We start from the raw sequence: 90,531 nt of genomic DNA on the forward strand, positions 1-90,531 counted from the left end.
TCATCACCGCCGATGGATGTGCATTCTACAGTATTTCAGATGCCTTGCAACAACTTTTTTAAATAAATCTTACCGCATGTCTAATTTTTAGTCTTTTATGAAGTTTTTATCCATTTATTATACAATTTTGCTTAAATTACGCCTATTCCTAGTAATACAGTTTATTATTCCGGGTTAAACAACGCCACTATACTCAGAACAAGGCTTTGGGGTTTCCTTATGCATCGCTCTATTTATTTATCTTTATGCTTATTTTCTTTGGCCTCTAGCCCATTAATTTTTGCTGAAGACACTACTCAGGCTGAACAGACTGAAATAGAAACTGAATCTTCTACTACTACTGATACGGTTCCACTCAGAGAAAAAATATCTTCCAAGGTGAGTCACCTGCAAACCCAGCTAAAAGTCGATGCTAGTGCTGCACAGGCTGAAGAAGTTAAAGATCCTTTTCAGAGCTGGAATAGAAAGGTGTATCAATTTAATGATGCAATCGATCAGGCAGTCGTTCGCCCCATTGCGGTTCAGTATCAGAAAAAGGTTCCTCAAGATGTTCGTGGCAGCTACACCCAGTTCCGTAGCAATTTGGGTGAACCATGGAATGCGGTAAACCAGTTGATTCAGGGCCGTCCTGCTCGTGCGGCAAAATCTTTGGGCCGTTTTACCATTAATACCTTAACTACTTTAGGTCTGGCAGATCCTGCCCGTCGTCTGGGATTGGATCATGAAGATGAAAAGTTCGGGATCACACTAGGTTATTATGGTGTACCTTCTGGCCCTTATGTGATGTTACCGTTCCTAGGCCCAAGTTCTGTGCGTGATACTTTCGGTATGGCAGTCGATAGCCAGACCCGTCCACAGAAATATATTCTTGAAGATGATGAAGGCTTGTATTGGGGTGATCAATTCTGGCGTGCAATTGATAATCGTGCAGAATTACTTGATATTGAAGGTGTGTTAACAGGTGATCGTTATGCACAAATTCGCGATATTTATTTGCAGCGCACCAATTATATGATTGCCCAGAAAAAAGGTCTGGAACAGGAATCTTTATTCCTTGAAGATGACTTCGATGATGAAAATCTTGAAGATGAATCTCTCGATGAAAATGAGACTGAATCTTCTAGTGATGACCTTTGAAACCTAAGCTCAATGATGATTTGCTAGCGGAAACTGTTCGCTAGCAATCATTTGCTTGTTATAGTACATCTTATAACTCATTCCAGGATCGAACTACCTGTCTATGTATTTCATTCAACCTACCCGTGATATTCCTTATTTAGATCAAGTACTTGAGAAGCTTCCGCACGTTCAAGTAATCAAGCTGGAAGATCACGAGTTGTACGATGCAACGATTATTGCTATTGCAGATGTACATGATTATCTGAAATATAAGTGGAACCTTCCGACTGTAGTATTAGCGCTAGAAAATGAAGGAACAGCCTTGGCACAAGCTTGGGAACAAGGTGCTTTGGCAGGCTGGATCTGGGATAAACTGCCTGAACAACCCGATATCGCATTACAAAAAATTGATGCGCAATATAAGCGTAATCAGGATAGTCGTGATCTTCCTTCTGCGGCAGAGCTACAAAAACGTCTGCTGCCGAATGAAATTGAATTAACCAATTATGCGGTTGAAACCTATTTTCAGCCTTCTGCCTATCTATCTGGCGATTGGTACGATTACTGGAAAATCAGCGATAAAGAAATCATTTTTTATCTTGCGGATGTTTCTGGTCATGGCGTTACCAGCAGTTTATTAACGTCCTGGATGGCGGCTTTTCATGGTCGCTCCAAAACGCCTCGTGAGCTAATCAAGAAACTAAACGGGATGCTGGTTCAGGAAAATATCGAAAAGCATATCACCATGATTGCCGGAATCCTGAACCTGGAAACCCATGTCTTGAAATGGTCCAGTGCTGGTCACTACCCTCCTCCGATTATCTTTGAACCGAATCAGGAACCAAAAATCCTGTCATCCAGCAGCTTCCCTCTTGGCCTCACTGAAGACCTTGAGGTAGACGAAAATGAGTATATCTTCAGCCGCAATGCACGTTTCATTATCTGTTCAGATGGGGCATTGGAGCCGTTTAGCGGCGGTCTGAATGAACAATTTTCCCAATTATTGCATCACTTACAAAACGAATCCTTCGAAGCACCCGAACATGTTGCCGACGATATTGCCATTCTCAGCTTTATAAGAGTGAAATAGCAGTATAATCACAAGTTTTATAAGCACTTAATTTGATTGCGACTTTCAGCTACTTGAGTATCTATAGACCCTATGGGATAATTTAATATCCTTCTCTGCAAATGGCATTTATATGTCAACAGGTCATGTTGAATATGCAAGCTTGAATGGAACGCATATTTTTAAGCTTATCGGCGAAGTGCGGGCCCAATCTTGTATTAGTCTAGACAAATTACTGAACAAACTTGAGCAGCAGGACAACGTTGTTGGCGCAATTGTTGATCTGACTGAAACCAGCTTTATTGACAGCACTGTACTGGGTGTCCTGGCAAAATTAGGACTTAAACTTAAGCAGCTCCATAAGATCCAGGCGGTGATGTTGTCGACTAACTCTGATATCACGACTCTGGCCAACAGTATGGGCTTGGGGCAGGTCTTTGTCATTTTGGATTACTGCGGTGGTTCAAATGTATGTACGCGTAAACTGATGGAAGAACATGTGACGCATCAAGCGATGCTGAAAACTGTTCTGGATGCACACAAGACTTTAATGCGGTTAAATCAGAGCAACCAGAATATGTTTGAGCCCTTGGTCAAACAGTTGCAAAAAGAACAAGATAATCTAGATCAAGTGTCTGAACAAAAGGTATAAACACACAATAAGGAATCCCTATGACTTTACTTTCTGTTGCACAGATGAATTCCCAGAATGAAATTGAGCAAAATTTCATGACCATCGAATCATTAATTCAACAAAGTAAAGCAAAAGGCGCTGAACTTATTGTCTTTCCTGAAAATTTCGTCTGTTTTGCTGCTGGTAAACAGCACGAAACTGCTGCTCAGTTCGAGAGCATTCAACAACGTCTGGAACAGCTTGCCCATCAATACGAAACCTGGATTGTGGCTGGGACCTTACCCTGTCCTTATCGTCCTGATGGTTCGATTATTGAAGATGGCCGGGTTCGAACCGTAAGTCTATGTATTAGCCCAGAAAAAACTGAAGCCCGCTATGACAAGATTCACCTCTTTGATGTACAGGTCGGTGATGCTGTTGGTGGCTATCAGGAATCCCAATTTTTTGAACCAGGTACCGATGTTGTTGTTGCGAAAACGCCTTTTGGCAATATCGGTATGATGGTCTGCTATGACCTGCGTTTCCCTGAACTCGCGCTTCATTTACGTGGCCAAGGCGCGAATATTTTAACTGCGCCATCTGCCTTTACTTACACCACTGGCCAAATGCACTGGCAATTATTATTGCAAGCACGTGCTATGGATACCCAATGCACAGTTCTCGGTGCTGCTCAACAGGGTTGGCATGGTGAAAAACGTCAAACTTGGGGACATGCCGCTGCCACAAACAGCCGTGGTCAACTTCTCGATATGGTGCATGCGGAAGGCGCACAGATTATTACGGTTGATTTTGATTTGACTGAGCAGGCCAAAGTGCGTGAGTCTATGCCACTCATGCAGCATCACAAGTTATTACAATTTTCTTAAGTCAGACTTTCTACTGCATTCTCATTCGCTTGCATAAATTAACAAAATCCCTGCTTATTCTTCCCTAGAAATTATGGAGCATAGAAGTTCCATAAAAGAACAAGCAGGAAATACTCTCATGTCATTAGAAAAAGCAGTATATACCGCACGTGCCAAAGCTACAGGCGGTCGAGATGGCCGTGCAACCTCTGACGATCAGATTCTGGATGTAAAACTGGCAGTGCCTAAGGAAATGGGTGGCCCAGGTGGCGGAACCAATCCTGAACAATTGTTCGCTGCAGGTTATTCAGCCTGTTTTTTAGGTGCCATGAAGTTTGTTGCCAACCGGGATAAAATCAATATTAGCAAAGATGCCTATATTGAGGGTGAAGTTGGCATTGGTCCGATTCCTACCGGTTTTGGTATTGAAGTGACTTTAAATGTTCATTTAGAAGGCATGGAACTGGAAGAAGCTCAAAAGCTGGTCGATGCCGCACACATCGTTTGTCCTTATTCAAATGCAACCCGTAACAATATTGATGTTACTTTGAATGTCATCACCTAAGTCTAAATAAATATTTGACTCTCTATCCTGAAAAATCAGAAGTCATTTCAGGATAGAGCTGATCATTCTTATAAAATTTTGATCAAAATTGCTTTATGCTATTTAATAGAAAAATGATCATTTGAGATATTTATTTAAGAAAACAGTGCCTTCCTATCCCATCGAATAAAAATTTACTCTGCCGCCTCATTGGTTACACGCAGAACTTCTTCAATCGTGGTTTTACCAGCCAGCACTTTACGTAAACCATCATCGCGAATTGAACCTGATTGCTGACGTGCATAGGTTTCCAGCTCATATTCAGCCGCATTGCCATGAATCAGACGGCGCATATGTTCATCAACCGGTACAATTTCATAAATGGCAGTACGTCCACTAAAGCCGGTATTCCCACAGCGTTCACAACCGTGCGGTTGAGGTAATCTTAAATCCTGTGGATGCTCAATATGTTCAAACAGATTTTTCTCAAATGCATCTGCATCCTTCCAGGTCGCACAATGTGGACATAAGGTACGCACCAGACGCTGAGCAACTACGCCAATTAAAGAGCTGGATAGTAAGAATGGCTCAATTCCCATATCTTTTAAACGCGTCACTGCACCAATCGCAATATTGGTATGTAGTGTTGATAATACCAGGTGACCAGTCAATGATGCCTGAACTGCAATTTCTGCAGTTTCCAGATCACGGATTTCCCCCACCATCACCACATCTGGATCCTGACGTAACATGGCTTTTAAGGCACGGGCAAAGGTCATATCGACTTTGGTATTTACCTGAGTCTGACCAATCCCTTCTAACTGATATTCCACTGGATCTTCAGCTGTCAGAATATTTTTGGAACCATCATTTAGATCAGAGAGTGCTGCATATAAGGTGGTGGTCTTACCCGAACCGGTAGGTCCAGTCACCAGAATAATACCATGAGGACGATGCACCAGGGTCTTGAGTCGATCATAATCGTTATTCATCAAGCCCAGATGAGTCATATTCAGACGGCCAGCCTGCTTATCCAGCAAACGCATCACCACCCGCTCACCATAAGAAGATGGCAAGGTCGAAACACGAACATCGACTTCGCGACCTGCCAGACGCAAGGAAATACGGCCATCCTGAGGAATCCGTTTTTCCGCAATATCCAGCTTGGCCATGACCTTGATCCGTGATACCAGTAATGGTGCCAGCTCACGACGCGGCTGCACAATTTCACGTAGTTGCCCATCGACACGCAAGCGTACAGAAAGTCGTTTTTCGAAGGATTCCACATGAATATCTGAGGCGCCAACACGGATTGCTTCAGACAACAAGGCATTGATCAGACGGACAATAGGCGCATCATCCTCCTGATCCATCAGATCTTCGGCTTCAGGGACCGAATCAGCAAGGCTTAATAAATCCGGGTGATCTTCCAGACCAGCCGCGACCTGCTGTGACTCACCACTATCGCCGGCAAAACTGGAACTGAGTAACTGATTGAATTCTTGTTCTGTACAATGTTGATACTGAGCCGGATGACCCAGCAAACGGCGTGCTTCCTGTAATGCAAGCATAGATGTATTGTCACGACGGACAATAAAAGCCTGATCTCCCTCATAACGCAATAGCACACCATGACGTTTCGCAAAGCTATACGGGATTTGTAATTGTTTCAGTACTTGCATCGCAGATTATAATAATGATGAAAAAATTTAAATTGAGTGTACTCTAAGCATATGACAGCGTGAAGTATGTTTTCAAAGATTTAGTAAGAAAGGATGCCAACATTGCCGCAAGATCAAGAGGAATTAAACCTGCAGTCTCCCAGAATTCAATGGTGGGGAGAGCAAAGTTTTGAAATTAACGAGTCCAAGGCTTGGCAATTTGGCTCTCTGCTGTTTCGTTTGACCAGAGGTTTGCAGGAATGGCGACTGGAATATTATCGTCCGACGGTGCAGTACGATTATGAACAGCAATGGCATCAGATTAATGATCCACTGTTTGCATTTCCGAAACCGGTGAAAATTGAACGCTATATGTTCAAATCTACCCAAAGCAAGTTACAGCTTATGCCGCGTCTGGCGAATCGCTCCGTAGTAATTAAACCGGTTGATCCGATTTATATTCCGGCTGGACAACGTGGAACCCTCTATATCAGCACCCCGCTATGGATTGCCGGTTTTGTCGAAGGTCAACGTGAACCGATTTTTGATCTTCCAGTGATTTTACCGAAAGACACCTGGTTTGGACCCAATCATCGTTCCGGTGAAATTTGCTATGCTACCGCAGTTGACGGAAGAACCGAGCTCCAACAATTACGTCCTCGTGCATTCCGTGCTGTGACCCCGATTGAATTTCATAATACCAGTCAGCAGCAACTGCGTTTCGATCGGATGAATGTTCCAGTACCTGCATTGCCTCTCTTTTATAGTGCCAGCACTGAACGTTTATGGACCTCGCAGATTAAGGTTCTGCATGAAGGTCTGGATCGCCCCCCCCGGATCCGGGTGGAAAACCGTACCCCGCCCAATGCGGGTGAAGTGGATTATTTACACCCACCGCGTGATCCAGCGGGAAATTTATTTAATATGTTTGATTCATTTTTCTAAGAGCGTGTGATGCCAAATTCGAATATTCCAACCGAAGTCACCAACAGTCTCAAGGGAGTATTTACCAATATTAATACGGATCGCCTGACTGAAATTGTCGTCGCGGTTGTGCTGTGTTTTATTGGTTTCCTGATCGCACGTTTTTTCTCGAATGCTTTTATCCGTACTATCGGTATACGCTTTAATGCGCATCAGCAAATGGTCTGGCGCCGCGGGATTTTCTACTTTATTTTCCTGTTGTTTGTGATGGCGAGTTTGAAGGAAGCCGGCTTTAAACTCAGTGTTTTCCTCGGTGCAGCGGGTATTTTAACTGTGGCTTTGGGTTTCGCTTCTCAAACCTCTGCATCCAACCTGATCAGCGGTATCTTCCTGATTGGTGAAGGATCTTTTGAGGTCGGTGATACCATTCAGATTACACTGATTCGTGGACATACCGTTGAAGGTGAAGTGATTTCGATTGATCTGCTCTCGGTTAAACTGCTTACTCAAGATAATATCTATATACGTTTGCCGAACGAACAACTGATTCGGGCTCCGGTACACAACCTGTCCAAGTTTCCAATCCGGCGTATTCCGATTACCTTGGCTATTAATTTTCATGAAGACATCATCAAGGTGCGTGAAGTACTGCTTGATGTTGCCAATAAATATCCGCTGGTTCTGGCCGATCCAAAGCCTGCAGTCACAGTCACCGCCTTCCGTGAATCTTCGATTGAACTTTTGTTTGCGATTTGGTGTCAGCAGGAAAATTATCTGAAAGTCCGTGATGAAATGCAGGAACGGATTCGAAATGGCTTTCTCGATAACCAGATTGAAATTCCGGTACCGAAAATGGGCTTTGTTGATCATCCACTGGCTCGCCCACTGGAAAATGAAGACGTTGATCAATATGCCAATGAGAAGGAGCTGAAGAGAGAGCCGGATTTAAAATAACTTTTTCTAAATCCCTCCTCACCTCCCTTTACTAAGGGAGGAACTGTCATAAAAAGCCTGTCTTTCTTTTACATATCGCTTAAAGCTGTGCTTTAAGCTCGTTCAGGGTTTGGGGAGATTAAATTAACGCTCAAATCGAGTAATTTAGATTCAAACCCTTTTCTCTCCATCCGGCATTGGTGCTATATACGCAATCAGTAGCATGACCCCACCGGCCAGCAAGAATGAAATCACACGTGTCAGTGTACCGGTATGAGACAGGTCGAATAACACCAGCTTCAAGCTGACGATCACCAGAATACTGCCTCCTAAAATCCACATTGGTTTAAGCCTTTTTAGCGTAGCCGTCCACATGGTTGCCCAAGCCAACAATACCCAAAGAATCGTCAAGCTTAGCTGCACCGTAGCATTGCTCCATAATTCCAGACTATTAAATGGTATTTGCAGATAGATATGTAGAGCCCGTAATACAATATAGCTCGACAGCCATAACAGGCTTAGCACCATCAGTACCGACATCATACCGCGATCGTGTCCTGCCCGAATCTGCTGCAACAGCATCCATAGGAAACTGGCAAGCATGGCCAGACTGATCAGATCAAATGGATTGAATAGAGGCAGCCAGTAATATTGGAAAGCTTGCTGGTTAAACAGCTGTGAGCATATTAACCAAGCTCCCATTAACACTAAGCAGTTTTTACTCTGCCAGAGTAAGCGCCACTCTGAATTTTCTTTTTGCCGGTAACACCAGAACCAGAATACAAGAGGCAGAATTACCATACTGAGATAAGGCATGCTCGGTATTAGGCATAAACTGGCTAAAGCCAGGCTGGCAAAAACACCAAAGCTCATCCACTCTTTGGATAAATCAATCCCTTTCACCGGTCTTAACCATAAAGCAGCCAGCAATAATGATGAAAGTGCAAAGATTCCACGCTCCAAAGCACTTGGCCAAACCAGAATCCCATTTTCGCTATGATCAACAGCCAGCAAAATCGCAATGATCACCAATGGCGTAAGACTGCTCCATTTTGGCAATAACCAGCACCATTCCTGATGCTTGCGTTGTATGATTTCACTTAGAACCGTATGACCCAGTGCAAGACTGAATAAACTATAAATATAGGTCTGCTCATGAGCAAATTCATCTTCAAGCAAGGCAAACAACATCAAAATTCCAGCAAAACTGAGAATGCTCAGAAAACTGATACTTAAACTATTCAGCTGCTGGCGATATTTGGCTTTAAGCTGACTCAGGAAGACGACGGCGACATAACAGAAGCTGAGAATCCAGAAAATTTCCCGCGGTGTGGGATTAAGCTCAATCAGATAGTAAACACTACTGAAGCCTGCCATGATCAGCAGTCCCATACTCAGATAATGCGCAACCCGAATATTCTTTTCCAATGCCCAGAGATAAATTAGTACTCCTTCAACCGCCCAACCGACTACGCTCCACTGCTCTGTCAATAAAATGGGTGGAACCAAAGCCAGAAAGATCAGCATCAAGCTGAGATAACTTTGGGAAATGACCTGAATACTTTCTCTACGACGCACTAAAGTCCAACAGATTGCAAATATCCCGGCAAATAACAGACTAAATCCGGCTTGCCAAAGCTTTTGATCAGGCTGATTGAAATGAATCAGATACAGGAAAATATAGGCGGTAATCGGTGCAGCGAAAATTAGGGCAAGATCCAGAACCGGTTTTAAACGAAAACGGGAAAGATCCTGCCGGGCCAGTAACTGGCTAAAGCGAAAGCCCAGCCAGATGAATACCGCACTATGTGCCAGAATCAGAGTCGTCATCGTATAACGTTCGTATGTATGACCATGAATCAGGCTATACATTCCACCTACTATGACTGTGACCAGAAAAGCAATCTGGTTCAGGATTTTCCAGGGCCGCAAACTGCTGAGTAACAGCACGCCGATATTAATCAGCAGATAATAACTGATGAACTCAACCGCAGAAGCATCTCGGGTCGGCAAGGTAAACGGCGCCAGATAGGCAATGAATAAGGCCATGACTGCCAGCTCAATACTTTCCTGTTTCAAGCTTAAGTACAGCGTAATTGCCAAAATGACCAAGAACACCAGAGCTGCCAGTGGCAACGTGGCAATCACCAGATTGTAATAGGCAAAGAACAAGGTCAGAAATAGTGCCCCTAATCCCAAGCCTTCTAGTGCCAGACCGAAACTGCGGTTTTTAGCGATCAGGGTATAACCCAATCCGGTCACAACAACAGCAGATAAAGCGACCAGTCCTAATTTTACCGCCAAGCTCAGCTGCCAGTGCTCTGTTGCAAAACGAAGTAATAAAATGATTCCGATTACCAAAATGGCGATCGCAGCTTTGAGAACTGGATTTCCGCGAAAAATCCACTGTTGGATCTGATCCAGCAATTGTGATTGATCTGGACTAGCTTGAGCAGCAATAGGTAAAGAAATATCTGGTTGAGTGATTTCTGGATGTGTCTGATCTGCTGATCGGTAACGAGATTGCAACTGGATAATATTACGTTCCAAACGTTGTAGCCAGCGTAATAGAAAGAAAATCCAGGCGGTAATACCAATGCCCATGAGCCAGTTAAGCTCAGTCACGCCTCCGACAATGGCGATAATAGAAGAAATATATAGCGGTATTTTAGAATTGGCTGACATAATCACCTGCGTCGGTGCTGCCAGATCCCGCATGGGCGCTTCAATGGCACTGATATATTGCATCACGCTGATCAGGAAACCCAGACCAGTGAGATAAGTCACGATCTGCAATTCCAGATACCATGCACTTATTCCCACAATTACCAGACTAATCAGCCAGATCATACGCAATTCATTTTGCCCTGCCGTCATTCTTCTCGTTCTCGTTCCTTAACCATGTCATCATACAACAGCTTGTACTGCTTATTTCATCTTCACCCAATATTCGCTAAGCTGTAGAAACCGACTTGCCCCTGCGAGTGCAGTAAAAATCACGTACAATAAAACTGTTTTTTGAATAAGGAATTGATTACATGCCACCATTTGTCTTGGTCGATGGCTCTTACTTTTTATTTCGTGCCTTTCATGCACTACCACCATTAACCACGTCAACCGGTCTGCACACCAATGCAATTCGTGGTGCAATTTCTGCTATTCAAAAACTGATGCGCCGTACCCAGCCAACCCATATGGCGGTGATTTTCGACACGCCTGAACCGACTTTTCGTCACGAGCTATCACCTATTTATAAAGGTGACCGTCCGAGCATGCCGGAAGAACTGTCACAGCAAATTCCATACTTACATGCCTTGATTCGCGCATTAGGCATTCCCCTGCATATGCTGCCAGGTGCGGAAGCCGATGACATTATTGGTACACTGGCTAAACGTGCTGAAGCTTTAGGTCATCAGGTACTGATTTCAACTGGTGATAAAGACATGGCACAGCTGGTGACTGATAAAGTGACCCTGGAAGACAGTTTCAAAGAAAAACCAATGGATGTTGATGGGGTTTTTGAAAAGTTTGGTGTATGGCCGAACCAGATCATTGACTACCTGACCCTGATGGGCGATGCCTCAGACGGGATTATGGGTGTGCCTGGGATCGGAGCAAAAACTGCAGCCAAATTACTCAATGAATATGGCTCGATTGGTGGCATTCTGGAAAATGTCGACAAGATCAAAGGTAAAGTGGGTCAGAATATTAAAGACAATACCGATGGCATTGCACTGGATCATCAATTGGCCAGCATCATTTGCGATCTGGATTTAAGCTTCACTTATGATGACCTGAAACTTCAGGATCCAAATGTAGAAGCTTTACGTAATCTGTATACCGAACTGGAATTCCGTAACCAGCTACAATCACTGGACCATCCGAATAATCCAAACAACCGTAATTATAAACAGGCTACTCAATCGATTACTGCCAAAGCCGTACCTGAACCTCAAGAAGCCGATGAGCAGCAAGCGACACTGAGCAGTGATAACGATCAGCTTGGAGAAGCGACATATCATACTGTATTAACTCAGGAAGATTGGGACAAGCTGTTTGAACGTTTAAATACTGAAAAACGCTTTGCTTTTGATACTGAAACCACCAGTTTGGATTATCGTATTGCACAGATTGTCGGTTTTTCGGTGGCTTTTGATGCACAGGATGCCTATTACGTACCATTGGCACATGATTATGAAGGTGCACCAGAACAGCTAAATCGTGAAAAAATTCTGGCTCAGATCAAACCGATTTTAGAAGATGAAGCGATTCAGAAAATTGGCCACCACCTGAAATATGATGCGCATGTTCTGGAAAATCACGGCATTCATCTGGCGGGCTGGTATTTTGATACCATGCTGGCTTCTTATGTGCTGAACTCGGTTGCCACCCGTCATGGCATGGATGATGTGGCTCGTCTGTACTTAAGCCACTTAACCACGACCTATGAACAGGTGGCAGGTAAAGGCGCCAAACAAAAAACTTTCAATAAAATCGAGATCGAAGCCGCAGCACACTACGCCGCAGAAGATGCACATGTGACCTATCGTCTGTTTGAAGTACTCAGCAAAAAGCTGCAGACTTATCCTGAACTGGTCAATATTCTGCATAATATTGAAATGCCAGTAGCCCGTGTGCTGACCAGTATGGAAGAAAATGGCATCCGACTGGATCTGGCTTTTCTGGATCAACTCGGTTGTGAGTTCGCTCAAACCATGCAGAATCTGGAAAATCAGATCACGGAAATAGCCGGTGAAGCGTTTAATGTCAGCTCTCCGAAACAGGTCGGTGAAGTTCTGTTTGATAAACTAGGCCTAAAAGGTGGCAAAAAGACCTCTACCGGTCAGTACAGCACCAGTGAAAGTGTGCTGGAAAAACTGGAACACCCGATTGCTGAACTTATTCTGGAGTATCGGGGTCTGTCTAAACTGAAAAGTACCTATACCGATGGTCTATGCAAGCAGGCCAATAATGACACCCATCGTGTGCATACCAGTTATCATCAGGCACTGACTGCAACCGGCCGTTTATCGTCTACTGATCCAAACCTGCAGAACATTCCAATTCGTGCGGAAATCGGACGTCAGATTCGTAAGGCCTTTATTGCGCCTGAAGGCCGTGTCTTACTCGCAGCCGATTATTCACAGATTGAATTGCGTCTGATGGCACATTTATCTCAGGATGATGCGCTAGTAGATGCCTTTAACCATGGACAGGACGTGCACCGCCGTACCGCAGCTGAAGTTCTGGGTATCCCGCTTGAAGAAGTAACCAATGATCAGCGTCGTCAGGCTAAAGCCGTGAACTTCGGTCTGCTCTATGGCATGTCTGAATTTGGCCTGACTCGTCAGTTAGGTTTTACTCGTCAGGAATCCCAGGAATATATCAAACAGTATTTCCGTCGTTATCCGGGGATTTATGAATATATGCAGCGTACCCGTCAGGTGGCATTGGAACAAGGCTTCGTTGAAACCATTCTAGGCCGCCGTTTATACACACCTGATATCGATGCCCGTAACATGATGGTCCGCAAAGCCGCTGAACGTGCTGCGATTAATGCACCATTACAAGGTTCGGCTGCAGACATCATTAAAATGGCGATGATTGAGGTTGATAAAATGCTACCTAAAGATCAGGCCAAAATGCTGCTACAAGTCCACGATGAATTGGTATTTGAAGTCGATGAAGCGATTGCAGATGAACTGGCACCTCAACTGGCTGAAGTGATGCAATCCGTGATTGAAATTTCTGTGCCTTTGGTCGTGGAAGTTGGTAAAGGCATGAACTGGGATGAGGCACACTAATACTAAAGCTCCTTCCTCCTTTTAGGAGGAAGGTTGGGATGGAGGTTATTTAAATTTATAGACCTCACCCTGACCCTCTCCTACAAGGAGAGGGAATTTTCTTGAAATAAAAAAAGGACGCCTAAGCGTCCTTTTTCTTTGGGATCTGATTAAAGACCGGTTAGCAATACAATTGCCACCTGGTTCATAATCATTTCAATTACGATCAGTGCCAAAATTGCCAGAATTGGAGACAGATCGATCATTCCCATATTCGGCATGATACGGCGGAACGGTGCCAATAATGGTTCTGCAAGTTCCTGAACCACTTCAATATAAGGTGAGCGGGATTGCGTAAACATCACCACCCAGCTCAAAATAATCGTTGCAAAAATCAGGTAACGACAGAAGCGGATCAAATCCTGCATCATGGTGACGAAGGTTAGAATAAGCAAATGGATTGGACCATTTGGCATTCCCCCGGACAAATACATGATGCCAAAAATTTTCAGCAAATACAGCACGACTAAAAGTGCCAGTGCAGCAGTATTCACCCGGCCTTTACCTGCGGTTGGGAAAATACGCCCAAAAACATCTACAATTTTAGTCGCTTTGACAGTAGATAGAACGACAGGATTATAAGGACTCACCGCGGCCAATTGCATTAAAAAGCGGAAGAATACGAGCAAAATCGCGACGTTAATGATAATGCCAAAAATTAGCGCAGAATTTGCACCCATACTTGAACGTTCCTAAAAATTAAACTGATAGATTATTTGCTATTGTCACTGAGCTCTTGGGCCAGTTCCTGACTACGTTTTTGCGCAGCAGCAAGCGCTGCCTGAATATTCTGAGAAATTTGCGCGCGATCAAATACTTCCAATGCCGCTTGAGTTGTACCATTCGGAGATGTGACATTCTTACGCAGCTCTGCTGGTTTATTAGAACTGGTGATCGCCATTTGCGCTGCCCCCAAAGCAGTTTGCAACGTCAATGCAGTAGCTACTTTTTCATCCAGACCTAAATTCTTGCCTGCACGAATCATGCTTTCCATCATATAGAAGAAATAAGCAGGACCTGAACCGGACACAGCAGTTACGGCATCAATCTGAGCTTCTGAGTTTACCCAAATTGTCAGGCCGGTAGAAGCCAAAACCTGACTCGCCAGCTCACGGTCATCATTACCCACTTCTTCATTGGCAAATAAACCATGTGCACCAGTCTGTACCAATGCGGGTGTATTTGGCATCACACGGACAATACGGTCAGTACCCAATAGCGCAGATAGTGTTGCAATCTCGGCACCAGCGACAATTGAGATCACCAGCTTGCCATCAAGTAAACCTTGAAGTGGTTTTAACACACTAGCTAAAACCTGTGGTTTGACTGCAAACAGGACGATATCCGCATCTTTAATAGCAGCAATATTATCATCAGTGACATTGACTTCTTTTTCTGCAAGAAGTGAGCGTACTTTCTCAACCGGATCAGAAACTGTAATACGCGTTGCTGGCAACCCCTGTGAAATCAGCCCGCCAATCAGAGCTTGAGCCATATTACCGCCACCAATAAAACTAATATTACAATTTAAAGCTGCACTCATGTTTAATGCTCGTCGTTGAATTCTAAAGTTGAAGAAACCGAAATGGGTAGCCACCCCCCTGCCTCACAATATGCAGATTGAGCTAACCAAAATCCTTTAGGTGTAAACACGCCTAGCATAACATTATCTGTGCTTAATATTTGAATAGTATGCCGAGTCCAGGGAAATATTTGCGCTTCCTGAATGGCTTTTTTGAGCGGCCAGTGCCCCATCCGGCCATAGAGATGAATTTTTTCACCCCCCTTCCGTTGACGTAAATACAAGGGTTGTCCTAATAAAGTGGGAGACAATCCTATCTCAGCCCTTTGAATCCCGAATTGACCAGAAGGAAGATGAACCTGATCTTTATTCTGTAAAATGATCTGCTGTTCAGCTACGTTTAGCTGTTGATCAGCCAGATAAACTTCAGCTTTTAGGCGATGTAACTGCTGCTGATAACGCACATAGTAATAACCCGACCAATGTAGCGCTGCCTGAGTATCCTGTTTAGCCTTGATTACTTCAGTCTGTACACGCTTAACCATGTCCAGAGAGGGACGATATTGTCCCTCACCTTTCATCCAGACTGAGAGTAACTGGCGCTGTCGTGCTTTGGATAAACTTAAGAGAGGAGATAAATTGAGAATTTCGTCGTTGCCACAGAATTTTAGATCTTGCTCCAATACTTCTTGCAGAATGTTTTGCGCATCTTGCATCAGTTCACTGGTACGTGCCAAGGCGGACTGCATTTTCGGATAGCGATGACTTAAGACTGGCCATAGCACCTGACGTGCCCAAGCACGGTCATAATGGGTATTCTGATTGGTCGGATCTTCAATATTCTGGATGTTTAAATCTGCTGCCCATTGGCAAATCTGCTCACGGGAAATATCCAGCAGTGGCCGCCAAATGGTTAAATCGTGGCGTATATCGATCGCTTTCATGGCAGCCAGACCATCAATCCCTGCACCAGAAAGTAAGCGCAACATTAAAGTTTCTGCTTGATCTTGCTGATGATGGGCTAAGACCAAAATTTCATCGGGCTGAAGATGTTGTAAATAAGCTTGGTAACGCGATTGGCGAGCCTGAGATTCCAGATTGCCACTGGCAACATGGACGGGCTGAATGATGCAGGGAATATTTAGTTGCTGACACTGTTGATGGACAAAAGCGCTCCATTCCCCGCTGATACTTTGCAATTGATGATCAACATAGATCGCACGGATTTTTTCCGGGCACAAAAAAAACATCAGATGCAGCAACAGCATGGAATCCACGCCGCCACTACATCCGATTAGAAATTTTGTCTCTGCAGGAAAGCCCTGCAGTTGCTTTAAGATGCCAGACCTAAATTGTCGCTGCCAAACTTCATTAAACGTTGGTAACGTGCTTCGCATCGTGCTTGTGGTTCCATTGCTTGCAGTTCATTTAAAGCTTCTTTCAGGACTGCTTTCAGTTGGTACATGACTTCATCCGGATCCAGATGTGCACCTTCACCTTCATCAACGACGTATTCAACAATGCCCATCTTCTGCAATTTTTCAGCAGTTAATGCCAAAGCTTCACTGGCTTGTTCCGCTTTTTCTGCAGTTTTCCACAGAATAGACGCACAACCTTCCGGTGAAATCACTGAATAAATACTGTGAGAGAGCATCACTACACGATCTGCCACGCCAATCCCGAGTGCACCGCCTGAACCACCTTCACCCAGAACAGTGGCAATTACAGGTACTTTCAGATTAGAAAGTTGTGCCAAACTCGATGCAATCGCTTCAGCCTGACCACGCTCTTCCGCACCCACACCGGGGTATGCACCCATGGTATCAATAAAGGTGAAGACTGGCAGATTAAAACGTTCCGCCATATCGAGCAGACGCTGAGCTTTACGGTAACCTTCCGGGTTACTCATTCCAAAATTATGCTGTAATTTTTCACGGGTACTACGACCACGGTGCTGACCCACGATCATCACTGGTTGTCCATCGAAACGTGCCAGACCACCGATCATTGCGCCATCATCACCATAGAGACGGTCGCCATGCAAAGCATCAAATTCAGTGAATATTTCACCTACGTAGTCCAGAAATTGTGGACGTTCCGGATGACGAGCAATCTGTACTGTCGTCCATGCTTTTGATGGGGTAGCTTTATTTTTCATAGGTCAACCGTTTTCATCCCTATAAAGGTATTAATTAACAAATTGTTCAGATTGAACCGAGAGCTCGATCTCCCAATTTTTAAACTGCACCTGTTCATCATGCAGTTCAGCAATCAATAATGGCCATTGTTTGGCATCACCAGAAATGCTGAGCTGCCATTGTTGCGCATTCTTGACCTTAAGTTCAATGGCAGGAAGCATCTCATCACTACGACTGTGATTGACCAAAACCGCCAGACGCAACAGCAAACACAGCTGTAAAAGTTTAGTTCCACCGACTTTCATCACATCATGCTTGGCATCAGCGCGCAATTTACGGCGATGATGTGCGACCAAATGTGACAAATAATTCTGATCTACCTGCGAAAAACCGGCAATGTCAGAATGTTGCAACAAATAGGCACCGTGGCGGTGATAACCACTATGACTGATCGCTAAACCAATTTCGTGCAAATAAGCTGCACGACGAAGTAAATCACTGTCCTCGCTATATAGGCCAAGATCACCTGCTACATCATCAAACAGTTTTTGTGCAGTCTGCACTACACGTTCGGCCTGCTTGGCATCGGCATTATAACGACCAATCAAGGCATGGACTGAACGATCACGTATATCTTCATGCTTGAAACGACCCAAGAGGTCATACATCACACCTTCACGTAATGCTCCATCTGAATAGACCAGATGTGGAATATTCAGTACATCAAATACCGCATATAAAATGGCAATTCCTGCAGGCAAGACTGCACGGCGGTCATCTTTCAGACCTTCAAATTCCATGTCCGAAACATGCTTATATTTGAATAATCTGTCTTTAAGTTTTTCCAGACCTTCACGAGTGAGCTGTTCTTTATCATTGCTCCAGCCCATATTGACACAGATCTGACGGCAAGCCTTAATCGTACCACTCGAACCAATCACCGCATCCCAACCGGCAGATTTATACGTATTGGCAATGCCTGAAATTTCTTTTCGCGCCGCAGTCACTGCCTTATCAAAGGCTTTATGGGTAATTTCACCATCAGCAAAGAATTTCTTGGTAAAAGTCACACAACCCATCTGCACAGATTCGGTATGAATGGGTTCGAATTCTTCCCCGATAATCAGTTCAGTCGACCCCCCACCGATATCTACCACCAGGCGACGACCAGTATTGGCCATGGTATGTGACACACCGAGATAAATTAGACGCGCTTCTTCACGACCAGCAATAATTTCAATCGGTTTTGGTAAAATTTCAGCCGCTTTCTGAATGAACTCATGACCATTTTTGGCTTGGCGTAATGCATTGGTTGCAACAATCCGTAAACGGTTTGGTTGTACAGAACCCAAACGTCCGACAAAACGGGCCAGACAAGCTAAACCACGCTGCTGTGCGGCTTCAGTTAAATTTTTATTTTCATCCAGTCCCGCAGCAAGCTGAACCTTCTCTGACATTGATGCGACTTTTTTCACTTCGCCATGATCCACCCGGGCAATCGCCAAATGAAAACTGTTTGATCCCATATCGATGGCTGCGAGTAATTCTTCATCAATCAAAAAATCAGACATTCTAGAAATAAACCTTTTAAGAATTGTGCTTAGAGTAATTCACAACCATGCAATTTAAAAGCCATTTGTCAGGACAATTTCGCGTAATTATTTTTTTCATTTATAGGACAATTGTATGAGGCGATGGTGACTATCGTGATCATCCATTAGACAAAACAACATTAAAGCTTGAAAATTTACAGATTCCCCTACATTGTTAAAGATGGCTATGTAATACTAATAATTATAGTCATTTTTATAAAATTAATTCTGGAGCACTCCATGTCTGGCAACATCGTAAACACTACTGACGCAAACTTCGAAGCAGACGTTCTTCAATCAGACGTTCCTGTGCTGGTTGATTTCTGGGCTGGCTGGTGTGCGCCATGTAAAGCTATTGCCCCTGTACTTGAAGTATTGGCTGATGAATATCAAGGCAAAGTGAAAATTGTCAAAGTTGACGTAACGTCTTGCGAACAAACTGCTGTGAACTTCAATATCCGTAACATTCCAGCTTTATTGATGTTCAAAAATGGTGAAGTGGTAGCGACTCAAGTCGGTGCAGTACCAAAATCTAAATTGACTGCATTTATTGATCAAAATATCTAAGCACTAAATGTTCAACTAAAAATACGCGACCAAAGGTTGCGTATTTTTTTCGTCTATAAATTGACAAAAACCTGTTTCTCTCTTATATTTCAACTTCAAGAGATAAAGGATGCTAAATCCTGTCAGTTTCTTACAAGATACATTACATAACATGCCGCTCGGCAATAGAAATTGTTTTCACATTTCTCTTTGAAACAATCAAACAGACCTCTGAATTGTTCTTGTGCAAATTCAATTGCTTTCGTTTGAATGCTTATATGCGGCCGAATGTTACTCCCTTTCTAACCTATACCTTAGAACTTTGATTCTATCTGACCACCTATGAATTTAACCGAACTCAAGAAAAAACCGATTGGCGAACTCATCAAGATTGCCGAGTTTATGGGCCTTGAAGGTATGGCTCGTAACCGTAAGCAAGACATTATTTTTGCCATCTTAAAACGCCATGCAATGAATGGCGAAGAGATTTTTGGTGATGGCGTTCTAGAAATTTTGTCAGATGGTTTTGGCTTCTTACGCTCTGCAGCAGGCTCTTATTTGGCAGGTCCTGACGATATCTATGTCAGCCCATCACAAATTCGACGCTTTAACCTGCGTACGGGTGACACCATTACGGGAACCATTCGTCCGCCTAAAGAGGGTGAGCGTTATTTTGCTTTGCTTAAAGTCAATCAGATTAACTACGATACCCCAGAGAATTCACGTAATAAAATCCTGTTCGAAAACTTAACTCCATTGTTCCCTACTGAACAATTAGTGATGGAACTTGGTAATGGTACGACTGAAGATTTAACTGCACGTGTCGTCGATCTGGTGGCACCCATTGGTAAAGGTCAACGTTCGATTATCGTAGCACCACCAAAAGCTGGTAAAACCATGCTATTACAGAACATCGCGCAATCGATTGTTCGTAACAACCCTGAATGCTTCCTGATTGTCCTTTTGATTGACGAACGTCCTGAAGAAGTCACCGAAATGGAACGTACTGTTCGTGGTGAAGTGGTCGCCTCTACCTTTGATGAATCCCCTGCCCGTCACGTTCAAGTGGCTGAAATGGTGATTGAAAAAGCTAAACGTCTGGTTGAACATAAGAAAGATGTGGTGATTCTGTTGGATTCGATTACCCGTCTGGCACGTGCATATAACACTGTGATTCCTTCATCAGGTAAGGTACTGACCGGTGGTGTAGATGCACATGCACTTGAGCGTCCTAAACGTTTCTTTGGTGCTGCACGTAATATCGAAGAAGGCGGTTCTCTTACAATCATTTCTACTGCACTGATTGAAACCGGCAGTAAAATGGATGAAGTGATCTACGAAGAATTCAAAGGTACAGGTAACCAGGAAATCACGCTGGATCGCCGTATTGCGGAAAAACGCGTATTCCCTGCGATGAATATCAAGAAATCCGGTACGCGTCGTGAAGAACGTTTAATGTCCGAAGACAAACTGCGTAAAGTCTGGATTCTTCGTAAACTTCTGCATACCCAAGATGAACTGGTCGCGATGGAATTCTTGCTTGACCGCATGAAAGAAACCAAAACCAATGATGATTTCTTTGATCAAATGAAACGCAAAGCATCGAACTAAAATTATCAGAAAGGTCACCATTCAAGGTGGCCTTTTTTTTATGGTTGACGTATGTTACACAATGAAACAATGTACTAAGTTATCTGTAAACTTATTTTTAAGTTTTTGATTATTAAAGTAAACAAATAAATAACTGTATAATTTTTATAAGCTTAATAAGCCTTTCTCCAATCTATATCTTTCAATTAATTGTTATTTTCTGTTAAAAAATCCTTAATTTTTATCGTTTTTTCGCTGTTTTTGATGCTCACCTAGTAGCAATTAAAAATGCGCAGTGATAGCATATTTGCAGACCAGTTAGACTGCTCCTGCGTTGTTAGTCCCTAACACTATTAGGAATAATAAAAGCATATTACAGCCTGACTTTGGTTTTTTTTAATCTCAATTTTTTAGAGAGTGATGCCATGTTATTCAAAAAAATCGCTATTGCTGCTGCAGTTGCTACTACTTTAGCTTTCGTTGGTTGTGCTAAAAAAGCTGACGACGCTGCTGCTGACGCTAATCAAGCTGCATCTGAAGCTGTAGAAGCTGCTTCTGAAGCTGAAGCTGCTGCTGACGCTGCTGCTGTAGAAGCTACTTCTGAAGTTGCTGCTTCTGACGCTGCTGCTGTTGCTGAAGCTGACGCTGCTGCTGCTGTTGCTACTGACGCTGCTTCTGAAGCTACTGCTGCTTCTGAAGCTGCTGCTCAATAATCTTTACGATTATTTAGTACAAAAAAAGAGAGCCTTTGGCTCTCTTTTTTTATGTAAAAATAAAATTGTTAGATATAAAAAAGCAGATCAATTGATCTGCTCATTCCCCACACGTTGACGGAACTTCTGCCCCGCGCGGAACGTAACAACACGGCGTGCAGAAATCGGAATCTCTTCACCCGTCTTCGGATTACGGCCTGGACGTTGGCGCTTATCACGCAACTCAAAGTTACCGAAACCCGATAATTTTACTTGTTCGCCCGAGATTAGCGCTTGGCTAATCTCGTCGAAAAACAACTCGACCATTTGTTTAGCTTCACGACGGTTTAAACTCGTGAGCTCACTTAAATGATCAGCCATTTCTGCTTTTGTTAATGCTGTCATGAAGCCCTCAATGTCGCTTGGTAAGTGTTTTCCAACACCTGAAGGATATTATCCATACCTGATTTAATTTCAGCATCTTCCAGTGTACGGCTTGGATGCTGCCAGAGAAGTGCAAATGCCAGTGAGCGTTTCCCTTCTTCTACTCCTTGTCCAGTGTACACATCGAACAACCATGTCGAGCCTAGAAGCTCTCCACCTGTTTTTTCGATAAGTCCCTGAATTTCGCTAACATTAATCTTATCACTAATTAAAAGCGCAATATCACGTCGAACCGATGGAAAACGTGATAATTCTGTAAAATTAGATACATAAGTTTGCAAAACAGCCGATTGATCTAATTCAGCGACCCAAGTCGTCGCCAAATCGAGCTCATCTTCAAGGGATGGATGTAAACGACCTAAGTAGCCAATTGACTGACCATTAACTAGAATTTCTGCAGATTGACCAGAATGTAACCAGCTACGTTCAGAACGTACATATTCCACATTTAGACGCGCAGCTGCCAAAATTTCCTCAATATCACCTTTGAAGTCAAAGAAATCCATTGGCTGTGCTTTACCATGCCAGGTTTCAGGCGTACGTGAACCAGTAGCAATCAATGCAAAAGTTGGAATCTGTTTCAGATCATGAATTGAAGCCGCATTCTGGTAATCAAAACGCAGACCGAGTTCGAAAAAACGTACACGGTTCTGCTGGCGATTGACGTTGTACTGTACACATGGAATCAGGCTAGACAGTAAAGTTGAACGCATCACTGCCAAATCGCTTGAAATTGGGTTCGCCAAAGCCAATGGATTGACTTCTGGATTTAACTGTTTTTCGAGTTTCAGGTCAGCAAAACTGAAGCTGATCGCTTCTTGGTAACCTAAAGTCACTGCAGTTTGACGAAGCTGAGTCAGTTCGAATTGATCTTCATATTTCGCCAACTTCACATCAATCACAGGAAGACTAATTTGAATATTGTCATAACCGTGAATACGGGCAACTTCCTCAATCAGATCTTGGTAAATTGCCATGTCATAACGGTGTGATGGAGGAACCACTGACCATTGACCTTCAGCTTTTACAGTCACTTCACAACCTAAACGCGTTAAAGCATCTGTAATGAAATCTGATTCAACTATATAACCTAATAGTTGATCGACTTGCGCTTGTTCTAACTCAATCGCTTCACGCTTTGGTAACAGCTCTGTTTTTTCAGCTACAATAATTGGACCAAACTCACCGCCTGCAAGCTCAGCAATCAACTGAGAAGCACGATGCATTGCAATCATAGGCAATTCGAAGTCAACACCACGTTCATAACGTTGTGATGCATCAGTATGTAGACCAAATCGACGAGCACGACCAGCAATATGCAATGGCGCGAAGAATGCTGATTCTAGGAAAATTTCAGTAGTTTCATCAGTTACTGATGAAGACAAACCCCCCATAATCCCTGCAATCGCTAATGCTTTTTCATCATCTGCGATGACCATCACATCATCTTGCAGTTCAACTTCCTGTTCATTTAGTAGAACAAGCTTTTCACCTGCAGTCGCTTGACGTACATGTACTGAACCTTGAACCTTGCCACCATCAAAGGCATGCAATGGTTGACCCAGTTCCATCAATACATAGTTGGTGATGTCGACCAAAATGCTGTGCTGACGGATACCAGCGCGGACTAATGCACGTTCCATCCATTCAGGAGTTGGTGCTTTAGTATTTACATTTTTGATGATACGGCCCAAATAACGTGGGCAACCTTGAGTTTCAACAACGACTTGCTTTTGATCGGTGATGGTTGCAGCTACTTCTTTAATTTCAGGTGGAGTTACCGGCAACTGGTTAATCACACCAATTTCACGTGCGATCCCACGAATGCTGAAACAGTCACCACGGTTCGGGGTGATGCTGATATCAATCACGTTGTCATCAAGGTCTAAATATTCACGAACATTGACACCCACTGGTGCATCTGCAGGCAGTTCCAACAAACCATCAATTTTGTCTTCAAGATCGATTTCTGAAGCACCACACAGCATGCCTTGTGATTCAACACCACGCAGTTTGCCTTTCTTGATTTTAAAATCGCCTGGTAATACTGCACCGATGGTAGCTACTGGTGCTTTCATACCCGCACGTACGTTAGGTGCACCACACACGATTTGTAGAGGTTCACCTGAACCAATGTTTACAGTGGTAACACGTAAACGGTCGGCATCTGGATGCTGTTCGACAGTCAGGACTTCACCAACAACCACACCTGTAAACAGTTTTGCCGCAGGTGCAATTTCATCCACTTCAAGACCAAGCATAGTCAACTGGTCAGACAGTTTTTCGCTATCGATGGCTGGGTTAACCCATGTGCGCAGCCAATTTTCGCTAATTTTCATTTCTTTAAAACCTATAAATTAATCTTTTAAACCCCCCTCTAACCCCCCCTTTTACAAAGGGGGAGAACCCTGAGTCACATAAGGACAGCCCCCTCTCCTTTTAGGAGAGGTCAGGGAGAGGTTTAAATCCTTTAAGCAAACTGGCGTAAGAAACGCACATCGTTTTGATAGAACATACGCAGGTCATTAATGCCATAACGCAACATTGCAAAACGTTCTACACCTAAACCAAATGCAAAGCCTTTGTATTTGTCGGGATCAATGCCCGCAGCGCGAAGTACATTTGGATGCACCATACCGCAACCTAAAACTTCTAACCACTTGCCACGTTCATCCATAATATCCACTTCAGCACTTGGCTCAGTGAACGGGAAATAAGACGGACGGAAACGTACTTTCAAATCTTTTTCGAAGAATTCATTCAGCAGGTTAACCAATAAACCTTTCAATTCAGCGAAGCTGGTATTTTCAGCAACGTATAGGCCTTCGATCTGATGGAACATTGGTGAATGCGTCTGGTCAGAGTCACAACGATATACACGGCCTGGACACACAATACGGATTGGTGGCTGCTGGGTTTCCATGGTACGAATCTGCACACCTGAAGTATGCGTACGCAATAAATGGTTTACATCAAAGTAGAAAGTGTCGTGCATGGCACGTGCAGGGTGATGGCCCGGAATATTCAATGCTTCGAAGTTGTGATAGTCATCTTCAACTTCTGGACCAGTCGCTACTGTAAAACCTGCTTTGGTAAAGAATTGACAGATACGTTCTTGTACTTGGGTCACTGGGTGAATGCTGCCCACCTGTTGGCCACGACCGGGCAAGGTAATATCAATTGTTTCACTAGCAAGCTTTTGCTCTAGTGCAGCTTTCTGCAGTTCAGCCTGACGTTGTGTCAAAGCACCCGTGATAGCTTCACGAACTGCATGAATTTGTGCCCCAAACGCTTTACGTTGTTCAGGATCCATTTTCCCCAGCGACTTAGATTGTTCCGCGAGCTGGCTTTTTTTCCCCGTAAATTGCACTCGTACTTGATCAAGTGCAGCAAGGTCTTGAGCTGCTGCAATCGCAGCGAGCGCTTCAGTGGTCAGGGCTTCCAGTGACATAGTAACTCTCAAAGCAACAGGTTAGAAATATTTTTAAAAAACCCCATATTCTAACAGTTTTTAGGCGAGTTGATGAAGTGCGCTTTTAATGAAAATTAGAATAGCATCATGAATTATAAAAAGTATAAGATAAACATAATATCAATCAGATCAAATCACTATGGCACTCGATCAAATTTGGAAACAGCAACTGACCCTCGTCACTTATGGCAATGAGTTTTTAACTCAGGATCTCAGTTTCAGCCGCTGGCTGAATCACTCCATTTTTAATCAGTACCATTTAACTTTTCGTGATCTGATTTCCCAGCATTTACTGGCACAGCACTTTCAAATCTGGCTTGAAGGCCTGAAAAAACAAGGTGTTCGTCGTATTAGTCTGCATTCTTCACACTTGCTGGAAGATGAAAATAACCCTAATGCCAATGTCGAGCTGGTTCCTTTGGCTCATGTGATTATCAGTCATCATGCTCAAGGTAAAACCGCCTGGATGATCGGTAAGGAGCTGGCTGAATGGTATACCGCTGATAATGATTATGAAGCACCAGAAGCTCAGAAGTCACCTTTACGTCATGAAGTATTCTGGCGTTATGAACTGAACAGTAAACTGGCTAAAAGAATTGATACTGATCTGGTACAACCAAACTGGGATGATATTCATTCCTATACTGAACAGGAATTATTTGCACACCATTTAGCTCAAGGATTTACTGAGCCTGCTTATACTGGATTGCCTTATTACGGTACTACCCCAACGATTCAGTCTCACTCAGAAAATCCGAGTCACCTAGCTTTGATTCCAACGGATTATTCATCTGATTATGCTCATCAGACCTTATATCGTCTGGATGCATTAAGTGATTTTATTCAGACTAAGATTCAACACCCTTATAATGATGATGGTCAGGTACTAAATCCGGAGCAGCAATTAAACCTGCGCCACTTTGCGCAAAAAATTGATGAAATCAGTGCCAAGTTTATTGTGAAAGTGGCCAATCATTATAAAACTGCACAACTTACTCCTAAAGTGGCGCCTGATCCTTTTGCGGGCATGAATACTGAAGATCGCGCAGTCAAAGTCTCTAAAGCCGAACGACCACAAAGTCACCATAAAACCGGTGCTTCAAGTGTGATCAAACTGATTCTGATCACGATTGTGATCTGTTTGATTGGCTACTATTTCGGGCTTTAATAAAATATATTGTCTATAAATAATCACTTTGGCTTGGTGGAGACTTAATCTCCACCAAATCAATAAATAAATGATTTAAAAAAATCAAAGATCCCACTGATTTCATTTAAGCATAAAAAAAGACCGCTAAAAGCGGTCTTTTTTCTAAGTCATAAAGACTTATGCAGCCAACGCATCTTTAGCTTTAGAAGCTAGAGCTGCAAACGCAACTGCGTCATGCATAGCGATGTCAGCAAGTACGCGACGGTCGATGATAACCTGAGCTTTTTTCAAGCCAGCGATCATACGGCTGTACGATAAACCGTTTTGACGTGCACCAGCGTTGATACGCGCAATCCATAGAGCACGGAATTGACGTTTCTTCTGACGACGGTCACGGTAAGCGTATTGACCAGCTTTGATTACCGCTTGGAACGCTACGCGGTAAACGCGTGAACGAGCACCATAGTAACCTTTAGCGCGAGCAAGAATTTTTTTGTGACGGCGATGAGCCTGTACACCACGTTTTACACGAGCCATTTATAATCTCCTTAGATGTACGGGCACATACGACGAACTGAAGCAACGTCACTTACGTGAACCATTACACAGCCGCGCAATTGACGAATACGCTTAGCAGATTTTTTGGTCAAAATGTGGCGTTTGAACGCTTGTTTACGCTTAAAACCGTTAGCAGTCGCTTTGAAGCGTTTAGCTGCACCACGGCGAGTTTTCATCTTAGGCATAACAACCTCTTTTGAACACCTGTTCGGCACGTCTGCACCATTGCAAGAACGCCCTGCAGGTAAGGGAGCCGATATTCTAATGCATCTTTGCTTAAAACAAAAGCACTAGTCTTTTTTTCTTGATGAATCTGCAAACTTAGCATTTTTTACGATAAGAATTGAATGATGAATTTATATACTGCTTGCGATATCACTTTATAATTTGTCAATTTTTTCAGTTACAGCTCTTTATGCACATTCAGCCCGATGCATTTGCCGCACTCCGTTATCGAGACTTTTCTATTGTTACCTTAAATCAGTTTTGCCTGACTTTAGCCATTCTGATTCAGGAAATTATTGTTGCCTATTCACTATATCAGATTACCAAAGACCCGCTGACCTTAGGACTGATTGGTCTGGCAGAGGCGATTCCATTTATTTCCCTTTCTTTATGGGGTGGATATGTTGCGGATCGTTTTAATAAGCAGACTATTATGAAAATCTGTTTATTTTTTGCCATTCCGATGCCTGTCATTCTCTGGTCACTGTTTCATTATCACGGTTTGGGAAACCTCAGCACCAGTCAATTATCTTGGGGAATTTATGCCGTCATTTTCTGTCTGGGTACCATTCGTGGCTTTTATAATCCTTCAGCAACTTCACTAAAACCCTTTCTGATTCCACGTGCACTCTATGCCAATGGTGCAACTTGGACCACAATTGGCTGGCAAAGTGGTGTAATTATCGGGCCGATGCTCGGTGGTTTTATGCTGGCGTTTTTAGGTCGGGAAACCAGTCTTCTAACTGTCGCAGTACTGGTCAGCATCTGTTTTGTTCTGATTAACTTATTGCAAAAGCGCGATTTTCCTAAAATTGAAACTGAAAATGTCCTGCATAGTCTGGGCGATGGTTTCCGCTTCATCTGGAACAGTAAAATTGTACTGTGGTCAATTTCCCTAGATCTAGTTTCGGTGCTGTTTGGTGGGGTGATTGCCCTCTTACCGATTTTTGCCGAAGATATTCTAAAAGTTGGTCCAGAGGGTTTGGGTTATTTACGGGCTGCTCCTTCCATTGGTGCGCTGATAACCATGATTGTCCTGACCCGCTTTTCGCCTACGCAACATGCCTGGCGTAATATGCTGCTTGCAGTCGCAGGTTTCGGTGTCTTTACTTTACTATTTGCTTTCTCCAACTCGATGTGGCTATCTCTGTTTGCTCTTGCCATGACCGGGGCTTGTGACAGTATTTCAGTGGTGATTCGTCAGACGATTTTACAGATTTATCCACCCGATAATATGCGTGGCCGGGTTGCTGCAGTAAACGGCATGTTTGTCTCGTCTAGTAATGAACTGGGTGCTTTTGAGTCTGGTCTGGCTGCGAGATATATGGGCACGATTATGGCTACAGTGTTTGGTGGCAGCATGACCCTACTGGTAGTTGCCATCAGCTGGGCGAGAACCAAGGATCTGTTTGGAGTTGATATTACCAAAGGAAATGAAAAATAATTTTTAGTTCTGATGTGCAAAGGTTTTTCAATCAAGAAAATTCTGCGCACTAATGATGAATATAAATAAAAAGAGGCTTTATGCCTCTTTTTTTAAAACATCGCATAAGCCCAATAGACAAACAGATAACGTCCAATTTTGGCAATACTGACTATCAAGATAAAACGGGTAAAATTTTCCTTAAGCAAACCGGCAATTAATGTAATTGGATCGCCAATAATCGGCACCCAGCTCAGCAATAATGACCAATAGCCGTATTTCTGATAGGTACTTTGAGCTTTAAGCATCTGCTGCTCAGAGACTGGAAACCATTTTTTATGCTTATATTGCTCAATCTTGAACCCCAGATACCAGTTCACACAGGAACCCAAGATATTTCCAGCACTTGCGATCATGATGAGCAAGGCCGCCGAATAGCTCCCTTGCCATAATAAACCCAGCAAAACCGCTTCTGACTGCAGCGGTAATAAAGTCGCTGCACCAAAAGCGGCAAGAAAGAGCAGAAACAGAGACATCCCGAGACTAGCGGCTTAAACCCAGTTTTTTCTTGGCTTTAAGATATTCCCAATTAGACCAGACTATAGCCATAACCATGACCAAAATACGTGACCATTGATATTTTTGGGTGATCGGTTCAAGCGCTGCATTTAAAATCTGGCGATCTTTGGTATTCAAGGCGCTGATCACCTGATCCACATGCACAATTTCAGCAATAAACAGCAGCAGACAAGCTGCGATACCGAAAATAATACTCCAGTAAATTCGAGGATTCGTTTCCACGATTTTAGTAAAGTTCAGGAAAAAATCTTTCATATACTCACCCAATAAAAAACCACCCAAAGGTGGTTTAATCTACTTTTATCTAGTTTAGCACAAAGGCCAGACTTATCTGACCTGTATTGCTAACGCTCTTTGCACCGCTGGACGCGCAGTCAGGCGTGTCACATATTCCTGTACTTCCGGATAATCTGCCAGATCAATTTGCTGCCATTCATGACGTAACACCCATGGCAAAATAGCCATATCCGCAATCGAATACTCACCGGCTACATATTTTTGACCAATCAGCTGTTTGTTCAGAACCCCGTATAGACGCTTGGTTTCATTGACATAACGATCAGTAGCATATGGGATACGCTCAGGAGCAAAACGGCTAAAGTGATGATTCTGCCCCAGCATCGGACCCAAGCCACCCATTTGCCACATCAGCCACTGTTCAACTTCAACACGTTGCTGCTCATCATCCGGATAAAACAGGCCGGTTTTACGACCCAAATATTGCAGAATCGCGCCAGATTCAAATACTGAAATCGGTTCGCCACGCGGGCCATCCTGATCTACAATCGCAGGAATTTTGTTGTTTGGAGAGATACGTAAAAAATCAGGTTGAAACTGGTCATTTTCCAGAATATTGATCGGGAAAATTTTATATTCCAAACCCATTTCTTCTAATGCGATGGTAATTTTATGGCCATTGGGCGTTCCCCAATAATAGAGATCAATCATGTTATTACCTGTTACCTTTTCGTTTTTACATGACATTATTGAAATTTGATCTAGTTATAGCATGATTTAAAGCCCTACTTCCGCATATTTTGTTATAGATTCAGCAGTAAAATCTCTAAATTTAAAGCATTATTTTTAGCTCAAGATGGGTTCAAATATTTTTAAATCTTGAGTCTTGAAAAGCTTCGCCTCAATCCTATATTAGAAATAGAGCAATGATCTATTCAGGAGATTGTTTCTAATCACTGAGTTCATATTGAAGAATTGCATGTTGTTTATAAAACTTTTCTGAGATCAGGAGGTAAGATCAATGAGCAATTTCAGTCTTAGCCCACTATTCCGTCGTAGTATCGGTTTTGACCGCTTTAATGACCTTTTTGATTATGCAATGCAAAGTGAGGCACCGAACTATCCGCATTACAACATTGAAAAAACCGGCGACAACAATTACCGCATTGTAGTTTCTGCTGCCGGATTCAATGAAGACCAGCTAGAGATCAATCTAGAAAATCAGGTTCTGACCATTAGCGGTAAAGCGGTGGAAGAAAATTCAGATACTACTGTGGAATTCCTGCATAAAGGCATCGCCCATCGTTCATTCAAACTGTCTTTACGTCTGGATGAACATGTAGAGGTACAACAAGCTGAATTCGAAAATGGTTTATTGAAAATTGAATTGCAGCGCAATGTGCCAGAAGAAAAATTGCCTCGTCAGATTCCGATTGGCAAAAAACTGTTAGCTGAACAAAATGAATCTAACGAGCAGCAAAGCTGATCAACAATCAAAAGAAAGGCCCGAACGGGTCTTTCTTTTTTAGGGCAGAATCCTTAAGCTTGAAAGTGTTCAATTTTCATCCATCATAAAAATAATAATATGAACACATCAGACATTATTCTGTTTCATCAAAGTGCCCAGACGATGAAACATATGGGACTTCTCCTTCTTTGCTATCCCATTGGGATTTTGATGACCTTGTACCTTCATACTCCAGATCCTCCTTCCAGTTTTGTTCGAGGATTGGTATTTTTATGGCAGGAGTCTCCAAGCTTTTATGGCTATATGCTAGGTTTCCTGATGCTATCGCTCTTGGTATATAGCATTAAACTAAAAATCACCTCGCGGACAATTTATTACACCCTGGCAGGATACCGGATCAGTCTGTGTTTATATCGTGAAACCGTCCATTACAGCTTTATCAATCCTCAATATGATTCAATTAAGGCACGTACCAAACGCTGGCTAATCGGACTTCCCGCTCATCAAATTAATCAGCGAGATGGCACGCTCGATTTTATTCTTTGTCAGCCCAGTTGGCGCGACCAGCTCTGTTTAAGATTATTCCGGATTCATTTATCGATGTTTTCCCGCCAGCAAGCTAAGGAAATCATTCAAGCCATGTACAGTGCTTGGAATTTAAGATCATAAAGGCTGATTCAAAAGCAATTTTAATCATGAAGTTTAAGCTGAAAGAAATTTATCTCATCAGATTCCAAAGGATAAAAAGCAGTTATTAAAAAATGGTGTTCTGGTTAGGACTTTCCCCTATCACTACATATATTTGATTTACATAAAATTTCGGCTATGCTTTTCTAAAACAGAATAAAACATTCAATAAATACCATAGATAAAAAAATCTGCCGTAGGTGCACTATGAATTATGTCCGTCGCAACGCCCTGAGTCCATTCATGCTATTGGGCTTGCTGTTCTTTTTATTGATTGTCATTTTACTGCTATTGTTTGGCTGGCCACATTATAAAGTTTGGAAACAAGGCATGGATGGTCAGGCAGCATTGGCTGAAGCAGAACAATCCAAAATGATTCAAGTGCAAGTTGCAAAAGCGGAACTGGAAAGTGCCAAACTGCGCGCAGAAGCCATTAAACTCGTTGGGCAGGCAGCTAAAGATTATCCTGAATATCGCAAGCAGGAATTTATTGGTGCATTTGGTGAAGCCCTACGTGAAGGTCGTATTCAACAAATAATTTATGTACCCACTGAGGCCAATATTCCGATTGTAGAAGCAGGAAAATCCTACCCTGCTCAATAAAAGATTAAATTACCTCATAAAAAAAGCCCTGCAAATGCAGGGCTTTTTTTCATCAAGAGATGCTTACTTTTTCTTTTTAGGACCAAGCAGCATACCCATTTGACGACCTTCCATTTTTGGCGCTTGTTCAACTACACCATATTCAACGACGTCTGCTTCAACTTTTTGCAGTTGAGCCAGACCCAGTTGTTGGTGAGCCATTTCACGACCACGGAAACGCAGGGTAATTTTTACCTTGTTTCCTTCTTCAAGGAATTTGATGATTGCACGTAGTTTTACGTTGTAATCACCTACATCTGTCGCAGGACGTAGCTTGATTTCTTTCACCTGGACTTGATGCTGTTTTTTCTTCGCTTCTTTCTGCTTTTGTTTCAGATCAAACAAATGCTTGTTGAAGTCCATGATTTTGCAGACAGGTGGCTCAGCATTGGCTACGATCTCAACAAGATCAAGATCGGCAGCTTCAGCTGCGCGCAATGCTTCTGCAAGGTTAACAATACCTTTTTGCTCACCATTTTCGTCTACAAGACGGACTTCTTTTGCACGAATTTCATCATTCAAGGCAGGACGGTTTGATTTTCCGCCCTGTTGATTACGGTCAGGCTGTTTAATCGCTGTTACTCCACAATGTACCGGCCGCGTTCGGCAACGGCTGCTTTTACTAAGTCAACGAAAGCATCGATTGACATAGTACCCAAATTTTTTCCTGAGCGGGTACGGACATTCACAGTACCTTCCTCTACCTCACGGTCCCCAAGTACCAATAAGTAAGGAATACGCTCTAAAGTACGTTCACGAATCTTAAAGCCGATTTTCTCATTTCTCAAGTCAGAAATTGCACGAATTCCGTTTTCTTTAAGTTTCGCGACGACTGACTCACAAGCCTCAGCTTGAGCATCAGTAATATTCATGACACACGCTTGCACTGGTGATAACCAAGGTGGCATAAAGCCCGCGTAGTGTTCAATCAGTATACCAATAAAACGTTCGAAACTGCCAAGAATTGCACGGTGCAACATCACAGGCTGATCACGATCGTTGTCTTCAGTAACATAAGAGGCATCCAGACGTTCTGGAAGGTTAAAGTCACATTGAATGGTACCGCACTGCCAGATTCGGCCTAAGCAGTCTTTCAATGAAAATTCGATCTTCGGACCGTAGAATGCACCTTCACCTGGTTGTAAATCCCAATCCAGGCCAGCAGCATCTAAAGCATCTGCCAAAGATTTTTCTGCCATATCCCAAAGTGCATCATCACCTACACGTTTTTCAGGACGAGTCGACAACTTCATTTGTACTTCTTCGAAGCCAAAATCTTTGTATACGTCTAGTGTCAATTTGATAAAGTCTGCAACTTCAGTACCGATTTGTTCTTTAGTACAGAAAATATGCGCATCATCTTGGGTAAAGCCACGTACACGCATGATGCCGTGTAAAGAACCTGACGGCTCGTTACGGTGACATGAACCAAACTCCGCTAAACGGATTGGAAGATCACGGTAAGATTTCAAGCCCTGGTTGAACACTTGCACGTGACAAGGACAGTTCATCGGTTTCACGGCATAGTTACGGTTCTCTGAATGAGTCGTAAACATGTTTTCAGCATAGTTCGCTGCGTGACCTGATTTTTCCCAAAGCGTGAAATCAACTACTTGTGGTGTACGGATTTCAAGGTAACCATTTTCTTGCTGAACTTTACGCATGTATTGTTCAAGCACTTGATAAATGGTCCAGCCGTTCGGATGCCAAAACACCATACCTGGTGCTTCTTCCTGCATATGGAACAAGTCTAAGGCTTTACCAATTTTACGGTGATCGCGTTTTTCAGCCTCTTCAATACGTTTGATATAAGCTGCGAGCTGTTTCTTGTCAGCCCAGGCTGTACCATAAATACGTTGTAGCTGTTCGTTTTTCGCATCACCGCGCCAGTAAGCACCAGAGATTTTTGTCAGCTTGAATGATTTTAAGAATTTGGTATTTGGTACGTGCGGACCACGGCACATATCCAGATAGTCCTGATGGTAGTACAGGCCCATTTGAGTTTCTTCAGGCATGTCTGCGATCAGGCGCAATTTGTATTCTTCACCACGTGCTGTGAATTCTGCAATCACTTCATCACGCGGGGTCATTTTTTTCACGACATCATAGTCCTGATCGATGAGCTTTTTCATACGCTCTTCAATCGCAGCCATGTCATCTAAAGTAAATGGACGTGGCATCCAGATGTCATAGTAGAAACCTTCTTCAATGACTGGACCAATGACCATCTTTGCTTCTGGGAACAATTGCTTAACGGCATGACCCACCAAGTGTGCGCAAGAGTGACGAATAATTTCGACACCTTCTTCATCTTTAGGCGTGATGATTTGTAAGGTTGCGTCTTCAGTAATCAGATCGCACGCGTCCACTAGACGATCGTTTACACGACCTGCAACAGTATTTTTTGCAAGACCAGGACCGATGCTTTGAGCAACTTCCATCACAGATACGGCGTGATCAAACTGTTTTTGATCGCCATTTGGCAAAGTGATAATTGGCATATGAAATCCTTAAGGAGTGATGCCCCGTACCATGGAGCATGTCACCGCGAGATTATGATCGAGGGAGAACCTCAAAAGATAAAAACGGTGGATAAATAAAAAATCGCCTAGAATTTTACACGGCTTGAGCCAATGATTAAACCTTTTCCCTAATAAAAATAGGATTTATCACCAAAAAGTTCTTTTGAGCTGCAACGAGTTAAGATCATTATTCGCTCAAGAATTATTTATTCTCTAAAGGTTTGCCACGCTTCAAATTGCCTTTCAGCATAGACATACAAGTGAGAAAACTGGGGAATGATGGCTTCACTTTGGGTCGGCCTTAAAAACACATAATCATCAACTTTCAGTTCGCAAGATTTCGGTACCAGAACCATTTCCTGATTGCTACTGCGTCCATATAAAACATGCAGCTGGCTTTTTTCTGGAAAATAATAGTCAGCCTGCCAGTAGCCACCATAAACAAAAAGCGCTTTATGTTGATGCGGTAGATGATTCAGCATTTCCAGTCCGGGAATCTGGCTATAAGGCAGCACTTTTAAAATTGGTGTGGCGATCCACAAGGCACGTTTTAAAACTGAGAGATTGGCCAGATCAAAATCACTGGGTTTAAGTAGCATGGAACCAAAAGCTAGATCATTACAGACACTCTGCTGGCAATGCTGCATAAAGGTCGGACTGCCGCCATCATTAAAACATAGATTTTCATGCCATAAACCAGGAAATTGCTGTTGCAGCGTTAGCTTGAATTGTTGATAAATCTGCTGTGATTGCTGATAACTTTTTTCAGGTCTTTTGAGAATTTTTGACAGTTTGGCTACATGCGCATCGTAGCCCATTAATCCGGAAAATTTTAGATACAGAGGATGCTGCTGAATCAGCTTGAGTGGGGCTACAAACTGTTCCTGACTGCTTACTCCTCCACGATGTAGGCCTACATCAATTTCAATATTCACATTCAGGCAGAGATTCAGACTTTGCGCGAGTTGCAGATACTGCTCCAAGCGTGCTTGACTATCGATCAGCCATTGAATATTTACTTGAGGATTTAAGCCCTTTTGACTAAACAGGCTTTGATAAAAGCGCTGCGCTGCATGAACCGGCATTGGCTTACCGAGCAAAATGTCCGCTTGCTGAAATGCTCCGATAATTTCCCGAAGATGTGGCAGATGAAATACCATAAAACATTGGGTATTCAGCTTTTCACTAGCGAATTGAAGCAACTTAGTACTGGCTAGAGATTTCACCACCAGACGTGGCTTTAACTGCACAGGGAGCTTCGACTGCACAACATCCAGATTATGTTGATACTGAGCCAAATCCAGAATCAGTTGTGGTGTACCCGTACCCTGCTGTTTTAGGTCTTGAGTCAGTTGCTGAAAATAAGTTGGTCGCATCTTCTACTCCTGTTACTTAACCAGAAACAGTTTTTTTAAGTAGGGATTCAGCCATTTTTTTGCGGATCCAGCTGCTGACGTAGCGCCATAAATTCATCCCATCTTGGATATAAGTCGCGCAGTGATGCGGCATGCATGCTATGCAATTTTCCCCAATGTGGTCGCCCCTGATATTTCTGAAAAATTGGTTCCACTAGATTAAAAATGACGTGATAATCCTGCTTATAAAACTGATGGATAGAAATTGAAACTGAATCCCGCTGATAAAATGGACTGAGCCAAATGTCATCCGCTTTGACATAACGAAACTCGATCGGAAAGAGCATCGGCACACGATGCTGCCTTAAACAATGCAGCACTTCTTCCAGACACTGCAAGCCTAGTTCGACAGGAATCTGGTATTCCATTTCATTAAATCGGGTATTGCGCGGTGTAGGGAAAATCTGACTGGACCAATCCACAAAACAGGTCGGTTGGACAAAAACACCGAGCAGCTTTTGCAGATAAGGATTTTTAGACGGCAATAACCGTGTCAATTCAGAACATAACATCAGTAAACTGTCTTCTGATGGCCAGCTTTCTTTTCTCGGCTGAAGGACTTCATCCGTTTCATCTAGTATTTTCAGCATGACCTGATCAGCATGCAGGAAAGCCCAAAACTCAATATGCCGATGCTGATGTTTCCATTGATCGATATTGGAAAATATGTCTTTTAACGAACATAACCAGATCTGTTCTTTTAATTTATAACGCGGCCGATTTTGCAGGTTAATTTTAGTGAGTATTCCGAGACTGCCCAGTGCCACCCGCCCCGCCTGAAAAATTTCCGTATTTTGCTGCTTATTACATTGCAATAATTCGCCATCTGCGGTCAGTAATTCAAAGCCTTGAACGAAAGCAGATAGACACGGTAAATCAATTCCCGTGCCATGTGTACCGGTCGAGATTGCACCCGCCAGACTTTGCTGATCGATGTCACCTTGGTTGATCAAAGCCTGATTCAGAGGGGCTAGATATTCACCCAGCTCATATAGATGCGTACCTGCCTGTACAGTACATTGAGCTGTCGCTTCATTTGCATCTATCACGCCTTTGAAATGATCCAGACGAATCAATACCTCATCGGTTTTGGCTAGCGCACTGAATGAATATCCTGCACCCACCACACGAATCTGTGCATGTTACTTCACCAGATTTTGTAATTCATTAATTTCTTTAGGCTCAAAAATTTGAGGAGAACTGTATTGGCTTCCTGACCAGTTGCGCCATGTTGCATCCGCCTGTTGTATTTTCATTATTATTCCTTGGCTGAGGCTATTTTTAACACTCATTTAGAGTAAAATACCTAAAAAGGCAAATATGGGAACCCATAGGTTCAAAAAAATCAGTGTTTAAAAATAATTTTATTAATATTCAATTATTTAAATTTTTAAAATTATGCATTCGCACTCGACTAAAGCATAACTGCAAGACTTCCAAGAATTGCATATCTTTTTTAACAGGATATGAAAAATAAATATAGAACGGAGTTTTACAATGGTTAAGGCATACGATGAATTACCGCGCACCCCTGCCAATTTTGTAGCGCTGTCACCTTTACGCTATCTCGATCGCGCGGCTTATATCTACCCGAATCAAAGCGCGATCATTCATGGTAAGCGTCGTATTACCTGGCGTGAAAAATACAATCGTTGCCGTCAGTTTGCCCACCAACTCCAAAATTTAGGCATCGGTAAAAATGATACCGTTTCAGTTTTACTGCCAAACGTACCTGCAATGATTGAAGCACACTTTGCTGTGCCAATGGCGGGTGCGGTCCTGAATACTTTAAATACCCGTCTGGATGCCAAAACTTTGGCGTTCATGCTGGAACATGCTGAGACCAAAGTACTACTGGTCGATCCAGAATTTTCTGCAGTTGCAATAGAAGCTTTGGCATTGGTTCCACAGCAAGACATTTATGTGATTGACGTGGCTGATGAGGAATTTGAGGGTGAAGATACCCGTATCGGCCAGATTGAATATGAAGACTGGCTGGCTCAAGGCGATGCCAATTTTGAATGGCATTTACCGGATGATGAGTGGAATGCGATTAGCCTGAACTACACTTCTGGAACTACAGGCAATCCGAAAGGCGTGGTTTACCATCACCGTGGCGCCTATATTAATGCAGCAAGTAATATCATTGCCTGTGGCATGATGCCACGTGCCACTTACTTATGGACCTTACCGCTATTCCACTGTAATGGCTGGTGCTTTGCCTGGACCATGGCAGCCAATGGCGGAACCAACGTCTGTTTACGTAAAGTTGATCCGGAACTGATCTTTAAACTCATTGCTGAACATAAAGTGGATTATTTCTGCGGTGCGCCAATTGTACTATCGATGCTGATCAATACCCCTGAAGAGAAAAAGACCAAGTTTGATCATCGTGTCGAAGTGATGGTAGCCGGTGCTGCGCCTCCTGCTGCAATCATTGAGGGCATGCGCAATATCGGTATTAATGTGACTCATGTCTATGGTCTAACTGAGACCTACGGCCCTTCTGCGCTCTGTGCGTCTCAGGCAGGCTGGTCAGATCTGTCGATTCAGGAGCAGGCGCAATTGCATTCTCGTCAAGGTGTACCATATCCGCTGCAAGATGGCATGAAAGTACTTGATCCTGACACCATGCAGGAAGTGCCACATGATGGTCAGACCATGGGTGAAATCATGTTCCGTGGCAACATCGTCATGAAAGGTTATTTAAAGAATCCGGAAGCAACTGCAGAAGCCTTTGCTGGTGGCTGGTTCCATACTGGCGATCTGGCAGTATGCCAACCTGATGGTTATGCAAAAATTACCGACCGCTCTAAGGACGTGATTATTTCAGGTGGTGAAAACATTTCATCGCTGGAAGTGGAAGAAGTGCTCTATCAGCATCCTGCTATTCTCACGGCAGCCGTAGTGGCAAAACCAGATCCACGCTGGCAGGAAGTACCATGTGCCTTTGTCGAACTGAAAGCAGGACAAACTGCTACAGCAGAAGAGATTATCGAATTCTGCAAGCAACATCTGGCGCGTTTTAAAGTACCTAAAGATGTAGTGATTACCGAGATTCCAAAAACCTCAACCGGGAAATTACAGAAATTTATCCTGCGTGACTGGGCTAAAGAACGCTCTCAAGGTGAATTTTCTTAATTTATTAAGACCCTAGCATCCAGCCCTACTCCTCAAATTTCTTTTTTAATATTGAGAAAGAAAAATTTGGTGAATGGGGCTTTTTTTATTCAGAATAAAGACAATTTATTTATTTAAATAACTGAATTTAAAGTGCTGATTAAGGTACTTATTCTGAGGGATGCCTTACCAAATTAAAGATAAAGAATGCGATCAATCAAAGAAGTTTGCATCCACATGCTTATTTTTAGGCAATAAAAAACCCCAAGACTTAATATGCTTGGGGTTTTTCAGAATCTTGGTCCCGAGGGTCGGACTCGAACCGACACGTCATCTCTGACAGCGGATTTTGAGTCCGCCGCGTCTACCAATTTCACCACCTCGGGAGTGGATGACGGCTATATTACTCTGTTTCAAAAACTTGTCAACGCAGAAAAAACACATTTGCCTAATTTTAAAACAATTCTTATTTTTTTGTTTTATAATCGAGCAATTCCCGCCATAAAAAAGAAAAAAGTTTATACTAGCCGCAGTTTTTTTATCGTAAATTGTCATGCAACTTTCTGATTTTAGTTTCGATCTCCCTGATGAGCTGATTGCTCGCTATCCTCTTGAACAACGTAGTGCTTCTCGCCTGTTACACCTTGATGCACAAGGCCAATATCACGATCACCAGTTCACCGATATTCTGGATTTATTGAATGAAGGCGATTTACTGGTTCTGAACGATACCAAAGTGATGAAAGCGCGCCTGAAAGGTAAACGTGCCTCTGGTGGTGCAGTTGAAGTACTGGTTGAGCGTATGATGGATCAGTTCATTGCGCATTGTCATATCAAGGCCAGCAACACACCCAAAGCCGGTGCAGAATTATTTATCGGTCCAGATGAAGTCAAAGTCACTGTTCAAGGCCGTCATGAAAATCTGTTTATTGTCGAATTTTCTCAGCCGATTTTAGATGTTCTAGACAAATACGGCGCACTGCCAATTCCCCCCTATTTCAATCGTGAAGCAGAAGAAATTGATACGGTTCGATATCAGACTGTCTTTTATGATCCAACTAAACTGGCCAGTGTTGCTGCTCCTACCGCTTCGCTGCATTTTGATGAAGAGTTGCTGAAAAAACTGGAAGAAAAAGGCATTCAGAAAACCTTTGTGACCTTACATGTCGGTGCAGGTACATTCCTGCCGGTTCGTACCAATGATATCGAAAATCACATCATGCACAGCGAATGGTGTCAGGTTTCGGATGAATCTATGGAGCTGATCAAAGCCACCAAAGCGCGCGGTAATAAAGTGATTGCTGTGGGTACGACCGCAACCCGTGCGACTGAAAGTGCGGCTCAGGCCAATGATGGTGAACTGAAAGGCTGGATCGGTGATACTCAAATTTTCATCTATCCGGGTTATGAGTTCAAAGTGGTGGATCGTCTAATCACCAACTTCCATTTACCGGAATCTACCCTGCTCATGCTGGTTTCGGCTTTATCTAACCGCGAAAACATCCTGAATGCTTACAAGCACGCGGTTGAAAGCAAATACCGCTTCTTCAGTTATGGCGATGCCATGCTGATTGATCAAGCGCAATAATCAGCAGGAACCCTCCCGATGCCGATCAAGTCTGTGCAGCATTCCATTCATATTCGACGTAAGAAAAATGAAGTTGTGTTTCGCAATATCGCCCGGCTCTGGGATTTGGGTCGTCAGGCCAAAAGCCATCAGGAATTATTGGATGGCTTGCATCCATGGAACGGCCCAATTAGCTTAAAATTTGAAAATAATTTACCGCTTGCTCTGGCCGGAATCGGACTCTTTCTGATTGGCTGCATTTTTGTAGCGCCTGCTAATATCTGGATGCAAATCGGTGTTTTCTTTGGATGCCTACTGGTATTCTGGGCTTATATCAGCTATGAACATCGAAAGCCACTGGATGAAGTCATTCGCTATCTGGAAGATGAGGCGCTTGCCAAAAAATACCAGCTGGCTTTTCAGAAGCAGCCACAACATATTTCAATTCCGCTCAATCCCGTACACTTTATTAGCCATTTAAAACGTCTGTTCCCGGTATTTAATCAAGGCTCTCTGAGTAATGAAATTTCACGCTATGCCAGCACTGTCTGGGAAGATGAAGATGGTCAACAACATCAAGTTCTGGTCTTTCAATATCATTATGTGCATGAAGTTCAGGTACGCAATAAGGAAGGTCAACCGGTCAAACTAACCCAGGTACATAAAGACCTTTGGGGGGTATTTGTTTTTGATGTTCAGATTCAGGGGCTAGCCGTGACTACCTCCAGAAAGAAATTTCATTATCCTTATGCTTATCCTTGGCACAGCAGCGACATTCGCACCAACCAGAAATTAAATTTCTTTGGCAGCGATCCGATGCAAATGGCGAAACTGCTCACGCCTGGTTTTGTACTTCGACTGGCGGACTTTTTTGAGCAGCGTCAGGGCGATTTACTGTTTCATCCAGAAAGCCATATGCTCTGCTATCTGGGACCACATGATTTATTTCAGGTATCCAGTAAACACGATAAAATTACCGATATTTCCACATTGCGTGGCCATCTCAGAACGTTTAAATTAATAGAGTTGGAAAAGTTACATACTGATCTGACACAATTTTTAAAATAATTATTTTTTTCTGGGGATTACTTTTATGGGATTTTTTGTTTTTGTCATTATCCCGCTTTTGGTCATTATTGCCATTATCATGATTCGTAACAGCATTGTGCGCCATCATAACTCCACTATTCGTGCATGGTCCGATGTCGCCAGTTATGAACGGCAAAAACTAAAAATCCTGGATGGTCTGCAACCTCTGGTTGAGCAATATTCCAGTTTTGAAAAAGGAACTTTAGAGAAAGTCACTGAACTGCGCCAGAACATTATGAGCCTGAATATTCAGGATGCCGATATTGCCCAGTTACAACGGGTTGAAAACCTGAATAAAGAACTGATGCGCAGCCTGAATGTGGTGATTGAAAACTACCCTGAACTGAAAGCAAATGAAATTTACCTGAAAATGATGAATGAAATTGAAGAACAGAATGAAAATGTCGGTGCTGCGATTACCATCTACAACCGCAATGTCGAACTCTTCAATAACCAGATCCAGATTTTCCCGCACAATATTATCAATAACATGTTCCTCAAAAAGAAAGCTGTACGCCCTTTCCGTGACCAGACCGTGAGTCAGAACTTTGACTATCGTCCAAATTTCCACTGAGAAAAATCATTACATTTTATAGTTTTTGATTTGCAATCCATTGGCTTATGATGAAAGAGTGAGAGATAAAGCAATACACTTATAAAACCCAATAAAAAGAATAAAAAATCATGCTGGATTATTTAGAACACTTGCAACAGATGCTGGTCAAGGACTTTTATCAGCTGTATGACCGCTATCAGGATGATGAAATCTATGCCTGTACTCTGGTCTTTGATGAATTTTTACTGCTGGATGATCTGGCGATTTCCACAGAACGTAGCATTTTTCAGGACCCTGAAGATCCACAGCAATATCTGGCCGAACGCGATCGCTGGAATGTACGAAAATGGCACTATAAAAGCCAAAGCTCTTCACAATCTGAACTCGTGCCTTTTAAAACTTTGCTGGCAGAGTATTTTAAAACCCAGCATAGTTTTGGCCATCCTGTCTTAGCCCAGCAAAAACAACTTTCTGCTACTCACTTGGATTTATTGCTAGAAACTTTTAAGCAAGCCAAACATCGACTTTCTGAAGCTTATGGTCTGGATCTAGATTCGATTATTTTTTCCTCGGCGTTCCGGCCCAACCCGAACGTGAATGCCAATCGGCACTTGAACTCAATTCTGACAGTCGCTTATTGCGGGACTTTTTAGCTTCCAGACAGACCCTGTCTCAATCGACAGTCAATAAGCGTTTAAAACTTTCGCAAAGTGACAAAGACATCCTGATCGACCTGGAACAAATGCTCACGATAGAGCCTTATGACTATTTGCAAGTAGCGCAGGATGCCTATTTACTGACGCTGGAATCTTATTTTATCGACAGCAATATCTATATCCAAAAACTGATCCAGCATATTGCTGCCATGGCGGCTGAACCCGATGGTAGCTGTGCCTTGAGCCGGGAAGAAATCATGCAGCGTTTACAGCAGTTTTCTGCAAATTCACCTCTTTCACCTGATATTTCCCCTATTCATCGATAAATAAAATTACAGAGTGAATTCTCTACAATGCTGGCGTTTAAGGTCAGAATCAAGGAAAATAGCGCCCTTTAATTCGCATTAGTAATCAGCGAACTGTTTTTTCGCCTTGATTTGGAACTCTTATGAAGTTTGAAAAATTAGGTCAGTCGGGTCGTGCCCGTCGTGGTCGTTTAACGCTTGAACATGGCGTAGTAGAGACACCCGTCTTTATGCCAGTTGGTACTTATGGCACCGTCAAAGGCATGTTGCCACGTGATGTGGAAGGCATTAAAGCACAGATTATCCTCGGTAATACTTTCCACTTGTACCTGCGCCCGGGTCTTGAAGTCATCAAGCAGCATGGTGGCCTGCACGGTTTCATGAAATGGGATAAACCGATTCTAACTGACTCAGGTGGCTTCCAAGTCTTCAGTCTGGGTGCAATGCGCAAAATTGAAGAAAAAGGCGTGACCTTCCGCTCCCCGATTGATGGTTCAAAAGTTTTCCTTTCACCTGAAATTTCGATGGAAATTCAGCATACGCTGAACTCCGATATCGTGATGATTTTTGATGAATGTACGCCTTATCCAGCGACCCATGAAGAAGCGCAAAAATCTTTGCAGCTGTCTTTACGCTGGGCTGAGCGCTGCAAGAAACATCATCATGATGAACTCAACAATAAAAATGCCCTGTTCGGGATTATTCAGGGCGGGATGTATGAAGACCTGCGCGATGAATCCTTAAAAGGCCTGCTTGAGATTGACTTCGACGGTTATGCGATTGGCGGTCTGTCTGTTGGTGAGCCGAAAGAAGAGATGATCAAGGTGCTGGATTATCTTCCGAACAAAATGCCGGAAAATAAACCGCGCTACCTGATGGGTGTCGGCAAACCGGAAGATATCGTTGAAGGTATCCGCCGTGGTGTAGACATGTTCGACTGCGTCATGCCAACCCGAAATGCACGTAACGGTCATTATTTCGTGACCGATGGTCTGGTGCGTATCCGTAACAGCCAATATCGTCATGATCAAAGTCCACTTGATCTACATTGCGATTGCTATACCTGTCAGAACTTTACCCGCGCCTATCTGTTCCATTTAGAGAAATGTGGAGAAATGCTGGGTTCTATGCTCGGTACCATCCATAACCTGCGTTATTACCAGCGTTTTACCGAAGATATCCGCAACGCGCTGGATAACGGAACTTTTGATGAATTTGTTCAGGACTTTTACGCTCGTCGTGGCCTGGAAGTTCCACCTTGTCCACAAGATTAATCTTTCAGCATTTGCGCTGAGGAAAAAGACAGGGTAAATTGCAAGAATATGTCAATTTATTATCAAGTTGATCACCAGTTTTTTATTTTAGGAAAATGAAATGAGCCTATTTATTTCGACTGCTCACGCTGCAGGTGAAGCTGCACAACAACCGAGCTTGATGGCTAACCTTTTGATGATTGCGGTTTTTGTTGCAATCTTCTATTTCTTGATCTGGCGCCCTCAATCAAAACGTGCCAAAGAGCACCGTGCTCTGGTTGACAGCCTTGGCGTAGGCAGCGAAGTCGTTTTTGCAGGCGGCTTAATGGGCAAAATCACTAAAATTGAAGGTGATTTCGCAGTCGTTGAGTTGAGCCGCGGTGTAGAAGTCAAAGTTCAACGTGCGAGTGTGATCTCAGTTCTGCCTGAAGGCACTTTAAATAACATTTAATCAAAATTAGTCGTGCTCCCCGCACGACTTTTTCATTTTAAGAAGAAAACGAATGCGTTACCCAGCATGGAAATATGTGCTGATCCTGGTTGTCCTGGTGGTCAGTACTTTATATGCCCTGCCAAGTTTGTATCCAGATGAACCTGCTGTACAGATTTCGGGTGCCAAAGCCGGTACTCAGATTGACGCAGGCATCGTACAAAAAGCAGAGCAGATTTTAACAACTGAAAATATTGCAACTCACGACAATAGCTTTAGTAATAACGCTGCTTTATTACGTGTAGATTCAAGTGAATCACAGCTGAAAGCCAAAGAGGCTTTACGCCGTGGTTTAGGTGATGAATACGTCGTAGCACTTAACCTTGCTCCAACCACCCCAGAATGGCTACAGAAAATTGGTGCCAAACCAATGAAACTGGGTCTGGACTTACGTGGTGGTGTTCACTTCCTGCTCGAAGTGGATATGGACAAGGCGATTGCACAGCGCATGGACACCTCTGCAACTGACCTGCGTCGCCAGCTGCGTGATAACAACTTGAAATTCAACAGTCTGAATTTAAGCAATAACACCATTGTTGTGCAGTTTGCCAATAATGATGATCGTGCTGCTGTCATGGATTTTTTGCGCCGTAATGGCAATGAATTCAATCAGCAGGCAGTGGCGACTGAAACCGGTTCGACTTTACGCCTCAACTATACCGATACGCGTAAGCAGGAAATCGAATCTTATGCGGTGAACCAGAACTTAACCACTTTACGTAACCGTATTAACGAGTTAGGTGTGGCTGAAGCACTGGTACAAACCCAAGGCAGCAACCGTATTGTGGTTGAACTACCGGGTGTACAGGATACTGCTGAAGCAAAACGTGTCTTGGGTCGTACGGCGAACCTGGAATTCCGTCTAGTGTCTGATCTGAATGATCAATACATCGATCCTTATACTGGTCAATTAAGTGGTACAGCTCCAGCAGGTACTCAGGCATTTGCTTATAAATCTCTGGACAGTGGTCGTCAGTTATTGCTGAACCGTAACCGTATTTTGACCGGTGAACGTGTACAAAATGCATCTTCTGGCTTTAGTCAGGATACTGGCGGTGCTGAAGTTAATATTACTTTGGACAGCGCTGGCGGTAAATTGATGGCAGATGCCACACGTAATGCCGTAGGCAAACGTATGGCGGTACTGTTCATCGAGAACAAGCAAAAGATCAGCTACGTAGAAGACCCGGCAACAGGTGCACAAACTGAAGTGCGTACACCATATACCGAATCTGTGGTCATTAACGCTGCAACTATTCAGGCAGTATTGGGTTCTCAATTCCGTATTACCGGTCTGGACTCACCTCAGGAAGCTTCTGAGCTTGCCTTGATGTTACGTGCCGGTGCTCTGGCTGCGCCAATGTACTTTGTTGAAGAACGTGTGATTGGTCCAAGTCTGGGTCAGGAAAATATTGATAAAGGCGTATTGTCGACTCAAATCGGTTTCATCTTAGTTGCAATATGGATGGTAGTATTCTTCCGTCTATTCGGTGTCATTGCCAACTTCGCACTGGTCATTAACCTGGCAATGATTCTGACTGTCATGTCATGGATTGGTGCTTCCCTCACCCTGCCGGGTATTGCCGGTATCGTAATTACCATCGGTATGGCGGTCGATGCCAACGTATTGATCTGTGAGCGGATACGGGAAGAAATGAAATGGGGCGCCTCGCCGAAACAGGCAATTGTGGCCGGTTATGATCGGGCCTATAACACCATTTTCGATTCGAACTTAACTACCTTCTTGGTAGCGTTCATTCTGTTCGCAATTGGTACCGGTCCGATCAAAGGCTTTGCTGTCACCCTGATGATTGGTATTGTCTGCTCAATGTTTACGGCGATTACCGTAACCCGTGCGATCGTACAGATCATCTATGGCAAAAAACGTAACTTGAAAAAGTTGAGCATTTAGGAGATCGATGATGACTGAAAATACTCAACTGAATCAGAAACAATACGGTCGCCCTGAAGATGAACGTATCATTCCGTTTATGAAGATTGCATTGCCTGCAGCAGTGTTCTCTATCATCCTGACGGTTGCCAGCATCTTCTTTATTGCGACCAAAGGCTTGAACCTCGGTCTGGACTTTACCGGTGGTGTATCAGCAGAGCTGAACTATACCAATCCAGTAAAACCAGATGATGTGACTCAGGCACTCAGCAAAGCTGGCTTTGATGATGCGGTCGTGCAAACGCTGGGCTCGGAACGTGACCTGATGGTACGTATGCCGGTTCAGGAAGATATTGAAGCAGAAGACCTTACCAAAGCCGTTACTGCAGCAGTTCAGCTGCCAGGCAATGCGGCTCAGGTACCTAAGGTCGATGTAGTCGGTGGACAGGTCGGTAACGAGCTGTATGTGCGTTCTGCGGGTGCAGTTGCCCTTGCCCTCTTGTTGATGCTGGTCTATGTCACCATCCGCTTTGAGTTCAAACTGGCGATGGGTGCGGTACTGTCATTGTTCCACGATATCGTGGTGACGATTGGTATCTTTGCCATGATGCAGTGGCCGTTTGACCTTACTGTTTTGGCAGCCGTACTGGCGATCATCGGTTTCTCACTCAACGATAACATCGTGGTCTCTGACCGTATTCGTGAGAACTTCCGTAAGATCCGGGGTGCCGAACCTGTTGAAATTATCAATATTGCCTTGACTGAAACCTTACGCCGTACCATTCATACTTCTATGACTTTATTACTGGTTGTAGTGGCCATGATGATCATGGGCGGTGCTGGCCTGAAATGGTTCTCGATTGCGATGTTTGTAGGTGTCTTCGTCGGTACCTATTCTTCGATCTATATCGGTACAGCCTTCGCCCTGTGGCGCGGTCTGAATCGTCAGGACTTTATTGTTCAGGTGAAACCAGAGTTTGAAGACGAAAATCAGCTTCCATAAGCTGCCCGTTTTCAATTTCACTATTCAGCCCATCTTATGATGGGCTGAATTATTTCTATCTTAAGAAAATTGCTGCGGAGGCACGATGGCAATGACAGGATGGATTTTAGCTACATCAGATTTCTGGAAACTGACCTTGCGGCTTTCATCCAGACTTTGGATCTGATAGCTGTCTTGGCTTTCCGAAATCAGCTCCACAATGAGTTGCAGTCCATTAATTAAATAAAGACAAATCAAGCCAGATGGCTGTAAATCAGCTTGGTCATCACAGACCAACCACCAGCCTGCTTTTAGGCTCGGAAAATAATACTGTCCTGTGACCTGAATGGCATAATGCTGAGGTTCCAATTTCAACCAAGATACAAGATTTTCTGCCGAATCTATAACTTTCATTTTAAAGGCTTGCTGCTCAACAACCTGCATCTGGAACAAAGTCATTTTTACAGGATTCGGTGCTACTTCAATGACAGGTGCTTCAGCACGATCCAATATTAAACTTTCTAAGCCCAGTTGCTGTTCAAGTTCTCGTGCAGCCTTTTCTCCAATCTGGCGCTTACTGTTCAATAGCTGGGTAATATAGGCTGCAGACAGACCAAAATGCTCGCAAATCTCTTTGCCATTTTTAAACTGCTGGCTATCAATCAACTGATCAATCACTTTGGCCAGATTATTTCGTCTCAGTTCAAATATTTCCGTGGCACTCATGTCTATTATTTGCTCTTTTCCCTCTTAACCACACCTTATAACAAAAAAGCCCGCAATTGAATTGCGGGCTTTTATAAGCATGCCTAAAAAGAATCAGTTGCCTTGTACCAGACGGCGTGCACTGATAATTCCCGGCTGCTGTTCAAGACGGGCCAATAGTTTGGAAAGTTGAGCCAGACCTTTGACTTCGATCAACAGCTTCATATTGGCAATACCATCTGCTTCTGAAATGGTATTTACCTGACGGATATTGATCTGATCCGAGAAAATCACCTGAGTCAGATCTTTCAGCAAGCCACGACGGTCATAGGCTTCTACCACGATCTGTACACTTTGGCCACGAGTCGGCTGCATTTCCCAGTCGGCTTCTACTGCACGCTCCGGTTCTTGGCTGATCATACGTACATAATCCGGACAAGCTACCTTATGGATGCTTACACCGCGATTCAAGGTAATATATCCCGCAATCGATTCACCATGCACCGGCTGACAGCACTGGGCTACATGCAGTTCAACGTTATCCAGACCATCAATTAGAATACCATGTGCAGACAAGGTATGGCTGGCACGCGGATTCAAGGCTGGTTTCAGCACCAGTTCAGGCTCATCCTGATCCAGATGCATATGGCGATTGACCTGATTGATCAGAGCATGCAGGCTAATATCACCATTCACCAGACCAATCATAATATCTTCGCCACTCTTCACATTGAAATGGTTGCAATAATCACCCAAGTCGATTGATTTTGGATGAATTGCCAGACGTGCCAATTCTTTATTCAGAATTTCACGACCCACTTCCAGATTCTTACTGCGATCTTGCTGACGGAACCAATGACGTAACTTGTCACGGGCGCGTGCAGTCTTGATATAACCCAGCGAATTGACCAACCAGTCCCGATTTGGTTCACGGTCTTTCTTGGTCAGAATCTCGACCTGTTCCCCGGTTTTCAAGGCATAGGTTAAAGGCACATAGCGCTGGTTGACCCGAGCCGCATAGCATTTGTTGCCGACTTCTGTGTGCACGTGAAAGGCAAAGTCGAGTACGGTTGACCCCCGTGGCAACTCTTTAATATCACCATCACGGCTGAACACATAGATTTTTTCGAAGCCTTCAAAATCTTGAATGTGTTCAAAATTTTCAACTTCCTCTTCTTCATCTTTATGCGCACTGGCTTCATTGCGTTCTTGATAATGCTCAATCACTGCACGCAGGGAATGCAGACGATGATTAAAGGAAGTATCGGTATTTTTCGAACCTTCCTTATAGTTGAAGTGCGAGCATACGCCAAGCTCGGCCTCTTCATGCATCGTATAAGTACGAATCTGCACTTCAAGTGACTTGTTTTCCGCAATCACAGCTGTGTGTAAAGAGCGATAACCATTGGCTTTCGGATTAGTAATATAGTCATCAAACTGATGCGGGATATGTCGCCACAATTGATGTACGATCCCGAGCGTGTGATAACACTCAGGCACACTTTTCACCAATACACGCAGTGCACGGATGTCATACAGCTGGTCGAAGCTCAGGCTCTTGCTTTTCATTTTTCGATAGATCGAATAAATGTGCTTCACCCGGCCGTTAATTTCAGCTTCAATGCCGTGTTCTGCCAGCTCTTCACGCAATTTATCAATCACGAACTGAATATATTGTTCGCGTTCCAGACGCTTTTCATTCAGCAAAGAGGCGATTTCTTTATAGCGTTCCGGCGCCAGATAGCGGAAGGCTAGATCTTCGAGTTCCCATTTCAGCTGGGCAATCCCGAGACGATGCGCTAAAGGAGAATAAATGGTGAGAATTTCTCGTGCGACCCGTTCTTGCCGTTCACGTGAAGAATTAGCCAGCTCACGCAGTGCATAGGTACGTTCTGCCAGCTTGATTAACACGACGCGAACATCTTCCGTTACTGAAATCAGCATCTTGTAAATACCAGACAGATGTTCACGCTGGTTATTATTGAAGTGGTCTTCCAGGCGTTTATTTTTTTCAATCAGCTCAGACAGCTTACCCATCGACAGCGTGCCTTTGACCAGGCTATAGACCTGTTCACCGAATTTTTCCTGCACTTCTGCAAGTGGCATGACGCCTTCACGTACTGCGCGGTAAAGCATGGCAGCAGACAAGGTATCTTCATCGACATAGAGATGCGCGAGAATATCCGCCATTTCAATACCGGTATAGAAGGTATTAGAGCGATGCTGAACCGTACTTTGTAGCTCTTTTTCTAAGGTTAAACGGGCAACTTCTTCGAGCTGCTTCAGGGGAGCCCCGTCTAATATGCCACGAACCCGATCTAACCATTCAGTCAGATCCTGCTGTGCTTGTTCGGCATGTTCTACAGTCGCCTCCTGTGACAACTCATTGAGCCGCCCAGGCAGTTGCTCACGTACTGTGACCATACCCTTCTCCTACTTTTAGATACATCATCTCTTTGATCGTTTATTTAATTTTCTTTTTCGAACAAGGCAATCGACTCGACATGTCCGGTATGCGTAAACATATCCATCACACCGGCTTTGGTTAGCTGATAACCTTGTTGTACCAGTAGCCCTGCATCTCTTGCAAGCGTAGCGGGATTACATGACACATAAACGATTCTTTTGGCACCAAACTGAGGGATATAATGCATAACTTCTTCTGCTCCAGCACGTGGCGGGTCGATTAATAATGCATCAAATCCTTGATTTGCCCAAGACTGGTGCGAAAAATCTTTGGTTAAATCTTGTGAATAGAACGAAACTTGTGCAATACCATTATTGTTAGCATTTTCTGCACCGCGTTGCACCATTTCCTCACTCCCCTCAACCGCAACCACCCGACCAGATGCACCAACACAACGCGCTAGTGGCAAAGAAAAGTTTCCTAATCCACAAAACAGATCCAGAACGCGTTCGCCTTGCTGTAATTGAAGCAAATCACATGCCAAGCGAACCATCTGCGGATTGATCGTTGAATTGACCTGAGTGAAGTCCAATGGATTAAAACCGAATTCCACATCAAAGTCATCAAGACTATAGTGTAAGCGTGCTGCCTGTTCAGGCTCATCAATCCGCTTCAAATAATCTTGGCCTGCAGGCTGCAAATAAAGCTGCCAACCTTTCTCTAACGTAAATTGACGCAATCGGTTGACATCTGTTACCGATAATTCTGCGGTTTCACGAATGAGCAAAGCAATGTCATGATCACCCATAGCCAATTCTATATGACCAATATCTGCCTGACCATCGAGACTTTGGAGCAATTGTTTAAGACGTGTAACCGATCCAAACTCACGATCTAGAATCATGCAGCGGTCAATCGAGGTCAGCTTATTGGACTGGTTTTCACGAAAACCAACCACCAGCTTGTCTTTTTGAGGCAGATAACGTACCCCAATCCGGGCTTTACGACGGTAGTCTTCACGTTGTGAACGTAGCGGTGGCAACCATTCTTCAGGCTGGATCCCAGCAAAATGCTGCAAATGTGATTTCAGAACATTCTGCTTAAGTTCAATCTGCGCATCGGGATGGATATGCTGCATATTACAGCCACCGCATACGCCAAAATGTGGACAGACAGGTATAACCCTGATCTCGGAAGCCTCACTGATTAACTCAAGGCTATCCGCCTCTTCCAGTTTTTTGACTTCACGGGTAATGCGGGCACGAACGGTTTCACCTGGCAAGGCATAACGGATAAAGACTTTCTTGCCATGCTTTTCAAGCGGATGGTTCGGATGTGAACCATAGTGAGCGATGCCACGTCCTTCATGTGAGAGTGATTCAACCTGAAAAATATACTCGGATTGCGGTGCTGGACGTGGTTGTGCTCGACGTTTCATGAAAACCTAGGATGTGGAGATGGGAAAATCAAAACGGGTAAATTCAGTTCTTTGTGAGGTTTCACGCCAGACTGATAAAAAATCTGCATGTTGCGGCTGGGTATGCAGGTATTGAATCGTACTCTGCACCAGATGCTGATAATCAGGCAACATCAATTGGCCCTTTAGCAACAGCCAGCGAATATAGACCAACCAAGTATTGAGCACATCACCTTCGCAATAGCTGGTGAGTGCGTTCCATTGCTGGTTACGTACATATTCAGGTACATGATAGCCACCATCACCACGCTTGCCTGGATAACCCAATAAATGAGCAACATCATCCAGTTTCTGAAAATGACGGGCATGAAACATGGCCATGACATCCATCAAATCGACGTGACGCTGATGGTAACGATTCTGGTAGTTATTATAACGCTTTTGCGTATCGATTTCGCCCTGATCGAACAGACTTGGGGCAGATAAGCCATGATACATGGCCCGATAAAGAATAACCGGCAAGTCAAATTGTGAGCCATTCCAACTGACTAGCGTCGGATGACGCTTGTCAAAAATGGATAAGAATTTTTTTAAAATCTCTGCTTCGCTGTACTGTTCACGGCTGAAAGAAAACAGGCGCATGCCCTGTTCATCCATCCATAAACCGGAAATACAGACAATCTCATGCAGTGGCAGACGCTGAAAGTCCGAGCCTGATTCCTGACGGCGTAATTTGGTCAGGGCCTGATCCAGATCAGCCTCGGGCAGATCCAGACCAAACAGATGCGCGCCTGATTTAAGATCGGTTTGGGTTTCAATATCGAAAGTTAAAACAGGCAGGCGCATAAAAGATTTCTCAAAAATTATTTAGGGTCTTGTACAGAGAACAAGCCTGTAGACAGGTAACGGTCACCACGGTCACAGATAATACATACAATTACTGCATCCGGATTTTCTTCTGCGAGCTTGATGGATGCCCAAACTGCACCGCCAGAAGATGTACCGGCACTGATACCTTCTTTTTGTGCCAGTTTACGCATAGTACGTTCCGCTTCAATCTGTGGAATATCGATAATATGGTCGATACGACTACGATCGAAAATCGTTGGCAAATATTCTTGTGGCCAGCGACGGATACCGGCAATGCTAGAACCATCAGATGGTTGTAGGCCCACAATCTGAATATCCGGATTCATTTCTTTCAGATATTTAGATACGCCCATGATCGTACCTGTAGTACCCATTGAGCTGACAAAGTGCGTAATCTTGCCGCCAGTTTGCTGCCAGATTTCAGGACCTGTGGTCAGGTAATGTGCTTCGACATTGTCCGGGTTACCAAACTGGTTTAACACCAAACCTTTACCATCAGCCTGCATTTGCAAGGCCAGATCACGCGCACCTTCCATGCCCTGCTCTTTAGTCACTTCAATCAGTTCAGCGCCATAAGCACGCATCGCGTCCTTACGTTCCTGACTCATGTTATTCGGCATAATCAGCTGCATTTTGTAACCGCGCATGGCCGCAACCATCGCCAATGCAATCCCTGTATTTCCGCTGGTCGCCTCAATCAAGGTATCACCCGGTTTGATCTGTCCGCGCTTTTCCGCCTGCATGATCATGTTATACGCCGGACGGTCCTTGACCGAGCCTGCCGGATTATTTCCTTCGAGTTTTGCGAGTACTGTGGCTTGAGTGTGACTAGCCAGACGCTGCAAACGCACCAGTGGCGTTTTGCCTACATAATGGTCCAGTAAAAATTCGTCTGCTTGAAAATCAGGGGTGGTATTACTCATTATTTGCACCTATATCGAGGTGCGGCTATTGTATGAAAAAATGCATTTCCCTGCACCCATTTATAGCAGTGCTTTTGCATAAAACTGTATAAATCACGATCGGCATGGCCAATTCGTCCTGTTTTAGCTTGATAAAACTCTTTAATCATGACAGTGACTTAGCTCACCTCGCCTCCTGAAAGAATTTGCTCAAACACCCATAATGACTGTTCAGCGCAATGGTTCTTATTTTCTGCCTTAATCTGGAGCTTTATAAAAATAATGCTGAAATTTTAACAGTAGATTTAAAGCATGCTAATATGCAAAGCATAAGGAAAATACTGCTTGAATCATGTCAAATATCAACAAAAAGCTGTTTAAACGCCTACACTTAAATCATGCTTATGGACAGCTGATTGCACTGATTTTTGTACCCATTACTATTCTGGCCTGTGTCGGCGCTGCTCTGGTCATTTCAGAGACTTCCAATGCCGCTCGTGCCCAGCAAAAGCAGATGGCCATTGCGATTTTGACCCGTTTTCAGGCCACGTCTGAATATGCGCTGGACATTTTGAGCCTGTACCCATGGCAATATGAGCAGGCTCATGATGCCATGCAAAATATGCTGAATGAAAAGCATCTGGTTCGTGCGGCTATTCTGGATGAAAATGGCAAAAGTAAACTCGGCATTGGTTTTCAGGAACAGGCGCCTTGGCCTGACTTTAAAAAAGATGGCAATTTTGTTGGCCCGATCTTAGATAAAAACAATCATATTTATGCAGTCAAAGTAAATGAAAATGGCATGAATGCAGGCTGGCTGGCGATCGAACTGGACAATCAGCCCTTAGAAATTGCCCGCTACCGGGTCTTGATCGTTTTGATTGCGACCGGCTTATTGACCTTATTGCTCTTGTTGTTATGTCTGAATTTCTATTCACGTCGCTGGATTGCGCCGATGTATGAGATTCGCATGCAGCTGCAACGCCTGAATGCCGACACCCTAGATCAGCATATGGTGATTAACAGTACCGGTGAACTGCGTCTTTTGCAGCGTGATATTGCCAATGTGGTGAAACGTCTACATTTCAGTTTTCTGGAATTGCGCGAGCATACCGAACAGACCGAAGATGATTTGCGCCGTACTCTAGATACTTTAGAAGTTCAAAATATTACTTATCGTCAGGCACGTGACCAGGCGATTTCGGCCAACCAGGCCAAGTCGGTATTTCTGGCCAATATTTCCCATGAATTACGCACACCCTTAAACAGTATTGATGGTTTTATTCACCTGCTGCTGCGTCAAGGCAATCTTAGCAATGAGCAAAGCCTGTATTTGCAGACCATCCGCAAATCTTCTGCACATTTGCTGGCCCTGATCAATGATGTACTGGATTTCTCCAAGATTGATGCTGGCAAACTGGAACTGGAAACTGCACCTTTTGATCTGGAAGAAGCTATCTTTGATGTGATGGACATGCTCTCGCCACTGGCTGCACAGAAGCATATCGATATGGCGTTCTATTTTGCAGACAATGTACCGAAACATGTGATTGGTGATGTACTACGCTTTAAGCAGATTCTGACCAACCTGATTTCTAATGCGATCAAGTTTACTCCAGACGGCGAAATCATTGTTCGGGCACGCATGGAGCACGATGATATTGGGCAATGTCTGCTGCATTTCAGTGTTCAGGATAGCGGCATTGGCCTGAGCGGAACTGACCGTAAAAAACTGTTTGAATCCTTCTCGCAAGGCGATACCTCGGTCACCCGCCAATTCGGCGGTACAGGTTTAGGCCTGGCCATTTCCAAACAACTGGTCCACTTGATGCATGGTCAAATCGGATTTGAAGATAATCAGGAACGTGCTCCAACAGAAAAAGGCTCAACCTTCTGGTTTACCGCCCAATTCCCGGTGGATGAAGATATTATCCATGAGCACCCGGATTTCAGTGATCTGACGGTTGTGTCTTATCTCGCCCATCCGGCAACAGCGAATGTATTAAGACATTATCTGGAAAATTATCACGTTAAACATATTGAATCGACATCCATTCTGGATCTGTTTAGCCGTCTGAACCATTTACAAAATATCGAGAATACCTGGCTGATTGTTGACCATAGTGGTGATAGCCAAGCCTTACTGACAGAAATTCGTTCTCGCTATCAGGGACATCTGGCTGTGTATGGTTATCAAATGCAGCTTGATCCGAACATGCTGAATGATCATCGTGCCCGTGCTCTGCATCAGCCACTCAGTCGTAGTGCCCTGATTCAGCTACTCGGCAATCAACCCGTCTTTGATCAGGAACAGCATGAAGACTTTAATGGCCAGGGACTGCATATCCTTGCCGTTGATGACCATCTGCCGAACCTGATTGTTCTGGAGGCCTTGCTAGCCGAACTGAATGTCACCACAACCAAAGCCATTAACGGACAGGAAGCGATTGATATCATCCAGAGCCGTTATGAACAGGGTCTGCCATCTTTTGATCTGATATTTATGGATATCCAGATGCCAGTGATGTCCGGTATCGATACCACCCGTGCAATCCGTTCACTGGAATCAACTTTTGAAAATCATCAGCGTCTGCCGATTATTGCCCTGACAGCACATGCCCTTTCCGACGAGAAGCAAAAACTGTTACAAAATGGTATGGATGATTATGTCACCAAGCCTATTCAGATTGATCAGATCGTGCAGATCCTGACGCAGTGGACGACTGAAAGTTTTAAAAAGATTCCAGTGCTGGAACGTGCCAATGTCATTGATGCGCTGGATCCGAATATTCTGGATTGGCAACAAAGCTTGCAACTGGCAGCCAATAAAGAAGATCTGGCAGTCGATCTGCTTAGCATGCTGGTCGACAGTTTTGAAAAAGAGCTGGATGAAATTGAGCAATTAATTGAGCTGGAAGATTTTCCGCAGCTGGAACATGTTTTGCACCGTCTCTATGGGGCTACCCGTTATGTCGGCACACCGACTCTGCAAAAAGTTACCGGAAGTTTTGAGCAGTTTGTCTCGACCTTGCGTAAGGAACGCCGTAAGGCCGATGACAGTTTTGTTCAGGAAGTACTGAAATATCTGGATGAACTGAAAGCAGTGATTGAGCAGGTAGAACAGGCAGCTCAGCAAATTTTAAACAAGCATAGTGGTTAAAAAATTACTGTTTTACTTACTCATATCTGTATGACTGCACTGTCATGCAAGCACAGATTGCTCATGCTATGCTCGCTTACAGAAAAATTAAGGATGAATACCATGTCACTTGTACGCTTTGAAAAAAATAATGGAATTGCCACGGTTACTCTCAGCCGTCCAGATAAACGTAATGCCATGAGCTTTGCCCTGCTGCGTGAACTGGTGCAGATTGCGAACCGGATTAAAAAAGACAAGTCGGTGCGGTGTGTCATTTTAACCGGTGAAGCGCAGGTCTTTAGTGCCGGCATTGACTTGGCCGATTTAAATAATCCTAAAAATCGGGCCTATGCGGCCTGGGAACTGATTCGTCCTGGACAGAGCTTATTTCAGAAAGCTTTTCTGGTCTGGCAGGAACTGCCTGTACCCGTCATTGCAGCCATTGAAGGTTTCTGCTTTGGTGCAGGTATGCAACTTGCGTTGGCTGCGGATATCCGAATCGCCCATCCTGCGACCAAAATGTCAATTATGGAAACTCGTTGGGGTCTAGTACCAGATATGGGGCTAACGCGTTCTCTCAAAGGTCTGATCGGGATTGATTTGGCCAAAGAGCTGACTTTAACCGCACGTATTTTTGAAGGTGCCTATGCCAAAGAAATTGGTCTGATCACCCATGTCGATGAGCAGCCATTAGCAAAAGTACAGGCTTTGGCTGAAGAAATGTTACAACGCTCTCCAGATGCCTTGATGGCCTCTAAATTTGTGCTGGATGCGATGGAACATAAACCCAATAAGTCACTGCGTATGGAAAAAATCTGGCAGCTTAAACTGTTACTCGGTAAAAACAGCCAACTGGCACGCAAGAAGGATAAAAATCCAGACGTGCAGTTTGTACCACGTCAATATCGATAATTATGGCTGAAGCAAAATCAAAAGATGAGAGATAAGATGCAATTCGATCGTGATAGCAAAATTGCCTTTTTAGGTATGGGACTCATGGGTAGCCGCATGGCAACCCGACTGCTGAAAGCTGGTTTCCAAGTTGCAGTCTGGAACCGCACGGCCAGTGCCTGCGATCCATTGCTTGCACTGGGAGCCACTCCGCTATATCTAGATCAAATTGCAGATTATCCCGTTATTCTGACCTGTCTGGCAGATGATGCTGCGGTGCAATCGGTCTTTGAGCAGATTCAGCCCTATCTGGTGGCTGGTCAGATCATTGTCGATTTTTCCAGTCTTTCCGTACATCAAACTAAAACTCTGGCTAAACAAGCCCAAGCTAAACAAGCCACTTGGATTGACTCTCCTGTATCTGGCGGTACAGTCGGTGCAGAACAAGGCACGCTAGTGATCTTCGCTGGCGGTGATGCAGAAACTATTACCGCACTTGATCCAATCTATAAGGTGCTTTCACAACGTGTCACTCGCATGGGTGATACTGGAACCGGTCAGGCGACTAAAATCTGTAATCAGCTGATTGTGGCAGCGAATAGCACCTTGATAGCTGAGGCAGTGGCTTTGGCTGATCGTGCCGGTGTGGATACTGCCCTGCTTGCACTAGCATTAGCCGGTGGTTTTGCTGACTCCAAGCCTTTTCAAATTCTAGCCCCACGTATGGCCAGCCAGACGTTTGAACCCGTGCAATGGAAAGTGCAGACATTGTCTAAAGACCTGAACAATGCTGTGCAACTGGCAGCTACTTTATCTTTGGATATTCCTGTGGCCAGCCAAGCCCTGTCTCAACTCAAAACCCATCAGCAAGACGGATTTGCTGAAGCCGATCTAGCCACTATTATCAAGCACGTAGACCGCTAATATTACATTTCAATATTCTGACTTGAGCAAGGAAAAGCCCATGACCAAACTCGCCGTTAACCTCTCCATGATTTTCACGGAAGTACCGCTCTTAGAACGTTTTGCCTTAGCTCATGCGCACGGTTTTAAGCATGTGGAAATCCAGTTCCCCTATGAACTGAGTATTGAGCAGATTCAGCAGCAGCTTCAGTTACATGATCTTGATATCTGCCTGATTAATGTGCCTGCTGGTGATCTGATGCAAGGTGGACACGGTCTGGCCGGTATCCCTGGACAGGAAATCGAGTTTCGTCATGCCATAGAGCAAGCCATTCAATATGCGACTGCTCTGAATGTGCCGAGTGTCAATATTCTGGCCGGCAAACAGCCACTGGATTGTGACCTGCTTCCTTGCCTGAACACCTTGGCGAGTAATCTGAAAATTGCCTGCTCCATGCTCTCTGATTATCAGATTCAGCCAGTCTTTGAAATGATCAACGGTCAGGACATGCCACGTTTCCTGATTCAGAATGTGGCTCAAGCTCAGGAGATGCTGGAAGCGGTTAATCATTCTGCCTTAAAAATGCAATATGACTGTTATCATATGGCCATGATGGGTGAAGATGTACTGGAAGCCTTAAAAGAAAATATTGCAGAGATTGGTCATATTCAGTTTGCAGACTGCCCGGGGCGTCATCAACCCAATACCGCATCCATTCCATATTATGAGATTTTTCAATGGTTAGAGAATAGCCAATACAGTGGTTATGTCGCAGCCGAATATAAACCTCTGGGGACTTCGGGAGAATCCTTTGGCTGGAAAGAACAGTTCTTCCCGGAGTATGACTAAAGCGACGGAAGGTGCATTTGAAATTTTGGGCTAAAACCGCTATATTAGATCATGCATAATTGTTAGGAAATTATACTCCCTATGAATTTAGAACCATCGCCCAGCGCTTCTAATTCTCACGATCACACTATGAATTCTCATGCACAAGCAGTAAACGCATGCTTGAAAGTTGTACATGCAGCCCTCGAAGATGTAAAGGCTAAAGAAGTTGTTCAGCTTGATGTGGCTAGCATCAGTAACGTGGCAGATGCCATGGTGATTGCAAGCGGTACATCAACCCGCCATATCAAATCACTTGCAGATAATGTTGCTGAAGAAGCACGTAAAGCAGGTTTCCGTCCGCTTGGTATCGAAGGCGAACGTGATGCAGAATGGATCCTGATTGATCTAGGTTTTGTTGTAGTGCACTGCATGCTGCCTACAGCGCGTAAATTCTATGACCTAGAAAGCCTATGGCGCAATCCTGCAGATTCTGTAGCATAAATATCGAATATTCAAAAAAAGCGACCTATGTAGGTCGCTTTTTTATATCATTTAACTTGAATCAAACTAGAAATTTATGGATCAATAACTTTAATAAATTCGTTTTGCGATCAGATTTAATCATTCAGCCCATTTTTTAAACGTTTTATTGCAATTTTATCTAGACCAATTTTCTAAAAATAAAACACCGTAGCTAATTTTATTTTGTAAATCTTCCCAATTCATCTTTTATATAGGAGGGAGAATTTATCGGTGATTTAAATGGAAAAATCCCCCTTTTAAAAGGAGGATTTTAGATGATTCAGCGAATGGAAAGTCTTAGTGACCTGTACCATTAATCGCTTTGGTCATATCTTCCACAACTTTCTTCGCATCACCGAAAATCATCATAGTCTTGTCGTTATAGAACAGGTCATTGTCCAGACCTGCATAACCAGTCGCCATAGAACGCTTGATGACCATGATGGTACGTGCCTTATGAGCTTCCAGAATTGGCATGCCGTAGATCGGTGAGTTCGGATCGTCTTTTGCAGCCGGGTTTACAACGTCGTTTGCACCAATAACCAGTACTACGTCAGTTGCCGGGAAGTCCGAGTTGATCTCGTCCATTTCCAGGATGTCTTCATAAGGAACATCAGCTTCTGCAAGCAATACGTTCATATGACCTGGCATACGACCAGCAACCGGATGAATCGCAAAACGTACAGTCACGCCCTGCTCTTTCAGCAAGTTTGCCAGCTCTTTGACTGCATTTTGTGCACGGCCTTGTGCCATACCATAACCCGGTACAATGACAACGCTGTCTGCATTTGACATTAAGAAGCCAGCATCATCTGCAGAACCTGAACGGTAATTACGTTGCACTTGTGCACCCGCAGCTGCTGTCGGCGCAGCTGCACCACCCATTGCACCACCAAACAATACGTTGATGATTGAACGGTTCATCGCTTTACACATGATGTAAGACAGAATCGCACCTGAAGAACCAACCAGCGAACCTGCAACGATCAGCATGTTGTTTTCGAGTGTGAAACCAATCCCTGCTGCTGCCCAGCCTGAGAATGAGTTCAATAGCGAAACCACAACCGGCATATCGCCACCGCCTACTGGTGCAATCCATACCCAGCCAAATGCCAGTGCAAGACCAGTCATTGCCCAGAAAGATGTCATGCTACCTGTCAGGAAGAAGTGAATCCCTGCTGCCAGCATTGCGACAAAGATCAATGCCTGAACCGGTTTTACCCAGCCACCTGAAATGGTTTTTGCCCATTTCTTTGCAGCCAGCTTACCGTATGCAAATACAGAAGCAGTAAAGGTAATCGCACCCACAAAACAGCCCACAAACAGTTCAAACAGGTGAACCTTGCTCATTTCATGGAAAGTCACACCATTTGCAGCTAACAGGTCCGGACCCAATTCAACCAGCTTGTTGTTATGGATAATTGCTGCAACTGCAATCAATACTGCAGCCAGACCCACCAGTGAGTGCATAAGTGCCACAGTTTCTGGCATCTGGGTCATTGGTACAGTACGTGCACGCGCAATACCCACCACTGCACCCGCCGCCATGGCTGCAAGAATCATCCAGACTACCGGATTTTCAGCAACAAAGAATGTGGTCACCACAGCAATCGCCATTGCGATCATACCGTAACGGTTACCTGCAATTGCAGTTTTAGGGCCAGACAAACCACGTAGCGTTAAGATAAAAAGAACGGCGCCAATCAGGTAGAACCAATCCGCATACTCTCGAATAAATTCCATGTATTAACCCTCTTTTTTCTTTTGCTTAGGTTTGAACATTTCCAGCATACGTGCAGTCACGGCAAAGCCACCGAAAATATTAATGCTCGCCAGAAATACTGCGATTGCCCCCAGTACACTCACCACGTTAATGGTCTGGAAATCCACGCTGCCTTCAACGCCCACCATTGGCAAGCCAACAGTTTGAATCATTGCGCCCACGATAATGATCGAAGACAAAGCATTGGTCACCGCCATCAATGGCGTATGTAGTGCTGGTGTTACCCCCCAAACCACGTAGTAACCCACGAAGATGGCCAGGACGAAAATCGTAATTGTTTCAACCATGAGTCTGCTCCTTAACCACGTTTTAACAGCACTTGGCCGCCGTGAGTGACAAGTAGGGCTTTTTGAATTTCATCTTCCTGATTCAGGACAAAGTTCTTATCTGCATCAAAAAGTGTTTCAACAAAGTTATACACGTTACGTGCATATAGCGCTGAAGCTTCAGTCGACACCGTTGATGGAATATTCGGAACACCCAGAATCTTCACACCATTTTCAGTCACAACAGTTTCGCCGCACTTAGAACCTTCCACGTTACCACCTGATTCCACTGCCATATCCAGAATGACTGAGCCTGGCTTCATCTTGGCTACAGTTTCAGCACGGATTAAACGCGGTGCATCACGACCTGGTAACAATGCAGTGGTAATCACGATATCGGCATTCGATACCGCTTTATCGACAATCGCTGCCTGGTCTTTGATGTACTGTTCACCTGGCATCCAGCCATAACCGTTTTTAGCTGCTTCATCAGCACGTGCCTGCTCTTCAGGAGACATCGGTACGTCTAGCCATTTACCACCCAAAGACTCAACCTGATCTTTGGCAGTCGGACGAAGGTCAGTTGCTTCTACGACTGCACCCAGACGTTTCGCTGTTGCAATTGCTTGAAGGCCTGCTACCCCGACACCCATGATCACGACACGAGCCGGTTTTACCGTACCTGCCGCTGTCATCAGCATTGGGAACATGCGCTGATATTCAGCAGCAGCTAAAAGCACTGATTTATAACCTGCAAGGTTCGCTTGCGAAGACAATACGTCCATGTTTTGCGCACGTGACAGCGTACGTGGCAAAAGCTCAAGAGCAAATGCAGACACATTCTGTGCCGCGAACTGGTCAAGCTCGGTATTGCGGTATGGGTCAAACATCGCTACAACCGTGGTGTTGGCTGACAGCTTTTGAATTTCCTCACCCTTCGGTGCACGAACTTTCAAAACTATCTGGCTACCGGTGTAGGCATCATCCGTAATTTTGGCACCAACTTGCTCATAGGCACTGTCGATGTAGGCAGCTTTAACACCTGCTCCACGTTCGATCACCACACTATGACCAGCGCTGATCAATTTCTTTACTGTCTCAGGCGTCGCAGCGACGCGATTTTCACCGACGACAGTTTCGGCTGGAATTCCAATCTGCATGAGCGTCCCTCAAGCTAATTTTTTCTTAAGTAAACACCGTGATTTACAGTGCTTCCCCTCAGGATGTGTTTTTGTTGAATTTTTGGATTCTAATTAAACTTCTAGAAATTACTACCTATTATTTATTTAATAAATACCCATATTTTGAACTGACGATTCATAAAAATGATGCTGTCATATAGCATTTATTAGTTAAGCCTGATTATTTTGATTTGCCGAATTTATAAACGATATTCATTCTCTTGAACGATGACTGTTTTCCTGGCTATTTTTTATTAGATTACTTTTTGTTTTATTTTGTTACATTGATCATTCTGACAGATATTTCACTTTTTCTACTCAGCAAATCTTTATTTCAAATGAACTGATAAAGCCTAAATTAAGGCACTTTTCTAGGGCAGCTTTCTGTTTTTGACCTTTTTGACAAATTTAATCTACTTTGAACTATTCATTTTTAAGAACTAAAAATACTGTTTTCCTATAACTTTTTCATTTTTCACTCATAAAAAATATGAATTGATGATGAAAAAATTGATTTGGGATTCCCTTATTTGACTTATTCAGCTCAAGTCTTAAGACTTACCTGAAATAGGTGAAAAAAATATTCTGCAACATTTATTATATTAATACTCAGTCCACTGTCAGATTTACAAATTCCTCATTTTGCACCAATTTTGGGCAATCACTGATTCAGATTGATCTCTGTCACTTGGTCTTAAATGAGATGACTTAATACAAAGCGCTTCCAAGTCCATTTTCTCAAGTGAAAAAGTTAAATTTCTAGCGAATTTTCATCTCTTATCAATCCAGAAAAGTACTTTTTTGTGGCATTTCTCTTCTATGAGTTCAAGCACTTTGCACTATTTTTCTACTTTTATCCTGATGGATTTTCGCCTATAGTGCCTGCAACTTATGCATCATCTTTGATGTGCTTTATAAAAATTCTCCCTGAGCTTAAGGTACTTGCCATGACTCCTCCTCTCGATATCAGTCAAAATAAATCCCTGTTATGGCTGATGGCGATCGCATGTGGTTTATGTGCAGGTGCAAACTATTATTGCCAACCGCTCATCTCCTCAATTCAGCAATATTACCAGGTACCAGAATCCCAAGTGGCGCTGACCGTGACCTTTGCGCAGGTGTCTTATGCCTTGGGCCTGCTGTTTATTGTGCCTTTGGGAGACATGCTGAATAAGTCCAGACTCATTCCTTTTTTGATGTTTGGTGCCGCATTAGGCTTGCTGATCTGTGCCACAGCAGTCAATCTGCCGATGCTCTGGGTGGGAACTATCATTGCCGGGCTATTTTCTGTTGCTGCCCAGATTCTGATTCCATTAGCTACGATGGCTGTCCGACCTGAAAAAACCGGAGAAGTGGTCGGTTTTCTTATGAGTGGCTTATTAGTCGGTATCTTATTGTCGACCAGTATTGCCGGACTTCTTTCAGACCTGTTTCACTGGAAAACCATTTATGCGCTCAGTAGTATGGCACTGCTGGTTTTGGGCTTTTACTTAAAAGAACAATTGCCCAGCATGCCGCGTATGCGTATCAGCTATGCAGCAATTTTTAAATCCATGGGTATGCTACTGCGTGAGGAACCGCGACTGGGCTTACGCTCCCTGATTGGTGCATGTGCCTTTGCAGCCATGAGCATGCTGTTTTCAACCATTGCCCTGCTGCTGACCCAGAAACCTTTTCATCTTTCTGATGTGATGGTGGGCCTAGTAACACTAGTTGGTGTTTTTGGTGCGCTGTCGACTCAGGTTATTGGCAAATGGGCGGATCGTGGCTATATCAAGATCCTGACCTGGATTGGCTGTTCAATTTTGGCAGGAAGCTGGCTATTTTTATATTTTGGTGGCGTGTCCCTGCTCAGTTATATTCTAGGTTATGCCCTGATTAACTTAGGCCTGGCGATTACTCATAGCTGTAATCAGAACGTGATTTTCCGCTTGCGCCCGGATGCCAAATCACGACTAAACTCGATTTACATGACGCTGTATTTTATTGGTGGTGCCTGTGGTTCAGCTCTGGGGGTTTATGCCTGGCATCATGGTGGCTGGAGCATGACCTGTCTGTTTGGACTTGGCTTGGCACTATGCGCCACCCTGTTTGCACTAATTGATCAATGGCAGCAGCATCGAGCAAAAGCTTAAACAAATTTAGCTGACTTGTACGACTGGGTAATAAGGTTTACCCGAATCCCAAGTTGCTGCATTTTCCAAAAGAATGCAGATAAAAGTGGGCAGCAACCCGGCCAAAACCCGGCAACTGTCTTGGAGCTGTTTGACGTTAAACGAGCTCTGATAAGTCACACCGCCCTGCATAAGCTGATAATGCAAGGTGGAAAAACGGTTAAAAATCACCAATAAAATTTCACTTAAATTTCGTTCCTGTACAGCCTTTTGTATTTTCTGCTTTTGCTGGTCTAATGCTTCACGGCAGCTTTCCAGACTGACTTTATGATGGCGATAATCCCAGAAACCTTGATCGGTATAAGGGCTATCCAGCAGTGCAGAAATTGGCTGGTTGTATTTCTCCCAGACAATATGCTGAAGTTTTTGTTCCACATCTTTTTGACAGAGGGTTTCCAGAAATTGATGCAGGCTTTGTTGATCCTGACGAACCTCTGTTTCTTGTGCATAAATCGAATTAAAACTGATCCACAGGCTAATAAACTTAAACTCTAGTTCCTCATCCAGCTCTAATGCTTTTTTAAACCAACTAAGTCCCCGTTGAATCCGTAAATTAAAATAGTCTGAATGTTGAGGTTTTTTGCTTTTATAAATCTCCTCCAACATGAGCATCGTTATTCTCCTTATTTATCTCGTTTTCTTTATCTTAATCTTAAATATCTCAGAATATAGCATTGCCGAATGACTGGGAGTTTATTTTTTCAATTCCCACAATTTCTCTTGTTAAATATCTTTATTGGAATAACAGTTATAGATCCTCATGCAGTTCAGCCTTTGATCATGCAAATTTTATGCTAGTATTACGCCCTCTTTTTACAGTACTGCTTTTTTTGAGCAGATTTCCAGCAATTCCTGCTCATTCTTGTACTGCTATTACTCTTCCATTTCATTTAAGGCGTGATTTTGAATGACTGATCTCAGCACCATTGAAAACAAACTTCAACCTCGCATCAGTGTTGCGCCGATGATGGACTGGACCACCAAAGACTATCGTTTCTTTGCGCGCCTGTTTAATCCAAATGTCATTTTATATACCGAAATGGTGACTACGGGCGCCATCATTCATGGCGATGCTAAACGTCATCTGGACTTCAATAAAGAAGAATATCCGATTGTGTTACAGCTCGGCGGTTCCAATCCTCAAGATCTGGCAACTTGTACTAAAATGGCTCAGGACTGGGGTTACAATGAAGTTAACCTGAATGTCGGCTGTCCGAGTGACCGAGTACAGAATAATAAAATCGGTGCCTGCCTGATGGCCGAACCTGATCTGGTCGCAGAATGTATTGATGCAATGCGTAATGCCGTGGATATTCCAGTGAGTGTGAAACACCGTATTGGTATTGATGACATGCATTCTTATGAAGAAATGCTGCATTTTGTGGATACGATCGCCAAAACCGGTTGCGATAACTTTATTGTGCATGCCCGAATTGCTTTACTCCAAGGTCTTTCACCTAAAGAAAACCGTGAAATCCCGCCACTGCGCTATGAAGATGTTTACCGTCTGAAACAGGACCGTCCGGAACTGACCATTGAAATTAATGGTGGAATTAAAACCTATGCAGAAACGCTTGAACATCTCAAGCATGTTGATGGCGTGATGATTGGCCGCGAAGCCTATCACAACCCGTACCTGTTAGCTGAGCTGGGGCAACTATGGAATCTCGAAGCACCGGACCGTTTTGAGATCATGCAACAGATGCTGCCTTATATTGCCCAACGTATGGCTGAAGGTGCCCCCTTGTCGATTATTACCCGTCATATTTTAGGTTTATTCCAAAATTTGCCAGGTGCACGTAAATGGCGCCAGGCTTTAAGTGGCGGCAATGCCAAAACGTTAAAAGATGTAGAAACAGCATTATTGAATATTCAGGAAGCCATGCAGCGCACTGAAGATTATCTGCGTGAACATCAAGTTCAGCCTTAAAATCAAAAAGCACCGAGATCCGGTGCTTTTTTATGACCTAAAATAAAAATTAGTGGGTGTAGGCCGTAATATTTCCGACCGGAATCGGTTCTTCATCATAGGAAGCCGCTTGCAGGACAGGTTCTGTAACTGGACGGACATCTGGCCCTAACTCAATACTGGTAGGTTCATTCACAGGTTCCGGATCATCGAGTGATGAAGCAAGCTGTTCCAGCTCACGATCCAGTTGCTGACGATATTTCTCAATCTCGATTTCATCGATAAAGGCAAAGGCATCCTCTTCAATGGCCCAGCTATAACCACCATTGACCTTTGAAATTTTGACATTAATGGGATATTCATTTCCCTGATAATTCAGATGTGAAACTGCATCAAACTCATTGCCTTTGCGATGGCGGATTTTTACATTTACCACAGTCAAACGATAATGCTGATAATTCGGATTGGCATTAAATTCTTGCTGCATTTGTCCTTGAATATTTTTGGCCAGTTCATCAATCGATACAAAATAGCTGCATCCAGCCAGACAGGCGATCATCAATATCATTATGATTTTTTTCATCCCGCCCCCTTGTGTTCTCTCACTGCTTTACAGATGTGTAAAACTTTTCATCTTTGGATTATTCTGTGATCCATTTTATACTTTTTTTAAATAAATGAATAAATAAATCCTTAGTATATAAAGTCGTTTTTATTTTTATGTTGTACTGGTTTTTTAACTTCATTGTAAAAAATCCTATAAAAAAGCCCTGAATCAGTCAGGGCTTTAACCGTCATTGAAAACTTAAAAATCATCTTCTGCAGCAGGATCATGATGCAAGGCATCATGGATCGCTTCAACCAACTGCTGGGCAATTTCCTGTTTAGAGGCCTTGTCCAGATCACGCTTATCCAGATGATAGTGTTCGGCAAAGAATACCGTCATGGCATTTTCATCGGATGCAAAGCCAATATCCGCACGCGAAACATCATTGCAGGCAATCATATCCAGTTTTTTAGCCACCAGTTTGCCCGCTGCATATTCTTCAATATTTCGGGTTTCTGCAGCAAAGCCCACCATAAATGGACGTTTTTCCTGCTCTGCAATAGTCGCCACAATATCCGGATTCTTTATTAAAGCGACATTCAGTTCATCGCCTGCTTTCTTGATCTTATGCTCGGCTACCTGTGCGACCCGATAATCAGCTACTGCAGCGGTTGCAATGAAGATGTCACAGCCCTGCTTGAGCATTTGCATGCTTTCATTCAGCATTTGTACTGCAGAAGAAACATTCTTACGTTGCACGCCATTTGGGGTGTCCAGACTGACCGGCCCTGCTATCAGGGTCACATTCGCTCCAGCTGCATAACAGGCTGCTGCCAATGCAAAACCCATTTTCCCGGTACTATGGTTGGAAATATAACGTACCGGATCAATCGCTTCACGGGTTGGACCAGCCGTAATCGTGACTTGCTTACCCGCCAGCATGCCAAATTTTTCTGCAATCGCGCGCTGAGCTTTATGAAAATATTCCGTGACCTGACGTGCCAGATCTTCCGGTTCCGGCATACGCCCCAAGCCTACATCACCACAGGCTTGTGAACCAGCATCCGGCATAATCACATGCACGCCATCTTCAATCAAAGTCGCAAGATTACGCTGTGTCGCTTTGGCAGCCCACATCTGCTGGTTCATGGCTGGTGCGATCCAGACTGGTGCATTAGTTGCCAGATACAAAGTGCTCAGCAAATCATCTGCAAGACCTGCAGCAAATTTTGCCAATGTGTCACAACTGGCTGGTGCAACTAATAACAGATCAGCCCAACGTGCCAGCTCGATATGCCCCATGCCCGCTTCTGCTTCAGGATCCAGCAACTCGGTATGTACCGGATTGCCTGACAAAGCTTGAAAGGTCAAAGGAGTAATGAAAGCCTGTGCGCCTTGAGTCATGACAACCCGCACATTAAACCCGGCATCTTTCAGACGGCGAACCAGAATGGCACTTTTATAGGCAGCAATACCGCCAGTGACTGCTAAAATGATATTTTTATGAGGAATTACACTTAGATCAAAGCTCACGAACAGCTTACCTTTCTGTTGCAGTGGGGCTCACAATAGCATTAAATAATTGCATTCCCAAGAGATCAGCTTCAGGGAAAACTCATAATTCATAATAAATAAGTCTAATAACTATGCAATTTTCAATCAAAAACTGGCCTGAACTGGAACGGCCGCGGGAACGTTTAATTCAATATGGAGCAGAAAGTTTATCTGATGCGGAACTACTCGCCATTTTTCTCCGATCAGGTTCACAACAGCACTCGGCCGTAGAATTAGCACGGCTACTGATTCAACATTTTGGCCATTTAACTGCTTTACTCGATGCACCCTTAAAAGAAGTCAGTCAGTTTCATGGCATGGGTATTAGCAAATATACTCAACTGATGGCGGTTAAAGAATTAGGACGGCGTTATACTGCCGAGCATCTTAAACAGGATGCCTTAGAACTAAGTAATTCAAAAAGACTGCGGGATTATTTACGTTTCGAATTATTGGGTGAAAATCAGGAAGTGTTCGCGGTCCTGTGTCTGGACGCCAGTTTAAGGAAAATTTCATTTAAAAAGCTGTTTTATGGCTCTGTGAATGCATGTGATATTTCGATTAATCAGTTGCTCAGATATGCCATTACCCAACAGGCAACTTCAATTGTAATTGCGCATAATCATCCCTTGGGCCAAGCCACTCCTTCCAAGGCTGACCTGTATCTGACCCGCCAGATTCAGCAGGCATGTCGACTGGTCGATATCCGTTTAATTGATCATTGCATCATTGCTCTGGAAGGCAGTTTTTCCTTTGCTGAGCAGCAACTCATCAAACCTGAAGTCTAAGGGGGAATAGCACTTGACAAAGCAGCTACAACTCAAGAAGATCATGAAAAAAATTGTGATGATTCCAATAAATGATCGTACGTGACCAGCAGAACGTTTTTAAATTATTATTTTCCTGGCGAGGAACGATTTTACCTAAGGTTTTACCTCCTTTAGGCGTGGTCATGCTGATTTCAGCCATTATTGGTGGTTTTTCACGTGTAGGTTATTTCCATTTTCCAGAACTCCCTCTCGTCGGCTTTACCCTCATCGGCGTAGTGCTGTCTATCTTTCTCGGCTTTAAAAACACCGCCTGTTATGACCGCTGGTGGGAAGCACGTAAACTCTGGGGTATTCTGATTGCCAATGCACGTCATTTTGACCGTGACTGCCGGATGTTGTCGCAAGGCCGTCGTGAACGTGTGATTCAGCACGTCATCGTTTTCGCGAATGTCCTGCGTGACCGTCTGCGCCATCAGACAGCCAATCCGACTGAGCTGGTGGAAACCAGTGGAATGAGTCAGCAGGCGATTACCCAGCTTTATCAACAGGCCAATGCCCCACAATATACTTTAAGTCTGATTCAGTGGGAGCTGATGCAAGCTCTTAAAGAAGGTGAAATTTCCGACATCATTTATATGCAGATGAATAATCATGTTGCGGAACTCAGTATTGTGCAGACAGGTTGTGACCGGATTGCGACGACTCCTTTACCTTTTGCTTATTCGGTTCTGCTGAATCGTACTGTTTATTTCTTCTGTTTTATTCTGCCGTTTAGCCTTGGTGCAACCTTAGGTTTATTCACCCCTTTTCTGGTCGGCATTTTAGCTTATACCTTCCTAGGACTGGACGCTTTAAGTTCAGAAATCGAGGAGCCTTTTGGTACCCAAAGCAATGACTTACCACTTGATTCTATGGTTCGTACTATTGAAATTGAACTCTTGGGAACTCTAGGTAAACCGACGCCACCACCGATTCAAGCTCAAGATAACAATTTGCTTTAATAGCTTACCTCTCTTATCCAGAGAGAATTCCTTCACGTTGGGATGGGTAACAGTGTTGCGACTACTGCTTAACTCATTAAACAAAACTCTCCCAGATCCCGATCTGCCCTGGTTTTAGGCTTGGGACTTGGCCTAGTTTAACCCATGGCATATTGTCGCCATGAAAATCACTTCCTATTGATACTTTAAGTCCTTGCTCTGCAATCATCCGGTCAACCATCTGACGGGTTGAACTTGGATCGATGGCGGGCGGTAGCTCCACTGCATCTCCACCAAACTTGGCAAAGATCTCGATCAGATAACGAATATTGGTCGCCGATAAATCATAACGGGTTGGATGAGCCAGCACGGCAAAGCCACCGCTGTCATGAATCACCTGAATGGTTTCTTCCAGACCCAGACCATCAAATTTGACATAGGCCTTTTTACCTTCCTTGATGTACTTATCAAAGGCCTGTTGGGGGCGGGTCACAATGCCTTTTTCTACCAGCGTTTTGGCAATATGGGTTCGGGTAACCCGATCAGGAATATTATCAACTTTGGCAATCACGTCAGCATAAATATCCTGACCAATTAAAGGAACCAGAAGATCACAGATCTGCTTAGAGCGTTCAGCACGAATGATTTTCTGCTGATTGAGGGCTTTTTGTAACGGCTCAGGATTCTGAACATTGAGTGCCACAATATGCACACCATAATTTTTCTTGGTCGCTGGACGTGACCACTGGCTGGAAATCTCGACTCCAGAAATTATCTTAATCTCATGATTTTTGGCAGCTTCTTCAGCCAGCACCAAACCGTCCATGGTGTCATGATCAGTTAGGGCCAAAGTATGGATGAATTTGCCCACAGCCGCTTCGACCAATTGCTGAGGACTCAAAGTTCCATCAGAAATATTACTATGTGTATGTAAATCTACGCCGTGCATCTCTATACTATGACATTTATTTGATCAGATTTAGATACTCTAACATGAAAGCACTTTTAGACTTTGTGCCACTCATTATTTTCTTTTATTTATATAAAACTGTAGATCCAAAAGACACTGACCATCAACTTTTACAATTGATCGGTTCTGCGGGGGGTGTCGACAATAACAATATTCTCGTTGCAACTACGGGTCTGATCATTTCCATGCTGGTGGTCTATGGTGCGTTATTTGTCATGCAAAAATTCCGCCTGGACAAACAGCAATGGATCGTTCTGTTTATGACGGTGATCTTCGGTGGTATTACCTTGATGCTCAGCGACGATTTCTATATCCGTCTTAAAGCTGTATTACTGAATCTGGTTTTCGCTGGTGTCTTCCTGTTATCGCCATGGTTTAGCAAAGATAAGAAGCCTCTCATCCAGCGCCTGTTTGGCCCGGTATTTAATTTGAGCGCCAAAGGCTGGCTTAAATTGAACTATGCCTGGGTCGGTATGTTTACTCTCATGTCATTTCTGCATACATTCTTTGCTTATTTATGGATGGATGGAAAATATTGGGGCGAATTTACTGCATTCGGTGACATGATTGTGATGTTTTCCTTTATCATTATTCAGTTTATTGTATTGCGCAAATACTTTAGAACAGCTGAATAAGTCCAACTACAAACGATAGAGAGTCATCATGCCATTATTCGTCGTTAGCTGTACCGACCGGGAAGGTACAGTTGAAAAACGCCTTGCGATTCGTCCACAACATCTTGCACGTCTGGAACAGTTAGATGCTGAAGGTCGTCTGATTGTTGCAGGTGCCATGCCTAAAGATCCAGCCAATCCCCAAGCCGGTTTCTATGGCAGCACCATCATCGTTGATTTTGACAGTCGTGAAGCACTGGATGCATGGTTACAGGATGAGCCATTCCTGAAAGAAGGCGTATACGCGCATATTGATGTGAAACCATTTAATAAAGCATTTCCTAAAGGATAAGGTTCATGCGCGCTGTTACCGCCAGTTTCATTGGCTTTTGTTTCATGATTCCTTCTGCCTGGGCTGTTGAAGTTTCTGCTCCAGTTGCCCCGGCTACACAGCCAGCAGCTACTCCTGTCCAAGCTGTTACCACACAAGCACCTGCTCAGGGCGCTTCTGCACAGCAGGCTGGAATTATTCCAGCAGTTGCAACAACTGCTCAGACTGTTCAGCCGACTGCGAAAAAGCCGCTCACCGCAGAAGAAATTGCCAAGCAGAAAGCCCAGCAAGATGCCAAAGTCAAAGCTTTAGTCAAAGATCAGGCAACGCGTCTACAGCAACTGGAAAAAGCCAATCTGGAAGCCCTGTCACAAAATCAGGAATTGCAGCTCAAGAACGACAATCTCGGGGTTCAGGTACAGGTCCTACAAAGTGAACGTAGTGCCCAGATGTTTCTCTACGGTGCTGCAACTTTGGCAGTCGGTGTATTACTTGGCTTTCTGATAGCGAGCTATGTTTATACCAAACGTCGCCGTCAGTGGTAATCTATAAGCCGTCCAAATATCTTTAAGGTTGTACCCGTTTTGTCGCATGCAATTCAAACTGCCGATCTGGATTGGCAATTGGTGGATGGCATTGATGTGCCTGTGTCCAAGCAATTTGGTGATGTGTATTTTTCCAAAGACAATGGATTGCTGGAAACCCGGCATGTCTTTTTAAATGGCAATGAACTTAGTACCCGTCTGGCCGATTTAAAACCTTTTGCATATTTCTGTGTCGGTGAAACGGGTTTTGGTACGGGTTTAAATATTCTGGCGTTATGGCAACTCTGGCAACAGGTTCGTCCGGATAACCAAAGCCATCTGCATGCGATTTCAGTAGAAAAATTTCCGCTTTCTAGAGCAGATTTAGTCCGTGCCTTAAATGCCTGGCCAGAATTGAAACCGCTAGCAGATCAACTCATCTCCCAATATCCAATGCCGATTGCCGGTTGTCATCGGCTCAGCTTTCCTGAAGAGCGTTTCAGTCTGGATCTGTGGCTGGGAGATGCACATGATGTCTTTCCTGTCATTGAAAAAACTGCACCTGTTAATGCCTGGTTTCTGGATGGCTTCGCACCATCATGTAATCCAGACATGTGGGAAGAAAATGTTTTAAATAACATTGTGCGTTTATCCGAGATCGGAACAACTTTTGCTTCTTTCAGTGTTGCGGGTGTCTTAAAGCGTGGTTTAAAACGACATGGAATCTCCATTTCCCGTCCACGTGGATTTGGCCATAAACGTGAGATGCTGAAAGCGATCTGGAATCCTGTTGAAGAAAATAAAGACAGTGAAACGGTTTTAGAGCTGGAAATTGCTCAGAAAAAAACTGAACCAGATCTAGAGAGTCCTACCAGACCTCGTCAAATCGCTGTGATTGGCGCTGGAATCGCAGGTTTAAGCGCAGCATTGACATTCGCTCAGCGTGGTCATCAAGTCACGATTTACGACCAGTCAGCGCCTCTTTCAGGCGGTTCCGGCAATCCCCTTGCCCTGCTTAATCCTAAACTGTGTCCAGTTGAGCAAAGTGCTGAACATCTGATGACGGTGGCCTGGCAGCATGCCTTAAATCATTATCAGAAATTTAAAGCTTTTCGCTCAATTCAGGTCAATCAGCTTGCCTTAAAAAATCCTGAACAGCTTTTAGGATTGGTAGATGAATATCCCGCAGACATTCTTGCTGCTCAAAGTGCAACAGACCAAGAGATTCAAACTGAATTTCCAGCTTTAAAGTTGTTAGCAGCGGGCACAGTTTCACCTCATCAACTGCGTGATGAAATTTTGCAGCATCCTATTATTCAATATGTACAGGCTAAAATTAACCGTATTGAAACTACTACTCAACCTGAGTTATTTGCAGATCAACAATCCTTAGGCAAGTTTGATCACATCATTGTATGTACCGCACGTGATACCCAGCAATTCTTTAAAAATTATCCACTCCTGAAACCGATTCGTGGACAGGTTAGCTGGGTCAATAATCACGATCAGCCCCTAAATCAGGATACAGCCTATAGTTATGGCGGTTACTGTATGCAGCTCAATCTCGAACAACTGATTTTGGGTGCTTCATTCTATCCAGGCCGGGATGATGCAGAAGTCTTAGTAGAAGATCATGTGCATAATTATGAACTTATCCACAGTGTCTTTCCTGAATATGCACAGTTATTACCCTCTACCGAAACCTGGCAAGGTCGAGCAGCAGTACGCGCCCAGAGTCAGGATTATTTTCCCTTGCTCGGTAAGATGAATGTAGATCAAGAAGTTTACAGTTTTGCGGGTCTTGGCTCTAAAGGTTTTCTATTTGCACCACTGTGTAGTGAAATTCTGGCAGCCCAGATTTTGGGAGAAGCCTGCCCCGCACCTTCAAACTTGGTAAAAAAACTCGACGTAACACGTTTTCAAAAGAAGGTAAAAGCCAAGAAGCCTTATTTTAAGCCTCAAAATTAAAGAGCTCCTCCCTTTAATAAAGAGTGAGGAACACTGTTCCGCAAGGGAGGAAGTTTTAGAAAGAGTTTAATTCCCTCTTTAAAAAAAGGGGCTTTGAAGAAATCTAGACAACAAAAAAGCGCCCTTAGGCGCTTTTTTTCACAAGGTCAATTATGCACCTTGTTCCAGTGGCATACCTGCATCACGAGCAGCACGAGTACCACCCATCAGGATGACATATTCACGTGAGCTGTCAAAACCTTCTAACTTTTCAGCTGCACGTGGAGCTTTACTCCCACCACCACATAAAATGTAAATCGGTTGATCCGCTGACACCTGAGTCAGGCTATCTGCTGAAAGATCGTTAATGGGCTGATTGACCGCCCCTTTCACGTGTGCTTCAGCATAAGCACTTGCATCTCGTACATCCCAGATTACAGCATTTTCTGGGAACTCAAATGTTGTAATTTCTTGTTTACGGATCATTGCGCACTCCTTTGATGTAAACAACACTTGGCAAATGAAGAAAACATCCCTAGCATCTCAGATATTCTTTCCCTTTGTAAAGGTCTAAACTATGCCTTCTTTCGATATTGTTTCTGAATTAGAAATTTTTGAAGTAAATCATGCAGTTCAAAATACCCAAAAAGAGATTGCAACCCGCTTCGATTTCCGTGGACAGGATGTTTCTATTGAACTGAATGAAAAAAACAAGGAAATTAAAATTAGCACAGAAAGTGATTTCCAATGTGAGCAAGTGTATACCATGCTGGAAAACCATTTCTTCAAGCGTAAAGTGGATATTCAGGCACTAGATCCACAAAAAATGACCGCTTCAGGCAAAAATGTAGTTCAAGTGATCAAGCTTAAAGATGGCCTTGACTCAGATACGGCGAAAAAAATTAATAAGGCCATTAAAGAAAGCGGCATTAAAGTGCAATCTTCTATTCAGGGCGACAAGATTCGTGTGACTGATAAAAAACGCGATACCTTGCAACAAGTGATGGCATTCCTGAAAGAACAACAATTCGGTCTGCCTTTACAGTTCAATAACTTTAAAGACTAAGGCAGCAACGTCTGTAGATGGAATTATGGCAAAGAGCAACCGACTGACCAAACTGGTTAAAGCGACATCAAGATTACCGCAAGGTATACGTACTGCTTTATTGAGTAAGACCTTTGGCCGGGTGGTTCCAATGGTCGGTTCTGCCAAGATTCGCTATCAGGAAATCAGTGCATCCAAAGTTGTGGTGAGTATGGCCAATCATAAGGCCATGCAGAACCATATCGGTCAGATTCATGCCTGTGCCATGGCACTGTTGGCAGAAACAGCAACCGGCTTTGTAACTGCGATGAATGTACCTGACAGCGCAGTGGTTTTGATTAAAAGCCTAAAAGTGGACTTTAAGCGTCCAACCAAAGGTGCCATGACTGCGGTGGCTACGTTGACTCCTGAACAGCAGCAATTGATGCAAAGTTCAGAAAAAGGTGAAACGCTAGTACAAGTTATTGTAACTGATGAATCTGGTGAAGCACCGATTCAATGCGAGATGCTCTGGGCTTGGATTGCCAAGAATCAGTTGAAGCCAGCCTAATTTCAATACAGACAAAAAAATCCCAGATCAATGATCTGGGATTTTTTATTTAATGAATTATGAGTTCTGCTGAGATTCTGCAAATTTCTGTTTTGCTTCATCCGGAATTGGACGTTTATTGCCTTTGACATCCACTGCGACAAAGGTAAATACCCCTTCAGTCACGCGTACAGGTGCACGTGAGTTATCATGACTGTCCCATACTTCGATTTGCATCTGGATTGAAGTATTACCGACTTTTAGAATTTTGGTATAGCAGCTAATGACATCGCCGACTTTCACAGGAACCAGGAAGGTCATCTGGTTAATCGAAATCGTTGCACAGCGTCCTTTACTAAAGCGCTCTGCATGAATTGCTCCCGCCAAGTCCATTTGTGAAACAATCCAGCCACCAAATACATCTCCACTCCAGTTGGTATCCGCAGGCATTGCAATCGTCTGCAGGGAAAGTACTCCCTCTGGTTTAATATGAGAATCTGTCACTTGAACTCCAGGCTTTTTAAATTAGGATTGAGCATTATTTAACTGCTGATCAAGCCACTTTTGTAGTTCGCTTGAACGTAATGCACCGCTTATTCTAGCAATTTCATTGGTTTTATTCATCAAAACCAGCGTCGGAATACTACGTACATTAAATGCTGAGCTTAATCGCGGATTGGCTTCGGTATCAATTTTAGCAAATACCACTTGTGGATTTTCTTTTGCTACAGCAGCAAAATGCGGTGCCATCATTTTACATGGACCACACCAGTCTGCCCATAGATCAATCAGGATGGGAAGATCACTATGGGTGACAAACTGACTAAAGTTCTGTTCATTTAGCTCAATCGGCGCCAGTGGAACCAAAGCTTGATGACACTGACCACATGCTGGATCGGCCGTTAATTTTTCTTCAGGCACACGATTTTTAGCCTGGCAATTCGGGCATACAATGATCATCTAGCGCACTCCAATATGTTGATGTAAGAATTCTAATTGGGTCGAGACTGCTTTTTCAAACCATTCACCATGATAAATATCAAAATGCCGCATATTCCACTCATGATATTGTACAAATGGTGCAATATTGGTTGCGGTTTCCCGACTGGCTTCAATGGGAATCAGGCTGTCTTGTTGTGCTGCGATAAACAGGACAGGAATAGTGATTTTGCGGACTTCCTGAATAGGACGATATCGCATCAATTTAAAGAATACCCGGGCTGGGATATGACCACTCCAGTAATAATCTGGATTCACAATGGATAGATATCCTTCATAACTGTCTTGTGTCGGCATAAAACAGAGTTCATGACGATCAACTACCGGCAAGGTCTTGGGCGCCATTCCTACCTTTGCCCCCATATAATCCTGACTAGAAATCTTCAGGGCTTTAGGCAATTGCTGCAAAGGATAAAGCTTTGCACTTTCTGCACCATCAACAAAGGGTACCTGTACCATTACCGCCTGAATATTTTTTAGTTCTGCGGCCAATGTCAGTACATGCCCGCCACTTAATGCCGTTCCCCATAACACAATCCGTTTAGCATCAATGGATTTACGTGCCTGTAAATGCTGGATCATGGTACGCCAGTCTTCAAGCTGAGCACCGATCGACACCAATTCACGCGGACGCCCGGTACTGCCTCCCCAATAGCGATAATCAAACAGAACCACCGCATAACCTGCACTGGCAAAACGTTGGGCATATTGCACCAGTTTAAAATGACGTAAAGCAGCCAGGCCATGAGCCATCAGGATCACAGCTGGTTTGTCAATCTGTTGAGGACGATAGAAATCCGCAGCAATCACTTCCTGACCGCTCTTGACATACAGTGGTTCGACTGTATAGGCGTACATACGCGCTCCATTGCGTTATTTTATAGTTGTAATCGTTTATAAATTTTTCAGAACTAGGCCATCATGTTTTCAGCTTAATGCTATCATAAAGCATATCAAGATAAATGACATAATGGAGTGACATCATGAGCGAAAATGTAGGCTTTGCTGGCCAAATTGGTCCTGAACATATCTCTCAAGTAGTTGAAAAAGGTTTTAAATCAATTATCAATAACCGTCCGGATATGGAAGGTGGCCCTGAACAGCCAACCAGCGTACAAATTGAGGAGGCTGCTCGTAGTGCAGGTCTGGATTATGTCTTCCAGCCAGTAGTTGCTGGCCAGATTACCGAGCTTGATGTGCGCACCTTTGCCAACCATTATAACGAATTACCAAAACCGATCTTGATGTTCTGCCGTACAGGAAATCGCTCCAATAATTTATATCAGCTGGCGAAACAGATGGACTTGCTGGATGACTAAGGTATTTGGGGAAATGTACTTTTAGTCAACATCTCCTTTTAGTTTCAGAGATCGGCGTATGTATAAATTCTTACTGGTTATATGTTGCAGTCTTGCATTGATGGGTTGTAGTTCAATTAATTTTAAGCCTACTGTGGGTGTCAGTGTGGGAACTTCTATTTAATTTTTTGAATTTTAGCTCCTATAAAAAAAAACAGCGCCGAAGCGCTGTTTTTTTAGTTAGATCAATTAATACAAGTCGTATATGGACTTACACGGTTCGGAGCATAACTTCCATCAGTCGCATAATCACTAGCTAAACTTGGTAATGTTAATGTTGTATAGCCTCTCGTTGGTGTATGTGCAAGTGTTGTTTTCGCACCAACCTCTACAGATACCCATTGTGCATTAGCTTTCGGATATTCAATAATGAAATCAAATCTACCCGTGCTATCTGTACGATAGGTCGCAGTATATGGATGAGTTGTACTATTATTTGCTGTCCCACCTAGGAAGCGAACCACACGTAATGCCTGACCATTAGCTGCCCAAGTTGAAGTATTTGCATTAATTGGACATGTAGTTGTCAAATTCTGCATTAATGTCTGTGACGGTGTAAAATTCAACAGTGGATAGTAATAGTCATTTGGTTTAATCCAACCTTTCAAGTTTGTGAATGGATAAACTGCATCCAATTCTTTTACATCTTCTGTCTTAGGTGTCCCATCAGGATTAGTTAGAGGATTACCACTTGCATCTAAAACAGGTTTAGTCACGACTTTCCATGGATTTTTTTGAATACCAAACATCCATTCACCGATGACATAAGAAGTTGGACGAACATCCAGAACAACATCCTGATTTGCAACAGGTTTACCATCAACATCAACTAATTGAACAGAACCTTCTTTTTGATAATAAACCCCATTAGCTGTTGATGTAATCTCTGTTGGGTTAAAGTTAACAGCAATAGAACCAACAGTTACTGGCACTTCTGAATTTACAACATCAATACGATGAGGTACACGTCGTTCTGTATTTTGTTCATCCTTAACAATAGCCTCTACACGTAGGTCAGCAGTAGCAAAGTCATAGTTTCGATCACGCAAGCTTTCATCAATAACAATTGTAAATTTTGCCCAACCATTCTCATCACTTTCTACAGTTGATGCACCACGAATATAAGCACCATTTTGACTGTATGCTGGGATTGTTAAAGTTACTGCTTTTCCAGTTTGACTTGATCCTTCTAAGTCTACTACTAATACAGACACTTCAACACTATCGCCTCTTAGATTCAATTTATCTTTAGATGACTTGATTTTTAAATCTAATGTTGGTGCTAGAACTGTTGGTGAATGGACTTGAATACTACCAGGTTGAGTTACTATAGCACCTGTTGCAGTGGTATGTGTTGCTGTTAATTCAATTGGTAGAACAGGAGTTGATAATATTCCCTGTAATGATTTCATTGATACTTCAAATACAGCTTCACCAAACTCATTTGTTGTAATTTGTGAAGAACCATTAATACTCGTAGCATTACGTGGGTCATTAATCGCTAAAGTTACAGTTTCATTGGCAACCCCACCTTGATTCGCATCAAGAAGTTTAACTGTTACAAATGCACTATCACCTGATGATGATAAAGATACTCGACTGCTATCTATCGTCAAGTGATAAGGATTACTAATATCTTGAACAGTAAAAGTCAGATCCGTCTGAAGTTTATTACCACGTGGATCACGAATAGTACCCGTAACCATAATAGAGCTTAATACTGTTTTTGTAATACCTTTTGGCACAATCAAGTCAATAGGAACTGAACCGTTTCCTTGTATCACCACTCCTTCAGCACTCAGCTTAATACCTGCAGCTATCGCTTCTGGATTCAGAGTTAATTGCATTGGTGTACCATTAGCAGTATTAATCCCCATTTCATCTTTAACAGCTGCATACACTTTAATTGTTTGCCCAGCTGTCACTGTTTTTACATCTGAGGTTAAACGCGGATTTAAAGCATTTGCTGGAGCGGTGATACCAATTACACTTGTTTGCTGTAAACGATCGCCATTATTTAAGTTCGTACCAACTACTGCAAAGACAATACCATTTTTGATCAAACTAGCATCATATGCGCCCTCAGAAACGGTAACCGTAAATTCAGCTTCACCCTTACTGTTAGTTTGAGTTGGTACATTGCTTAATGTCACACGACTAGAAGTTAAACTAGATAGTGCAACTGCGATAGGCGTGTTTGGAATTGTATTACCAGCTTTATCAACTGCTTTAATTTTGACGCGTGTTTCACCACCAAGAACAGAAATTGTATCTAATGGCTTATCATCTACTGTCGTAAAGATAAGATTCGCTAATTCAGGTAAAATAACCTTAGCTTTATCTAACTCAATTTTACGAACCAGCGTATATTCAGAACCATCCGCACGTCGTGCAGTTGCTGTAAATTCAAGATCATTTGCAGCCAAGTTTTCAATTTCTGTATCACTTTGAGGATTGAGTGTCACTCTAAATGTTGCAAGACCTTTGTCATCTGTCATGACTTGAGATGGCGTGTTGAAACTTACACCATTACTTAAAGCAGCTTCATTTAAACCTAGTGACACGACTTGATTTGCAAGTGCATTACCTTGTGTATCTTTCGCATTAATTGTCACCTGAATCGTCTTAGGTGTATTCACACCCAATGTAACAACATAATCAGATGCATCTAAGGTAAAGTAATCTAGAATCTGCCCGGCATTTGGCGATTTAAAGTTCAAGGTTTGAACAGCAGCTTTACCATTGCTGGTGGTCGCCGTGATACGAACACCTGGACTCACCAGCTTAATCTGCTCTTGAGTACTTGCTGCTTTATATTCAAACTCAAAATAAGCGTAACCATTGGCATCAGTAAGCTTAGTTGCTTCACCTGTTAAAGTGAATTGTGCTGTTTTTAACTGCGCTAGGGTTAAATCCGGTGTATCAATCGTAACTTTTGCACCCTGTAAAGCACCCTTATCAGCAGATAACGCTTTTACTGGAATAATGATTTTTTGATCTTTTGAATAATCAAATGCTTGCAGAATTGGATCAATTAAAACTTCTGCAGGTGTAGACTCAACATCAGGAGCTCTTAAATCAATACGGCGAGAAGCTTCATAATTCGAACCATCAGCACGTTTAGCTGTTAATGTAACCTGTAAATCACCAGTCACATCATCAATCAGCTTTTGCACTTCCGCTTTATTACGTGGCAATGCCTTAAAGGTAAAGGTTACATATCCATCAGCATCCGTTTTTTGCGTAAAGGTTTGTGCACCAACATTCGCACCTGTTGGATCAAGTAAATAAACACCATTATTATGTGCTTGTTCATTATAGCTGATCGTTACATCTTGATTAGCAAGTGCTTTACCACCCACATTGATTGCACGTACCTTAACAGTAATATCAGTTTGTACGTTTTCTTCAATCGCAGCATAACCATTTGTATCAATAGAAATATAATCTAATGCTTCTGAAGTTAAAGACTCTCTAAAGTTCAATTTTGTCGTCTGTGTTTTTCCATTTGCAGTTGCAGTAACAGTTACACCATTTAAGATCTCACGCTGTACTGTAGATTCTGCATATTTATATTCAAATACAAATGTCGCATAGCCGTCATCACCAGTAAACTGTTCAGCTGCTCCATTTAAACTAAAGTTGAGTTGTGCTAATTTCGCTTGAATATCAGTTGTGATTGCAACTTTTTCATTTTTCAGCGTACTGCCAGCAGCATCTAATGCTTTAACGCGTACTTGAATCGTATGATCTTGAGTATAGTCAAATGAATTTAAGATTGGATCAATAACTAAAGTCTCAACTTTAGATTCAACTTGCTCTTCGGCTTGTACTAATTCAACTTTACGTTGAGCTTGACGAACAGATCCATCAGCAACTGCAGATAAGACTTTTACTGTTACGCCATTTGTCAATAATGCTTCTAATTCCTGTTGGTTCTTTGGATGCACACTGAATTCAAATTTTGCATAACCTTCTGCATCAGTTGCTACTGATGAAGCTGTAAGAAGATTAATACCATTTTCATTGGTCAATTCAATCTGAACATTTTGATTTGCCAAAACTGAACCATCAGTACCTTTTGCAAGCACTGATAATACAACTTTAGTTTCTACATCCGTATCAATGACAGCTTTACCAATCATATCAATGACAAGATAATCAAGCGTATTAGTTTGAGTTTCCGCAAAGTTAATAACTGTGCGCTGCTCTTTACCATTTGCAGTCGCCAATAACGCTACACCTTTCAATGCAAGGTTTTTTTGCTCTGTAGATTGTGCATCGTAGTTATAGCTAAATTCGAAGACAGCATAGCCTTGATCATCGGTATATTGCTCAGCAGCACCATTTAAACTTAAATTAAGTTTCGCTAATTCTGCACTTGAGATGTTTTCAGGACGCAATGTAATTTTTTCATTACGTAATGCGCTACCATCTTCACCAATCGCCTTCACTCGTACCGCAATGGTATGATTTTTACTGTAATCATAAACACTAATTGGATCAATGATCAGATAATCAACTTCACTTGGTGCTTCTGCTTCTGACTTATAAAGTTCAACTTTTCTTGATACTTTGTATGCAGAACCATCTACACGCTGTGCAGATAAACGAACATTCAAACCAGATGCAAGCAATGCTTCTAATTCAGATGCATTTTCTGGTGCAATGTTGAGTTTAAATGTGGCTTGTCCTTGTGCATTGGTCACAACTTCTGTCGCAGAATTAAATGAAATACCACTATTGGTTTCTGTTTCATTCAATTCAATTTTCACAGTCTGGTCTTTTAATGCCTGACCATTTGTTGCCAATGCAGTTGCTGTAATCGTCACTTCTGTTGGTTTATCGGTTGAGATAACTGCACGACCACCTGTAGATACCACTAAATAATCAAGATTGATTTCTTGTTCATTTGCAGGTGCTTTAAAGTTAATAATCGTATTATTCGTCTTTCCATTAGCAGTTGCTTTAATTTCAAAACCATTTAGCAGTTTCTTTTGTGCAGGAGACTGTGCATTGTATTTATAGTCAAATGTGAATGTCACGTAACCATAATCATCAGTCAGTTTCGTCACATCGCCAACAAGACTTAAATTCAGATCAGCTAACTCTTGTGCACTAAGGGCTGTCGTTAAGCTCACTTTTTCATTACGTAAAGACTGACCAGCTTGACCAATCGCTTTCACGCGTACTTGAATTGTTTGGTCTTTTGTATAGTCATATGCTGCTTGTAACGGATCGATTAGTAGTGAAGATACTTGCGATGCTTGCTCTTGCTCAATAAGCTTAATCGTTCTTAGCGTTGTATATTCAGAACCATCTTTTGCAGTTGCTTTAACAGCGACTGTTACACCACTCGCAAGCAACGCATTCAGTTCATCTTTATTCTTTGGTTTCGCATTTAAAACGAACTCAGCATTACCTAATGCATCTGTAACTAGGTTATTAGAGGTCGCATACGTTACGCCATTTGAAACTGCAGTATTATCAATACCAATACTAATACGTTGGTTAGCTAAAACCTTACCATCTGTACCCATTGCCTTGACACGGATCTTGATCGGTGTATCTGTAGTGGTCGAAATTAAGGCTTGTCCATCTGTATCGACAGTAAAGAAACTTAAGTCGATACTATCGCTCGGAGCCTTAAAGTTAATGCGAATATTACTGACCTTACCATTTGCCAAAGCATTGAAAGTAAGACCTTTTTTCGCAAGTTCTTCTTGTTCATGCGTTTCGTTATACTGGTAACTAAGTTTAAACGTTGCATAACCTAATGCATCAGTGATTTGTTCTGCTTGGGTCGTAAAACTTAAGCCTAACTGCTGCATCTGCTGATTAGTTAGGGCAGATTTTAACTGAATTTTTTCTTTTGCTAATGGGCTTCCATTGACATCTAATGCTTTTACACGAACGGTAATTTCTTGATTTTGCGTATAGTCAAAACGGGTTAAGATTGGATCTACCATGAGGTAATCCACTTGACTCGTTCCAGTGTCAATAATCGAGTTTGAAACTAAATCAATTTTACGAGTAACTGAATGCTTAGAACCATCATTACGATAAGACACTACTGCAACAGTTAGTCCTTTTTCAATCAAGGTATTTAATTCAGTCAAATTACGTGCTGCAACTTTTAATTTAAATTCAACTTTACCTTGTGCATCCGATACAAGCTTAGTTGCCGTGGCATATGAAACACCATTTGACATCGAAGTTTCATCAATACCAATAGCTAATTCTTGATTAGCAAGAACTGCACCATCAACACCAAAGGCTTGCGTACGTACTACAATTTCAGTTTGTTGATTAAGTGCAATTTGAGCTAAACCATCAGTATCTAAAGTAAAGTAATCAAGGCTGACTTTGTCACTGACACTCTTTGTATTGAAGTTAACTTTAATCGTTTGAGTCTTTTGATTAGATAATGCCGTGGATGTAAAAGTAATCCCTTGCTTAGCTAACGCTTGCTGTTCTGCAGATTTATTATATTGATACTTATAAACAAACTCTGCATAACCATTTGCATCTGTTAAAACTTCAGCAGCTGTACTTAAACTTAAACTCAACTTATTCAGCTGATCATCTGAAAGTAAAGATTTAATTGATACTTTTTCATCTTTAAGAGGGCCACCTTTTTCACCAATTGCTTTTACTTTAATCGTAATGTCTTGGTTCTTGGTAGGATCAAAGTTTTCATTAATTGGGTCAATTAAGAGATACTTAACTGCTTCAGTTGCAACAGCCTTATCTTCAACAACAATTTTAATATTATTGCTAATACCGTTATCTGTTGTAAACGTCGCTGTGATCCCTGAAGCCTTTAATGCTTCTACAGCTGCTGCTGTTTGCGATGCTGGTGTTTTAATTCTGAAAGTGACATAACCCTCTGCGCCGACAGACTGACTTTCATTTAAATCAAAGTTAACACCATCACTACTGCCTTCAAACTTAACAGCATTTGCTACAGCTTCGCTATTTAAGGTAAGTTTGATTTTACCTTTTTTCGCAGCATGTCCATTGTTCGCAATCGCTTTGACCTTAATTTCAACACTGTCAGACATTGCATTGATTTTATAAGATGAAGCGATTTCTAGACGTTGAATAGCTTCTTGATCGGTTGCACTATCATCTGCAGTAATGACATCAACAGTAATGGTCGCGAATTTCTCAGGGTTCTCTAGGAAAGTTGCTTTAAGTTCAATCCCTTCATCCTTCAAAGCAAGTGGTGTATCAGAATTACTTTTTAGGATAAATTCCGCATAACCTTGTGCATTTGTAATGGCTTCAGTTTTATCCAAGGTCACACCACGACCAGATTGATTGGTCTCCAGGCGAACTTTTTTACCTGCTAAATCTTGTTTATTGGAATTTTTGGCATATACACGAATACGTGCTTCGCCATTTTTTGCAGCAATCGGTGCATCAGGCTTAATAATTTCAAGTTTATCGACAATTGTTGCAATATCTTTAAATGTTAGAGACGTAGTTGCTTGCTTTTCTGCACGATGCTCATCAATGAGTTTAAAGTTTAGTGTTTTAGATGTATCTACAAGCTGTTGAATTTGTGCCGCAGTTAAATTTTTATTTGCTACAAGTTTAAAATTTGCTTTACCTTCACTATCTGTCTGTACAGATGATCCGTTGCTAATTACAAACAATCCTTGTAACTCAGCAGGTAAAGACAATTCAACGGTTTGTCCTGACTTAGAACCACCTTTTGGATCAGTCACTTGGACAAAAAATTCAACTGTCCCATTTGGTAAATCAATCGTAAGGCCTTGTGGCACATCTAGAGTATAATCACTAACAATTACACTAGATTTTTTAATATTAAGGGTATATACCTGTTTAACTTGTGTGCCATCTACAGTTGCAGTTAATTGTACTTTACCAGATTCAATATTAATTGAAGGAATTTTAAGCTCAAAAATAGCAATACCATCTTCAGCTGTAGCAACTAAGGAACTTTTACTTGTTACACCTAATTTATCTGAATCATTAATCGCTAATCGTACATTTTTGCTAGAAATTCCACCTTTATCTGCATTTAAGACCTGAACAGCAATTTGTACAGTTGAATTATCTACAACCTGAACAATATTTTGGCCACTCGAATCTTGCAAATTAATATTCAAGCTTTCTGGAACTTGAGCTGTATTATCTGTAGATTCATTGCCGCCTCCATTATTTCCTCCTGTATTTGGTTGACTATTATTGTCATTATTATAGTAACCGTCACTCCCCCCCCCGCCACATGCAACTAAAGAAATCGATGTTGCTAAAACAGTCGTGTTAACCCCTAATTTTTTTAAATTTATAAACAAACTCATGTTTTTTCCCACTGCATATAATAGTTAAGCTGCCATAAAAGTTAATCTTCTGGCTTTTACACAAAATTTACTCAAAATATCAAAAATAAGCAATCTAGTTACATAATTTACATCAGAAACATTGTAAATCATGCATATAAATATTCATGTTCTGAGAATTGGTAAGCAATTTATGTATGACATTATTATTATCGGTGCAGGCACAGCAGGAATTAGTGCTTATAAAGAAGCTATTAAATATACCCAAAATATTTTAATTATTAATGCTGGTTCATGGGAGACTACATGTGCTCGTGTAGGCTGTATGCCGAGCAAGCTTCTAATTTCTTCTGCTAATCGTATGCATGAGATTAAAACTGCAGAAAATTTCGGATTAAAACATGAGGCAGTAATAAATACTTCAGTTGTTATGGAGCGCTTACATAAGCTTCGTGATCATTATATTCGGGCCACTTTAAAAGAAGTAGAACAATGGGATTCAACTCATAAAGTATCAGGGCATGCCAAATTTACTAATGCTCAAACAGTCCAAGTAGAGGGAAAATCTTATCAAGCTAAAAGTTTTATTATTGCAGTAGGCTCTCGACCAAATTTTGATGGCACCTTAAAAAATGAACTAGGCGATAAACTCCTGACTTCTGATGAAATCTTTGAGCTTTCACATTTACCTAAATCCTTAGCAGTGATTGGTAGTGGCGTCATTGCAATTGAATTGGTTCAAGCCATGCAACGTTTAGGGGTACGTACTACTATGTTTGCTCGTAGTCAGAAAATAGGTGCACTCACCAGTCCAACTCTACAAGCTTTGGTTAGAGATCAACTAAATAACGAGCTGGATATCAAATTTAAAACCCTACCAAATCAAGTCAAACTCCTTAATGATCAGGTAAAAATTGACTATATAGAGAATGATCAAAAGCAAAGTATTGAAGTAGATTATGTACTCTTAGCCACTGGACGTAGTTCTAATTTAGATCGATTAGATTTGGAAAAAATTAATTCTGAATTTCAAGAGGTTAAAAAGCTACCTATTAATAAAAAAACCAAGCAATTAGCAAATTTCCCTATTTTTATTGTTGGAGATGCAGCCCCTGATGCCCCAATTCAACATGAAGCTGCTCACAATGGTAAAGAAGTAGTCCAAAACTGCTTAAATTTTCCAGATGTTCAACCTATTTCTGCCCTAACTCCTTTGGCAATCGTATTTAGCCAACCAGAAATGGCGATTATTGGTCAAAGTTTCAAACAGCTAGAAGAGAAAAATACGGAATATATTAGAGGTTTTGTTTCTTACGAAAGACAGGGACGCGCATTAATCCTTGCAGAAAATAAAGGCGGAGCTGAAGTATATATAGATAAAAAGTCAGGAAAATTATTAGGTGCTGAATTATTCTGCCCTCAAGCCGAACATCTAGCACACATGCTAGCCTGGATGATTGATGCAGAGCAAGATATTCATCAGATTCTGGCAAAGCCTTACTATCATCCGACTTTAGAAGAAGGACTAAGAACAGCATTTAAACATGCTCGTCGTCAGCTTGATCAATAGGAAATAATTGAAAATTCTTAAATATATTAAAGAAGTATTAATAGATAAAATTTAATTACTTCAAACAATATGGTGCAGCTAATAGCTCTGAAGTTTTGGCTGCTCCTTATTACTCCTTAACTCATTTTTTAGATCAGAAAATATCAATAGAAAAAGTTGTAACTATTTAAACCCCACGCATAAAAAAAGCCCCCTGC

76 protein-coding genes, 1 tRNA gene and 2 pseudogenes are annotated in these 90,531 nt (G+C 43.0%); 42 read left to right on the forward strand and 37 right to left on the reverse strand.

What is annotated here, in order from left to right; translation table 11 throughout:
- Positions 1-219 precede the first annotated feature (219 nt).
- The 5 genes from RJ01_RS08940 to RJ01_RS08960 all read left to right on the forward strand — a co-directional run bounded on the left by RJ01_RS08940 (position 220) and on the right by RJ01_RS08960 (position 4,232).
- Positions 220-1,137 carry a VacJ family lipoprotein gene (locus RJ01_RS08940; protein ID WP_034170814.1) on the forward strand — a complete coding sequence of 306 codons (918 nt, stop codon included), beginning with the start codon at positions 220-222 and terminating at the stop codon, positions 1,135-1,137.
- Positions 1,138-1,240: 103 nt separating this feature from the next.
- The gene (gene gigA / locus RJ01_RS08945) at positions 1,241-2,209 is read left to right on the forward strand and encodes an RsbU family protein phosphatase GigA (RefSeq protein WP_034170815.1); all 969 of its coding nucleotides are present in this window, start codon (positions 1,241-1,243) and stop codon (positions 2,207-2,209) included.
- A 112-nt stretch (positions 2,210-2,321) separates the two neighbouring features.
- Positions 2,322-2,840, forward strand: coding sequence for an anti-anti-sigma factor GigB (gigB, locus tag RJ01_RS08950; protein WP_034170816.1), 519 nt, complete (start codon positions 2,322-2,324; stop codon positions 2,838-2,840).
- 20 nt (positions 2,841-2,860) lie between these two features.
- Complete coding sequence (locus RJ01_RS08955) at positions 2,861-3,688, forward strand: carbon-nitrogen hydrolase family protein (RefSeq protein ID WP_034170817.1); 828 nt, start codon at positions 2,861-2,863, stop codon at positions 3,686-3,688.
- A gap of 118 nt (positions 3,689-3,806) precedes the next feature.
- A complete protein-coding gene (locus tag RJ01_RS08960) occupies positions 3,807-4,232 on the forward strand; it encodes an organic hydroperoxide resistance protein (protein ID WP_034170818.1) in 426 nt (141 codons plus the stop codon).
- Between the two features lie 173 nt (positions 4,233-4,405).
- On the opposite strand, the gene gspE is transcribed toward RJ01_RS08960, so the two are convergent.
- Complete coding sequence (gspE, locus tag RJ01_RS08965; RefSeq protein WP_034170819.1) at positions 4,406-5,893, reverse strand: type II secretion system ATPase GspE; 1,488 nt, start codon at positions 5,891-5,893, stop codon at positions 4,406-4,408.
- Between the two features lie 93 nt (positions 5,894-5,986).
- On the opposite strand from gspE, the gene RJ01_RS08970 reads away from it, so the two are divergent.
- Together RJ01_RS08970 and RJ01_RS08975 are read left to right on the forward strand one after the other, a co-directional pair.
- The gene (locus RJ01_RS08970) at positions 5,987-6,817 is read left to right on the forward strand and encodes a hypothetical protein (RefSeq protein WP_122959115.1); all 831 of its coding nucleotides are present in this window, start codon (positions 5,987-5,989) and stop codon (positions 6,815-6,817) included.
- 9 nt (positions 6,818-6,826) lie between these two features.
- The gene (locus tag RJ01_RS08975; protein ID WP_005233958.1) at positions 6,827-7,750 is read left to right on the forward strand and encodes a mechanosensitive ion channel family protein; all 924 of its coding nucleotides are present in this window, start codon (positions 6,827-6,829) and stop codon (positions 7,748-7,750) included.
- Positions 7,751-7,900: 150 nt separating this feature from the next.
- Here RJ01_RS08975 and RJ01_RS08980 read toward each other — a convergent pair whose 3' ends face one another.
- Complete coding sequence (locus RJ01_RS08980) at positions 7,901-10,606, reverse strand: DUF2339 domain-containing protein (RefSeq protein WP_034170820.1); 2,706 nt, start codon at positions 10,604-10,606, stop codon at positions 7,901-7,903.
- 161 nt (positions 10,607-10,767) lie between these two features.
- Here RJ01_RS08980 and polA point away from each other — a divergent pair, with 161 nt between their 5' ends.
- The gene (gene polA / locus RJ01_RS08985) at positions 10,768-13,533 is read left to right on the forward strand and encodes a DNA polymerase I (RefSeq protein WP_034170821.1); all 2,766 of its coding nucleotides are present in this window, start codon (positions 10,768-10,770) and stop codon (positions 13,531-13,533) included.
- A 149-nt stretch (positions 13,534-13,682) separates the two neighbouring features.
- Here the strand turns inward: polA and RJ01_RS08990 are convergent, their stop codons facing one another.
- From RJ01_RS08990 to ppx, 5 genes are read right to left on the reverse strand one after another with little or no spacing between them, the layout of a single operon-like run.
- Entirely contained in the window at positions 13,683-14,252 is a 570-nt protein-coding gene (locus RJ01_RS08990) for a YggT family protein (protein WP_004783550.1), read from the reverse strand.
- 32 nt (positions 14,253-14,284) lie between these two features.
- Positions 14,285-15,115, reverse strand: a complete 831-nt coding sequence (gene proC / locus RJ01_RS08995; RefSeq protein ID WP_034170822.1) for a pyrroline-5-carboxylate reductase — start codon at positions 15,113-15,115, stop codon at positions 14,285-14,287.
- Positions 15,116-15,117: 2 nt separating this feature from the next.
- Positions 15,118-16,491 (reverse strand): tRNA lysidine(34) synthetase TilS, encoded by a 1,374-nt coding sequence (tilS, locus tag RJ01_RS09000; protein ID WP_081402662.1) that lies wholly within the window; start codon positions 16,489-16,491, stop codon positions 15,118-15,120.
- Entirely contained in the window at positions 16,428-17,252 is an 825-nt protein-coding gene (locus tag RJ01_RS09005; RefSeq protein WP_004783557.1) for an acetyl-CoA carboxylase carboxyltransferase subunit alpha, read from the reverse strand. Before RJ01_RS09005 ends, tilS begins: the two co-directional genes overlap by 64 nt.
- Before the next feature lie 30 nt (positions 17,253-17,282).
- The gene (gene ppx / locus RJ01_RS09010) at positions 17,283-18,803 is read right to left on the reverse strand and encodes an exopolyphosphatase (protein ID WP_034170824.1); all 1,521 of its coding nucleotides are present in this window, start codon (positions 18,801-18,803) and stop codon (positions 17,283-17,285) included.
- Positions 18,804-19,064: 261 nt separating this feature from the next.
- Between ppx and trxA the strand changes: the two genes are divergently transcribed.
- The 3 genes from trxA (at position 19,065) to RJ01_RS09025 (ending at position 21,673) form a co-directional block, all read left to right on the forward strand.
- Complete coding sequence (gene trxA, locus RJ01_RS09015) at positions 19,065-19,391, forward strand: thioredoxin (RefSeq protein ID WP_034170825.1); 327 nt, start codon at positions 19,065-19,067, stop codon at positions 19,389-19,391.
- A 321-nt stretch (positions 19,392-19,712) separates the two neighbouring features.
- Entirely contained in the window at positions 19,713-20,981 is a 1,269-nt protein-coding gene (gene rho / locus RJ01_RS09020; RefSeq protein WP_004783562.1) for a transcription termination factor Rho, read from the forward strand.
- 404 nt (positions 20,982-21,385) lie between these two features.
- Positions 21,386-21,673 (forward strand): hypothetical protein, encoded by a 288-nt coding sequence (locus RJ01_RS09025; RefSeq protein ID WP_034170864.1) that lies wholly within the window; start codon positions 21,386-21,388, stop codon positions 21,671-21,673.
- 87 nt (positions 21,674-21,760) lie between these two features.
- Here RJ01_RS09025 and RJ01_RS09030 read toward each other — a convergent pair whose 3' ends face one another.
- From RJ01_RS09030 to pheS, 3 genes are all read right to left on the reverse strand, one after another.
- Positions 21,761-22,057 carry an integration host factor subunit alpha gene (locus tag RJ01_RS09030; protein WP_004783565.1) on the reverse strand — a complete coding sequence of 99 codons (297 nt, stop codon included), beginning with the start codon at positions 22,055-22,057 and terminating at the stop codon, positions 21,761-21,763.
- Complete coding sequence (gene pheT, locus RJ01_RS09035) at positions 22,054-24,435, reverse strand: phenylalanine--tRNA ligase subunit beta (RefSeq protein WP_034170826.1); 2,382 nt, start codon at positions 24,433-24,435, stop codon at positions 22,054-22,056. Before pheT ends, RJ01_RS09030 begins: the two co-directional genes overlap by 4 nt.
- 131 nt (positions 24,436-24,566) lie before the next feature.
- On the reverse strand, positions 24,567-25,547 hold the full coding sequence (gene pheS, locus RJ01_RS09040) for a phenylalanine--tRNA ligase subunit alpha (RefSeq protein ID WP_005233932.1): 981 nt from the start codon (positions 25,545-25,547) through the stop codon (positions 24,567-24,569).
- 160 nt (positions 25,548-25,707) lie between these two features.
- Here pheS and RJ01_RS09045 point away from each other — a divergent pair, with 160 nt between their 5' ends.
- Entirely contained in the window at positions 25,708-26,736 is a 1,029-nt protein-coding gene (locus RJ01_RS09045) for a hypothetical protein (protein WP_005233930.1), read from the forward strand.
- Positions 26,737-26,895: 159 nt separating this feature from the next.
- On the opposite strand, the gene rplT is transcribed toward RJ01_RS09045, so the two are convergent.
- Together rplT and rpmI are read right to left on the reverse strand one after the other, a co-directional pair.
- Positions 26,896-27,255: a 50S ribosomal protein L20 gene (gene rplT, locus RJ01_RS09050; RefSeq protein WP_004647525.1), complete on the reverse strand. Its 360-nt coding sequence runs from the start codon at positions 27,253-27,255 to the stop codon at positions 26,896-26,898.
- Positions 27,256-27,266: 11 nt separating this feature from the next.
- Positions 27,267-27,461 (reverse strand): 50S ribosomal protein L35, encoded by a 195-nt coding sequence (gene rpmI / locus RJ01_RS09055; RefSeq protein WP_004278281.1) that lies wholly within the window; start codon positions 27,459-27,461, stop codon positions 27,267-27,269.
- 230 nt (positions 27,462-27,691) lie between these two features.
- Between rpmI and RJ01_RS09060 the strand changes: the two genes are divergently transcribed.
- Positions 27,692-28,945, forward strand: coding sequence for an MFS transporter (locus RJ01_RS09060; RefSeq protein WP_034170827.1), 1,254 nt, complete (start codon positions 27,692-27,694; stop codon positions 28,943-28,945).
- Between the two features lie 92 nt (positions 28,946-29,037).
- Here RJ01_RS09060 and RJ01_RS09065 read toward each other — a convergent pair whose 3' ends face one another.
- The 3 genes from RJ01_RS09065 to RJ01_RS09075 all read right to left on the reverse strand — a co-directional run bounded on the left by RJ01_RS09065 (position 29,038) and on the right by RJ01_RS09075 (position 30,451).
- Positions 29,038-29,460, reverse strand: coding sequence for a YqaA family protein (locus tag RJ01_RS09065; protein WP_034170828.1), 423 nt, complete (start codon positions 29,458-29,460; stop codon positions 29,038-29,040).
- 7 nt (positions 29,461-29,467) lie between these two features.
- Entirely contained in the window at positions 29,468-29,758 is a 291-nt protein-coding gene (locus tag RJ01_RS09070) for a hypothetical protein (protein WP_034170829.1), read from the reverse strand.
- Positions 29,759-29,830: 72 nt separating this feature from the next.
- Positions 29,831-30,451, reverse strand: a complete 621-nt coding sequence (locus tag RJ01_RS09075; protein ID WP_004783581.1) for a glutathione S-transferase N-terminal domain-containing protein — start codon at positions 30,449-30,451, stop codon at positions 29,831-29,833.
- 310 nt (positions 30,452-30,761) lie between these two features.
- On the opposite strand from RJ01_RS09075, the gene RJ01_RS09080 reads away from it, so the two are divergent.
- The 3 genes from RJ01_RS09080 (at position 30,762) to RJ01_RS09085 (ending at position 32,498) form a co-directional block, all read left to right on the forward strand.
- A complete protein-coding gene (locus RJ01_RS09080) occupies positions 30,762-31,226 on the forward strand; it encodes an Hsp20 family protein (RefSeq protein WP_034170830.1) in 465 nt (154 codons plus the stop codon).
- Between the two features lie 99 nt (positions 31,227-31,325).
- Positions 31,326-31,877, forward strand: a complete 552-nt coding sequence (locus RJ01_RS15830; protein WP_081402663.1) for a hypothetical protein — start codon at positions 31,326-31,328, stop codon at positions 31,875-31,877.
- Between the two features lie 225 nt (positions 31,878-32,102).
- A complete protein-coding gene (locus RJ01_RS09085; protein WP_034170831.1) occupies positions 32,103-32,498 on the forward strand; it encodes a hypothetical protein in 396 nt (131 codons plus the stop codon).
- 63 nt (positions 32,499-32,561) lie between these two features.
- On the opposite strand, the gene infC is transcribed toward RJ01_RS09085, so the two are convergent.
- The 4 genes and pseudogenes from infC to RJ01_RS09105 form a co-directional block, all read right to left on the reverse strand.
- The gene (gene infC, locus RJ01_RS09090; RefSeq protein ID WP_081402664.1) at positions 32,562-33,110 is read right to left on the reverse strand and encodes a translation initiation factor IF-3; all 549 of its coding nucleotides are present in this window, start codon (positions 33,108-33,110) and stop codon (positions 32,562-32,564) included.
- 5 nt (positions 33,111-33,115) lie between these two features.
- The gene (gene thrS / locus RJ01_RS09095; RefSeq protein WP_004783592.1) at positions 33,116-35,038 is read right to left on the reverse strand and encodes a threonine--tRNA ligase; all 1,923 of its coding nucleotides are present in this window, start codon (positions 35,036-35,038) and stop codon (positions 33,116-33,118) included.
- Between the two features lie 227 nt (positions 35,039-35,265).
- On the reverse strand, positions 35,266-36,435 hold the full coding sequence (locus tag RJ01_RS09100; protein WP_034170832.1) for an alanine racemase: 1,170 nt from the start codon (positions 36,433-36,435) through the stop codon (positions 35,266-35,268).
- A gap of 12 nt (positions 36,436-36,447) precedes the next feature.
- Positions 36,448-37,607, reverse strand: a pseudogene (locus RJ01_RS09105) (D-arabinono-1,4-lactone oxidase).
- A gap of 364 nt (positions 37,608-37,971) precedes the next feature.
- Between RJ01_RS09105 and RJ01_RS09110 the strand changes: the two are divergent.
- Positions 37,972-39,615: an acyl-CoA synthetase gene (locus RJ01_RS09110; RefSeq protein ID WP_034170833.1), complete on the forward strand. Its 1,644-nt coding sequence runs from the start codon at positions 37,972-37,974 to the stop codon at positions 39,613-39,615.
- A 278-nt stretch (positions 39,616-39,893) separates the two neighbouring features.
- Here RJ01_RS09110 and RJ01_RS09115 read toward each other — a convergent pair.
- Positions 39,894-39,980 (reverse strand) — tRNA-Leu (locus tag RJ01_RS09115).
- Positions 39,981-40,147: 167 nt separating this feature from the next.
- On the opposite strand from RJ01_RS09115, the gene queA reads away from it, so the two are divergent.
- The 8 genes and pseudogenes from queA (at position 40,148) to secF (ending at position 48,404) form a co-directional block, all read left to right on the forward strand.
- Positions 40,148-41,182, forward strand: a complete 1,035-nt coding sequence (queA, locus tag RJ01_RS09125) for a tRNA preQ1(34) S-adenosylmethionine ribosyltransferase-isomerase QueA (protein ID WP_034170835.1) — start codon at positions 40,148-40,150, stop codon at positions 41,180-41,182.
- Positions 41,183-41,200: 18 nt separating this feature from the next.
- The gene (locus RJ01_RS09130; protein WP_034170836.1) at positions 41,201-42,229 is read left to right on the forward strand and encodes a hypothetical protein; all 1,029 of its coding nucleotides are present in this window, start codon (positions 41,201-41,203) and stop codon (positions 42,227-42,229) included.
- Positions 42,230-42,254: 25 nt separating this feature from the next.
- Positions 42,255-42,824, forward strand: a complete 570-nt coding sequence (locus RJ01_RS09135; protein ID WP_034170837.1) for a LemA family protein — start codon at positions 42,255-42,257, stop codon at positions 42,822-42,824.
- A 110-nt stretch (positions 42,825-42,934) separates the two neighbouring features.
- Positions 42,935-43,788: pseudogene (locus RJ01_RS09140) on the forward strand (DUF4303 domain-containing protein).
- A 122-nt stretch (positions 43,789-43,910) separates the two neighbouring features.
- Positions 43,911-45,041: a tRNA guanosine(34) transglycosylase Tgt gene (gene tgt / locus RJ01_RS09145; RefSeq protein ID WP_034170838.1), complete on the forward strand. Its 1,131-nt coding sequence runs from the start codon at positions 43,911-43,913 to the stop codon at positions 45,039-45,041.
- Between the two features lie 100 nt (positions 45,042-45,141).
- The gene (gene yajC, locus RJ01_RS09150; protein ID WP_004783613.1) at positions 45,142-45,471 is read left to right on the forward strand and encodes a preprotein translocase subunit YajC; all 330 of its coding nucleotides are present in this window, start codon (positions 45,142-45,144) and stop codon (positions 45,469-45,471) included.
- 52 nt (positions 45,472-45,523) lie between these two features.
- The gene (gene secD, locus RJ01_RS09155; RefSeq protein WP_034170839.1) at positions 45,524-47,422 is read left to right on the forward strand and encodes a protein translocase subunit SecD; all 1,899 of its coding nucleotides are present in this window, start codon (positions 45,524-45,526) and stop codon (positions 47,420-47,422) included.
- Between the two features lie 7 nt (positions 47,423-47,429).
- A complete protein-coding gene (gene secF, locus RJ01_RS09160) occupies positions 47,430-48,404 on the forward strand; it encodes a protein translocase subunit SecF (RefSeq protein WP_171248464.1) in 975 nt (324 codons plus the stop codon).
- A gap of 60 nt (positions 48,405-48,464) precedes the next feature.
- Here secF and RJ01_RS09165 read toward each other — a convergent pair whose 3' ends face one another.
- The 5 genes from RJ01_RS09165 to cysM all read right to left on the reverse strand — a co-directional run bounded on the left by RJ01_RS09165 (position 48,465) and on the right by cysM (position 54,705).
- Positions 48,465-49,109 (reverse strand): hypothetical protein, encoded by a 645-nt coding sequence (locus RJ01_RS09165; protein WP_034170841.1) that lies wholly within the window; start codon positions 49,107-49,109, stop codon positions 48,465-48,467.
- A 93-nt stretch (positions 49,110-49,202) separates the two neighbouring features.
- Complete coding sequence (locus tag RJ01_RS09170; RefSeq protein WP_034170842.1) at positions 49,203-51,512, reverse strand: bifunctional (p)ppGpp synthetase/guanosine-3',5'-bis(diphosphate) 3'-pyrophosphohydrolase; 2,310 nt, start codon at positions 51,510-51,512, stop codon at positions 49,203-49,205.
- Between the two features lie 44 nt (positions 51,513-51,556).
- Positions 51,557-52,933 (reverse strand): 23S rRNA (uracil(1939)-C(5))-methyltransferase RlmD, encoded by a 1,377-nt coding sequence (rlmD, locus tag RJ01_RS09175; RefSeq protein WP_034170843.1) that lies wholly within the window; start codon positions 52,931-52,933, stop codon positions 51,557-51,559.
- A 6-nt stretch (positions 52,934-52,939) separates the two neighbouring features.
- Positions 52,940-53,758 carry a 3'-5' exonuclease gene (locus tag RJ01_RS09180; protein WP_034170844.1) on the reverse strand — a complete coding sequence of 273 codons (819 nt, stop codon included), beginning with the start codon at positions 53,756-53,758 and terminating at the stop codon, positions 52,940-52,942.
- A 17-nt stretch (positions 53,759-53,775) separates the two neighbouring features.
- The gene (gene cysM, locus RJ01_RS09185) at positions 53,776-54,705 is read right to left on the reverse strand and encodes a cysteine synthase CysM (protein WP_034170845.1); all 930 of its coding nucleotides are present in this window, start codon (positions 54,703-54,705) and stop codon (positions 53,776-53,778) included.
- Between the two features lie 331 nt (positions 54,706-55,036).
- Between cysM and RJ01_RS09190 the strand changes: the two genes are divergently transcribed.
- From RJ01_RS09190 to rsfS, 5 genes are all read left to right on the forward strand, one after another.
- Positions 55,037-57,844, forward strand: coding sequence for an ATP-binding protein (locus RJ01_RS09190; protein WP_034170846.1), 2,808 nt, complete (start codon positions 55,037-55,039; stop codon positions 57,842-57,844).
- Positions 57,845-57,946: 102 nt separating this feature from the next.
- The gene (locus tag RJ01_RS09195; protein WP_034170847.1) at positions 57,947-58,735 is read left to right on the forward strand and encodes a crotonase/enoyl-CoA hydratase family protein; all 789 of its coding nucleotides are present in this window, start codon (positions 57,947-57,949) and stop codon (positions 58,733-58,735) included.
- 36 nt (positions 58,736-58,771) lie between these two features.
- Positions 58,772-59,638, forward strand: coding sequence for an NAD(P)-dependent oxidoreductase (locus RJ01_RS09200; protein ID WP_034170848.1), 867 nt, complete (start codon positions 58,772-58,774; stop codon positions 59,636-59,638).
- Between the two features lie 40 nt (positions 59,639-59,678).
- Positions 59,679-60,467, forward strand: coding sequence for a hydroxypyruvate isomerase family protein (locus tag RJ01_RS09205; protein WP_034170849.1), 789 nt, complete (start codon positions 59,679-59,681; stop codon positions 60,465-60,467).
- Positions 60,468-60,548: 81 nt separating this feature from the next.
- Positions 60,549-60,950 (forward strand): ribosome silencing factor, encoded by a 402-nt coding sequence (rsfS, locus tag RJ01_RS09210; protein ID WP_004783634.1) that lies wholly within the window; start codon positions 60,549-60,551, stop codon positions 60,948-60,950.
- A 318-nt stretch (positions 60,951-61,268) separates the two neighbouring features.
- Here rsfS and RJ01_RS09215 read toward each other — a convergent pair whose 3' ends face one another.
- From RJ01_RS09215 to RJ01_RS09225, 3 genes are read right to left on the reverse strand one after another with little or no spacing between them, the layout of a single operon-like run.
- Positions 61,269-62,714 carry an NAD(P)(+) transhydrogenase (Re/Si-specific) subunit beta gene (locus tag RJ01_RS09215; protein WP_005233873.1) on the reverse strand — a complete coding sequence of 482 codons (1,446 nt, stop codon included), beginning with the start codon at positions 62,712-62,714 and terminating at the stop codon, positions 61,269-61,271.
- Positions 62,715-62,717: 3 nt separating this feature from the next.
- Complete coding sequence (locus RJ01_RS09220; RefSeq protein WP_004783638.1) at positions 62,718-63,041, reverse strand: proton-translocating transhydrogenase family protein; 324 nt, start codon at positions 63,039-63,041, stop codon at positions 62,718-62,720.
- Between the two features lie 11 nt (positions 63,042-63,052).
- Complete coding sequence (locus tag RJ01_RS09225; protein WP_034170850.1) at positions 63,053-64,180, reverse strand: Re/Si-specific NAD(P)(+) transhydrogenase subunit alpha; 1,128 nt, start codon at positions 64,178-64,180, stop codon at positions 63,053-63,055.
- A 968-nt stretch (positions 64,181-65,148) separates the two neighbouring features.
- Here RJ01_RS09225 and RJ01_RS09230 point away from each other — a divergent pair.
- Positions 65,149-66,336 carry an MFS transporter gene (locus RJ01_RS09230; protein ID WP_034170851.1) on the forward strand — a complete coding sequence of 396 codons (1,188 nt, stop codon included), beginning with the start codon at positions 65,149-65,151 and terminating at the stop codon, positions 66,334-66,336.
- Positions 66,337-66,342: 6 nt separating this feature from the next.
- On the opposite strand, the gene RJ01_RS09235 is transcribed toward RJ01_RS09230, so the two are convergent.
- Positions 66,343-66,987 carry a HEPN domain-containing protein gene (locus tag RJ01_RS09235; protein WP_034170852.1) on the reverse strand — a complete coding sequence of 215 codons (645 nt, stop codon included), beginning with the start codon at positions 66,985-66,987 and terminating at the stop codon, positions 66,343-66,345.
- A 295-nt stretch (positions 66,988-67,282) separates the two neighbouring features.
- Between RJ01_RS09235 and dusA the strand changes: the two genes are divergently transcribed.
- Positions 67,283-68,305, forward strand: coding sequence for a tRNA dihydrouridine(20/20a) synthase DusA (gene dusA, locus RJ01_RS09240; protein WP_034170853.1), 1,023 nt, complete (start codon positions 67,283-67,285; stop codon positions 68,303-68,305).
- Between the two features lie 49 nt (positions 68,306-68,354).
- On the opposite strand, the gene RJ01_RS09245 is transcribed toward dusA, so the two are convergent.
- Together RJ01_RS09245 and coaBC are read right to left on the reverse strand one after the other, a co-directional pair.
- Positions 68,355-68,867 carry a hypothetical protein gene (locus RJ01_RS09245; RefSeq protein WP_034170854.1) on the reverse strand — a complete coding sequence of 171 codons (513 nt, stop codon included), beginning with the start codon at positions 68,865-68,867 and terminating at the stop codon, positions 68,355-68,357.
- 222 nt (positions 68,868-69,089) lie between these two features.
- Positions 69,090-70,364 carry a bifunctional phosphopantothenoylcysteine decarboxylase/phosphopantothenate--cysteine ligase CoaBC gene (gene coaBC, locus RJ01_RS09250; RefSeq protein WP_034170855.1) on the reverse strand — a complete coding sequence of 425 codons (1,275 nt, stop codon included), beginning with the start codon at positions 70,362-70,364 and terminating at the stop codon, positions 69,090-69,092.
- A gap of 113 nt (positions 70,365-70,477) precedes the next feature.
- On the opposite strand from coaBC, the gene radC reads away from it, so the two are divergent.
- Together radC and RJ01_RS09260 are read left to right on the forward strand one after the other, a co-directional pair.
- Positions 70,478-71,173, forward strand: coding sequence for a DNA repair protein RadC (gene radC / locus RJ01_RS09255; RefSeq protein WP_034170856.1), 696 nt, complete (start codon positions 70,478-70,480; stop codon positions 71,171-71,173).
- A gap of 71 nt (positions 71,174-71,244) precedes the next feature.
- Positions 71,245-72,156, forward strand: coding sequence for a bestrophin family protein (locus tag RJ01_RS09260; RefSeq protein ID WP_004783652.1), 912 nt, complete (start codon positions 71,245-71,247; stop codon positions 72,154-72,156).
- A gap of 76 nt (positions 72,157-72,232) precedes the next feature.
- On the opposite strand, the gene RJ01_RS09265 is transcribed toward RJ01_RS09260, so the two are convergent.
- A complete protein-coding gene (locus RJ01_RS09265) occupies positions 72,233-73,084 on the reverse strand; it encodes a PHP domain-containing protein (RefSeq protein ID WP_034170857.1) in 852 nt (283 codons plus the stop codon).
- Positions 73,085-73,128: 44 nt separating this feature from the next.
- Between RJ01_RS09265 and RJ01_RS09270 the strand changes: the two genes are divergently transcribed.
- From RJ01_RS09270 to mnmC, 4 genes are read left to right on the forward strand one after another with little or no spacing between them, the layout of a single operon-like run.
- On the forward strand, positions 73,129-73,740 hold the full coding sequence (locus tag RJ01_RS09270; protein ID WP_005233839.1) for a septation protein IspZ: 612 nt from the start codon (positions 73,129-73,131) through the stop codon (positions 73,738-73,740).
- Positions 73,741-73,768: 28 nt separating this feature from the next.
- Complete coding sequence (locus RJ01_RS09275; RefSeq protein ID WP_004783657.1) at positions 73,769-74,071, forward strand: YciI family protein; 303 nt, start codon at positions 73,769-73,771, stop codon at positions 74,069-74,071.
- 5 nt (positions 74,072-74,076) lie between these two features.
- Positions 74,077-74,595 (forward strand): hypothetical protein, encoded by a 519-nt coding sequence (locus RJ01_RS09280; RefSeq protein ID WP_034170858.1) that lies wholly within the window; start codon positions 74,077-74,079, stop codon positions 74,593-74,595.
- Between the two features lie 39 nt (positions 74,596-74,634).
- Positions 74,635-76,542: an FAD-dependent 5-carboxymethylaminomethyl-2-thiouridine(34) oxidoreductase MnmC gene (gene mnmC, locus RJ01_RS09285; protein ID WP_034170859.1), complete on the forward strand. Its 1,908-nt coding sequence runs from the start codon at positions 74,635-74,637 to the stop codon at positions 76,540-76,542.
- Between the two features lie 150 nt (positions 76,543-76,692).
- On the opposite strand, the gene RJ01_RS09290 is transcribed toward mnmC, so the two are convergent.
- Positions 76,693-77,007 carry a rhodanese-like domain-containing protein gene (locus RJ01_RS09290; protein WP_005233835.1) on the reverse strand — a complete coding sequence of 105 codons (315 nt, stop codon included), beginning with the start codon at positions 77,005-77,007 and terminating at the stop codon, positions 76,693-76,695.
- Positions 77,008-77,098: 91 nt separating this feature from the next.
- Here RJ01_RS09290 and RJ01_RS09295 point away from each other — a divergent pair, with 91 nt between their 5' ends.
- Both RJ01_RS09295 and RJ01_RS09300 read left to right on the forward strand, forming a co-directional pair.
- Entirely contained in the window at positions 77,099-77,587 is a 489-nt protein-coding gene (locus RJ01_RS09295) for a YajQ family cyclic di-GMP-binding protein (protein ID WP_004783667.1), read from the forward strand.
- A 25-nt stretch (positions 77,588-77,612) separates the two neighbouring features.
- Positions 77,613-78,116 carry a DUF4442 domain-containing protein gene (locus tag RJ01_RS09300; protein WP_034170860.1) on the forward strand — a complete coding sequence of 168 codons (504 nt, stop codon included), beginning with the start codon at positions 77,613-77,615 and terminating at the stop codon, positions 78,114-78,116.
- A gap of 57 nt (positions 78,117-78,173) precedes the next feature.
- On the opposite strand, the gene RJ01_RS09305 is transcribed toward RJ01_RS09300, so the two are convergent.
- The 3 genes from RJ01_RS09305 to RJ01_RS09315 form a co-directional block, all read right to left on the reverse strand.
- The gene (locus RJ01_RS09305) at positions 78,174-78,545 is read right to left on the reverse strand and encodes an acyl-CoA thioesterase (protein ID WP_171523022.1); all 372 of its coding nucleotides are present in this window, start codon (positions 78,543-78,545) and stop codon (positions 78,174-78,176) included.
- Between the two features lie 75 nt (positions 78,546-78,620).
- Positions 78,621-79,055 carry a thioredoxin TrxC gene (trxC, locus tag RJ01_RS09310; RefSeq protein WP_004783672.1) on the reverse strand — a complete coding sequence of 145 codons (435 nt, stop codon included), beginning with the start codon at positions 79,053-79,055 and terminating at the stop codon, positions 78,621-78,623.
- Positions 79,056-79,952: an alpha/beta hydrolase gene (locus RJ01_RS09315; protein ID WP_034170861.1), complete on the reverse strand. Its 897-nt coding sequence runs from the start codon at positions 79,950-79,952 to the stop codon at positions 79,056-79,058.
- Between the two features lie 125 nt (positions 79,953-80,077).
- On the opposite strand from RJ01_RS09315, the gene RJ01_RS09320 reads away from it, so the two are divergent.
- Complete coding sequence (locus RJ01_RS09320) at positions 80,078-80,413, forward strand: TIGR01244 family sulfur transferase (RefSeq protein ID WP_004783676.1); 336 nt, start codon at positions 80,078-80,080, stop codon at positions 80,411-80,413.
- A gap of 224 nt (positions 80,414-80,637) precedes the next feature.
- Here the strand turns inward: RJ01_RS09320 and RJ01_RS09325 are convergent, their stop codons facing one another.
- On the reverse strand, positions 80,638-88,785 hold the full coding sequence (locus RJ01_RS09325; RefSeq protein ID WP_034170862.1) for a hypothetical protein: 8,148 nt from the start codon (positions 88,783-88,785) through the stop codon (positions 80,638-80,640).
- Between the two features lie 172 nt (positions 88,786-88,957).
- On the opposite strand from RJ01_RS09325, the gene RJ01_RS09330 reads away from it, so the two are divergent.
- Positions 88,958-90,334 carry a dihydrolipoyl dehydrogenase gene (locus tag RJ01_RS09330; protein ID WP_034170863.1) on the forward strand — a complete coding sequence of 459 codons (1,377 nt, stop codon included), beginning with the start codon at positions 88,958-88,960 and terminating at the stop codon, positions 90,332-90,334.
- Positions 90,335-90,531 lie beyond the last annotated feature (197 nt).

It is taken from the genome of Acinetobacter sp. YZS-X1-1, from assembly GCF_000804305.1.
GTDB classification, from domain to species: domain Bacteria; phylum Pseudomonadota; class Gammaproteobacteria; order Pseudomonadales; family Moraxellaceae; genus Acinetobacter; species Acinetobacter variabilis.

Coding starts and splice junctions, on each gene's coding strand:
- RJ01_RS09180 (WP_034170844.1), bottom strand. CDS start 53,758: ATGCGCCTGCCTGTTTTAACTTTCGATATTGAAACCCAAACCGATCTT.
- RJ01_RS09225 (WP_034170850.1), bottom strand. CDS start 64,180: ATGCAGATTGGAATTCCAGCCGAAACTGTCGTCGGTGAAAATCGCGTC.
- RJ01_RS09170 (WP_034170842.1), bottom strand. CDS start 51,512: ATGGTCACAGTACGTGAGCAACTGCCTGGGCGGCTCAATGAGTTGTCA.
- RJ01_RS09280 (WP_034170858.1), top strand. CDS start 74,077: ATGCGCGCTGTTACCGCCAGTTTCATTGGCTTTTGTTTCATGATTCCT.
- gigB (WP_034170816.1), top strand. CDS start 2,322: ATGTCAACAGGTCATGTTGAATATGCAAGCTTGAATGGAACGCATATT.
- cysM (WP_034170845.1), bottom strand. CDS start 54,705: ATGAGTAATACCACCCCTGATTTTCAAGCAGACGAATTTTTACTGGAC.
- RJ01_RS09200 (WP_034170848.1), top strand. CDS start 58,772: ATGCAATTCGATCGTGATAGCAAAATTGCCTTTTTAGGTATGGGACTC.
- RJ01_RS09235 (WP_034170852.1), bottom strand. CDS start 66,987: ATGCTCATGTTGGAGGAGATTTATAAAAGCAAAAAACCTCAACATTCA.
- rpmI (WP_004278281.1), bottom strand. CDS start 27,461: ATGCCTAAGATGAAAACTCGCCGTGGTGCAGCTAAACGCTTCAAAGCG.
- tilS (WP_081402662.1), bottom strand. CDS start 16,491: ATGCGAAGCACGTTACCAACGTTTAATGAAGTTTGGCAGCGACAATTT.
- RJ01_RS09245 (WP_034170854.1), bottom strand. CDS start 68,867: ATGAAAAAAATCATAATGATATTGATGATCGCCTGTCTGGCTGGATGC.
- RJ01_RS09215 (WP_005233873.1), bottom strand. CDS start 62,714: ATGGAATTTATTCGAGAGTATGCGGATTGGTTCTACCTGATTGGCGCC.
- rsfS (WP_004783634.1), top strand. CDS start 60,549: ATGAATTTAGAACCATCGCCCAGCGCTTCTAATTCTCACGATCACACT.
- rplT (WP_004647525.1), bottom strand. CDS start 27,255: ATGGCTCGTGTAAAACGTGGTGTACAGGCTCATCGCCGTCACAAAAAA.
- RJ01_RS09100 (WP_034170832.1), bottom strand. CDS start 36,435: ATGCGACCAACTTATTTTCAGCAACTGACTCAAGACCTAAAACAGCAG.
- RJ01_RS09290 (WP_005233835.1), bottom strand. CDS start 77,007: ATGATCCGTAAACAAGAAATTACAACATTTGAGTTCCCAGAAAATGCT.
- RJ01_RS09045 (WP_005233930.1), top strand. CDS start 25,708: ATGGCACTCGATCAAATTTGGAAACAGCAACTGACCCTCGTCACTTAT.
- RJ01_RS08980 (WP_034170820.1), bottom strand. CDS start 10,606: ATGACGGCAGGGCAAAATGAATTGCGTATGATCTGGCTGATTAGTCTG.
- rlmD (WP_034170843.1), bottom strand. CDS start 52,933: ATGAAACGTCGAGCACAACCACGTCCAGCACCGCAATCCGAGTATATT.
- RJ01_RS09110 (WP_034170833.1), top strand. CDS start 37,972: ATGGTTAAGGCATACGATGAATTACCGCGCACCCCTGCCAATTTTGTA.
- yajC (WP_004783613.1), top strand. CDS start 45,142: ATGAGCCTATTTATTTCGACTGCTCACGCTGCAGGTGAAGCTGCACAA.
- RJ01_RS09260 (WP_004783652.1), top strand. CDS start 71,245: ATGATCGTACGTGACCAGCAGAACGTTTTTAAATTATTATTTTCCTGG.
- RJ01_RS09270 (WP_005233839.1), top strand. CDS start 73,129: ATGAAAGCACTTTTAGACTTTGTGCCACTCATTATTTTCTTTTATTTA.
- RJ01_RS09195 (WP_034170847.1), top strand. CDS start 57,947: ATGTCACTTGTACGCTTTGAAAAAAATAATGGAATTGCCACGGTTACT.
- RJ01_RS09085 (WP_034170831.1), top strand. CDS start 32,103: ATGAATTATGTCCGTCGCAACGCCCTGAGTCCATTCATGCTATTGGGC.
- RJ01_RS08990 (WP_004783550.1), bottom strand. CDS start 14,252: ATGGGTGCAAATTCTGCGCTAATTTTTGGCATTATCATTAACGTCGCG.
- trxA (WP_034170825.1), top strand. CDS start 19,065: ATGTCTGGCAACATCGTAAACACTACTGACGCAAACTTCGAAGCAGAC.
- ppx (WP_034170824.1), bottom strand. CDS start 18,803: ATGTCTGATTTTTTGATTGATGAAGAATTACTCGCAGCCATCGATATG.
- RJ01_RS09190 (WP_034170846.1), top strand. CDS start 55,037: ATGTCAAATATCAACAAAAAGCTGTTTAAACGCCTACACTTAAATCAT.
- RJ01_RS09330 (WP_034170863.1), top strand. CDS start 88,958: ATGTATGACATTATTATTATCGGTGCAGGCACAGCAGGAATTAGTGCT.
- secF (WP_171248464.1), top strand. CDS start 47,430: ATGATGACTGAAAATACTCAACTGAATCAGAAACAATACGGTCGCCCT.
- RJ01_RS09005 (WP_004783557.1), bottom strand. CDS start 17,252: ATGAAAAATAAAGCTACCCCATCAAAAGCATGGACGACAGTACAGATT.
- RJ01_RS09275 (WP_004783657.1), top strand. CDS start 73,769: ATGCCATTATTCGTCGTTAGCTGTACCGACCGGGAAGGTACAGTTGAA.
- RJ01_RS09080 (WP_034170830.1), top strand. CDS start 30,762: ATGAGCAATTTCAGTCTTAGCCCACTATTCCGTCGTAGTATCGGTTTT.
- RJ01_RS08960 (WP_034170818.1), top strand. CDS start 3,807: ATGTCATTAGAAAAAGCAGTATATACCGCACGTGCCAAAGCTACAGGC.
- thrS (WP_004783592.1), bottom strand. CDS start 35,038: ATGCCAATTATCACTTTGCCAAATGGCGATCAAAAACAGTTTGATCAC.
- secD (WP_034170839.1), top strand. CDS start 45,524: ATGCGTTACCCAGCATGGAAATATGTGCTGATCCTGGTTGTCCTGGTG.
- RJ01_RS15830 (WP_081402663.1), top strand. CDS start 31,326: ATGAACACATCAGACATTATTCTGTTTCATCAAAGTGCCCAGACGATG.
- trxC (WP_004783672.1), bottom strand. CDS start 79,055: ATGATCATTGTATGCCCGAATTGCCAGGCTAAAAATCGTGTGCCTGAA.
- pheT (WP_034170826.1), bottom strand. CDS start 24,435: ATGAAAATTAGCGAAAATTGGCTGCGCACATGGGTTAACCCAGCCATC.
- RJ01_RS09315 (WP_034170861.1), bottom strand. CDS start 79,952: ATGTACGCCTATACAGTCGAACCACTGTATGTCAAGAGCGGTCAGGAA.
- RJ01_RS09130 (WP_034170836.1), top strand. CDS start 41,201: ATGCCGATCAAGTCTGTGCAGCATTCCATTCATATTCGACGTAAGAAA.
- RJ01_RS09025 (WP_034170864.1), top strand. CDS start 21,386: ATGTTATTCAAAAAAATCGCTATTGCTGCTGCAGTTGCTACTACTTTA.
- RJ01_RS09205 (WP_034170849.1), top strand. CDS start 59,679: ATGACCAAACTCGCCGTTAACCTCTCCATGATTTTCACGGAAGTACCG.
- queA (WP_034170835.1), top strand. CDS start 40,148: ATGCAACTTTCTGATTTTAGTTTCGATCTCCCTGATGAGCTGATTGCT.
- gigA (WP_034170815.1), top strand. CDS start 1,241: ATGTATTTCATTCAACCTACCCGTGATATTCCTTATTTAGATCAAGTA.
- RJ01_RS09295 (WP_004783667.1), top strand. CDS start 77,099: ATGCCTTCTTTCGATATTGTTTCTGAATTAGAAATTTTTGAAGTAAAT.
- RJ01_RS09230 (WP_034170851.1), top strand. CDS start 65,149: ATGACTCCTCCTCTCGATATCAGTCAAAATAAATCCCTGTTATGGCTG.
- polA (WP_034170821.1), top strand. CDS start 10,768: ATGCCACCATTTGTCTTGGTCGATGGCTCTTACTTTTTATTTCGTGCC.
- rho (WP_004783562.1), top strand. CDS start 19,713: ATGAATTTAACCGAACTCAAGAAAAAACCGATTGGCGAACTCATCAAG.
- RJ01_RS09325 (WP_034170862.1), bottom strand. CDS start 88,785: ATGAGTTTGTTTATAAATTTAAAAAAATTAGGGGTTAACACGACTGTT.
- RJ01_RS09300 (WP_034170860.1), top strand. CDS start 77,613: ATGGCAAAGAGCAACCGACTGACCAAACTGGTTAAAGCGACATCAAGA.
- RJ01_RS09220 (WP_004783638.1), bottom strand. CDS start 63,041: ATGGTTGAAACAATTACGATTTTCGTCCTGGCCATCTTCGTGGGTTAC.
- RJ01_RS08975 (WP_005233958.1), top strand. CDS start 6,827: ATGCCAAATTCGAATATTCCAACCGAAGTCACCAACAGTCTCAAGGGA.
- radC (WP_034170856.1), top strand. CDS start 70,478: ATGCAATTTTCAATCAAAAACTGGCCTGAACTGGAACGGCCGCGGGAA.
- RJ01_RS08940 (WP_034170814.1), top strand. CDS start 220: ATGCATCGCTCTATTTATTTATCTTTATGCTTATTTTCTTTGGCCTCT.
- RJ01_RS08970 (WP_122959115.1), top strand. CDS start 5,987: ATGCCAACATTGCCGCAAGATCAAGAGGAATTAAACCTGCAGTCTCCC.
- gspE (WP_034170819.1), bottom strand. CDS start 5,893: ATGCAAGTACTGAAACAATTACAAATCCCGTATAGCTTTGCGAAACGT.
- RJ01_RS09305 (WP_171523022.1), bottom strand. CDS start 78,545: ATGCCTGCGGATACCAACTGGAGTGGAGATGTATTTGGTGGCTGGATT.
- RJ01_RS09320 (WP_004783676.1), top strand. CDS start 80,078: ATGAGCGAAAATGTAGGCTTTGCTGGCCAAATTGGTCCTGAACATATC.
- RJ01_RS08955 (WP_034170817.1), top strand. CDS start 2,861: ATGACTTTACTTTCTGTTGCACAGATGAATTCCCAGAATGAAATTGAG.
- RJ01_RS09135 (WP_034170837.1), top strand. CDS start 42,255: ATGGGATTTTTTGTTTTTGTCATTATCCCGCTTTTGGTCATTATTGCC.
- RJ01_RS09075 (WP_004783581.1), bottom strand. CDS start 30,451: ATGATTGATCTCTATTATTGGGGAACGCCCAATGGCCATAAAATTACC.
- RJ01_RS09030 (WP_004783565.1), bottom strand. CDS start 22,057: ATGACAGCATTAACAAAAGCAGAAATGGCTGATCATTTAAGTGAGCTC.
- RJ01_RS09165 (WP_034170841.1), bottom strand. CDS start 49,109: ATGAGTGCCACGGAAATATTTGAACTGAGACGAAATAATCTGGCCAAA.
- RJ01_RS09065 (WP_034170828.1), bottom strand. CDS start 29,460: ATGTCTCTGTTTCTGCTCTTTCTTGCCGCTTTTGGTGCAGCGACTTTA.
- RJ01_RS09060 (WP_034170827.1), top strand. CDS start 27,692: ATGCACATTCAGCCCGATGCATTTGCCGCACTCCGTTATCGAGACTTT.
- proC (WP_034170822.1), bottom strand. CDS start 15,115: ATGAGTGCAGCTTTAAATTGTAATATTAGTTTTATTGGTGGCGGTAAT.
- tgt (WP_034170838.1), top strand. CDS start 43,911: ATGAAGTTTGAAAAATTAGGTCAGTCGGGTCGTGCCCGTCGTGGTCGT.
- dusA (WP_034170853.1), top strand. CDS start 67,283: ATGACTGATCTCAGCACCATTGAAAACAAACTTCAACCTCGCATCAGT.
- RJ01_RS09070 (WP_034170829.1), bottom strand. CDS start 29,758: ATGAAAGATTTTTTCCTGAACTTTACTAAAATCGTGGAAACGAATCCT.
- RJ01_RS09265 (WP_034170857.1), bottom strand. CDS start 73,084: ATGCACGGCGTAGATTTACATACACATAGTAATATTTCTGATGGAACT.
- pheS (WP_005233932.1), bottom strand. CDS start 25,547: ATGTCACTGGAAGCCCTGACCACTGAAGCGCTCGCTGCGATTGCAGCA.